General features: G+C 68.8%; 127 protein-coding genes (2 of these 127 running past the window's edge). 39 read left to right on the top strand and 88 right to left on the bottom strand.

All coding sequences use genetic code 11. The features are described 5' to 3' along the window. The 6 genes from mtnC to ACFFGY_RS06285 form a co-directional block, all read right to left on the bottom strand. Window positions 1-563, bottom strand: partial view of an acireductone synthase gene (mtnC, locus tag ACFFGY_RS06260; RefSeq protein ID WP_377043573.1) — the 5' portion only. The gene continues 166 nt to the left of window position 1, outside the view; only the first 563 of its 729 coding nucleotides appear in the window; it begins with the start codon at window positions 561-563; its stop codon lies off the left edge, out of view. Next, the gene (locus ACFFGY_RS06265; protein ID WP_377043574.1) at window positions 560-1108 is read right to left on the bottom strand and encodes a 1,2-dihydroxy-3-keto-5-methylthiopentene dioxygenase; all 549 of its coding nucleotides are present in this window, start codon (window positions 1106-1108) and stop codon (window positions 560-562) included. Before ACFFGY_RS06265 ends, mtnC begins: the two co-directional genes overlap by 4 nt. Next, window positions 1105-1740, bottom strand: coding sequence for a methylthioribulose 1-phosphate dehydratase (locus ACFFGY_RS06270; protein WP_377043575.1), 636 nt, complete (start codon window positions 1738-1740; stop codon window positions 1105-1107). Before ACFFGY_RS06270 ends, ACFFGY_RS06265 begins: the two co-directional genes overlap by 4 nt. A gap of 121 nt (window positions 1741-1861) precedes the next feature. After that, entirely contained in the window at window positions 1862-2125 is a 264-nt protein-coding gene (locus ACFFGY_RS06275; RefSeq protein WP_377043576.1) for a twin-arginine translocase TatA/TatE family subunit, read from the bottom strand. Between the two features lie 234 nt (window positions 2126-2359). After that, window positions 2360-3352, bottom strand: a complete 993-nt coding sequence (locus ACFFGY_RS06280; RefSeq protein ID WP_377043577.1) for a Bug family tripartite tricarboxylate transporter substrate binding protein — start codon at window positions 3350-3352, stop codon at window positions 2360-2362. Window positions 3353-3389: 37 nt separating this feature from the next. Continuing rightward, complete coding sequence (locus ACFFGY_RS06285) at window positions 3390-3911, bottom strand: CHAP domain-containing protein (RefSeq protein WP_377043578.1); 522 nt, start codon at window positions 3909-3911, stop codon at window positions 3390-3392. 225 nt (window positions 3912-4136) lie between these two features. Between ACFFGY_RS06285 and ACFFGY_RS06290 the strand changes: the two genes are divergently transcribed. Genes ACFFGY_RS06290 through ACFFGY_RS06300 form a run of 3 tightly spaced genes read left to right on the top strand, consistent with a single transcriptional unit; the run spans window position 4137 to window position 6636 of the window. Further along, on the top strand, window positions 4137-5294 hold the full coding sequence (locus tag ACFFGY_RS06290) for an acyl-CoA dehydrogenase family protein (protein ID WP_377043579.1): 1158 nt from the start codon (window positions 4137-4139) through the stop codon (window positions 5292-5294). Further along, window positions 5291-6049, top strand: a complete 759-nt coding sequence (locus tag ACFFGY_RS06295; protein WP_377043580.1) for a PIG-L deacetylase family protein — start codon at window positions 5291-5293, stop codon at window positions 6047-6049. Before ACFFGY_RS06290 ends, ACFFGY_RS06295 begins: the two co-directional genes overlap by 4 nt. Further along, window positions 6046-6636 (top strand): SAM-dependent methyltransferase, encoded by a 591-nt coding sequence (locus ACFFGY_RS06300; protein WP_377043581.1) that lies wholly within the window; start codon window positions 6046-6048, stop codon window positions 6634-6636. The genes ACFFGY_RS06295 and ACFFGY_RS06300 overlap by 4 nt, the downstream gene beginning before the upstream one ends. Here ACFFGY_RS06300 and ACFFGY_RS06305 read toward each other — a convergent pair. The 8 genes from ACFFGY_RS06305 to ACFFGY_RS06340 form a co-directional block, all read right to left on the bottom strand. Next, window positions 6603-7796 carry a glycosyltransferase gene (locus tag ACFFGY_RS06305; RefSeq protein WP_377043582.1) on the bottom strand — a complete coding sequence of 398 codons (1194 nt, stop codon included), beginning with the start codon at window positions 7794-7796 and terminating at the stop codon, window positions 6603-6605. The two genes, ACFFGY_RS06300 and ACFFGY_RS06305, sit on opposite strands and share 34 nt — an antisense overlap. Window positions 7797-7857: 61 nt before the next feature. Beyond that, the gene (locus tag ACFFGY_RS06310; protein WP_377043583.1) at window positions 7858-8148 is read right to left on the bottom strand and encodes a hypothetical protein; all 291 of its coding nucleotides are present in this window, start codon (window positions 8146-8148) and stop codon (window positions 7858-7860) included. A gap of 132 nt (window positions 8149-8280) precedes the next feature. Continuing rightward, on the bottom strand, window positions 8281-9744 hold the full coding sequence (locus ACFFGY_RS06315; RefSeq protein WP_377043584.1) for a sensor histidine kinase: 1464 nt from the start codon (window positions 9742-9744) through the stop codon (window positions 8281-8283). Beyond that, window positions 9744-10424, bottom strand: a complete 681-nt coding sequence (locus ACFFGY_RS06320; RefSeq protein ID WP_377043585.1) for a winged helix-turn-helix domain-containing protein — start codon at window positions 10422-10424, stop codon at window positions 9744-9746. Before ACFFGY_RS06320 ends, ACFFGY_RS06315 begins: the two co-directional genes overlap by 1 nt. Window positions 10425-10549: 125 nt before the next feature. Next, on the bottom strand, window positions 10550-11974 hold the full coding sequence (gene mgtE, locus ACFFGY_RS06325; protein ID WP_377043586.1) for a magnesium transporter: 1425 nt from the start codon (window positions 11972-11974) through the stop codon (window positions 10550-10552). Between the two features lie 221 nt (window positions 11975-12195). Then, window positions 12196-13026 (bottom strand): ABC transporter ATP-binding protein, encoded by an 831-nt coding sequence (locus ACFFGY_RS06330; RefSeq protein ID WP_377043587.1) that lies wholly within the window; start codon window positions 13024-13026, stop codon window positions 12196-12198. Further along, on the bottom strand, window positions 13023-14096 hold the full coding sequence (locus tag ACFFGY_RS06335; protein WP_377043589.1) for a FecCD family ABC transporter permease: 1074 nt from the start codon (window positions 14094-14096) through the stop codon (window positions 13023-13025). The genes ACFFGY_RS06330 and ACFFGY_RS06335 overlap by 4 nt, the downstream gene beginning before the upstream one ends. A 342-nt stretch (window positions 14097-14438) precedes the next feature. Beyond that, window positions 14439-15509 carry a trypsin-like peptidase domain-containing protein gene (locus ACFFGY_RS06340; protein WP_377043590.1) on the bottom strand — a complete coding sequence of 357 codons (1071 nt, stop codon included), beginning with the start codon at window positions 15507-15509 and terminating at the stop codon, window positions 14439-14441. A 338-nt stretch (window positions 15510-15847) separates the two neighbouring features. Here ACFFGY_RS06340 and ACFFGY_RS06345 point away from each other — a divergent pair, with 338 nt between their 5' ends. After that, a complete protein-coding gene (locus ACFFGY_RS06345; protein WP_377043591.1) occupies window positions 15848-16864 on the top strand; it encodes an LLM class flavin-dependent oxidoreductase in 1017 nt (338 codons plus the stop codon). A 28-nt stretch (window positions 16865-16892) separates the two neighbouring features. On the opposite strand, the gene ACFFGY_RS06350 is transcribed toward ACFFGY_RS06345, so the two are convergent. Together ACFFGY_RS06350 and hrpB are read right to left on the bottom strand one after the other, a co-directional pair. Continuing rightward, window positions 16893-18191: an MFS transporter gene (locus ACFFGY_RS06350; RefSeq protein WP_377043592.1), complete on the bottom strand. Its 1299-nt coding sequence runs from the start codon at window positions 18189-18191 to the stop codon at window positions 16893-16895. Window positions 18192-18252: 61 nt separating this feature from the next. Beyond that, window positions 18253-20733 (bottom strand): ATP-dependent helicase HrpB, encoded by a 2481-nt coding sequence (hrpB, locus tag ACFFGY_RS06355; protein WP_377043593.1) that lies wholly within the window; start codon window positions 20731-20733, stop codon window positions 18253-18255. An 87-nt stretch (window positions 20734-20820) separates the two neighbouring features. On the opposite strand from hrpB, the gene ACFFGY_RS06360 reads away from it, so the two are divergent. Continuing rightward, window positions 20821-22917 (top strand): protein-disulfide reductase DsbD family protein, encoded by a 2097-nt coding sequence (locus tag ACFFGY_RS06360; RefSeq protein ID WP_377043595.1) that lies wholly within the window; start codon window positions 20821-20823, stop codon window positions 22915-22917. A gap of 19 nt (window positions 22918-22936) precedes the next feature. On the opposite strand, the gene ACFFGY_RS06365 is transcribed toward ACFFGY_RS06360, so the two are convergent. The 4 genes from ACFFGY_RS06365 to ACFFGY_RS06380 form a co-directional block, all read right to left on the bottom strand. After that, on the bottom strand, window positions 22937-23293 hold the full coding sequence (locus ACFFGY_RS06365) for a DUF952 domain-containing protein (RefSeq protein WP_377043597.1): 357 nt from the start codon (window positions 23291-23293) through the stop codon (window positions 22937-22939). Between the two features lie 68 nt (window positions 23294-23361). After that, the gene (locus ACFFGY_RS06370; RefSeq protein WP_377043598.1) at window positions 23362-23847 is read right to left on the bottom strand and encodes a cell wall hydrolase; all 486 of its coding nucleotides are present in this window, start codon (window positions 23845-23847) and stop codon (window positions 23362-23364) included. A 52-nt stretch (window positions 23848-23899) separates the two neighbouring features. After that, entirely contained in the window at window positions 23900-24316 is a 417-nt protein-coding gene (locus ACFFGY_RS06375; RefSeq protein ID WP_377043599.1) for a hypothetical protein, read from the bottom strand. 1 nt (window position 24317) lies between these two features. Further along, window positions 24318-24725 carry a hypothetical protein gene (locus ACFFGY_RS06380; protein WP_377043600.1) on the bottom strand — a complete coding sequence of 136 codons (408 nt, stop codon included), beginning with the start codon at window positions 24723-24725 and terminating at the stop codon, window positions 24318-24320. A gap of 167 nt (window positions 24726-24892) precedes the next feature. Between ACFFGY_RS06380 and ACFFGY_RS06385 the strand changes: the two genes are divergently transcribed. Beyond that, a complete protein-coding gene (locus ACFFGY_RS06385; protein ID WP_377043601.1) occupies window positions 24893-25111 on the top strand; it encodes a hypothetical protein in 219 nt (72 codons plus the stop codon). A gap of 47 nt (window positions 25112-25158) precedes the next feature. On the opposite strand, the gene terL is transcribed toward ACFFGY_RS06385, so the two are convergent. The 7 genes from terL to ACFFGY_RS06420 form a co-directional block, all read right to left on the bottom strand. Further along, entirely contained in the window at window positions 25159-26601 is a 1443-nt protein-coding gene (gene terL / locus ACFFGY_RS06390) for a phage terminase large subunit (RefSeq protein WP_377043602.1), read from the bottom strand. Next, window positions 26579-26869, bottom strand: coding sequence for a hypothetical protein (locus ACFFGY_RS06395; protein ID WP_377043603.1), 291 nt, complete (start codon window positions 26867-26869; stop codon window positions 26579-26581). The genes terL and ACFFGY_RS06395 overlap by 23 nt, the downstream gene beginning before the upstream one ends. Then, window positions 26869-29154 (bottom strand): glycosyl hydrolase family 28-related protein, encoded by a 2286-nt coding sequence (locus ACFFGY_RS06400; RefSeq protein WP_377043604.1) that lies wholly within the window; start codon window positions 29152-29154, stop codon window positions 26869-26871. Before ACFFGY_RS06400 ends, ACFFGY_RS06395 begins: the two co-directional genes overlap by 1 nt. 26 nt (window positions 29155-29180) lie before the next feature. Next, entirely contained in the window at window positions 29181-29621 is a 441-nt protein-coding gene (locus ACFFGY_RS06405) for a hypothetical protein (RefSeq protein WP_377043605.1), read from the bottom strand. Further along, a complete protein-coding gene (locus ACFFGY_RS06410; RefSeq protein ID WP_377043606.1) occupies window positions 29621-31495 on the bottom strand; it encodes a hypothetical protein in 1875 nt (624 codons plus the stop codon). The genes ACFFGY_RS06405 and ACFFGY_RS06410 overlap by 1 nt, the downstream gene beginning before the upstream one ends. Before the next feature lie 3 nt (window positions 31496-31498). Next, on the bottom strand, window positions 31499-32065 hold the full coding sequence (locus ACFFGY_RS06415) for a hypothetical protein (RefSeq protein ID WP_377043607.1): 567 nt from the start codon (window positions 32063-32065) through the stop codon (window positions 31499-31501). Window positions 32066-32191: 126 nt separating this feature from the next. Continuing rightward, a complete protein-coding gene (locus ACFFGY_RS06420; RefSeq protein ID WP_456316150.1) occupies window positions 32192-33028 on the bottom strand; it encodes a phage capsid protein in 837 nt (278 codons plus the stop codon). A 172-nt stretch (window positions 33029-33200) separates the two neighbouring features. Between ACFFGY_RS06420 and ACFFGY_RS06425 the strand changes: the two genes are divergently transcribed. The 5 genes from ACFFGY_RS06425 to ACFFGY_RS06445 all read left to right on the top strand — a co-directional run bounded on the left by ACFFGY_RS06425 (window position 33201) and on the right by ACFFGY_RS06445 (window position 35670). Continuing rightward, a complete protein-coding gene (locus ACFFGY_RS06425) occupies window positions 33201-33551 on the top strand; it encodes a hypothetical protein (RefSeq protein ID WP_377043608.1) in 351 nt (116 codons plus the stop codon). A 45-nt stretch (window positions 33552-33596) separates the two neighbouring features. Next, on the top strand, window positions 33597-33812 hold the full coding sequence (locus ACFFGY_RS06430; RefSeq protein ID WP_377043609.1) for a hypothetical protein: 216 nt from the start codon (window positions 33597-33599) through the stop codon (window positions 33810-33812). After that, window positions 33812-34486, top strand: a complete 675-nt coding sequence (locus ACFFGY_RS06435) for an ImuA family protein (RefSeq protein ID WP_377043610.1) — start codon at window positions 33812-33814, stop codon at window positions 34484-34486. The genes ACFFGY_RS06430 and ACFFGY_RS06435 overlap by 1 nt, the downstream gene beginning before the upstream one ends. Window positions 34487-34489: 3 nt before the next feature. Next, on the top strand, window positions 34490-34846 hold the full coding sequence (locus ACFFGY_RS06440; protein ID WP_377043611.1) for a hypothetical protein: 357 nt from the start codon (window positions 34490-34492) through the stop codon (window positions 34844-34846). A gap of 134 nt (window positions 34847-34980) precedes the next feature. Beyond that, a complete protein-coding gene (locus ACFFGY_RS06445; RefSeq protein ID WP_377043612.1) occupies window positions 34981-35670 on the top strand; it encodes a haloacid dehalogenase type II in 690 nt (229 codons plus the stop codon). Between the two features lie 66 nt (window positions 35671-35736). Here ACFFGY_RS06445 and ACFFGY_RS06450 read toward each other — a convergent pair whose 3' ends face one another. Beyond that, on the bottom strand, window positions 35737-35979 hold the full coding sequence (locus ACFFGY_RS06450) for a hypothetical protein (RefSeq protein ID WP_377043613.1): 243 nt from the start codon (window positions 35977-35979) through the stop codon (window positions 35737-35739). A 243-nt stretch (window positions 35980-36222) separates the two neighbouring features. Here ACFFGY_RS06450 and ACFFGY_RS06455 point away from each other — a divergent pair, with 243 nt between their 5' ends. The 5 genes from ACFFGY_RS06455 to ACFFGY_RS06475 all read left to right on the top strand — a co-directional run bounded on the left by ACFFGY_RS06455 (window position 36223) and on the right by ACFFGY_RS06475 (window position 39688). Next, entirely contained in the window at window positions 36223-36993 is a 771-nt protein-coding gene (locus ACFFGY_RS06455; RefSeq protein ID WP_377043614.1) for a hypothetical protein, read from the top strand. Continuing rightward, window positions 36993-37766, top strand: a complete 774-nt coding sequence (locus ACFFGY_RS06460) for a hypothetical protein (RefSeq protein WP_377043615.1) — start codon at window positions 36993-36995, stop codon at window positions 37764-37766. Before ACFFGY_RS06455 ends, ACFFGY_RS06460 begins: the two co-directional genes overlap by 1 nt. A gap of 2 nt (window positions 37767-37768) precedes the next feature. Continuing rightward, window positions 37769-38308, top strand: a complete 540-nt coding sequence (locus tag ACFFGY_RS06465; protein WP_377043616.1) for a hypothetical protein — start codon at window positions 37769-37771, stop codon at window positions 38306-38308. 311 nt (window positions 38309-38619) lie between these two features. Then, window positions 38620-39318, top strand: coding sequence for a Crp/Fnr family transcriptional regulator (locus ACFFGY_RS06470; protein ID WP_377043617.1), 699 nt, complete (start codon window positions 38620-38622; stop codon window positions 39316-39318). Window positions 39319-39451: 133 nt separating this feature from the next. Then, window positions 39452-39688, top strand: coding sequence for a DUF6894 family protein (locus ACFFGY_RS06475; protein WP_377043618.1), 237 nt, complete (start codon window positions 39452-39454; stop codon window positions 39686-39688). A gap of 532 nt (window positions 39689-40220) precedes the next feature. Here the strand turns inward: ACFFGY_RS06475 and ACFFGY_RS06480 are convergent. The 3 genes from ACFFGY_RS06480 to ACFFGY_RS06490 form a co-directional block, all read right to left on the bottom strand. Beyond that, on the bottom strand, window positions 40221-40463 hold the full coding sequence (locus tag ACFFGY_RS06480; RefSeq protein ID WP_377043619.1) for a helix-turn-helix domain-containing protein: 243 nt from the start codon (window positions 40461-40463) through the stop codon (window positions 40221-40223). 109 nt (window positions 40464-40572) lie between these two features. After that, window positions 40573-41124: a glycoside hydrolase family 108 protein gene (locus ACFFGY_RS06485; RefSeq protein WP_377043620.1), complete on the bottom strand. Its 552-nt coding sequence runs from the start codon at window positions 41122-41124 to the stop codon at window positions 40573-40575. A gap of 3 nt (window positions 41125-41127) precedes the next feature. After that, window positions 41128-41835 (bottom strand): hypothetical protein, encoded by a 708-nt coding sequence (locus ACFFGY_RS06490; protein ID WP_377043621.1) that lies wholly within the window; start codon window positions 41833-41835, stop codon window positions 41128-41130. Between the two features lie 185 nt (window positions 41836-42020). On the opposite strand from ACFFGY_RS06490, the gene ACFFGY_RS06495 reads away from it, so the two are divergent. Beyond that, the gene (locus ACFFGY_RS06495) at window positions 42021-42287 is read left to right on the top strand and encodes a BrnT family toxin (protein WP_377043622.1); all 267 of its coding nucleotides are present in this window, start codon (window positions 42021-42023) and stop codon (window positions 42285-42287) included. 38 nt (window positions 42288-42325) lie between these two features. Further along, window positions 42326-42658 carry a helix-turn-helix domain-containing protein gene (locus tag ACFFGY_RS06500; protein WP_377043623.1) on the top strand — a complete coding sequence of 111 codons (333 nt, stop codon included), beginning with the start codon at window positions 42326-42328 and terminating at the stop codon, window positions 42656-42658. A 68-nt stretch (window positions 42659-42726) separates the two neighbouring features. Here the strand turns inward: ACFFGY_RS06500 and ACFFGY_RS06505 are convergent, their stop codons facing one another. Both ACFFGY_RS06505 and ACFFGY_RS06510 read right to left on the bottom strand, forming a co-directional pair. Further along, window positions 42727-43245, bottom strand: a complete 519-nt coding sequence (locus ACFFGY_RS06505) for a hypothetical protein (RefSeq protein WP_377043625.1) — start codon at window positions 43243-43245, stop codon at window positions 42727-42729. Next, the gene (locus ACFFGY_RS06510; RefSeq protein ID WP_377043626.1) at window positions 43242-43682 is read right to left on the bottom strand and encodes a hypothetical protein; all 441 of its coding nucleotides are present in this window, start codon (window positions 43680-43682) and stop codon (window positions 43242-43244) included. The genes ACFFGY_RS06505 and ACFFGY_RS06510 overlap by 4 nt, the downstream gene beginning before the upstream one ends. A 164-nt stretch (window positions 43683-43846) precedes the next feature. On the opposite strand from ACFFGY_RS06510, the gene ACFFGY_RS06515 reads away from it, so the two are divergent. From ACFFGY_RS06515 to ACFFGY_RS06525, 3 genes are all read left to right on the top strand, one after another. Further along, entirely contained in the window at window positions 43847-44623 is a 777-nt protein-coding gene (locus ACFFGY_RS06515) for an LbetaH domain-containing protein (RefSeq protein ID WP_377043627.1), read from the top strand. A gap of 371 nt (window positions 44624-44994) precedes the next feature. After that, complete coding sequence (locus tag ACFFGY_RS06520; protein WP_377043629.1) at window positions 44995-45180, top strand: hypothetical protein; 186 nt, start codon at window positions 44995-44997, stop codon at window positions 45178-45180. Window positions 45181-45288: 108 nt separating this feature from the next. Beyond that, window positions 45289-47532, top strand: coding sequence for a tetratricopeptide repeat protein (locus ACFFGY_RS06525; RefSeq protein ID WP_377043630.1), 2244 nt, complete (start codon window positions 45289-45291; stop codon window positions 47530-47532). A 142-nt stretch (window positions 47533-47674) separates the two neighbouring features. Here ACFFGY_RS06525 and ACFFGY_RS06530 read toward each other — a convergent pair whose 3' ends face one another. The 46 genes from ACFFGY_RS06530 to ACFFGY_RS06755 form a co-directional block, all read right to left on the bottom strand. After that, window positions 47675-48127, bottom strand: a complete 453-nt coding sequence (locus ACFFGY_RS06530; protein WP_377043631.1) for a hypothetical protein — start codon at window positions 48125-48127, stop codon at window positions 47675-47677. 40 nt (window positions 48128-48167) lie between these two features. Further along, a complete protein-coding gene (locus ACFFGY_RS06535; protein WP_377043632.1) occupies window positions 48168-48656 on the bottom strand; it encodes a hypothetical protein in 489 nt (162 codons plus the stop codon). A 14-nt stretch (window positions 48657-48670) separates the two neighbouring features. Further along, the gene (locus ACFFGY_RS06540) at window positions 48671-49504 is read right to left on the bottom strand and encodes a hypothetical protein (protein ID WP_377043633.1); all 834 of its coding nucleotides are present in this window, start codon (window positions 49502-49504) and stop codon (window positions 48671-48673) included. 16 nt (window positions 49505-49520) lie between these two features. Beyond that, window positions 49521-52874 (bottom strand): hypothetical protein, encoded by a 3354-nt coding sequence (locus tag ACFFGY_RS06545; protein ID WP_377043634.1) that lies wholly within the window; start codon window positions 52872-52874, stop codon window positions 49521-49523. Beyond that, complete coding sequence (locus ACFFGY_RS06550; RefSeq protein ID WP_377043635.1) at window positions 52871-53740, bottom strand: hypothetical protein; 870 nt, start codon at window positions 53738-53740, stop codon at window positions 52871-52873. Before ACFFGY_RS06550 ends, ACFFGY_RS06545 begins: the two co-directional genes overlap by 4 nt. An 18-nt stretch (window positions 53741-53758) precedes the next feature. Further along, window positions 53759-54106, bottom strand: coding sequence for a hypothetical protein (locus tag ACFFGY_RS06555; RefSeq protein ID WP_377043636.1), 348 nt, complete (start codon window positions 54104-54106; stop codon window positions 53759-53761). A 71-nt stretch (window positions 54107-54177) separates the two neighbouring features. Further along, entirely contained in the window at window positions 54178-54618 is a 441-nt protein-coding gene (locus tag ACFFGY_RS06560) for a hypothetical protein (RefSeq protein WP_377043637.1), read from the bottom strand. A 2-nt stretch (window positions 54619-54620) separates the two neighbouring features. Beyond that, on the bottom strand, window positions 54621-55172 hold the full coding sequence (locus ACFFGY_RS06565; protein ID WP_377043638.1) for a gp53-like domain-containing protein: 552 nt from the start codon (window positions 55170-55172) through the stop codon (window positions 54621-54623). Between the two features lie 6 nt (window positions 55173-55178). Continuing rightward, window positions 55179-55778 carry a YmfQ family protein gene (locus ACFFGY_RS06570; RefSeq protein WP_377043639.1) on the bottom strand — a complete coding sequence of 200 codons (600 nt, stop codon included), beginning with the start codon at window positions 55776-55778 and terminating at the stop codon, window positions 55179-55181. Between the two features lie 2 nt (window positions 55779-55780). Next, window positions 55781-56899 (bottom strand): baseplate J/gp47 family protein, encoded by a 1119-nt coding sequence (locus tag ACFFGY_RS06575; protein ID WP_377043640.1) that lies wholly within the window; start codon window positions 56897-56899, stop codon window positions 55781-55783. Window positions 56900-56902: 3 nt separating this feature from the next. Further along, window positions 56903-57352 (bottom strand): phage GP46 family protein, encoded by a 450-nt coding sequence (locus tag ACFFGY_RS06580; protein ID WP_377043641.1) that lies wholly within the window; start codon window positions 57350-57352, stop codon window positions 56903-56905. Beyond that, the gene (locus tag ACFFGY_RS06585; RefSeq protein ID WP_377043642.1) at window positions 57349-57846 is read right to left on the bottom strand and encodes a phage baseplate assembly protein domain-containing protein; all 498 of its coding nucleotides are present in this window, start codon (window positions 57844-57846) and stop codon (window positions 57349-57351) included. Before ACFFGY_RS06585 ends, ACFFGY_RS06580 begins: the two co-directional genes overlap by 4 nt. A gap of 1 nt (window position 57847) precedes the next feature. Next, a complete protein-coding gene (locus ACFFGY_RS06590; RefSeq protein ID WP_377043643.1) occupies window positions 57848-58993 on the bottom strand; it encodes a phage baseplate assembly protein in 1146 nt (381 codons plus the stop codon). Between the two features lie 9 nt (window positions 58994-59002). After that, window positions 59003-59569, bottom strand: coding sequence for a hypothetical protein (locus ACFFGY_RS06595; RefSeq protein WP_377043644.1), 567 nt, complete (start codon window positions 59567-59569; stop codon window positions 59003-59005). Next, window positions 59566-60318, bottom strand: coding sequence for a DNA circularization N-terminal domain-containing protein (locus ACFFGY_RS06600; protein WP_377043645.1), 753 nt, complete (start codon window positions 60316-60318; stop codon window positions 59566-59568). Before ACFFGY_RS06600 ends, ACFFGY_RS06595 begins: the two co-directional genes overlap by 4 nt. 8 nt (window positions 60319-60326) lie before the next feature. Further along, window positions 60327-62414, bottom strand: a complete 2088-nt coding sequence (locus ACFFGY_RS06605) for a hypothetical protein (protein WP_377043646.1) — start codon at window positions 62412-62414, stop codon at window positions 60327-60329. 124 nt (window positions 62415-62538) lie between these two features. Continuing rightward, window positions 62539-63150 (bottom strand): phage tail assembly protein, encoded by a 612-nt coding sequence (locus tag ACFFGY_RS06610; RefSeq protein WP_377043647.1) that lies wholly within the window; start codon window positions 63148-63150, stop codon window positions 62539-62541. After that, the gene (locus tag ACFFGY_RS06615) at window positions 63150-63536 is read right to left on the bottom strand and encodes a phage tail tube protein (protein ID WP_377043648.1); all 387 of its coding nucleotides are present in this window, start codon (window positions 63534-63536) and stop codon (window positions 63150-63152) included. The genes ACFFGY_RS06610 and ACFFGY_RS06615 overlap by 1 nt, the downstream gene beginning before the upstream one ends. A gap of 14 nt (window positions 63537-63550) precedes the next feature. Then, complete coding sequence (locus tag ACFFGY_RS06620) at window positions 63551-65029, bottom strand: phage tail sheath subtilisin-like domain-containing protein (RefSeq protein WP_377043649.1); 1479 nt, start codon at window positions 65027-65029, stop codon at window positions 63551-63553. A 14-nt stretch (window positions 65030-65043) separates the two neighbouring features. Beyond that, window positions 65044-65256, bottom strand: a complete 213-nt coding sequence (locus tag ACFFGY_RS06625) for a DUF2635 domain-containing protein (protein WP_377043650.1) — start codon at window positions 65254-65256, stop codon at window positions 65044-65046. Between the two features lie 15 nt (window positions 65257-65271). Beyond that, complete coding sequence (locus ACFFGY_RS06630) at window positions 65272-65814, bottom strand: phage tail terminator protein (protein WP_377043652.1); 543 nt, start codon at window positions 65812-65814, stop codon at window positions 65272-65274. Window positions 65815-65950: 136 nt separating this feature from the next. After that, on the bottom strand, window positions 65951-66487 hold the full coding sequence (locus ACFFGY_RS06635; protein ID WP_377043653.1) for a hypothetical protein: 537 nt from the start codon (window positions 66485-66487) through the stop codon (window positions 65951-65953). Next, entirely contained in the window at window positions 66487-66867 is a 381-nt protein-coding gene (locus tag ACFFGY_RS06640) for a phage head completion protein (protein WP_377043654.1), read from the bottom strand. The genes ACFFGY_RS06635 and ACFFGY_RS06640 overlap by 1 nt, the downstream gene beginning before the upstream one ends. A 3-nt stretch (window positions 66868-66870) precedes the next feature. Next, window positions 66871-67509 carry a head-tail connector protein gene (locus tag ACFFGY_RS06645; protein ID WP_377043655.1) on the bottom strand — a complete coding sequence of 213 codons (639 nt, stop codon included), beginning with the start codon at window positions 67507-67509 and terminating at the stop codon, window positions 66871-66873. Between the two features lie 6 nt (window positions 67510-67515). Beyond that, entirely contained in the window at window positions 67516-67977 is a 462-nt protein-coding gene (locus tag ACFFGY_RS06650; protein WP_377043656.1) for a hypothetical protein, read from the bottom strand. Window positions 67978-67988: 11 nt separating this feature from the next. Continuing rightward, complete coding sequence (locus ACFFGY_RS06655) at window positions 67989-68168, bottom strand: hypothetical protein (RefSeq protein WP_377043657.1); 180 nt, start codon at window positions 68166-68168, stop codon at window positions 67989-67991. A 138-nt stretch (window positions 68169-68306) separates the two neighbouring features. After that, window positions 68307-69881: a phage major capsid protein gene (locus ACFFGY_RS06660; protein WP_377043658.1), complete on the bottom strand. Its 1575-nt coding sequence runs from the start codon at window positions 69879-69881 to the stop codon at window positions 68307-68309. A gap of 78 nt (window positions 69882-69959) precedes the next feature. Further along, entirely contained in the window at window positions 69960-70871 is a 912-nt protein-coding gene (locus tag ACFFGY_RS06665) for an HK97 family phage prohead protease (protein ID WP_377043659.1), read from the bottom strand. 2 nt (window positions 70872-70873) lie between these two features. Next, window positions 70874-72157, bottom strand: coding sequence for a phage portal protein (locus tag ACFFGY_RS06670; protein ID WP_377043661.1), 1284 nt, complete (start codon window positions 72155-72157; stop codon window positions 70874-70876). 2 nt (window positions 72158-72159) lie between these two features. Then, window positions 72160-73923 (bottom strand): terminase large subunit, encoded by a 1764-nt coding sequence (locus ACFFGY_RS06675; protein ID WP_377043662.1) that lies wholly within the window; start codon window positions 73921-73923, stop codon window positions 72160-72162. Then, window positions 73923-74444: a P27 family phage terminase small subunit gene (locus ACFFGY_RS06680; protein WP_377043663.1), complete on the bottom strand. Its 522-nt coding sequence runs from the start codon at window positions 74442-74444 to the stop codon at window positions 73923-73925. Before ACFFGY_RS06680 ends, ACFFGY_RS06675 begins: the two co-directional genes overlap by 1 nt. An 87-nt stretch (window positions 74445-74531) precedes the next feature. Continuing rightward, complete coding sequence (locus ACFFGY_RS06685; RefSeq protein WP_377043664.1) at window positions 74532-74897, bottom strand: HNH endonuclease signature motif containing protein; 366 nt, start codon at window positions 74895-74897, stop codon at window positions 74532-74534. A gap of 2 nt (window positions 74898-74899) precedes the next feature. Continuing rightward, on the bottom strand, window positions 74900-75613 hold the full coding sequence (gene nusG, locus ACFFGY_RS06690) for a transcription termination/antitermination protein NusG (RefSeq protein ID WP_377043665.1): 714 nt from the start codon (window positions 75611-75613) through the stop codon (window positions 74900-74902). A 37-nt stretch (window positions 75614-75650) separates the two neighbouring features. Beyond that, window positions 75651-76016 (bottom strand): hypothetical protein, encoded by a 366-nt coding sequence (locus tag ACFFGY_RS06695; RefSeq protein WP_377043666.1) that lies wholly within the window; start codon window positions 76014-76016, stop codon window positions 75651-75653. Next, a complete protein-coding gene (locus ACFFGY_RS06700) occupies window positions 76013-77692 on the bottom strand; it encodes an SNF2-related protein (RefSeq protein WP_377043667.1) in 1680 nt (559 codons plus the stop codon). The genes ACFFGY_RS06695 and ACFFGY_RS06700 overlap by 4 nt, the downstream gene beginning before the upstream one ends. Continuing rightward, the gene (locus ACFFGY_RS06705) at window positions 77689-78066 is read right to left on the bottom strand and encodes a hypothetical protein (RefSeq protein ID WP_377043668.1); all 378 of its coding nucleotides are present in this window, start codon (window positions 78064-78066) and stop codon (window positions 77689-77691) included. Before ACFFGY_RS06705 ends, ACFFGY_RS06700 begins: the two co-directional genes overlap by 4 nt. Continuing rightward, on the bottom strand, window positions 78063-78293 hold the full coding sequence (locus tag ACFFGY_RS06710) for a hypothetical protein (protein WP_377043670.1): 231 nt from the start codon (window positions 78291-78293) through the stop codon (window positions 78063-78065). The genes ACFFGY_RS06705 and ACFFGY_RS06710 overlap by 4 nt, the downstream gene beginning before the upstream one ends. A 19-nt stretch (window positions 78294-78312) precedes the next feature. Next, entirely contained in the window at window positions 78313-79095 is a 783-nt protein-coding gene (locus ACFFGY_RS06715) for a hypothetical protein (protein WP_377043671.1), read from the bottom strand. A 23-nt stretch (window positions 79096-79118) separates the two neighbouring features. Beyond that, window positions 79119-80057: a hypothetical protein gene (locus tag ACFFGY_RS06720; protein WP_377043672.1), complete on the bottom strand. Its 939-nt coding sequence runs from the start codon at window positions 80055-80057 to the stop codon at window positions 79119-79121. A gap of 2 nt (window positions 80058-80059) precedes the next feature. Then, window positions 80060-80326 carry a DUF2312 domain-containing protein gene (locus ACFFGY_RS06725; RefSeq protein ID WP_377043673.1) on the bottom strand — a complete coding sequence of 89 codons (267 nt, stop codon included), beginning with the start codon at window positions 80324-80326 and terminating at the stop codon, window positions 80060-80062. Next, complete coding sequence (locus ACFFGY_RS06730; protein WP_377043674.1) at window positions 80319-80555, bottom strand: hypothetical protein; 237 nt, start codon at window positions 80553-80555, stop codon at window positions 80319-80321. The genes ACFFGY_RS06725 and ACFFGY_RS06730 overlap by 8 nt, the downstream gene beginning before the upstream one ends. Further along, a complete protein-coding gene (locus ACFFGY_RS06735) occupies window positions 80552-80950 on the bottom strand; it encodes a VRR-NUC domain-containing protein (protein ID WP_377043675.1) in 399 nt (132 codons plus the stop codon). The genes ACFFGY_RS06730 and ACFFGY_RS06735 overlap by 4 nt, the downstream gene beginning before the upstream one ends. Further along, window positions 80947-81318, bottom strand: a complete 372-nt coding sequence (locus ACFFGY_RS06740; RefSeq protein ID WP_377043676.1) for a hypothetical protein — start codon at window positions 81316-81318, stop codon at window positions 80947-80949. The genes ACFFGY_RS06735 and ACFFGY_RS06740 overlap by 4 nt, the downstream gene beginning before the upstream one ends. Continuing rightward, complete coding sequence (locus ACFFGY_RS06745; protein ID WP_377043677.1) at window positions 81318-81491, bottom strand: hypothetical protein; 174 nt, start codon at window positions 81489-81491, stop codon at window positions 81318-81320. The genes ACFFGY_RS06740 and ACFFGY_RS06745 overlap by 1 nt, the downstream gene beginning before the upstream one ends. After that, window positions 81481-81840: a hypothetical protein gene (locus ACFFGY_RS06750; RefSeq protein ID WP_377043678.1), complete on the bottom strand. Its 360-nt coding sequence runs from the start codon at window positions 81838-81840 to the stop codon at window positions 81481-81483. Before ACFFGY_RS06750 ends, ACFFGY_RS06745 begins: the two co-directional genes overlap by 11 nt. Window positions 81841-81981: 141 nt before the next feature. Then, on the bottom strand, window positions 81982-82212 hold the full coding sequence (locus ACFFGY_RS06755) for a helix-turn-helix domain-containing protein (protein WP_377043679.1): 231 nt from the start codon (window positions 82210-82212) through the stop codon (window positions 81982-81984). A gap of 93 nt (window positions 82213-82305) precedes the next feature. Here ACFFGY_RS06755 and ACFFGY_RS06760 point away from each other — a divergent pair, with 93 nt between their 5' ends. Further along, window positions 82306-82875: a LexA family transcriptional regulator gene (locus tag ACFFGY_RS06760; protein WP_377043680.1), complete on the top strand. Its 570-nt coding sequence runs from the start codon at window positions 82306-82308 to the stop codon at window positions 82873-82875. Window positions 82876-82885: 10 nt separating this feature from the next. Here ACFFGY_RS06760 and ACFFGY_RS06765 read toward each other — a convergent pair whose 3' ends face one another. Beyond that, a complete protein-coding gene (locus ACFFGY_RS06765) occupies window positions 82886-83164 on the bottom strand; it encodes a hypothetical protein (protein WP_377043681.1) in 279 nt (92 codons plus the stop codon). A gap of 170 nt (window positions 83165-83334) precedes the next feature. Between ACFFGY_RS06765 and ACFFGY_RS06770 the strand changes: the two genes are divergently transcribed. From ACFFGY_RS06770 to ACFFGY_RS06825, 12 genes are all read left to right on the top strand, one after another. Continuing rightward, window positions 83335-83736, top strand: coding sequence for a MarR family transcriptional regulator (locus tag ACFFGY_RS06770; protein WP_377043682.1), 402 nt, complete (start codon window positions 83335-83337; stop codon window positions 83734-83736). Next, entirely contained in the window at window positions 83736-83960 is a 225-nt protein-coding gene (locus ACFFGY_RS06775; protein ID WP_377043683.1) for a hypothetical protein, read from the top strand. Before ACFFGY_RS06770 ends, ACFFGY_RS06775 begins: the two co-directional genes overlap by 1 nt. Before the next feature lie 112 nt (window positions 83961-84072). Continuing rightward, window positions 84073-84411 carry a hypothetical protein gene (locus ACFFGY_RS06780; RefSeq protein ID WP_377043684.1) on the top strand — a complete coding sequence of 113 codons (339 nt, stop codon included), beginning with the start codon at window positions 84073-84075 and terminating at the stop codon, window positions 84409-84411. Next, window positions 84404-84691: a hypothetical protein gene (locus ACFFGY_RS06785; protein ID WP_377043685.1), complete on the top strand. Its 288-nt coding sequence runs from the start codon at window positions 84404-84406 to the stop codon at window positions 84689-84691. Before ACFFGY_RS06780 ends, ACFFGY_RS06785 begins: the two co-directional genes overlap by 8 nt. After that, entirely contained in the window at window positions 84684-85871 is a 1188-nt protein-coding gene (locus ACFFGY_RS06790; RefSeq protein ID WP_377043686.1) for a DNA polymerase III subunit beta, read from the top strand. The genes ACFFGY_RS06785 and ACFFGY_RS06790 overlap by 8 nt, the downstream gene beginning before the upstream one ends. Window positions 85872-85873: 2 nt before the next feature. Further along, window positions 85874-86158, top strand: a complete 285-nt coding sequence (locus tag ACFFGY_RS06795) for a hypothetical protein (protein WP_377043687.1) — start codon at window positions 85874-85876, stop codon at window positions 86156-86158. Further along, window positions 86151-87821, top strand: a complete 1671-nt coding sequence (locus ACFFGY_RS06800) for a DNA cytosine methyltransferase (protein ID WP_377043688.1) — start codon at window positions 86151-86153, stop codon at window positions 87819-87821. The genes ACFFGY_RS06795 and ACFFGY_RS06800 overlap by 8 nt, the downstream gene beginning before the upstream one ends. Continuing rightward, window positions 87818-88105, top strand: a complete 288-nt coding sequence (locus ACFFGY_RS06805) for a hypothetical protein (RefSeq protein WP_377043689.1) — start codon at window positions 87818-87820, stop codon at window positions 88103-88105. Before ACFFGY_RS06800 ends, ACFFGY_RS06805 begins: the two co-directional genes overlap by 4 nt. Further along, window positions 88098-88598 (top strand): DNA N-6-adenine-methyltransferase, encoded by a 501-nt coding sequence (locus tag ACFFGY_RS06810; protein WP_377043690.1) that lies wholly within the window; start codon window positions 88098-88100, stop codon window positions 88596-88598. The genes ACFFGY_RS06805 and ACFFGY_RS06810 overlap by 8 nt, the downstream gene beginning before the upstream one ends. Then, on the top strand, window positions 88595-88888 hold the full coding sequence (locus ACFFGY_RS06815) for a hypothetical protein (RefSeq protein WP_377043691.1): 294 nt from the start codon (window positions 88595-88597) through the stop codon (window positions 88886-88888). Before ACFFGY_RS06810 ends, ACFFGY_RS06815 begins: the two co-directional genes overlap by 4 nt. A gap of 140 nt (window positions 88889-89028) precedes the next feature. Beyond that, the gene (locus tag ACFFGY_RS06820; RefSeq protein WP_377043692.1) at window positions 89029-89277 is read left to right on the top strand and encodes a hypothetical protein; all 249 of its coding nucleotides are present in this window, start codon (window positions 89029-89031) and stop codon (window positions 89275-89277) included. Then, on the top strand, window positions 89270-89524 hold the full coding sequence (locus tag ACFFGY_RS06825) for a helix-turn-helix transcriptional regulator (protein WP_377043693.1): 255 nt from the start codon (window positions 89270-89272) through the stop codon (window positions 89522-89524). The genes ACFFGY_RS06820 and ACFFGY_RS06825 overlap by 8 nt, the downstream gene beginning before the upstream one ends. Here ACFFGY_RS06825 and ACFFGY_RS06830 read toward each other — a convergent pair. The 5 genes from ACFFGY_RS06830 to ACFFGY_RS06850 form a co-directional block, all read right to left on the bottom strand. Next, window positions 89468-90706, bottom strand: a complete 1239-nt coding sequence (locus ACFFGY_RS06830; protein WP_377043694.1) for a tyrosine-type recombinase/integrase — start codon at window positions 90704-90706, stop codon at window positions 89468-89470. The two genes, ACFFGY_RS06825 and ACFFGY_RS06830, sit on opposite strands and share 57 nt — an antisense overlap. A 584-nt stretch (window positions 90707-91290) precedes the next feature. Next, window positions 91291-92037 carry a capsid assembly protein gene (locus tag ACFFGY_RS06835; RefSeq protein ID WP_377043696.1) on the bottom strand — a complete coding sequence of 249 codons (747 nt, stop codon included), beginning with the start codon at window positions 92035-92037 and terminating at the stop codon, window positions 91291-91293. Window positions 92038-92045: 8 nt separating this feature from the next. Beyond that, the gene (locus ACFFGY_RS06840; RefSeq protein WP_377043697.1) at window positions 92046-93455 is read right to left on the bottom strand and encodes a portal protein; all 1410 of its coding nucleotides are present in this window, start codon (window positions 93453-93455) and stop codon (window positions 92046-92048) included. A gap of 4 nt (window positions 93456-93459) precedes the next feature. Further along, the gene (locus ACFFGY_RS06845) at window positions 93460-93696 is read right to left on the bottom strand and encodes a hypothetical protein (RefSeq protein ID WP_377043698.1); all 237 of its coding nucleotides are present in this window, start codon (window positions 93694-93696) and stop codon (window positions 93460-93462) included. A gap of 638 nt (window positions 93697-94334) precedes the next feature. Next, window positions 94335-94778: a hypothetical protein gene (locus ACFFGY_RS06850; protein ID WP_377043699.1), complete on the bottom strand. Its 444-nt coding sequence runs from the start codon at window positions 94776-94778 to the stop codon at window positions 94335-94337. Between the two features lie 126 nt (window positions 94779-94904). Between ACFFGY_RS06850 and ACFFGY_RS06855 the strand changes: the two genes are divergently transcribed. Beyond that, the gene (locus ACFFGY_RS06855; protein WP_377043700.1) at window positions 94905-95549 is read left to right on the top strand and encodes a S24 family peptidase; all 645 of its coding nucleotides are present in this window, start codon (window positions 94905-94907) and stop codon (window positions 95547-95549) included. A gap of 4 nt (window positions 95550-95553) precedes the next feature. Here the strand turns inward: ACFFGY_RS06855 and ACFFGY_RS06860 are convergent, their stop codons facing one another. Together ACFFGY_RS06860 and ACFFGY_RS06865 are read right to left on the bottom strand one after the other, a co-directional pair. Further along, complete coding sequence (locus ACFFGY_RS06860) at window positions 95554-97506, bottom strand: phosphatidylglycerol lysyltransferase domain-containing protein (RefSeq protein ID WP_377043701.1); 1953 nt, start codon at window positions 97504-97506, stop codon at window positions 95554-95556. Beyond that, the gene (locus ACFFGY_RS06865; RefSeq protein ID WP_377043702.1) at window positions 97503-99128 is read right to left on the bottom strand and encodes a lysine--tRNA ligase; all 1626 of its coding nucleotides are present in this window, start codon (window positions 99126-99128) and stop codon (window positions 97503-97505) included. The genes ACFFGY_RS06860 and ACFFGY_RS06865 overlap by 4 nt, the downstream gene beginning before the upstream one ends. Before the next feature lie 339 nt (window positions 99129-99467). On the opposite strand from ACFFGY_RS06865, the gene ACFFGY_RS06870 reads away from it, so the two are divergent. The 3 genes from ACFFGY_RS06870 (at window position 99468) to ACFFGY_RS06880 (ending at window position 103181) form a co-directional block, all read left to right on the top strand. After that, complete coding sequence (locus tag ACFFGY_RS06870; RefSeq protein WP_377043703.1) at window positions 99468-102086, top strand: ATP-dependent DNA helicase; 2619 nt, start codon at window positions 99468-99470, stop codon at window positions 102084-102086. A gap of 79 nt (window positions 102087-102165) precedes the next feature. Next, window positions 102166-102597 (top strand): tellurite resistance TerB family protein, encoded by a 432-nt coding sequence (locus ACFFGY_RS06875; protein ID WP_377044029.1) that lies wholly within the window; start codon window positions 102166-102168, stop codon window positions 102595-102597. 83 nt (window positions 102598-102680) lie between these two features. Beyond that, complete coding sequence (locus ACFFGY_RS06880) at window positions 102681-103181, top strand: hypothetical protein (RefSeq protein ID WP_377043704.1); 501 nt, start codon at window positions 102681-102683, stop codon at window positions 103179-103181. Here ACFFGY_RS06880 and ACFFGY_RS06885 read toward each other — a convergent pair. Next, the gene (locus ACFFGY_RS06885; protein ID WP_377043705.1) at window positions 103178-103999 is read right to left on the bottom strand and encodes an IclR family transcriptional regulator; all 822 of its coding nucleotides are present in this window, start codon (window positions 103997-103999) and stop codon (window positions 103178-103180) included. The genes ACFFGY_RS06880 and ACFFGY_RS06885 overlap by 4 nt on opposite strands. Window positions 104000-104135: 136 nt before the next feature. Here ACFFGY_RS06885 and ACFFGY_RS06890 point away from each other — a divergent pair, with 136 nt between their 5' ends. Beyond that, on the top strand, window positions 104136-104805 hold the 5' portion of the coding sequence (locus tag ACFFGY_RS06890) for a hydroxymethylglutaryl-CoA lyase (RefSeq protein WP_377043706.1). It continues 311 nt past the right edge of the window; the window shows 670 of its 981 coding nt (coding positions 1-670); the start codon lies at window positions 104136-104138; its stop codon lies beyond the right edge, outside the window.

A 104805-nucleotide genomic window follows, 5' to 3' on the forward strand; every position in this document is an offset into this window, starting at 1 on the left:
ACGTCGGACAGGAACAGGATCTCGCCCGCCGGCCGGTGCAGCCCGGCCGCGATCCGGCGATAGCTCTCGCTTTCGCGCTTGGCGCCCACGCGCGTGTCGAAGAAGCCGTGGAACAGCGGCGTCAGGTCGCCCGCCTCGGAGTGGCCGAACAACAGCCGCTGCGCTTCCACCGAGCCGGAAGAATACACGCAAAGCTCCACGCCCGAACGCGACCAGCTCCGCAGCGCCGGCACGACGTCGGGGTAGAAATGCGCCTGCAGCCGCCCGGCGGCGTAGCCTTCCTGCCAGATCATGCCCTGGAGCGCCTTGAGCGGCGTGACCTTGGCATCCTCGTCCATCCAGCCACGCAGCACCTCCGCCACCTCGCGGCCGGGCTGGAGGCGGCGCACCTCCGCCAGCTGCTCGGCCACCGCGGGTTCCCCGCCGCGACGGCGGAGGAAATCCTCCAGCGCCGCGCGCGCGAAGGGGAAGAGCGTGTCCTTGACGAAGCTGATGGCGCTGGTCGTTCCCTCGATATCCGTGAGAACGACCGTCGGCCGCGCCGCCGCGGCTGTGGCCGTCACGCCCGATCCGCGGTCTGGGCCGGGAAGCGGGTGGCCATGTCGGTGCCGGTGTAGTGCGGCACCCAGCCGGAGGTGTCGGTGAAGATCCGCACCGCCGTGAAGCGAGGCTCGGTCCCGGCGTCGAACCAGTGCTGGATATTAGCCGGGACGCTGATCAGGTCACCCGCCGTGCAGCGCGCGTCGTACACCTTGCCGCCCACGTGCAGCACGAAGTTGCCCGCGCCCTCGTGGAAGAAGCGGACCTCGTCCTCGGTATGCGTGTGCTCGTTCAGGAACTTGGCCCGCAGCGCTTCCTTGTTGGGCGCGTCGGGGGCGAGCATCAGGACATCCGCCGAGCCCGCGCCGGTCTGGCCCAGCAGCTCGTCGAGGTGCGGGCGATAAGCGTCGAGCACCGCCTCCGCATCCGCACCGGGCGGGAGCGACACCACCGGCCAGCGCTCGAACCGCACCCCGATCGGGGTCAGCGCTTCCTGGATCTCGGTGACGTTGGTTGTATCGGTGACCACCGCGTTCGTCGCGGCGTCGTGGACGACCAGGCGGCTCATCCCACATCTCCTTCTCGGGCCTGCGCGGTGGCGAGCTCGCAGGCCAGCATGAACTCCAGCCCTTCCAGCCGGGCCAGCGCCACGTCCATGGATGGGGCCCATACATAGATGCCGTGACCCCGGATCAAGTATCCGGGGGGGATCGCCGTCCCGTTCTCCGCCATGTCGTTCCAGCGGAGCTCCACGCGCCGCTGCAGCCGGGCGATGTCCTGGTCATTGTTGAAGACCGGCAGCTCCACGGTGGCCTCGTGCGTCGGCAGTCCGGGAAAGGCCTTGAGCAGCTCGTAGCCGCTGAGCAGGATCTCGTCGCCCGACAGGCGCGACAGCACGGTGTTGGCGATGCTGTGTCCGTGTACCACCGCGCCCGTGGTGGGAAAGCGGCGATAGGCACCGCAGTGCAGCAGCGTTTCCGCCGAGGAACGCAGCGCCGGGTCTTCCGGCCTGCCCTCCGCGTCCACCACCATCACGTCGGTGGTTGTCAGGAAGCCCTTGTGCCCGCCGGAGCGGGTGATGGCGATGCGGCCGTCGGGCAGGCGGACCGAGATATTGCCCGCCGTGGCCGGCACCCAGCCGAGCCGGTCCATGCGCTGCCCGGCGCGGATGATGATCCCCGCGGCCTCCGTCTCATCCATCGCCATGGCATCACGCCCCCATGCCTACCGGGAACAAGCAAACGCCGCCCTCCGGGAGCCGGAGGGCGGCGTCACAACAGCGCATACCCGGCTCGGCCGGGTCAGGCAAGAAAAGCGGGCGTCAGGCCGCCGGGCGGCCCGGGTTGGCGGTCGTGGTGGCGTTGCCCGTGCCCGTGGTGGGCGTACCCGGAGGCGGCAGGTTGCCGGCCGGCGGGGTATGGGCGTCGCGGGCCATGGACTCGTCCTCGTCCTCGCGCATGTTCTTCTTGAACGACTTGATGCCCGTGGCGAGGTCACCCATCAGCCCGCTGATCTTGCCGCTTCCGAAGAGCAGCAGGACCACCAGCAGAACGATGATCCAGTGCCAGATGCTGAACGAACCCATGGTACGGCCTCGATTTCCCGTGATTGTCTCGGAGCGCTCCCGGCGGCGCTCCCGTCGCAATTCCGCCCGGACATTAATCGTCCGGAACGCGGGGCGCAAACCACCGTTCCGCAGTAGGTGGGCGCGCCCGCGAGGCGGCACAACCACGCCGGCCCGAGAAGTTGCAACGCCTTGTAACCGCCTCCCGCGCCGGCGGGTGATCCGCCGGGCGGAAGCGCCTCGCAGCCCGGTTCCTCAGCCCTCGGGGCTGATGTGCAGCCGCTCGATCAGCCCGCCCCAGCGCTGGGTCTCGGCCGCGATGAAGCGGGCGAACTCCGCGGCCGGGAAGCCGGTGACCTCGAAGCCCACCAGTTCCAGCGGCCGGCGCACCGCCTCGCGCCGGAAGCCCTCGACCGCAAGCTTCTCCAGCAGGGCGCGGTGTTCCTCGGGCATGGTGGCTGGGGCGAAAAGCCCGGACCAGCCGTAGGAGGTCGCATCCGGCAGCCCCGCTTCCGCCAGGGTGGGAACCTCGGGCACGTCCTTGGCGCGGGTTTCCCCGGTGGAGGCCAGGGCGAAGAGCTGTTTCTCGCGGACCTGCGGCAGCACCGCGCCCACGGTGGCGATCGAGGCATCCACCCGGTCGGCCACCAGGTCCACCACCGCCTGTGGGAAGCCGCGATACGGGACGTGCTGCATGTCCAGCCCTTCGCGCGCCATCAGCTCCACCATCGCCAGGTGCCCGCCCGAACCCGCGCCCACCGAGGCGTAGGACAGCGTGTCGGGATGTGCCTTCACGTAGTCCACGAAGGAGCGGTAGTCGCGGGCCGGGATGTGCGGTGCCACCACCAGCAGCTGCGGCGCCCGGACCGCCATGGCGATGGGGTGCAGGTCGCGCTGCGGGTCGTAGGGCAGGTTGCGGTACAGCGCGGGCGCGGTGGTGATCGGGCCGTTAATCGACAGGCCGATCGTGTGCCCGTCCGTTGCCTTGGCGATCAGGTCGGTGCCGAGGTTGCCGCCGGCCCCGGTGCGGTTGTCCACCACCACCGGCTGACCCAGCCCTTCCGCCAGCACCGGCCCGATCGCGCGCGCCACCAGGTCCGGGGTGGAGCCCGGCGGGAAGGGCAGGATCAGCCGCAGCGGCTTGTCGGGCCAGACGGCGGCGGCGCGCACGCGGGGCGCGCTCAGCAGCGGCAGCGCCGCGCCGGCGCCCAGCAGCGCCCGGCGGGAAAGGGTGGAAGCGGGCTTCATGGCGTGGGTGGTGTTCCTCTCATGTCGCTGCCGCCGTCTAGCGGGCGGCTTGCAGCAGGTCGTGGTGGATGAAGCCGTAGGACGGGAAGACCGTGCTGCCGACAACACCGGCAGGTGGATACCAGACCCGCACCGCCGTCCAGTCGTTGTTTGCGGAAACGTCGATCACCGGCTGCCCGCGTGCCACCAGCCCCTTCAGCCCGCCCGAGGCCCAGTTCGCGTGATCCACCAGGATCTCGCGCGACGACACCACCCGCGTCACCACCGACAGGTGTCCGTCGCGCAGGCGGCCGGTCCGCCGCAGCACCAGGAGGCTGCCGACCCGCGGGCGGTCATCCCGCGCGTATAGCCCCGCCGCCTCGTCCCACCACTGCCACGCATCGCCGCTGAGGCTGATGCCCGTTGCCTGCCGGGCGAAGGGCACGCAGCTGGTGTAGCGCGCCGTGCCCTCGTAGCCGTTGGCCCGCGCCGTGGCCCCCGAGACCACGGAATGGCCGCCCCCGCAGCCGCCCAGCGCCAGCAGCCCCAGCAGGGCGGCCGCACGCAGCAGAACTGTCATCGAAACGACCCCCGGGTTTGCCAAGCTCCGCCCCCCGGCAGCGCTTGCGCGTCCCGCGTTCAGCCTAACTTATCGGGTTGCGCCAGCCAAAGGGTGTGGCACCGGAACAGAAGGAACAGCGGCCATGATGACCAGCAGCGCCACCCACGCTGGCACGGCCCTTTGACCGCCGCACCGACGGCGGCCGAACTCCTGCCGGAGCGGCATCGCGCCGGGAGGCTGCGCGTGGGGGAGCTTCCCCAGGCCGATATTCCCCTTCCTGCCGAGCCCCTGCCTGCCGTCCACCCGCGAAGCTTTCACGAGATCCTGCCGCTCCTGGCCGAAAGGGCCGAAGTTCTGGATCGCGACGGCGGCCTTCCCGACCGCGAAGTCGCCCTTCTGCACGAGGCGGGGCTGCTCGACGCGCCGCTGCCCCGCGTGCTGGGCGGCGAGGGCTGGGGCAACGACCCGGCCGCGGCCCCCGCGCTGCTCGACGCCCTGCGCCGCATCGGCCGGGTGAGCCTGCCGCTCGGGCGGCTCTACGAAGGCCATGTCAATGCGCTCCGCCTCGTGGCTGGCCACGGCAACCCGGCGCAGCTGCGCGAGGCCGCCGCCGATATCCGCGCCGGACGCCTCTTCGGCGTCTGGAACAGCGAGCCGCCGGAAGGCCTGCACCTGGACGGCAGCCAGTCCGCCTCGCGGCTGCGGGGCCGCAAGATCTGGTGCTCCGGCGCGGGTCTGGTGGAGCGTGCGCTGGTGACGGCGCGGCGCGGCGACGAGGTGCAGATGCTGCTGGTGCCGCTGCCGCGCGGCACGGAACGCGCCGACCTCGACGACTGGCACCCGACCGGCATGCGGGCCTCCGCCACCGGCACCGTGGATTTCAACGGCCTCGCCGTCCCGGCCGAATGGCAGATCGGGGAACCCGGCGGCTATTACCGCCAGCCCGACTTTTCCGCCGGCGCCTGGCGCTTCCTGGCGGTGCAGCTCGGCGGCATCGAGGCCGTGGCCGAGGCACTGCGGAGCCAGATGCGCCAGAGCGGCCGCGGCGCCGACCCGCACCAGGCCGCCCGCTTCGGTGAGGTCGTGACAGCGCTGGAAACCGCCCGCCTCTGGGTGCACCAGGCGGCCATCCACGCGGAAGGCCGCCTGGCCGACGACGACCGCACCGTGGCCTACGTCAACCTCGCCCGCGGCGCGGTGGAGCGCGCGGGGCTGGAAGCCGTGGCCCTGGCGCAGCGCTCGATCGGGCTGGCCAGCTTCATGCGCCCCCATCCGGTGGAGCGGGTGATCCGCGACCTCGCCACCTATCTCCGCCAGCCGGCGCCCGACCGGGCCTTGACCAGCGCCGCCGCCACGGTGCTATCGGCCGATACGCCGCTGGAGGATTTCTGGAACGCATGAAGGCCGCTGATTTTCTCCGCGAAGCCGAGCACCTTCCGATCGCCGGCCTCGACGGGGTGTTGCCGGGTGGCGGCACGGTGCTGGTGGTCGCCCCGCACCCGGACGACGAGAGCCTGGGCTGCGGCGGATTGCTGGCGCTGCTGACCGATGCCGGCCGGCCGGGACGGGTGCTGATCGTGTCCGACGGCGCGGCCTCCCACCCCAATTCGCGCACCCATCCGCCCGCCCGCGTCGCGGCCATCCGGCGTGAAGAGGCGACCGCCGCCCTGGGCGCGCTCGGCATGGGGCCGGACCGGCTGGTGATGCTGGGGCTGCCCGACGGGGCGGTGCCGCATGACGGCCCGGGCTTCGACGCCGCGGTGACCGCCATGGCCAACCTGCTGCGCCGCGACGGGGCGGAAGCGGTCGCGGTCAGCTGGGAGCACGACCCGCACCCCGACCACCTCGCCAGCTGGCGCATGGCGCGTGCCGCCGCGCGCGAGGCCGGGGTGCGGCTGCTGGCCTATCCCATCTGGGGCTGGCGGCACCTGTACACGGAAATCGGACCGCTGCCACCGCTGGATCTCGACGGGCCGCCGCGCGGCTGGCGCCTCGACATCGCGGCCGTGCTGCCCCGCAAGCAGGCCGCCGTGGCGGCGCACGTCTCGCAGACCACCCGCTTGATCAGCGACGATCCGCACGGCTTCATGCTGTCGCCCGAGGTGCTGGCCCTGTTCGAGCGCCCCTGGGAGGTCCTGCTGGAGATTGCCGCGTGAACTCTGCGCCCACGTCCTTGCCGACCACCTATTTCGACGACCTTTACGCCCGCAATATCGACCCCTGGGGCTTCGAGACACGCGACTACGAGCACAACAAGTACGCCGCGACCCTGGCGGCGCTGCCGCAGCCACACTACGGCGCGGCGCTGGAGATCGGCTGCTCCATCGGCGTCCTGACGCGCCAGCTCGCGGCGCGTTGCGACCGGCTCCTGGCGCTCGACGCCGCCGCGGCGCCCTTGGAACTGGCCCGCGCCCGCACCGCCGACCAGCCGGGCGTCGAGATCCGCGAGGCCCGCGTGCCGGAGCAGTGGCCGGAAGGCGAGAGCTTCGACCTCATCCTGATCTCCGAGGTGCTCTACTTCTTCGGCGGGGATGACCTCGGGCGGGTCGCGAACTGCGTGGACCGGTCGCTGCGGCCGGGCGGCGACGTGGTGCTGGTGCACTGGCTGGCGCAGACCGATTTCCCGCTGACCGGCGACGAGGCGGTGGAAGGCTTCCTCGCCGCCAGCCGTAACGGGCTCACCCGCACCGGCGGCAGCCGCAACGAATTTTACCGGCTCGACGTGCTCCGCCGCATCGGCTGATCCTCTTCCGCCCGCAGCATCCGCGACAAGAGGCGCTCCGCCGCAGCGATCTCCGCGTCCAGCCTCGCGGGCGGCAGGTCCACCTTCTGCAGGGCGGGGCTGGAAATCTCGACCGCGGCCCAGGCGCTGCCGAAGACGCGGTTGAACAGGTGGCCGATCGCCACCTTCGGCATGAGGCCGACCTGCGCGCAGAAGCGGCGGATCTCCGCGTCCGACAGCGGGGCCGCGTCGCGCACCTGTTCCCACAGCCGGCGTGCCCGGCGCCGCGCCGTGATCCGCCGCAGCGCCATCGGCAGCGGCTCCAGCCTCGCGTCCACGATGCCGTCGGGCTGCTCCACCCGCAGGCGCGTGGTGTCGCCCCAGCCGCCCGTGGCGCGGCTCTCGAGCCGGGCCGAAACCTCGACCTCGGCATCCAGCACGTGCCGGATCCGCTGGTCCTGCATCCGCAGGTCCCAGAACAGGTGCCGGTCCTCGCAGACCTGGCAGGGGCGCAAGCCCCCGATCCGGCGATAGGCCGCGACCGTCAGCGCGAAGCTGGCGCCGGAATGCGTGTCGTGCCGCGGCCAGGGGTCGTCCGGGTCAGGGTCCAGCAGGCTCGCCAGCTGGTCGATCAACAGGGCGTAGTGGTCTTCCAGAGCGTAGCGGCGCCGGGTCGCCAGGGGCAGCAGGCGCTCGCCCTCCCGCTCATCGACCCGGAAGGTGCCGGCCGCGGCATCGTGGCCGCGCTCCAGCGGCCGCAGCAGCGCCTGGACCCAGCCGCGCGATACCCGCCCGTCGGCGTCGGTGCCCAGGATGGCGGCCTTGTGCGGCGTCGTGCTGGCGCGGCTCGCCCAGTCTGCGGCGGCGTCCAGCGACAGGCGCCGCGCCCAGCCCACATGGGCGCGGGCCGGTTCCAGCACGGCCTCCACGACGCGGAGCGGGAAGGGCAGTTCCGGTGCCATGGCTTCCGCCACCGAGGCCGTCCGGTCGGTGCAGTTGTTGGCCAGCAGCAGAACGCCGAAGCTGCCCGGCGGCAGCGGCGAACCATCCTCGCCCACCTGTTCCGCCAGGGCGCGCAGGCAGCCGGCGATGCGGTCCTGCTCGTTGCGCGCGGGGATGGCCACCACCCCGCGCAGCGGCACGAGCGTGGTGGGGAGGGCGCGCAGCAGGGGCGGCGTCATGCAATGGCGTCCGTGCCACGTCGGTGAAAGGGTGCCGGGGAGCGATACCTGGCGGTGATGCTCAGTCCACCTGCGCCTCGTGGATCGCGCGGCGCAGCTTGGTCACACCGGTGCGGATGTGGCCGCTTTCGCAAAGGCGTATCCCTTCGAGGCCCAGGCTGTGCGCAGGTTCGCGCGTAGCGGCAGGTAGGGTGGCAAGCCGGTTTGCCAACTCGCCGCAGTATTCCCGGCTGTCGGGACGGACGCGCCAGGTGCCTTCGACCGCGGAAGCCCCCGCCGGCAGAACCATCCAGCCGCCCAGAACACCGAGCACCGGCAGGAGCCAGCCCCAGTGCAGCAAGGATCGGAACACGCGGGGTCGCATCGGTCGAGAATGGCCGAGTTCGCGCATACTGGGGGTGGGCTTCTGGTGAAAGGATTTTCATGCTGCGTTGCAATATCGAAAGGACCTGCCTGGAACGGAGCCGATTCGTCTGCCGGACGCTCATGCGGTGCCCGCCAGGACGCCCGCAGCCTCATCCGGCAATCCGGCCGGATCATGTCGGAGCGGCAGCAACAGCGTGACCAGCAGCCCGGGCGGCGACGCCCCCGGCCGGGCATCCGCGAGCTCCACCTGGCCGCCATGCAGGGCGGCGACCGCCCGCACCAGCGACAGGCCGAGGCCCGAGCCCGGCGTCGCCCGCGCGCCATCTGTCCGGAAGAAGCGCTCGCCGACGCGCAGCCGCTCCTCCGGTGTGAGGCCGGGGCCGGTGTCGCCCACCTGGATCTGCAGCATCTGCCCCAGCCGCCGGGCCCGCAGCCGCACCGTGCCGCCCGCCGGCGTGAACTTGACGGCGTTGTCGAGCAGGTTCGCCACTGCCTGCAGCAGCAGGTCGCGGTCGCCCACCAGCGGCAGGCTGGGCGCGACCTCCACTTCCAGTACCTGCCCGCCGAGCTCGGCCGAGGCGCTGTAGAGTTCCGCCGCATCCGTCAGCACGGGGCTCAGGTCGAAGCCTTCGAAGGCCGCGCGGCGTGCCCCGGCCTCGACCTCGGCGATCCGCAGCACCGCCTGGAAGATCCGCGCGATGCCGTCGAGGTCGGCGATGCCGCGCTCGATCGCCTGCCGCAGGATCTCCTCGGCCGCCGCCTCGGTCTCGGCTTCGGCCAGGGCTTCCTCGAGCTTGGCGCGGGCGCGGGCGATCGGGGTCCGCAGGTCGTGGGCGATGGCGTCCGACACGCCGCGCACGCCGGTCATCAGCGTTTCCATGCGGTCGAGCATGTCGTTCATGGCGTGGCCGAGCCGGTCGAACTCGTCCTCGCGCGTGGACAGGGGAACGCGCTGGGTCAGGTCGCCATGGGCGATGGCGTTGGCGGTTTCGGCGGCGGGGCGCAGGCGGGCCTCCAGCGCGCGGCGCAGCACCCAGGCGCCCACGAAGGCGAAGGTCGCGGCGGCGGCGGCGGACCAGGCGAGCCCCTCGGTCAGCAGCTCGCGCAGCCGCATCTTGTCCTCGACGTCGCGGCCGATCACCAGCACGTCGCCGTTGGGCAGGTCGAGGCGGAACATCCGCGCCTCGGTGCGCACGCCCTCGCGCATCAGCGGCAGGGACTGCCAGCGCATCCCGCCGTCGAAGCCGTGACGGGGGGCATCGAGGTTGCCCGCGATCCGCTGCCCTGAAGGGTCGGTCAGCAGGTAGAGGATCTGGTCCTCCACGTCCTCGGCCAGGTGGTCGCCGATCGACTCGATGACGCCGGCCTGCCCCGCCTCACGCCAGCGTTCCATGAAGGCGGTGGCGTCGTTGCGGATCGCGGCGTCGGTCTGCCGGTCCAGCGCTCCGGCGGTTCCCCACCAGAGCACCGCGGCGAAGACCAGCCCCGCCAGCAGGAACACGGTGGCGAAGAAGGCCGCGGCCCGGAAGCCGGCGCCGCCCAGCAGACGCAGGAAGCGGCGCCAGGGCCGCGCGGACCACATCAGGGATCGGCGCGCAGCATGTAGCCGGCGTTGCGAACCGTGTGGATCAGCGGCTTGTCGAAGCCCTTGTCGAGCTTCTGCCGCAGGCGGGACACGTGCACGTCGATGACGTTGGTCTGGGGGTCGAAGTGGTAGTCCCAGACCTTCTCCAGCAGCATGGTGCGGGTCACCACCTGGCCCGCGTGGCGCATCAGGTGCTCCAGCAGGCGGAACTCGCGCGGCTGGATCTCGATTCGCTTCTCGCCCCGCATCACGGTGCGCGACAGGAGGTCGAGCTCGAGATCCGCGACCTTCAGCCGGGTGGCCGGCATGTCCACCACGGGGCGGCGGCCCAGCGCCTCGACCCGGGCCAGCAGCTCGGCAAAGGCGAAGGGCTTGGCCAGGTAGTCGTCGCCGCCGGCCTTGAGGCCCTTGACCCGCTCATCCACCGCGCTCAGCGCGGACAGGAACAGCACGGGCGTCCGGTTGCCCTGCGCCCGCAGGGTTTCCACCAGGCGCACGCCGTCCACGCCGCCGGGCAGCATCCGGTCGAGCATCAGCAGGTCGAAGGGCTCGGAGGCCGCCAGGAACAGGCCGTCGCGACCGTTGGCACTGTGCTCCACCGTGTGGCCCGCCTCGCGGAGGCCCTTGGTGACGAAGCGCGCCACTTCGGCATCGTCCTCGACCAGCAGTATGCGCATGTTCGTCTCCCGAAGGGCTGGACCGCCAAACCCCCGTCATTGTCCCAGTGGGCCCAACATAGCATCGCCAGGCCGCTTCCCAAGTACGTCACGCCAGATCAACGGTTGAAGCCCGTCATGGGGCGCTAAAGCAGCGTGCCGCGCAGGATCAGCAGCGCCACGCTGAAGTAGATCACCAGACCGCTGACATCCACCAGGGTTGCCACGAAAGGGGCCGAGGCGCTGGCCGGGTCGAAGCCGATGCGCTTGAGCAGGAAAGGCAGCATCGAGCCCGCCAGCGAGCCGAAGGTGACGATGCCCACCAGCGCGAGGCCCACCGTCAGCGCCACCAGGGGCCAGTGCTCGCCGTAGTCGTAGAAGCCGGCGCTCTGCCAGACCACGATCCGGAGGATGCCGATGACGCCCAGCAGGGCGCCCAGCGTCAGGCCAGTCGGCAGTTCCCGCGCCGCCACGCGCCACCAATCGCCCAGCCGGATCTGACCCAGCGCCAGCGCCCGGATCAGCAGCGAGGTCGCCTGGGAGCCGGAATTGCCGCCGGAGCTCATGATCAGCGGGATGAACAGGGTCAGCACCACCGCCCGTTCCAGCTCGTCCTCGAAGTGCTGCATGGCGCTGGCGGTGAGCATCTCGCTCAGGAACAGGGCGCAGAGCCAGCCGGCGCGCTTGCGGATCATCGCCGCGAAGCCGATCTGCATGTAGGGCTCGTCGCTGGCCTCCATGCCGCCGAAGCGGTGGACGTCCTCGGTGCCTTCCTCGACGATCGCGTCCAGCACGTCGTCCACGGTGACGATGCCCAGCACGCGCTGCGCGTCGTCCACCACCGGCACGGCCAGCAGGTCGTGGCGACGGAACAGCCGCGCCACCTCCTCGCGATTCGCGGTGGGGGAGACCGTGATCGGCTCCGCATCGCGGGCGGCCGAGAGCACCGGCGCGTCGGGCTCGGCGGTGATCAGCCGGCGCAGCGCCACGGCGCGCAGCAGGGCGCGGGTTTCGCCGTCCACCACGTAAACGGCGTAAACCGTTTCGCGGGTCGGCTCCACGGCGCGGATGTACTGCAGCACCTGCGCCACGGTCCGGTTCTCGGGCACGGTGACGAACTCGGTGGTCATGATGCTGCCCGCGGTGTTGGGCGGGTAGCTCAGCAGCCGCTGCACCGCCAGCGCGGTTTCCACGCTCAGCCGCGACAGCAGCTCGGCGCGCTGGGGCTCATCGAGGTCGCGGAACAGGTCGGCCGTGCGGTCGGCGGACATGGCTTCCAGCAGCGCCGCGGCGCGGTCGCTCGGCAGGAAGCTCAGCAGCGCCGCCGGTTCGTCCAGTTCCGGCTTGTCGAGGATCTCGACCACCCGTTCCTCGGGCAGCTGCGCCAGGGCCGCGGCGCCCTCGGGCGGTGGCAGGGCGTTGAGCCGTTCCACCGCGTCGGCCACGTGACCTTGGCGCAGCTGCGCCGCGACGTGGCCCTGGCGCAGTTGCGCCGCGAGGAACTCGTTGGCCGGTGGCACTGCCGCGTCGGCGGGCAGCTGCGTGCCGGGAACAGGCGGGGTGTTGTCCATGGTTCACCGCTCGGTCGCGCCGCCAGGGGCGCGGTGCCGGCCGGTTCCCCGATCAGCGCGCGGCAGCCCTTGGCGGCGTGGAAGGTCGACTGTGACTGTCGCTTGGCATCGATCGTCGTTGGGGTTGCTGCGGCGGACGCGGAGTCATGCTCCGGCTCGCGGCCTAGCGCGCATGACCCTTCGGACCGGAGCTGTCAAGCCGGGTAGCGGTTCGAGGCCGATCAGGCCCGCGCCTGCTGCGGCAGCGCCTCGTCGGCCAGCACCAAGAGGTGACCCAGCGAGCAGCGCTCCACCCGCCCGCGGACGCCGTAGACCTCGGCCAGCAGGGCAGGGGTCAGGGTTTCGTCGGGCGAGCCATCGGCGCGCAGCCGGCCGCCGTGGAGCACCATCACCCGGTCCGAGAAGCGCGCCGCCAGCGCCAGGTCGTGCAGCACCACGATGCCGATCAGCGCGTGCTCGCGCACGGTGTCGCGGACCAGCCCCATCACCTTCAGCTGGAAGCGCAGGTCCAGGGCGCTGGTGGGTTCGTCCAGCATCAACACGTCCGGCTCGCGGATCAGGGCCTGCGCCAGGCCGGCCAACTGCCGCTGCCCGCCCGACAGCCGGTCGAGGCTGCGCAGCGCGAGGTCGGCGATGCCCAGGCGCTCCAGCAGGGCGATGCCGCGGCGGGTCGCTTCCTCGTCGCTCACCGGGCCGCCGGCGGGGGGCGTGGCGCGCAGGGCGCCGATCAGGGTTTCCAGCACCGTCAGCGCCACGCCCTGCGGCAGGCCCTGCGGCATGAAGGAGACGTGGCGTGCCCGCTCGCTGAGCGGCAGTTGCCGCAGGTCACGGGTGCCGAGGCGAAGTCGCCCCTTTCCCGGAACCAGCCCCGCCAGGGAGCGCAGGAGCGTCGACTTGCCGGCGCCGTTCGGCCCGACCAGCGCGGTCAGCGTCCCGGGCAGCAGCGGGGCCGCCGACATGCGGTCGATCACCTGCTTGCGGCCGTAGCCGACGGATACGTCCTCGATCGAGAGCGTGGAGCGGGTCGCCTCCGCGGCTTGCGCGGTGCTCATGCCTGACGGGCCCGGCCGAAGATCAGCGCCACGAAGACCGGCACCCCGATCAGCGCCGTGACGATGCCGATGGGCACCAGCAGGCCCGGCACGATCATCTTCGCCATGACCGAGGACACCGAAAGCAGCACGGCGCCGCACAGCGCTGCGGCGGGCAGGAAGTAACGGTGATCCTCGCCGACCAGCAGGCGCGCGGCGTGTGGCCCCACCAGTCCGACAAAGCCGATCGTGCCGACGAAGGACACCGACACCGCGGCCAGCAGGCTGACCCGCAGGAGCGAGCCGCGCCGCAGGGCGGTGGCATCCACCCCGAAGGAGCGGGCCCGGTCCTCGCCGAGGCGCAGCGCCGTCAGCTTCCAGCTGGCCCGGGCGCAGAAGGGGATGCAGACCGCCAGCACCGCGGCCAGGATCGCGATCTTGGGCCAGGTGGAGCGCGACAGCGACCCCATCGACCAGAACACCAGCTGCTGCAGCGCCTGCTCGGTGGCCACGAACTGCAACAGCGCGACCAGCGCGTTCATGGCGAAGACCAGCGCGATGCCGAACAGCACCAGCGTGTCCACACCGGCCCCGCGCAGCCTCGACATGGAATGCAGCAGCGCCATGGCGCCCAGCGCGAACACGAAGGCATTGGCCGGGATCAGCCAATCCTGCGGGATGAAGGGCACGCCGCGTCCGAGGATGATCGCCAGTGCCGCGCCCAGCGAGGCCGCCGAGGACACGCCCAAGGTGAAGGGGCTGGCGAGCGGGTTGTTCAGCACCGTCTGCATCTCGGCGCCCGCCAGCGACAGCGAGGCCCCCACCAGCACCGCCATCAGCGCGTAGGGAAGCCGCACGTCCCACACGATCACGCGCAGCGCCGGCGTGGCCTCGGTGGGGGAGAACAGGGTTTCGAGCAGCCGGCCGAGGGGCAGGTTCGACGGCCCGGTGACGACGTCGCCCAACAACGCGGCGCAGAGCAGGAGGCTGAGCAGCAGCAGCAGCAGCCGGCGGCGCAGCACCAGGCGCCGGTAGCCGTCCGCTGCCCGTGCGGCCTCGCTCAGAGCGGAGGTGGCCAGAACCGTGCTCACGAGCGGTGTTCCCGGTGGGTCGGGTGGGAGGATCGTGCGGAACAGCGCAGCAGCAAGGAAGGACCGGCTCCGTGAGTGTGCGCCGGGGTTTCCGGGCATGGGTCTCGAGATCGGCGACCGGGTGTTGACGTGCCGGTGCCGCAGCAGCGTCCGCGGCGGCATCCTGCTCCTCGGCGGGCGGCGCAATGATAATCATTCGCGATCGTCTTGGAAATGGCCTTCGGCCATGCCCGGGGCAGCCTTGCTCCGGGCGCATCCCATCCGGCGGCACCGCCCGCGCCGGGCAAAGTAAGATGGTAAGATAGTAAGGCGCGGCCTCCTGCCAGGGCCGGGCAGGCGTGATCAGCCGGTGCCGGCGGGACGGCGCCCGACCTGCACCGTGATGTCCTGCTGCCGCCCATCGCGCACCAGCGTCAGGCGCACGGTCTGCCCCGGCGCCACCCCGGCGACCGAGCGGATCAGCACGCGCGAGGTGTCCACCCTTTCGCCATCCAGGGCGACCACCAGATCCCCCTGGCGCAGCCCGGCCCGAGCGGCAGGGCTGTTGCGCTCGACGCCCTGGACCAGGACGCCGCGGCGGGCGCGCTGGCCCTCGGCGCCTGCATCCTGAACCGCCACGCCCAGCCAGCCGCGCTCCACCTTGCCGTCGCGCCGCAGCTGCTCGATCACCGGCTTCGCGAGGTCGGAAGGCGTGGCGAAGCCGATGCCGGCCGAGCCGCCCGACGGCGAATAGATCGCGGTGTTGATGCCGATGACCTCGCCCGCGACGTTGAACAGCGGGCCGCCGGAATTGCCCGGGTTGATGGCGGCGTCGGTCTGGATGAAGTCGTCGAAGGGGCCGGCGCCGATCTCGCGCCCACGGGCCGACACGATGCCCGATGTGACCGTGCCGCCCAGGCCGAAGGGATTGCCGGCCGCCAGCACCCACTGCCCGACGCGCAGGCTGCCGCTGGTGCCCCAGGGCACGGCGCGCAGCGTTTCGCGGCTCTCGATGCGCAGCAGCGCGAGATCGGTCAGGTCGTCGGTGCCCACCACGCGGGCCGGCATCTCGGTGCCGTCCTGCAAGGCGACCACCACGCGGGTGGCGTTGCCGACGACGTGGTTGTTGGTCACCACCAGACCGGCCGTGTCGATGATGAAGCCCGAGCCCGCGCCCTGCACCTGCTGCTTGCCGCGACGCTCCCGGAAGAAGCGCTCGTAGGGGGTGCCGCGCACGTCGGGCGGGATCTGCACCTGCTGCTCGCCCGTGACGGCGATGTTGACCACCGAGGGCAGGACCTTCTCGGCCAGGTCGGCGAAGTCGAAGCCCAGGGCGCGCTGCGCCTCGGCGGGCTGGGGACGGGCGGCGCAACCGGCCAGGGTCAGCGCGGGCAGGGCCAGGAGGACGCTTCTGCGCCGGGTCGGGTGGATCATGGCACGGTCTCTCCTTGGGCCAGGGAGGGCCTTCGGTCCGACATCGTCACGACGCGGCCCGTCCGGCACGGGGCAATAAGCCCCGTCCCGTGGCCAGGCTTCAAGCACCCCCGGCCCGTGGGCGTCACAAGATCACGAAGGGCCGGCGGTTTCCCGGTTCCGCGTGCCGCCGGCGCCACTCCCGGTGCCTGGTTCCGGCCGCGGCCGGTGGGGGCAGAGCCATCCGAGGTCGGGGCGGGTGTGTTCCGGCCTGGCCGACCCCATCTGAGCCCCAGAGGTGAGTGGCTGCCCCGGACCGCATGGGGGCGGGCTCCCGTACATTGTTCAGGATGATCCCGATGGTTCCGCTCTCGGTTCTCGACCTTTCGCCCATTCCGCGCGGCGCGGATGCCGGCACGGCGCTGCGCAACACCCTCGACCTCGCCCGCCATGCCGAGCGCTGGGGCTTCCGCCGCTTCTGGCTGGCGGAGCACCACAACATGACCGGCATCGCCAGCGCCGCCACCTCGGTGGTGATCGGCCACGTGGCGGCGGGAACCGAAACGATCCGCGTCGGGGCGGCCGGCATCATGCTGCCCAACCACGCGCCGCTGGTGATCGCGGAACAGTTCGGCACGCTGGCCGCGCTGCATCCGGGCCGCATCGACCTGGGCCTCGGCCGCGCGCCCGGGACCGACGGGCGAACGGCGCAGGCGCTCCGGCGCAACATGGGCGGCGGCGACGTGGACGATTTCCCGCGCGACGTGGTGGAACTGCAAAGCTATTTCCGGCCAGCCCGCCCAGGGCAGCCGGTGCAGGCGGTCCCCGGTGCCGGGCTGGAGGTGCCGCTCTGGCTGCTGGGATCGAGCCTGTACGGCGCGCAGCTCGCGGCGATTCTCGGGCTGCCCTACATCTTCGCGTCGCACTTCGCGCCGGACCACCTGGACGAGGCGCTGGCGACCTACCGCGCCAACTTCCGCTCGTCCGAGCAGCTGAGCCGCCCCTACGCCGTGGCGGCGGTCAACGTTTTCGCGGTCGACACGGAAGCGGCGGCCGCCCGGATGGCGACCTCGCTGCAGCAGCAGTTCGTGAGCCTGCGCCGCGGCACGCCCGGCCCGCTGCCGCCGCCGGTGGACAGCATGGACGGGCTGTGGAGCGCGCTGGAGCGGATGAGCACGGAACGGGCGCTGTCCTGCACCGTTGCCGGCACGCCGGAGATGGTTCGCGAAGGGCTGCAGCGCTTCATCGAGCGCACCGGCGCCGATGAGCTGGTGGTCACCGCGCAGGCCTTCGACCATGCCGAGCGCCTGCGCTCCTTCGAGATCGTGGCCGAGGTTCAGCCCAGCCTGCGGGCGCCGCAGGCCACGGCGGCCTGACGGCGGAAGCCCGCGAGCACCGCGCCTCTCAGCGGGGCGCGGCCGCCGCGGTGGCCGCGGGCTGCGCCTGGACCTTGGGCTGGTTCTCGGGCGTCAGCGCTTCGAGGCTGTCCACGTCGCGCATCGCCGGGAACAGGCGCATCCACAGCAGCGTCACCACGATGCTGCCGATGCCGCCGATCACCACCGCCGGCACGGTGCCGAACAGCGTGGCGGTGACGCCGGACTCGAACTCGCCCAGCTGGTTCGAGGCGCCCACGAAGAGCCAGTTCATGGCGTTCACCCGGCCGCGCATGTGGTCGGGGGTCGCGAACTGCACCAGCGCCGAGCGGATCACCACGCTCACCACGTCGGCCGCGCCCAGGATCACCAGCGCCAGAACCGAGAGCGGCAGCGAGCGCGACAGGCCGAACAGGATCGTGGCCGCGCCGAAGCAGCCCACCGCCAGGAACATCTTGCGCCCCACCCGGTGGCGCATTGGGAAGCGGGCGATCACGAGCGACATCACCAGCGCGCCCACGGCTGGGGCTGCGCGCAGCAGGCCGAGGCCCCAGGGGCCGGTATGCAGGATCTCGCTGGCGAAGACCGGCATCAGCGCGACCGCGCCGCCCAGCAGCACCGCCACGAGGTCGAGCGTGATGGTGCCCAGCAGGATCGGCCGGGTGCCGATAAAGGACAGGCCGGCGAAGAGGTTGTTCAGCGTCAGCGGCTCGCGCCGCGCGGGCGCGTGCTCGATCCGGATCAGCGTCGTGCAGACGATCGCCAACCCGAACAGCACCACGATCGCCGCGAAGGCCGCGACGGGGCTCAGCGCGTAGAGCACGCCGCCCAGGGCTGGGCCCAGGATGCTGGCGGTCTGCCCGGCGGAGCTGGTCAGCGCGGTGGCCTGCTGCAGCTTGGCGCGCGGCACCACGGCGGGCAGCAGCGACACGGTGGCGGGCTGCTCGAAGGAGCGGGCGGCGCCCACCATCACCACGGCGACGTAGATCAGCCAGGGCGGCGACACGCCGGTCGCGGTCGTGACCAGCAGGAGCAGCCCCGCCAGGGCCTCGAAGCACTGGCACAGGCGCATGATCCGCCGCCGGTCGATCTGGTCGGCGATGTGGCCGGCGGGCAGCGTCAGCACCAGCATCGGCAGGAACTGCGCCAGGCCAACGAGGCCCAGCGCCAGCGTGCTGCCGGTCACGGCATAGACCTGCCAGCCCACCGCGACGGCGACGATCTGGAAGGCAAGCGAGGTGCAGACCCGCAGGCACCAGAAGGCCACGAAAGGTCTGTGCCGGGTCAGCGACAGGGCTGCCTCCGGCTCCGGAAGAACGTCGTTCATGGCGCGTCGGCCTGTTCTGTGCGGCCCGCGGGGCGGGCGAGGCTGTGTGATAGGGAAGGGGTCATGCGCGCGGCGGCGGGGGCGCGGCGGAGGCCGGGTCCTCGGGCCAGGGATGCTTGGGGTAGCGGCCGCGAAGCTCCTTGCGGACCTCGGCCCAGGAGCCGCGCCAGAAGCCGGCGAGATCGGCGGTGATGGCGATGGGCCGCCCCGCGGGCGAGAGCAGCGAAACCTGCAGCGGCACGCGCCCGCCCATCAGCGGTGGCAGTCCGGCCATGCCGAAAAGGTGCTGCGCCCTGGCCTCCAGCGTCGGCGTTTCGCCGGAATAGTCGATCGCGGCGGAGCGACCGGCGGGCAGCGACACGCGGTCCGGCAGGTCGGCGTCGAGGCGCCGCCGCTGCGCCCAGGGAACGAGGCCGGACAGCACCGCGTGCAGGTCGAGGTCACGCAGCTCCGTCAGCCGCGTGCGGCCGTGCAGGTGGGGGGCGAGCCAGTCGCCGACCGTGCGGCGCAGCGCCTCGGGCGAAACATCGGGCCAGCCCTCCGGCTCGGCACGGTGCGCCCAGCGCAGGCGACCCAGCAGGCGCCGCGTCGTATCGTTCCAGGGCAGGTCCCGCAGCTCGCGCTCCGCCACCGCCTCGGCCAGTGCCTGCGCCGCCGCGGCGGGGTCGGTGATGGGAAGGATGGTTTCTTCCAGCACCAGCGGGCCGAATCGTAGCCGGCGGCGGGCCGACACGGCATTGGTGCGGGTGTCGAAGCCGGTGGTCTCTTCCTCGTGCAGGCGTTCGGGGAAGCGTTGCTCCAAGACCTCGCGCGAGATGGGGGCCGCCATGCGGATGCGGGCCTCGGTGCCCTGAAGGGCGAGGTCTGCCACCACCAGCAGGGCCTGCTTGCCCAGCGGATCGGTGGCGGGCAGCCGCGCGCCCTGGCCCGAAGCGAGGCGGAAGGCGCCGTCCATGCTGCCGCGACGCGCGGCGATTCGGTCCGGGAAGCCAGCCGCGAGGAGAAGGCCGGGATCGCCCTCCGCATCCTGGCCCGCTGCGACGCGGAGGCGGCGGCGGTGCAGCCCGGCGGCGCGGCGAATCCGGCCGAGCGTGGGACGGTCCGCCCCCGCCGCGTCGCCGCCGGCCAGGAGATCGAGGCGCAGGGTGATCTCGGCCGGTGCTTCCCTGTCGCGTCCCATGGGCCGGATGGGGTCGCGTTCCTCGAGCAGGGCGGCGAGGTCGGCGGCCATGGCGCGCTCGCCTACATCGTTGGCGGCATCCATCATGCGGGCCAGCCGGGGATGTGTGCCCAGGCGTGCCATGCGTCTCCCAGTCGCGGTGATGCGACCTGCATCGTCGAGCGCATCGAGGTTGCGCAGCAGTTCCCGCGCCGCCGCCAGCGTGCCTTCGGGTGGTGGATCCAGGAAGGCAAGTGCCGCAGGCTCGGCACCCCAGGCTGCGCAGTCGAGAGCTAGGCCGGAGAGTTCCGCTTCCAGGATCTCGGGCCGGTCGGCCTGTGGCAACCCGCGCTGCAAAGCCTCGGTCCAGAGGCGGATGGCGACGCCGGGCGCGGTGCGGCCGGCGCGGCCGGCGCGCTGGTCGGCGGCGGCGCGGCCGATGCGGGCGGTCACCAGCTTGCTCAGGCCCGAAGCAGGATCGAGCCGGGGAATGCGACGGAAGCCGCCATCCACTACGATCCGCACGCCCGGCACGGTGAGCGAGGTTTCCGCGATGGAGGTGGACAGCACGACCTTGCGTCGGGGGGAGGGCGCGAAAGCGCGATCCTGCTCGGCGGGCGGAAGTTCGCCGTGCAGGGCGATGACCTCGGCGTCGAGGCCTGCCAGGCGCTCCGCGGTGCGGGCGATCTCGCCCCAGCCGGGAAGAAAGGCCAGCAGGTCGCCCGGATGCTCGCGCAGGGCGTCGCGGATGGCGCCGGCCATGGCCTCGGGCAGGTCGCGCGGCGCGGCGAGGTCGCGGTTGCGGTGGCGGATCTCCACCGGAAACATCCGCCCGGCGCTCTCGATCACCGGGGCGGGCGCGTCGCCCTCCCGCAGCAGCTGCGCGAAGCCCGCCACGTCGAGCGTGGCCGACATGGCCAGCAGCCGGAGCTCGGGCCGCAGGGCACGCTGGAGGTCGAGGCAAAGGGCCAGGGCCAGGTCGGTGTCGAGGTGACGCTCATGCGCCTCGTCGAACAGCACGGCAACCACGCCCTCCAGCGCCGGGTCGCTCTGAAGGCGGCGGACCAGCAGGCCTTCGGTGATGACCTCGACGCGAGTGGCGGCGGACACGGCGCGGTCGATGCGGGTGGACAGGCCGACCACCTGGCCGAGCGCCTCGCCGCGCAGCTCCGCCATGCGGCGGGCGGCGGCACGGGCGGCGAGGCGGCGCGGTTCCAGCACCAGGATGCGGCCGCCGGCGGCCCAGGGCTCGTCCAGCAGGGCCAGCGGGGCCAGGGTGGTCTTACCGGCGCCGGGCGGCGCCACGAGGATGGCGTTGGAAGCGGTGCGGAGGGCCGCCGTCAGCCGCGGCAGCGCCTCCGAAACCGGCAATTCGGGAAGCATGGTTCTGCAATAGGCATCCCACGCCCCATTTGTCATGGCGGTTTGTCAGGAGGCAGAGGCTTGCTTTCCGCGGGAGGGAGCCCGTTTATGCCCGGCATGAGACGCTTTCTCGCCACGCTGGCGGCGTTGCTCCTGGGCCTGAGCGCGGGAGCCATGGCGGCCGAAAGCAACGTCGCGACCTCGCCGCGCGCCACGGTGTCGCTGGTGAGCGAGGCCGCAGCGGTGGCGCCGGGGCAGCCGTTCCGCGTGATGCTGCAACAGGTTCTGCAGCCGGGCTGGCACACCTACTGGACCAATCCGGGTGATGCCGGGCAGGCGACGGAGCTGGAGCTCGCCCTGCCGCCGGGTGCCTCGGCGACGCCGCTGCGCTTCCCGACGCCGCAGCGCATCCCCTACGGTCCGCTGGTGAACTTCGGCTACGAGGGGCGGGCGAGCTTTCCGCTGGCGGTCACGCCGCCGGCCGCGCTGGTGCCGGGCGAGCGGTTCCACCTCGAGGGCAACGCGACCTGGCTGGTGTGCGAGCAGGTCTGCATCCCTGAGGAAGCGCAGTTCCGGCTCGACCTGCCGGTGGAGGCCGCGGCGCGGCTGGACCCCGCCGAGGCGGCGCCCTTCGCCGAAGCCGAGGCCGCGCTGCCCCGTGCCTCGCCCTGGAGCGCGCGGGCCGGCATGGGGGGCGGGCGTGGCGCGGTCGAGATCGAGGGGCAGGACCTGACTCCCGCCGCGGTGCGCTCCGCCTTTTTCTTCCCGGCCGAAGGGGGCTGGCTGGACAACACCGCGCCCCAGCCGCTCGAACTGCGTGACGGCGCCGTCCGGCTCGGCCTCGCGGGAGTGGAGGGCGCGCAGCCGCCGCAGAGCGTGGCCGGCGTGGTGGTGATCACCGATGCCGCCGGGTCGCGCAGTGGCTACGAGGTCGCCGTTCCGGCCGGGCCGGTGCCGGCTTCGCTGGGCGGCGGTGCGGGCGCGCTCGGCTGGATCCTGGCGGCCGCGTTGCTCGGCGGGTTGATCCTCAACCTGATGCCCTGCGTGTTTCCGGTGCTGGCGATGAAGGCCATCGGCCTGGCGCGGCTTTCAGGAGCGCCGCGCCGGACGGTGCGCCTCCATGCGCTGAGCTACACCCTGGGCGTTCTGGGCTTTTTCGCCCTGATCGGCGCGCTTCTGGGAGGCCTGCGCACCTTCGGGGTCGAGGCCGGCTGGGGCTACCAGTTCACCCGGCCTGCCTTCGTGGCCGTGATGGCCTGGGTGATGCTGCTGGTGGGGCTGAACCTGCTGGGAGTGTTCAGGCTGAACCTGTCGCTGCCCGGCATCGGTCCCTGGGCGGCGAAGGAGGGGCAGCTCGGTAGCTTCCTCACCGGTGGGCTGGCGGTGCTGATCGCCACGCCCTGCACCGCGCCCTTCATGGCCACGGCGATGAGCGCGGCGATGGTGCTGCCGGGTTGGGCGGGGTTCCTGGTGTTTCTGACTTTGGGCCTCGGCATGGCGCTGCCTTACCTCGTGCTGGCCTGCGTCCCGGGCGCGCTGCGCGTCCTGCCGCGACCGGGGGCCTGGATGGAGCGGCTGCAGCAGTTCCTCGCCTTTCCGATGTTCGCGGCGGCCGCCTGGCTGGTCTGGGTGCTGACGCAGCAGACGGGGGCGGACGGGGCAGCGGTCGCGACCGGCGGGGCCGTCTTGATCGGCTTCGCGACTTGGCTTTGGGGCTGGCAGGGCGCGCGGCACGGCCTGCGACGCGGCGTGGCCGCGCTGGCGGTGCTGGGCGTGCTCGGCAGCCTTCCGCTGCTGCGCCCCCATGCGCCGGTAGCCGAGGTAGCCGAGGGACAGGAACCCTGGTCGCGCGAGCGGCTGGCGGCGTTGCGGGCGGAAGGGCGCCCGGTCTTCGTGAACCTGACCGCGGCGTGGTGCATCACCTGCAAGGTCAATGACCGCGTGGCAATCGACGCCGCGCCCGTGCGCGAAGCCTTCGCGAAGGCCGGCGTGGTGTCGCTGGTGGGCGACTGGACCAGCGGCGATCCGGAGGTCGGGCGCCTCCTTCGCGAACAGGGTCGGGATGGGGTGCCGCTCTACCTGTTCTACGGCCGGGCCGGGGAAGCGCCTGCGGTGCTGCCGCAGGTCCTCACGCAGGGCGTCCTGTTGCGCGCAGTGCGTGACGTGGTGGCCGCTGGCCCGTCGCCCGGCGGCAAAGGGACCTAGCGCGTCGAGGCGTGCGGCTTCAGGTGATGTTCCCGGGGAACTGGTGCGTGCCGTCCGGGCCGAGCGGGAGGTGCTCGGCCGACAGCACCGCCGACAGCGGCAGCACCCCGTAGAGGTGCGGAAACAGGCCGGGCCGCCTACCACCGGCCGCCGCTTCCCATCGCAATGCCGGGCCGAGCGCTTCGGCATCCACGGTCACCATCCAGAGGTCGGTCTCGCCGGCGCGGTGCTTGGCGGCACTTTCACGGAGCTGCGCCGCTGTCGAGGCGTGCAGGAAACCGTCGCGCCGGTCGTCGGCGGAACCATGGTAGTGGCCGGACTGGCTCGTCGCGTGCCAGTCCGCCCCGCGGACGAGGATGTAGATGAGGCGTTCCATTCCCGGTCTGTAGCGCAGATGCCAGCCGGAGGCACGCGGCCCAGGGCTAACGGCCGAGCTGACGGGGCTCAGCCGACGGCGCGCAGCGGTGCGACGGACGGGGCAACGGCGCGGGCGGCTTCCTCGAGCCGGTAGAACAGCAGGCCACCGATCTCGGCCGTGGGCATCCGGCCCAGCGACCAGGAAGGTTGGGCATCATCGGCATGGACGTGGGTGGCCTGCCCGATCGGGGCCGACAGGACGCCGGCCACGGCCCGGGTCGCGACGCGGCGGCAGATCTCCATGCTCGGATCCTGGTTCACCGCGCCACCCGGCAGGGCGTCCTGCAGCACGGCGTGGCTCGGGTGATTGGGGTTCCAGCAAGGGAACTGAAAGGGCGCACGGCAAACACCGCTGAAGCCCGCGCCCCAATGGGGAAGCCGGGCCTGGACCCTGTTCATCACCAGGGTGGCCAGGGCCTCGATGGCGCGCACCGGGCGCGCTCCGGCCTCGGCGTAGAGGGTGGCGGCCAGCACGGCCACGTCGTGGCCGCGCGCGTTGCTGAACGAGGTCATGAGAGATCTCCGGTTCGTCGGGGATGCGTCGGGGTGGCGGGCTGGGCAGGGATCAGTGCTGGATCTCGTCCAGCCCAGGCAGCGGCGGGTTGGGCTTCCAGGCGATGGGCGGGACACCCGGCCGGGAATTGGCGGCGTGGCGGGACGCGTTGATCTCGTGGCGCAGCTCGTGGGCCAGGGCGTGCCAGGCGCGGGTGAGGTCCCAGGCGCGGTCGCGCTCCAGCTCGAGCTCCTCGACCCGGCCCCGAACCTTCTCGAGTTCCTGGTCCTGGCGGGCGATCCAGGCGCTCTGGCGTGCGTCGAGGCTGGCCAGGACGTTGGCGCGCTCGGTGGCTTCCCGCTCGTCGCGGCGGTCCTGCGAGCTGGCCATGGTGCTCAGCCAGGAGCCGCGTGCGTTGAGCCAGAGGCCGACGGCGGAGATCGCTCCGGACGCCAGCACGACCCACCAGGGGTTTGTGTTGTCTCCCACCTCAGCCTCCTTCCCGCTTCAGCCGGATCAGTGAGAAGAGGTTGATCGCCGCCATGATCGCGTAGAGGCCGAGCGAGGGCGCGTTCGGTTCCGTGAGCCAGAGGGCGAGGAGCAGGTAGGTCCACCACCAGGAGCCGAGGAAGCAGCTGCCACGACGCGCCGCACGGTGGTCGGCCAGCAGCGAGGCGATCTGCACCAGGCCCAGGATCAGGCCGCTGACCTGCCAGAAGCTCTCGTCGGCCAGGCGCGTCACGATGCGGAAGATCGGGCGCTCATCCGGACCGATCGGCGCCATGTAGGACCAGATCGACCAGACCAGCGCGCCGGTGCCGGCCCAGAACTCGGCCCACCAGGGTTCCCGGTGCAGCAGGTGCGAGGCACGGCGGCGGAGCTCCTTGAAGCGTGTCATCTCGGGGCATTCCTCGTCCGGGCGTTCCTCGTGTCCGGGGCGCCGGCGTGGCGGCCCGATCCGGCATGCAGGCGCATGACAGGCTTCCTCCATCGTGTTGTGGGTGTGGGCAGTGACCTGCCCGGCGGTGCTGGGACTCGGCGGGCTGGCGTGCTAAGGCCACGCCGATGTGGAACGAGCCTTATCTCGAGACCTGTTGCCGCTCGGCCCTGCACCGGCTGCGGCAGATGGGACCGACGGGCCGGCCGTCCGGCCTGGTGGACCAGCCCTGTCTGGAACGCCTCACCGGGATGGGTCTGGCGCGCCTCGGCAATGCCGGGCGCTTCGAGATCACCGAGGCCGGCGTGGCGCGCCACGACAGCGAGATCCTGAAGCGCGCCGCCTGAGCTGCGCCGCCGATCGAGGGCCGGCGCCCTTCCGTCCGCACTGCCCGTCAGGCGGTGCCGTGCCAGCCCACCCCGCGTGGCGAGGACGGTAGCGTCGGCAGCCTGACCGGCTGCGCCAGGAGGCACCCCGCCAGGGCGTCCAGGGCATCGTCGCGGCTGCCCGGACTCGCGGGACGCCAGGCCGCCATCTCCGCGGGGAAGGGCGTGCGGAAGACGCTTTCATGCGCGTGGAGGCGGCGGGCTGCCAGCACCGGGTCCAGGGCGCCGAGGATGCGCTCCTGCTTCGGGCGGGTGCTGGTGTGCTCCACCACGGTGCAGGCAGCCCCGGCGCGGGCGAGTTCCCGCCGCAGCAGGGCGGGCAGGAACCGGCCGAGGCCGTTGGTTTCCACCCGAACCGCCGGCAGCAGCAGTTCCCGCGCCAGGCGGGCGACCTGCCGGCACTGCTGCGTCGCCGGATCGGCCTCGGCCCCAGGGTCGTGCGTCAGGTAGGCGAGGCGGTGCAGGTAGATGTTGCCCTCGGCATCCGCGTAGGTGGCGGCCAGCACGCTGCCGTCGCCCTGTCCGGGGCGCCCGTAGGCCGGGTCCCAGAAGCCGACGCCCGAGACCAGCCGCTTGCCGAGCAGCGACAGGATCGGGCGCCCGCTGGCCTCGGCGTAATCCGTGTCTTCGCGGTAGCGGACGATCAGCGCCGGATCGAGGCGTGCGGCGCCGTCCTGTTCCGGCCGCAGCAGCATCTGCCGGGCGAAGTGCAGCGGCCCGACCCGGGCACGCAGCGCCTCGATTGCCTCCGTCGGAAAGCGCTCGGGCCAGGCTGAGCAGCCTTCCGGTGTCAGCACCGGCAGCGTCAGGCGGTGATAGCCCTTGAGAAACGGCTGCTCCGCGTCTGGGGGCAGGTAGAGCGTGTCGGCGCAGTGCGGCGTTCCGACAAACAGGATCGTGCCGCCGGGGGTCAGCACGAATTCGGTTTCCGCCAGCCTTTCCCGCAGCGCCTCGCGCTTGCTGGGGGTGTCGCAGTTCTGCGCCACCTCCACGTCGTCGCAGACGATGATGTCGGCGCGGGCGCCGGTGATGTTTCCGCCGATCCCGGCCGCCAGCATCGAGGGGTCGCGCAGGGCGCCCTGTCGCTGCACGGTGAAGCGGTCCGCAGCCCAGTCGCCTTGCCGCTGCGGCAGGATCGCGCGGCACAGCGGATGTCGGACGAGGATGCGTCGCACCGTGGACACCATCTTCGCCGCGAGCGCGTGGTCAGCGGCCAGAACCAGGATGCGCGTTTCGGGATCGCGCTGGAGGTTCCAGGCACACCAGAGACCCACCAGAGTCGACTTGCCGCAGCCGCGGAACGCCATCAGCAGCAGGCGACGATCCGTGGCCGCACTTCGTGCATCGAACCACCCCGCGATGCGGCGGTGCAGGCGTGGCGTCCGCTGGCCGGAAAGGGTGTTCCAGACCCAAACGAATTCGAGGAAGTCAGGCGGCATCCTCGTCGTCATCTCCCGCTTCCTCGATCTCGCTGCGTGCCTGGCTGAGCAGGCGTTCGGCCTCGTCCACCACGGGGTCGGGTGACGCCGCGGTGCGCAGCAGCTTCAGCAACTGTTCAAGGTGGGCGAGCGCGGTCTTGGCCGCCGCGTGCCAGGACGCGAAGGCCTTCGCGTCCTCCGGCCCGGCAGTCGGCGGGCCGGCGGCGACGAAAGCCTCGTAGTCGCGCACCACCCGCTGCGCGACGCGCCCGAGCTCAGGCCCGAAGAGCGGCTGCTCCATCAGGTCTTCACGGCCCGCACCCGCACCGTGCCGGCGGCCAGATCGATCGCCGTCGTGGCCCGGTTCCAGGCCGTGACAGTGATCACGTCCTGCGCGCCGACATTAGCCAGGAACACGATGCCGGAGGTCGACAGGCTGAAGGCCGCCTGCACGAAGTCACCGGGCCGCACGCCGGGGCAGGACACGTTCAGCGTCGCGCTGGCGCCCGCCGCGATCGAGGGCGGGTCCCAGGCGACCTCCGCCTTCAGCTCCCGCACGCCGTGCGGCAGGTCAGGCAAGCCGTAGAGCACGGGCGGCGAGTAGGCGGGGTCGCAGGACAGGCGCATGGCCCGCACCTCGTAGTCGGTGCCGACACGCGCCACGCCGATGATGGCGTAGGCGACCTGCGCCTCGAGGCGGATGACCTGGAGACGGGTGAGGCCATCGTCGTTCAGGTCCGCATTGCCCTGCCACCAGCGAGGGCCGGCCACGTAGGTCATGGACATGCCCGAGGCGCGCACTAGGTTGCCGTTGTCAGCCGTCAGCAGCGCCATGTTCGCGTCGAAGCACTGCACGATCAGGCGCGGGTTGTCCGCATCCACCGCGAGCGAGAACTCGCGGCAGACGCGCGTGTCCACCAAGAAGCCGAGCCCGCGACCGCCGGTCAGCATCGCGCCGCGGCTGGTCAGCCCGTAGCTGTCCAACGCGGGAAAGGCGAAGTCCGCGACCTTGCTGGGCGTGCCGGACACGTTGGTCGAGAGGCAGGCCAGCTTCTCGAAGCCGATATCGGTCGCGTTCCAGCGAATCGCGGCGCTGCGCAGGTTGCCCACATCCGCCACGATGCGTGTGGCCTCACGATGCGCAGCCGCCTGGTGCAGCGCGCGCACCACGGCACCGACACGGTTCGAGGTGGCGGTGTAGTCCACGGAAACGCCGTAGCCCTGGCTCGCCCAGGCCACCTCGTAGAGGTGATCCTGCGCGTTGGAGGTGTGCCGGGCCACGAAGGCGGAGCAGGCCTCCATCCGCACGTCGCGGGCGATGATGGCGCGGCTGCTGACCTCGCTCAGGAAGGGGATGCCGACGAAGGCGGTGCTGTTGCGCCCCTGCAGCGCGAAGGATGGACCGTCGAAGACCTGCCGGTTGTGCGCCACGTAGGCCCCCGGCTCCGCCGACAGTCGCACGCCGAAGCGGTCCAGCGTCTGGTACAGCGTGCTGCCCACTGAGAACTGCCCGCCGTGGAAGCGGTTCGAGGTGTTCCAGCCGGAGGCGGTGTTGGTGCGCAGGTCCACGCCGATCCGGTTGTTCACGATGCGGCCGAGGAAGATCAGGTTTTCCTGGAAGCCGCGGCCGTCGCCCAGGCAGCGCACACCGATGGTGAAGCCCTCGACCTGGCGGATCTCGACGTAGCAGCCGTCGAGGTTGCGTAGCAGCAGCCCCATGGAGCCCTCGCTGCTCCAGTCGGAGATGGTCTTGCGCACCACGCGCAGGCCTTCCAGCAGGCGCTGGCCGTTCTTGGCCGTGCCGTCGTCACCGATGGTCAGGGCCGGGACGTTGTCGGTCGCGTCGTAGACGATGGTGCCGCGCATGGTCAGCCCGACGAAGCTGCCGCCGATCGAGATCGGCCGCGTGATGCGGTAGCTGCCCTCGATGATCTCCAGATGCTTGCCACCGGCCGATGCCGCGGACATGGCGGCCTGCAGCGCCGCCGTGTCGTCGGTCACGCCGTCGCCGATCGCGCCGAAGTCGCGCGCCGACAGCCGCTCGGCGAGCTTGTCGCCCACGCTGCGCGGAACACCGCCGGGAAAGGGCGCGGACAGGGTGGCGTCGTCGCGCGAGAAGATCGTCACGTCGCCCACATCGTCGAAGCCGAGGATGCGGTTGGCGCGCGCTACCTTCAGCGGCAGGTGCAGGCGGCCGCCCGCCTCGCCGGGATTCAGGCGGATCGCAGTCGAGGTGTCATCCGCGACTTCCTGCAGGGCGGCCGTCTGTCGGTCCAGCTCGCTGTTCAGCGTGTTCGCCCGCAGCAAGCCGTTCGGCTGGAAGTCCGTGGTACGCTCGATGGCGATGCGCCGACGCAGCAGCACCTGCGCGCCCGCCGTGACGGGGGATGCGAAGGTGACGAGGCCGCCGTCGGAGTTACCGACGCCATCCACCGAGTAGCCCGAGGTCAGCAGCTGGCTGTCCACGCGAACCTCGAGGTCCGATGCCTCGAACAGGGGGAAGGGATAGATGAAGACGGTCTGCCCGGCGGCGGCCACGTAGTGCACGCGCGGCGCGACGTCGCCAATGCGGATCTGCTCGGCCATGGGATCTCCGATGGGCGGAAGGATGGTTAATCGAGGAGGCTCTTGGCGGCGTTGGCGAAGGTGGAGCCCGCGCGCAGCCAGGTCGTGAGGGAGCCGTCGGTGTTCAGCAGGCTGCGCCGGCCGGCCGCGAGGCGGGCGGCGCGGATGCTGTCATCCTCGGCGATGTCCTGCGCCGCATCGGTCTGTAGCCCCTCCGACACGGCCGCGGCCGATCCATCATTCGGATCGAGCCCGGATGCCGAAGCGCGGGCGCGCACCGAGGCCAGGGTCTTGTTCAGTGTGTCCTGACGTTCCCGGGTCTGGGCGGCCTGCTGGGCGGAGGCCAGCTGCGTCAGCGCTTCCTGCTGAGCCACGTACTGCGCGTTCTGCGCCTTCGTGAGGGCCGCCTGGGCGGAGGCTTGGCGGCCGGTGGCGTATACGGACAGGCCGGTGCCAACCAGGCCCGCCACGGATGCGAGCTGCGACATCAGTCGGTGATCCTCGTGTCGGTCGTGACGGAAAGCAGGGTGAAGGGCAGCGGAACGTCGGAGCTGATCCGCCAGAGCGGCAGCAGGGCGTCGCGGCGCCAGCCCAGCGCCCGCAGCGTGACGTCGCCGGTGAAGGATGGCGGCGCGGCGTCGAGCAGCGGCGTGTCCAGGCGGCGCAGCGGCACCGGCAGCAGGCCGCGCCCGACATCCACCGTCAGCGCCTTGGTTTCCAGCAGGCGGAAGGTGGCGCTGACAAGACGCCGCGGACCGCCGGTCACGCCCGGTGCCCCCGCGGCTTCCGCCGGCATCGGCTCCAGCACGTGAGCGAAGGGCAGCCCGGCTTCCACCGCGGAGGCCGCCTCATCCAGCGTCACCGCACCGCCGGTCACGGGGTAGGTGCCGACGGGTGCCCCGTCCGCCACCACCGCGACGTTCCGGCCGGCGAGATGATCGAGGCCCGCCCAGGTGAGCTTCGCAGCGCCCGTGCCGGTCAGCGCCGCGTCGGTGCACAGCGTCGGGTCGAGGCGTTCCAGCCGCAGCGTGCCGCCGCGTTCCACGGTCACCCAGACGATGCCCTCGACCTCGGCCACGCAGCGGAACAGCCCGTCGGTTTCCTGCCGCGTCCAGGCCGTGATCTCCTCGGCGCGGTAGAGCGTCAGCGTGGCCAGGCTTCCATCCGCCATGACCGCGTGCAGCAGGCGCCGAGCCTCGTCATAGGCCGTCGCCACCGGATCGTTGATCAGGTGCCGCGCCGTCACCGCGAGGTCGCCGGCCTGGTAGGCGTCCTCGACCGTGGTGTAGGCGAACTCGTAGACCGACTGACCGGAGCGTCCGACGAAGATCGTGCTGCCGTCCACGTCCACCGGGCTGATCGTGCGCGTGATCGGGCTGCCGACGCGGGTCTGCCGCAGGATCTGGATGGAGGACGGCGTCAGGGGATCGCCGGTCACCATCCACTCGGCCCCAGAGGTGAAGACCTGCAGGTGTCGGCCCGAGAACACGGCGCGGATCGCATTGACCTGATCGGACAGCAGGCCGAACTCGATGCCTTCGTTGTCCAGCCCGGTGCCCAGGTCAAAATTCGCCAGGTCGCCGGAGCAGGACATCCAGAGGCGGTTCGGTAGATCGCGCGACCCGCCGATGACCAGCCGGTCCTGGTGGAAGCAGGCCGTGACGGGCCAACCATGGATGCCGAAGGCGGCTTCCTCCCAATCCGTCGTCGCATCCACCGAGGGCAGGGTGTCGAGCAGCTCGACAGTGGCCGTGGTGCTGCTGGTGACAGCGCGGATCACGGCGGGCTTTCCACGGATCTGCATGGGGCGGTTGAGGTGACCGGCCTCGAAGACCGCCGCGCCCGCCGTCACCGTGACGGTGCCCGTCGTGCCGCTCGGCGTGATCGAGACGTCGGCGGCGGCGAAGCGATGGAGGGGTTCGCGCAGAAAGGCGAAGTTCTCCACCCTCCAATCCGTGTGGCTGGTGCGCGTGATCCGCTGCATCGGCATGTCCGGATGCAGCAGCAGCAGCGTATCGGCGCTCTGCGTCCAGCTGAGCTGAGGAAGCATCGAGGCCGTCCAGGGACCGGCGAACTCCGCCATCATCGCATCGGCGATGAAGACCTGCATGCGCTGGTCGAGGAACACCAGGAGATAGGTCTGCTCGGTGTTGAACTCGAAGGCCACGAGGCGCGCCGCGCCGGGCAGCATCGCGACGTGACGCAGGCCCGGCCGGCGCGTCACGCCGCCGGTTGGCTGCAGGAACACGTTGCGCAGCGTCCGCGCGCCGTTGTCGAAGGCGCGCGTGTCGCCGCGACCCAGCATCTCGGGCGCGAGTTCACCGGCCGTGAAGGAGGTCTTGGCCCTGAGGCTGTTGGCCATGGCTCAGCCCCTCGCGCTGACGAGAGGGAAGTCCTCGAAGGACAGCACGGTGCTCTGCTGGCTGTCGCAGAGGCGTGCATCCTTGAAGTCGTTGCCCGCGAGCCGCTGCAGCAGTTCCGCGCGCGAGGTGCTGTCAGTCAGCGGGATGCAGAACTCGGCGGCGAGGCGGCTGACCAGGGCATTCGCGAAGTGCGGGGGAAAGCCCGCTTCCGCGGGACGGAAGATATAGGTCAGCACGATGCGATCCTGATCGCTGTGCAGACGGTTTTCCTGGATCCGGTAGGTCGCGCCGCGGCCGCGCAGGTTGCCGGCCGACAGGACGCGCAGGCAGGTCGGGGGAAGCTGGAACGCGTACTCCATGTCGGCGACCGGTGCGTCGAGCAGGCGGGGCAGAACCATCTGGCCGGTGGCGAAGGACCAGGGATGTGCCGCGAGAAGGGCATCGCGCGCGGCCGGGTACAGGCTGGCAGCAACTTCCGCCTCGGCGGTTCCTTCCTCGAAGGAGGCGATCGGCTGAGCACCGATGCGGAGCAGCGCGCGCGAGCAGAGAACGAGGGCGGACAGCGCCATCGGCGATCGACTCCTGGGAAGAAGGACGGGATGAGGTGTGATGGCCGGAAGTGCGGCCGCATGAAAAAGGGCCACGACGGTTATCCGTCGTGGCCCCGGGTCAGGACGAGGTGACGCCGCGCGCCGTTATTCGGCGGCGCGCATGCGGACCACGCCGCTGTTGTCGATCAGCACCGCGCCCTGGCTCATCATGTTGTTGACGAAGTGCGCCGCGCGGTCACCGTGCCAGGTGATGTCGGTCGTCACCTCCTGCGCCACGGCATGGCCGACGGCGGTGCGGTGATAGAAGTAGCAGTAGCGCAGCGCCCCCGCCTTGGTCAGGCCGGAATGCGGCATCCAGGTCGCGCCCAGCCACTTCTTCGCCTGCGTGCCCTTCCACGGCAACTCGGCGTCGCCGATGTAGTTAGAGTTGGCGAACTCCTCGATCTGTAGGAGCTGCGACCACTGCTTCCAGCCCACCACGGCGAAGCGCTGACCGTCGTCGGGCACGTCCGCCGAGCCCAGCGCCTCGAAGGCCAGCAGAACCTTGGCCAGCGTCAGGCCGTCGGTGTCGGTGGTGCCGTTGGCGGTGCCCACGGCCTCCTGCGTAGCGGTGTCGAGGGCCGCGATGATCAGCTCGTCGGTCTTGCGGCCCAGGGCGTAGGCGCCGGCATTGGCCACCACCGAACGCTCATCGTAGGACACCTTGATTTCGTCCAGGCGATCGATCCATTCGCCGGCGTAGTAGTCCTGCAGGAAGCATTCCGCGGTGCTGTGGTCGAGGTTCATCACCGGAACGGAGCCGTTGCGCGGCTTCGCGGCAGCGGTGCCCTTGCCGACCACCGGGAAGATCGTGGAAGCACCCTTCACGCCACTCTTGGAGCGCACCGTGGGGCGCAGCTTGCTCCCCTGACGCTGATAAGCGTCGTGTCTCTCGGTGTGGGGCTGGAAAACAGCGGATAACAGCCATTCTCTGATCGGCACTGAAAATCATACCCGGGAAGATACCCGGGATTGCTCGAGGCTGGGGGAGGGAGGGACTGCGGCCGCGGGAGCCGTGCTGTCGCATCCGTGCGAACTTTCCGGATGGAACAAATGCGGAACATGGGATACCCGGGTTCCTGCGCCCCTGCGGCGCCCATCCGAAGAGGACACAATGGCAGGAAAGAGAGCGCCGCGCGCCGCAGCGCCGGAGAAGGCCGCCCTTGCGAAGCTGGCAGAGCTCGCGTCCCGCGGCGTGGCACCCGACCGGGTACGGCGCGAGGTCGAGAGCATCGTCACGACATGGCGCGAATCGGCCACCGCCTACGAGGACCGGGCCGAGCTGCGCGAGCGACTCGAGGAGATGCGGGACCAGCTGGCCGAGGGCGTGGAGGCTGCGGCCGAGGCGGTCGAGGAGATGGACCAGGACGAGAAGGCGGCCGTCACCGCCAGCCGCAAGGCGCTGAGTGCCCTGACCGCCGGCCGCGACGCCCTCTCGGCCGCACACGCCAGCATCCGTCTCTAACTTCACCCGCCGCCCACGCGGCGTGCCTTTCCCCCCGGAGGCACCATGCAGCAGTTCAATCCAGCCCCCGCCCTGGTGCCGGCGACGCATGCCGAGATCACTGAGGCCCTCCAGACCATTCTGACGCCTGAGCGTCGAATCCGGACCGAGCACCCGGACATGCTGGCGGAGATCCTGGCTGACCAAGTCGCGCGGCACCTGGAGCGCAGCGGATTTGTGCTCCTGCGGCCGGCCGACGGTTGGCCGAAGCTGCCGTTCTGATGGGCTCCGCTTCCGATCCAGCCCAGGACCGCCGAGCACTCCTCGAGGATCTCCGCTCACGGGTGCTGGTGATCGAGCGCGGTGAGCGAATCGCCAGCCAGGACCGGCCGGTGGTCCCTGTCTCCGCCCCGATCGACGCCGCGCTACCGGACGGCGGCTTGGCGCTCGGGGGTGTGCATGAGATCCTGACGGAGGACGTTGGCGCCGGAACTGGCTTCGCGGCCATGCTGCTGGCGCGGCTGTCCGGGCAGGTGGTCTGGATCAGCCAGGAGGAGGATCTGGGCGTCCACGGCCTAGTGCAGTTCGGCCTGCAGCCGGAGGCACTGCTGCTCGTGACCCCGTCCCGCCCTGAGGACGGGCTGTGGGCGATGGAGGAAGCGCTGCGCTGCCCTGCCATCGCAGGCGCGGTGCTGGTGACTGGGCCGACCGACATGACCACCGCGCGGCGGCTGCAGCTGGCGGCCGAGGAAGGCGGGGTGCTGGGCGTGCTGCTGTGCGAGCGCAGGGAGGCCGCCGGCGCCACGGCCGCGCTGACGCGGTGGCGCGTGGCACCTCAGCGCGAGGCGCCACCGTGCCGCCCCAGCTGGCGCCTGGAGCTGCTGCGCAGCCGCGGCGGCCGGCCGGGCGCATGGGACGTGCAGTGGGACCGCGAGGCGCGGGAGCTCCGGCACTGACCCATGGCGCACAACATCTCGGAGGAGACCCGCCGGCGTAGGGCGCTCGCGATGCGCGCCCGCGACTGGAGTTCCGACATGCTCCTTGGGATAGGGTGCAGCTGCGGGCACCGGCTGAAGGTGCGGATGGGCGGTGTCGCGCAAGACTACCCGCACGCGACCTTCGCCGAGATGATACGGCGGTATCGCTGCCGGTACTGTCTGCGCAGGCCCGAAAGGGTTGCGATCCTCGCGCCGGCCAACTACCGCCGGGGCGGCGAGGTCATCATTGTGCTGCACGGCGCGGTGCCGGAGGCGCAGAGACTCGTCTGCGATATGTCCCGGCCTAGCGGCGGCGACCTCTTCAGGTCGCGCGGCTAGGGTGTGACCGGGTCAAGGAGGACAGCGAAGGGTGGAAAGCGGACCCCTTCCGGACACGCGTGGGCGTCGCTTAGCTTAGCATTGCCGTAACACAGCAGCCTCAGGACTTCCCGATGCCCCCACCCGATACCTCGATGTTCAAGCTTGAGCCCGCGCCGAAGATCATCACCTTCGACTGCTACGGCACACTCGTGCAGTGGTACGAGGTGCTCCTGCACGAGATTGCAGCGACGCTGGCGGCATACCGGCGGGATGAGGCGACCGCACCAGCGATCCTCGACGCCTTCTCCGCACAGGGTCGCCGGCTGACAGCCGAGAAGCCGCACCGCCTGTACAAGGACATCCTGCGAACCGGCTTCGCTGCGGCGTTCCGTGAGCATGGCCTCCAGCCTGACGCGGGCGAGATCGAGCGCATCGCCGCATCGCCTGCGACTATGGGTCCGCACCCCGAAGTGCCCGGCGTCCTGAGGCGTCTGCGCGAGCGCTACAAGCTCGCAGTCTTCACGAACTCGGACGACGATCTGATCGCCCCTACCGTGGCGCGCATCGGCGTGCCTTTCGACTACGTCATCACCGCTGAGCAAGCCCAGGCCTACAAGCCATCGCGGCAACTCTTCGAATACGCCTATCACACGATGGGCGTGACGCCGGACGAGACGGTGCATGTGGCGATGGGCATGTACTGGGACATGAAGGCTCGCCACGAACTAGGGCTGCGCGGCATCTGGGTGAACCGGCGGGGTGAGGTCGGGAACCCGGACTGGCTACCCTACGCGGAGGTGACGGACTTGGATGGAGTCGCTGCCTTGCTTCTGCCGGGGTGATGCCGGCTTCGCATGCCGCTTGGTCCGCTTGGGGTCGAACGCGGCGGCTCAGATTGGCTTTGCGCTCTACCCCCGCAGCATCTCCGCACGCCACGCCTCGCCCTGATCCCGGTGAGCGTAGCAGTACCAGCGGAACCCGAGTTCCGGCTTGCCCGGGATGCCGAAGCCCCAGCCACCATCCTCGCCGCAGACGGCGCAGAAGTGTTCGAAGGGTTGGCCAGGCTCGGTGACGGTCAGGCCGATGCGCTGCTCGCGCGGCAGGCGGCCGGGGTTCTTGTAGACAGGGCGGGGAGGGGCTTCGTCGGACATGGCTGAGTTCCGCTTGCATAGACACTTTAAAGAGCACCCTGTCTCCGCCAGCGGGTGAGGGTCCCACGTCACACATGCAGCGGCTTCTGACGAGGCTTCGTTAACCCGAAGGCGACTAAGCAAGCTGTAGGCCATCTACTGTGCGGGCCTTCGCCATCAAGAATGCGCACCATGAGTGCTGCATAACTGCCGCAAAGGTGCAAAGATGCAGGAAGCCGTAAGAAATTTTACAGCAATTTCAAAATGTTAGGTGAAAACATGCCACACGCAGGCCTGTTGGATGGTAGTTGGCTCGCTGAGAGCGTGCGCCTCACGCTCTTCCCTCCGCAGGCAGTAGCGCCTCGTCCTTTGTGGCAGAGCATTGTTGGAACTCCGCCCGAGGAAGTGACCGAGCGCCCAGCTCAAAATCTTCGGCAGGAAAGCGGCCCCTACAAAGAGGGGCAGCTGATTGTTGCGCAAAACGGTCAAAGAATCGATTTAGTCTACGCAAAGAAGGGCGACGAGATACCTTTCGATGATTCGCCCTCCGGAGGGTTGGCGAATGTTGGTGAAGCGAGGAAAGCCTTAGAAGGCACTCTTGAGCTTTTCTCCAAAATCAAGCCCCTCATAATGCCAATCGCAAGAATTGCCATCGCGCCAACTCTCGTAAAAAAATACAAACATCACGCTGAGTGTGTTGCTGCGGTTAAATTGATGTTACCGGGCCTGCCCCTGAACGCCGAAACAGATCGGGAATTTCTTCTTCAGATCAATAGGAGAACTGCGCCTAAATCTTTTCCTGGCCATATAAACAACATCTGCAAATGGCAAATTAGCTCGTTTGACTTAAGCGGTTTGCCGTTTCCGCCGCAAATTGGCATGTCAATTCAGTCACTATCATTTAGTTTTCTGAGGATTGAGCTGGATGTAAACTCATTAACAACGAACGAGGCGCTATATATTGACAACATAGATCAATCCTTCGCTGAACTCAAAGAGAGTACTCAAAGTTTTATGAGAGGGGAGATAATCTGATGTCAGCGAGAATCTGGGATGGCGACAAAACCACCCCCGAGTTACTCCCCTATAAATCGAACGAGATTACTTCAGCAATCAGCAAGAGCTCTGCTGATCCTGGCATTGCTGCGAGTCTTAGTCATGGCCTGCAACACCAGATTAAGAATATTTTTCAGAATGTTGTTCTTGCATCTAGAGGTGCAGCAAAGCACACGTCATTCACATTTACAGACAAAAGCATTTATCAACAACTCATGATATACAATGACGCTTCCACCGATTACGTCGCGTTCACAGGGGTGATTGCCACAAACAAAGACCTCCATAAGTCAAGTTTCCAATTAGATAATAAGATGCTGCTACATGGCGATTCATCTCACATGAGAAAAGCCAAGGAAAAGTGGCAGACGATACTCGCGGATCTTGATTTTCGAGATGAAGATTCGCGAGCAGCCGCAGCTGCGCGCCTTAGAGATATTATCGAGATTTTCTCGGACGCGGCCAATGAAATTCTTAAAGAAGTCGGCTCGAAGTACGATCAAGAGCCTGAAGTAATCGGCTTTATACTCAGTGAGGTTCTTGCAACCGCTGGAGATATCGAGGATGAGGTTAAAGTCGATATCATGTCGTCGTACGCTGCGTCATCCAGATCGAGTATGCGGTATGAGGCGGTGAAGGCCCTAGACCTCTTGCAATCTCCTGATGCGCATCAAAAGCTAATTGAATTTAGAAGCGCTGAGCAAAATCCATCAGTTCGCAATTTGTTGGAAGCTGCTTTGAGGCATCAGTAAGCATGGAACATTATGCGCGTTTTATCTCTGTGGAGGCTCCATGGAACGATTTTGGAGAACTGGTTAAAAACCACGCTGACAATGCATTTGAACGCTGTCCCATCCAAGTTCTCCTCGATGTGGGGTACGAGAAGGTTGGAGGTGTATCCTTTTGGAAAATAGATCCAGCCGACGCGCTGGGAATTAAGAGGGTGGTTGCTGCTTACTTCGCATCAAGGACGACCATATCGTCTACAATGATCAAGTACATCTCGGAGGACGCAGCGAAGTCCTTGCGCATCAACTTCGTCCGCACCGATTCTAAGTTATCGCCAGATACTGATCTTGCCAAGACCCATCACTTTGACCTTCGGGTGAGAGATGCTGGAACTGCCTTCTCACTGGCAAAGGCGATGGTAGGGAATGAAATTACCTATAGCTCAAATGAGGTTGCTGAAGCAATTAGTTCATCCCTCAAGTCTGGATTCTTTGCCCTTGATAAAAAATTCAAGGCGGAAATAGCGCACGAGCTGCTCGCAAAAAAACGATTGACAGTGTCTTAGCTGTTTTTTCTGACAGTTGGTGGCCGCCCAACCCGAGCTCTTCGTTTGTCCACAAGCAAGTAGTTCCATGCTGAAGCAGCAACTTGTGCCCTGCCCTCAGGAGGCCATCCACTTCGCCTCCCAGGTCTCCAGGTACTGCTTCCCCGGCAGCCAGTTGCGCTGGTAGCACGCCCAGCCCTGGTCCCACTCGCTCGGCAGCGCGTCGGCTGGCCGTTATTAAATCGGCGTAGACGTCCAAGGAGAATTGCGCGCAACGTGGACTAGCGCCAAGTCGCAGCGGGGACACAGTGGAAGCAAGGTCCAGCCCGCTGGTGCTGAAGCTGGCGCATGGTGCCGTGCTCACGCCCGAAGACCGCGGCATCCTGGAAGGCTTGGCTCGCGAAACCATTCTGGTTGGCGCGCGCCGGGAACTGATCGCGGAGGGTGCCCGCCCCGACTACGTCCACTTGGTGCTGGAGGGCTTCGCCTGCCGCTACAAGATGCTGTCTGATGGCAATCGGCAAATTATGGCGCTGCTGCTGCCGGGCGACTTCTGTGACCTGCATGTGGCGATCCTGCACAAGATGGACCACAGCGTCGGCACTCTCACCAAGTGCAGGGTTGCCCGGCTCAGTCGGGCCACGATTATGAACCTGGTCTCTATCAGTCCGACCGTCACGCGTGCCTTGTGGTGGGCCACGCTGGTGGATGAGGCGGTGCTGCGTGCGTGGATCGTAAACAAGGGCCGGCGGCCGGCCGACAAGCATCTCGCGCACCTGCTTTGCGAACTGCTGCTGCGCCTGCAGGCGGTGGAGCTGGCCGCCACCGACAGCTGCGACCTCCCGCTGACGCAGCAGGATCTGGCTGACATCCTCGGGCTCACCCCGGTGCATGTGAACCGCATGCTGCAGCAGCTACGGGCCGAGGGGCTGGTAGCGATGGCCAACAGGCGCCTGATCATTCGCGACTTCCAGCGACTGCGCGACTTCGCCGGGTTCAATCCCAAGTACCTCCATATGGAGCCGAACTAGGGAGCGAGGGGCCGGGGTGCGCACAGGGATACCGGCCTACTCCGTCTTCCAGGTCTCGAAGCGCGGTCCCAGGGCCCGCCATAAAACCAATCTACGAGGGCGCACTGGCCGGGCAGGTCTGCTACGAGAGTGCATGCCCCTTTATTATTTCGATACCATCGCAGCTTCCGGCCTAATCCGGGACACCATCGGCGTGAACTACCCTGACGATGGTACCGCCCGGCGCGAAGCTATCGCTGCCCTGCCGAACATAGCCGCGGACGAGTTGCCCGACGGTGACCACCGCATCTTCAGCGTCATCGTGAGGGATGCCGATCAGCGGACGATCTACATCGCCGACCTGACTCTCACCGGCAGGTGGTTGCGCTAGGCTTAGCCAGCCAGTCGCACCGCTTCCTGCGCCGCCGTCCACTTCGCCTCCCAGGTTTCAGGGTGCGGATTCCCGGGGCGCCAGTTGCGCTGGTAGTACGCCCAGCCCTTACCGCCGTTCTGGACCCTACCTCATCGCCTCTTGACCATCGTGGCACCCGCCACGTCGTTGATGGAACGTTTTGGCAGACACAACCTATGATTGTAGTGCAAAGGGCGATGGATGAGCGGAACTACTCTGGAACTGCGGACCACACGCGACATCATAGCGGATGGTGTGACGCTCATTCTGTTTCATGAGGGTGATCAGGTCCTAGCAGAGGTCATTGGGCCTGAGGGCCACGAAGACGCTGTCATGAGGATGCCAACGGCGCTCTTACTGGCCTTCGACCGCATTCCAGATCCGGATGCTCTGGCGGTCCTCGATGATGAAGGGCTGTGGCAGGAGGAGTGGGGGGCACTGCGTTAGGCCCCTGCCGTGTATCCCCCAATTAACTTCATCTGGCCAAAGCCGACGGTGCTGTGACTTCGAACTAACCGGTGCGGCGCCATTCAAAGGCACCATCACGCACGAGGTAACCTAGCCGCACCGCCGCCGGCAGCACACGCAACAGCACGCTCTTGCGCAGCCCTGTCTGGGCCGCGAGTTCAGCGAGGCTGAGTGGCAGACCATGACCGTGGAACTGGATCAGGATGAGAGCAAGCACGTGCTTTGCCTGCGTCGATCCCAGGATGAGGCGCCCTGCAGCGCCCTCATTTTCATGTCTGACGGGCAAGGACTTGCTTCCTGGATGTACGGCTCACGGCACAAGTGCGCCTGATTGAGCGTTCTGCAAGGAGAAATCGGCGCGCGGTAGGGCTAGGCTCAGATGTGGGCTGTCAGGCCTAAACCTGCACGACGCGGTTCGCTATCCAACCATAGACGAAGTCCTCCTGGCTCACGTCGCCCTCAGCGAGGCCGATGTAGAACTCGCACTGCAGGCCGATCAGCGCCTCAAGCAGCACCCTCCGACCCTGATCACCGCGGCGCTGGATGAAGGAGTTCATGGCAGCGCGGGTCATGGCACCGCAGACGCCGTCCACCTTCAGGTCGGCCCAGAAGCTGCCCCGACCGTTCATCACGTTGAGGACGCGCTGCAGGAACTGGCCCGCGCGAGCTGTGCCCATGTTGATGCCGATCTCCAGCATCTTCTCGCCCACACCGGGGTCGATGGCGTCGAGCTGGTCGAACATCGGCTGGCGCCAGTAGTAGAGGCCGTAGATGTCGAGCGCCGTGGCGCGAGGCATGGCCGCCATGGGTCCGGTGTAGCCGGCGGCGCGGGCCCGGGCGGCAGTGATGCCCCAGATGGTCTCGCCGCCGCGGTCGGCCGGGTTGTTGCTGTAGCCGCCTTCCTTGGCGACCTGCGGCTCGATCAGAGCCACGGAACGCGCGTCCATGGTTCAGCCTCCCGTGCCGACGGTCGAGACGGGGATGCCGGCGGGTTTCAGCAGCCCCGTCAGCTTCGACAGAGCCGCCGCGGCCGCCGCGAGGTCCGGAGCCACGCCACCGGAGGCAGCGGCAGCCTGTGCTGCTGCGGCCACCTGCGCCGGCAGCGCCTCGGCAGCCTTGCCCAGGATGATCTGCTCGACCCCGGAGGGGTTGCCGCCGATCTTCGCCAGCGTCTCCTTCACGTTGGCCGCCATGGTGGCGACCAGCGCATCCTTGGCCTGCTGGATGGCCGCCGAGGCAGCAGGGTCGGACATGATGACGGTGGCGAGCTGCGCGCCGGCACGGCCGCCGATCTCCGCCAGGCGCTGCAGCGCCGTGGCCTTGGCCGCCTCGCTGTTCGCGGTGGCTTTGGCCCAGGCCCACTTGATCAGGGCCACGGCGGCGGCGGGAAAGGAGAGAGCAAGCGAGGTGGCGAGCGCCACCAGCGCCGGCTGCAGCACTGGCAGTGCCAGCGCCCAGAGCGTCGAGAACAGGACGCCGTTGGAGGGCGCAGGAGCGGTCACGGCCTGTTGCGCCAGGGCCGGCAGCGCCCAGGCGAGCAGCATGACTGGGAGCGCTGCCGCCATCGCCAGGCGATCGCGCGGCCGTGCGGAAGCTCGGCTGAGCCGCAACACCAGGGCGAGCGCAATCACCCCGCAAAGCAGGATCAGGGAGGACATGGGTTCTCCTTCACCGCGCGATGGCGCGGCGTTCGGTGTCAGAGATAAAGAGATGCCGGGGAGCCGCCCGGCGGCGGGCTCAGTCCTGCGGTGAGCGCTGGCTCAACCGGTAGGATTTCGCTTTCGGTACTGGCAGTCAGTAGATTTCTCTTGCTGTCACTACTGGCAGCCGGTACAAGGTGCCCATGCCGATCACCTTCGACCCCGCCAAGGACGCCAAGAACCTCGCGGTTCACAAGGTCTCTCTGGCGTTCGGCGCTCTCGTCCTCGCGGACGCGGTGGGGGTGGTGGAAGACGAGCGGCAGAACTACGGCGAGACCCGGATGAAGGCGTTCGCCGAAGTTGGCGGTCTGTGGTGGGCCTGTGTGTTTACGGTCCGTGGCGACGAGACCCGGATCATCTCAGTTCACCGCGTGAAGGAGAGGGAGGCTAGGCGATGGTTGCAAGAGTGAGGCGGCCGATCATCTCGGCAGAAGAGCGTGCGCGGCTCATGGAGGGCGTTGACTGGAGCGGCGTTCACGCCCTGACGGACGCGGAAATCGAAGCGGGCCGCCGCGCCGACCCGGATGCAGTGCCGCCGATGACGGATGAGGAAATCGGCTTTGCAAAGGGCGCAGGCGTTCGCGTGATTCGGCAGCGGTTGGCGCTATCGCAGGTGATGTTCTCGCGCACCTTCCGCATCCCCCTCGGCACTCTGCGGGATTGGGAGCAAGGCGTGTCCACGCCCGATGCAACGGCTCGGACTTACCTTCTGGTGATCCAAAACGACCCGAAGGCTGTGCGTGAGGCACTCAATGGGAGAGACGAGGCTGTCGAGGCATAGCCGCCGCAGACTTCGAAATGATGGGGTCGGCGGAGGTGCTGCCGTGTCCTCCGCTGGCCGCAAGGCGTTTACTCCGCTGGCACCTTGCGGCCGTCGATCTTCACGCTCAGCCGCTCCACCTGACCGCTCAGCATCTTCAGCGTGGCGCTCATCTCGGGCACCAGGGTGGAGAGCTGGTCCATCTTCCCCTCCAACTTCGTCATGCCGGCCGCCAAGCGGGTCTCGATCGCCCGCACCTCGTCGCGGCTGGCGGTCTCCTTCATGCCGGCATCGAAGCGCATCTGCAGGGCAGCCAGCGCACCAGCGGTGGCGTTCTGCGCGTCATGACGGGACTTGCTCTCCTTCTCGATCGCCGTGGAGAGCTTGAGGTCACCGGTCTCGCGCGCGACCGCCACCTCCTTCTTGATGGCGTCAGTCGCGGTTTCCAGGCGGGTCGCGATGGTGCTGATCTTTGCATCCACCGCCGCGTCGCGCTTCTCGGTCTGGTTCCGGTTCCAGGTGTAGACGGCCCAGGACGCAACGAAGGCGCCGACCACGAGCGAACCGGTCGGGAAGAGGATGGCAAGCCAGAGGGGAATTTCCGTCACTCCAGTTCCTCCCGGTTGATCCATTGGATGACGGCGAGGTAGCAGCCGAGGCCGCCGCAGATGTTCCAGATGGCGACGCCAGAGACGAGATGGGCCGCCAGCCCGCTGATGAGCATCACGCCGCCCCAGACGAACCAGACAGCACCGCTGACGAAGGCAATCGGCAGCCGGACCGCCAGTCGCTTGTCGAAGAGCGTCCAGAGCAGTGCCACCGCGTCGGCCATCATGACGCTGCCGACCTGGCTCTCCTCCAGCCAAGTGTCGCGGAGCAAGACGTAGAGGGGCGAGGCGTCCATCAGGTCGCGCGACGCCAGCATGGTGACGGCAGACAGCGCGGCGTAGAGCGAGAACGCCGCCATGAACATCCAGGGGTCCCGGTAGATCATGGCCCGGAGCGTCTCGGGCGGGGCGACCTTCAGGGCATCACGGAGAGGCATCGTTCCTCCGTATGCCATGGACCACGCCCCAGCCGTCGTGGAGCGCAGAGGCCGCGCATTGCCGCAGCCCTGAGAAGATCATGGCAAGTGCCTTTCAGTTTTTTCGGAGAACGGTACGCTAAGGTACAAAGCAGGGGTGTGAGCCCGCGGCTTAGGAGTGCGCGATGATCGTGAGTGAGACGGACTTTCGAGTGTCAGTCAGAGCGACCCGCGAGTTCCGGGACATGCTCCGCGACAACAGGATTTTCACTGACGATCGTCTCGGTCAGGATCGCTGGGCACACGAGCCGGTAGTGACGTTCAACAAGGACTGTGAAATAGAGCCTTACACCGGTTTTTTCCGCGGCGAGGCGCTGTGCTCATTTGGAGCTTTCAGCTACTCTTGGACGCCTGTCCCCCCACGCTTTACCGCTGGACGTTATTGTTCAATTGCTGGTGGCGTTCGCTTTCCTGGTGCTGAGCACCCGGTTGGTGCGCTCAGCACAAGTCCTGTTTTCTACGATCGTAAAGCAAGCTTCGTGGCGGCGGCCATGGAAGACATGGGGTACGGCTCACCCTGGGGAAAAATGCCCTTCAAGGACAAGCCGTTCCCCAGCATTGGCAATGATGTATGGTTGACGGCGGAGGCTGCTCTCGGCCCTGGTGTACACGTCGGCAACGGAACCGTCGTCATGCGAGCTGCGATGGTTACCCGCAGCTTGCCTGCTTATCGTTTGGCAGGAGGCATGCCGGCAACGGCCGATAAGCTACGCTTCGATGGTGATCTGGGCGACAGATTACTTGCCACTGAATGGTGGCAGTACTCTCCCGCTGATCTGAAAACCCTACCAGTGGCGAACCCGACGGCCTTTGTTGAAGCCTGGGAAGGTCTCAACACGAAGCCGGACCCGTGGACTCCTCCCAAGCTCAGGGTTTGGGCAGAAGTGCAGAGGATTGCTTAGAACGGCAAGGTGAGCAGCGTAGCTCCGGGAGTGGGCTACTCCGCGAAAACGGCGTCCTGGAGCGCACCTGCTGCAGCCACCACTTGGCGGTGTCTCCGTTGAACACAGGGCGCCTGGAACTCAAGCGAAGCTCCGAGGGCATCCAGTCGTCTCACGCATGTTGAGCTCGACCCTCCTGCAGCGACACATCACATCGGCAACGTCTCACTATTTCGTGATCGGACCCTTCCCCAGTTCGTTAGCGAACTGTACCCTATCGGACAAAGGTCACTCGGCGAAGGGGTGACGTCTCGCGATGGGTGGGAAGGGTTATGGGCAGCAGCTGGAGACCGGTCGAAGACCCAGAGGCAAATTTTAGTCAGGAAAGTGGAGTGACCACCCACACCTACCGAGGTGTCGCGATCCTTCACCGCCCTGAGTGGGAGCCAATGGCATACCAACTTTTGCTCCCAGGTCATCCTCAAGACCACCAGAGATTCCTGCTACTAGAAGTGGCGAAAGAAATCATTGATGCCTGGATGGCCAATCTCGAGCCGATGAGCTTGCGCCGCGGCTAGCGCCATCTACGGCACCAACATCGCTTGGTGCCTCACACCTCCAAAGAACATGGCGCGGGTTTCCGAGCCGCTCGGGTGGTTTATCCCGTCTCTCGCAGAGTGCGATGAATGCTGAAGCAGCAGAACGAGGTCGGACCTTCTCGCGACCATGAAAACACTCGGCGCTCAGAAGTGGATTGGGCGCAATCCATCAAGCAGAGCTTGTCGGAAAATCGCTTCGATGTGGCTCAGCAGGTAATCACCGAGGCAACGTCCCAGTACCCTCAATCCCTGTCGCTCGCTATTCTTCGCGCCCAAGCCACCAACATGCGCCATCCATCGAGCGAGGAGCGCCTACTCAACTGGGAGAGCGCAGTTGCGTTGGCGCCCACACATGAAGGGGCCCTTCTCGGCAGATGCTTGGCTCTGGTCCACCTTGAAAAACTAGAAGAGGCTGAGCAAGAGTTTCATCGAATTCTCGATTTGTACCCTGACAGTGACATAGCGGCAAACCACTACGCTCATTTCTTGGAACGCTATCTTCGTGTGGAAGAGGCTATAGCATTCGCGAGGAAGTTCCTTGAAAATTCGCGGTCCGCTGAGCGACTTGTCATTTTCGTTGTTCGTGTTCTCTCTAGCTTCCACCGGTATAGGGAGATTCGCGACATTCTTGCACTCCCGGCCTGCATTGGATTTTCGAAGCTCAAGCAGGCGCAGGTTAGAAACGACCAGCTCACGGCTGACTGGACCGCAGCGGAAGTCCGGTGGGTGGCTGCGTCTGCATCGCAGCACGGTGAAGGTGCTGACGGTTCACCTGCGGGCAAGGTAAAGTTCGTGTATAACCTTTTCCATGCCAGAGAATACATGGCAGCGCACTACGGCGCCCTGGCATTGGTGGGCGAATATCCTGAAGATCATGACGTTCTGCGGGCCAGTGTTGAGGCATTCAGTCGCCCCAGCGGTGACTATCGCTTGGCCATGCATTATTTCGCGGATCGCGTGTTGATCCAGCATCCCAAGGATGCGGTTGCGCAGCTCGCGACATTGAAGTTCCTCTCTCGCCCCACCCAGCATCGGTATCTCGAGCAGCGCATTCGCGAGTTGCTCGAGAGAGATCCTGGCTCTGCTTTGGCGATGGCAGCCCTGATCTGCATCTTGGAACTCACGGAGCGCTCTCCCGAGGCCCGAGCCTTGGTTCAGCGCATAGCATGTGGCGAGTTCTCGAGCCTTCCCGATGACTTCGTCGCGTTCTGTAAGGTTCGGCATGCCCGTATGGCCCAAGGGCTGGGCTCCGGCGAGATGCAGGCCCTGACTGCCGAATTTCCCGCAGTAGCCGACCTGCTCGATACCTCAGAGCTCCCGCTGGCTGCTCCTCGGATCGTAGATTACCCGAAACAACCACGTGTCGCTGTTTGCATCTCCGGGCAGCTGCGTGGGTACCAGGAGGCTTGGCCACACCTGAAGCGGAATGTCATCGATCCCCTCGGTGCGGACGTCTTCGTCAGCACTTGGAACATGGTTGGTGCAACAAGCCTTGGTGCTTATGACCTGGTTGACAGAGTTCTGCCGCGGTCGTTCCTCGATGGACTGCCAAAGAGCCTCGCGCATCTACCAGAATTCAGAAGCAAGTTTCCGGAAACTGCTCGCCTTATCACTGAGGATACAGAGGTGTCGGCCGCTGGTTTGGCCGCCGAATTGGGCGCGAAAGCCTGCGATGTAGAAGACGCGGGCGGCTTTGTTGAAAAGATGCAGCACCTCAAGGTATCCGGATCTCGCATCAATCCTTGCCGCATGGTGTACAAGGTGTGGCGCTGCAATAATCTAGCGCAGCAGCATTCCAAAGATGAGGGGGTGCCATATGACTTGGTCTTCCGCGTTCGCCCCGATCTTCTAATCGATGGGATCGACCTTGCGGATGTTCTTCATGGAACTAAAGATAGAAGCAAGATTGCATTCTCTTTCTTCAAATCTCTCTTGTTCGATGATCAATTCGCCGCCGGCTCGCCTGAGGCCATGAACCAATATGCTGGAATTTGGCCGGCAATCGAAAAGGCGGGCACGAACGAGTACCTGCCTTGGCTTCGGGGGTCTTGGAGCGAATTGTTGCTCCGGAACCACTTGCTGGCCGCGGGCATGTCATTCCACGAACTGTCGTTCTATCGCTCGAGGCTGTGCCAGAGAAAGCCGAAGTGGGACGGCTTGGCGCGGGCGGCAATTGCCGACACCGCAAACCTTGGCGCTGACCGACAGATGGGGGTGTCTGCAGTTAAGTCTTACCTGAACAGCATGGCTGCGGAATTGAGCTTTTCAGAGCTTCCTACGCACCGGCAATTGTTAGCTGAGATCAGCTCCTTGGCGGGGAGCACGGGCTGATCAGGCGGATGTAGCGAACTGCTCGCCAGCACCACCCCTCACTATGACGGATGCTCACCTAAACTGTCATGCAAATCTGCGTCTGCAATGAGCAGCAGCAGCTCTTCCAAAAGGCGTCGAGATCTGAATTCCCTTCTGCCACTTACCGGCTAAGTGGCGGTAGGGCGGACCAGTAACCTCTTCGCGCCATTTCTAACTCCCGCGAGTCGGGAGTTTCTTCTGCCATCTCATGGACAAAGCCGCCGATATCGACAGCCGTATCGATGAGGTCATACTTCTTTGCAACAAAGCTTAGCGCAGCTCGCATCACATCGTCATGATCCCAGTGCGACGGAACCTGCTCGGCCCAAGCTAGACCGCTCAGAAGGCCGATGTTCTTGCCGATGAAGGTCGGCAGTTCATCGGCACGAGGATTGATGCGCTCTTGCGGCCCATGGATGGCGGCCTTGCGGCAGACCGTCTCGGCACCGGCTTGCCCCATCCACGGTTCGTACAGACGGTCTGGAATCAAGCTACCCAGAACTCTTCGAGGATCGCGGCCGCCAGTCTCCCGCAGGAAGGCTACAGCATGGTCGAAGATTTCCTGCGGGGTCATGACCGCGAGATAACGACCCCACACGCCGTTCGAAAGACATTCAACCAGATGTTGATGCGGTGCTTGAGACGCCGAGCGACGTTTCCACGTCCGGCGTTTCGGCCGCATCGCTGGCCTGCCCCCGCAGCTCGGCCACCTGCGCCTGCAGCTGCTCGATTTGCGCCTTGGCCGCTTCGAAGGACGTGCTGGCCTGGCTTAGCGCCTCGGTGAGCGAGCCGACCATGGCAGCCTGGGCATCCCGCTCGCCGGTGATTGCCTCGACCTGCGCCTGCAGCGCGGCCACTTGGTCGTTCAGCACCTGCACCTGCTGCAGGGCATCAGCGCCGGCCTTGTCCATCAGCGGCGCCAGGGCGTCGAGGTCGACGTGCATCGGATCGCCGACGCGGGGCGGGCGCGGATCGTCGTCGCCGGCGGCCACGGGGTACACGCGGCGGGTAGCGTAGGAGGCGCCCTCCAGCTGGCCTGTGAGGCTCCAGCGGAGCAGCAGTTCGTAGGGGTGGTCGACGTAGGCCGGGGCGGTTTCGCTCATCGAGGTTCTCCTGGTTACGAGACGATGGTGCCGTCAGTGAAGCGCCAGTTGGTGCCGTCACTGGTGGCAAGGCGGTTGCTGCGATCGGAGATGCGCAGGGTGTGGCTGGCGAAGGCCGCGACGTCGGGCAGGGTCGCGAAGGTGTAGGCGCGCAGCATCACCGGATTGGCGAACTCCCAGCCCGCCGTGCCCTGGTTGGTGAACTTGCCGCCCACGTTGGTGTCGGCGCCGCCCGACCCAATGGTGGGCTTCGCGCCGGTGATGGCCTGCCCGATCAGCAGGCTGTTCACACCCGAGGCCGTGGCGGTGATGAACAGCCCCCGTGCGCCGCCGGGGCGGATGTCGACCGCGCCCGTGCCCTTCGAGGCGAGCGCCAGGCCGATGTTGGTATCCGTGCCCACGGGCGTGATGCTGACGCCCGCTCCGGCCACCCCGCCATAGAGCTCGATGCCATTCACCGCACCGGCGGGGATGCGGGCGCGGTGGATGCCGCCCGTGAAGTTGCTCTGCAGTGCCGTCCAGTTGGCGATCACCGCCGTGGCAGCCGCGAGGGCCGTCACGTCGGCCTTGCTGGTGTCGCGCGGGTGGCTGTGATCGGCGCGCGAGAACGCAGCCAGGGTGCCTGCCGCGCCGGCATCGCTAGGCGCGGAGGGAACAGCGTCGGAGGCTGCCGGCACGGCGATGCCACCGGTGACCGATGCCACGATGGCCGCGACGAGCGCCGCCTTGGTGAAGCGGCGTATCTTCAGCTTGTTGCTGTCCGCTGCGTCCTTCCAGGTGATGATGAAGGTGTCGTCGTCGGCCATCGCCGAAACGATGTCCTTCGCGGAAAGGTAGACGTCCGCCATGGCGGGGCTCCTTGGGTCAGGTCGTGAAGCGGTCGGCCGAGGCGAAGTCCATCGCCGCGACCTGGATGCCGGTGAGGCTGGCGCCGTTGGGGAAGGCCACAGCCGGGCGGCCAAGCGGCAGCAGCTCGTTGGCCGGTGTGTCGGGAACGGCGAGCTGGACCACGGTCGAGATCAGCATCTCGCGCTGAGCGAGACCGGAGGCGCCCTTGAACAGCAGCAGGTAGCGCGAGCCACTGCGGTAGCCCTCGACCGTCACCGCCTCGGTGGCGCCGAACAGCATCGCCTTCACCGTGTCGGGGCCGGAGGTGTAGCCCACCACCGTCGAGCCGAAGGTAAGCGTCAGCTTGTTGGTCGAGCGGACGTAGCGCACCTGCAGGGTCGGCACGCCGCCCTCGCTGAAATCGAGCGAGATGTCACCCGTGCCGGTGGCCGGCAGCGCGAAGCTCTGGCTGTCGAAATCGGCCGCGACGCCGTTGCTGGCAGCGAGGGCGCTCCAGGCGCGGCACAGCGACACCCAGTCGGGGTGGAACTCCTGGCTCAGGTAGTTATCCGGCCCGACCGACAGCCGCATCGGCGGTCCCATCGTCCCCGCCTGGCGGCTGAGATAGGTGTAGCCAACGGGGTTGCCGCGGTCGTTGATCCAGGTGTGGTAGCAGAGCCGCTCATCCCGGTCGTACCAGAGCTTGGCCGCGTAGCTCTGCCCGCGGTCGATCGACTGGTTGCTCTGCTCAGCGAAGGCACCCGTCGACCAATCGTAGTCGCCCACCAGCGAGAACGAGTTATACTTCGAGTACAGGAACACCATCTTGCCGCTGAGCGGCTCGATGCCGAAGTCACTGCACTCCAGCATGTCGCCCTTGGCGAGGTTCGCCGGCAGGTGCTTGCCCACCTGCAGCAGCACCGGGCGGCCGACGTAGCCCAGCTGCAGCCGATCGGTGAAGCGGAACATCTCGATGCTCGGCCCGTCCGAGGCGTTGCGCACACCTTGGCAGAGCTGCCGCTCCCCCTGGTGGTCGCGGATGGCCGGATCGCGACTCTCCGTGCCGGCGTGGCCGCTCAGCTGCTGCAGCGAGGCCGAGGCCGGCACCGCGGGCGGCACGCCGGCCGCCAGCATGCCGACGTTGTCGTGTACCCAGCTGTCGCCACCGTCGTAGCTGGTGGCGCTCATGCACCAGCCCTGGCCGGTCCAGTAGATTCGGACCGCGCCATCCTCTTCCCAGTCCGGGCTGTTAGGGCCGTTGATGATGGCCGAGCCGGAGGAGCTGTCGTTGTTGTCCCGCACGCCCCAGCCGGGGCGGATGGCGATCCCGCGGTAACGCAGCCGCACGCAGTCCGGTCCCGTCATGCGCGCGATCATCACGCCGTTGTCCGGGATGTCCGTTCCGGCGCCGTTCTTCGAGATGGCGTGATGGACCTGGAAGCCGAAGGTGTAGGTCACCGTGCCGTCGCCGTTGGGCTTCACGAACGGGATGTTCAGGTCGTTCAGCGAAAACCCGCCCAGCGGCGAGAGCAGGTGCGGCGAGCGGTTGGGGTCGTCCTGCAGCCGCACGCCGCCGCCCAGGCCCGACACGCCTGCGCGCGGCGTCACGTCGTCGGGGTCTGGCAGCGCGGTGCCGGAAACACTGAGGCGGCGCAGGTCAGCCGCCTTCATGGCGCGCGAGTAGTAGCGCGCCTGGACGATGCTGCCCTGGAAGCCCGGCAGGGTCAGGGTGCAGGCGCCCGCCAGACCCGCCGGCAGCACCATCTCGCGCCACTCCACCGGCAGCCCCTCGGAGGCGCAGGCGAGCCAGCCATCCTCCCAGCTCAGGATCACGCGGCCGACCAGGCCCTTGGGCAGGTCGTTGAGGATACTCGTGCGGACCTGCTCCACGCCGCCCGTGACGACGCGGGCGCAGGGTGCCCAGCTCTCCTGGGCGAGCAGGACCTCCAGCGCGCTGCCCTCGGTACCCATCGGGGTGACGCGCAGCACCGGCAGGTCGTCGGCCGGGCGCTCGGGCTGGATGATGTCGAGCACCACGGTGCCCTGCCGCCCCTGCACCAGCACCTGGTCCAGCTCGTCCGCCGGGCGGGTGCCGTCGGGCGCGAAGGTGCCCAGGTGCCGACCCTCGCGCATCTGCCACTCGCCGGCGATGAACAGGCTGGCCTTGCCCGAGGTACCGGCCGGCAATTCGGTTCTGAGACAGGCGTCGAGCGTGGTGCTGTTGGCCGAGGCGATCTTCTTGCGGCAGCGGTAGAGCTTGGTCTGGCTTACCGGCTTGACCTTGAGGTCGTTGCTGGTCCCGGTCTGGACCGTGGCCTCGTTGTAGGCGAGCGCGATGTCGCCACTCTCGCTAACGAAGATGTAGGAGACCACGCCCTCGGGCAGCGTGCCGTCGAAGAGCGCCACCGGCACGCCCACCGTCCACAGCTTGTTCTTGACCAGGGCGGCCTTCAGCACGCTGGTGGGTGCCGGGTACAGGTCGAGCCTCTGCACCGTGGCGCCGGCCGCGGTGTTGTCCCACTCGATGTCCATCACCACGCCGGTGTGGCCGTCGTACTGGATGCCCGGGCGGAAGGTGGGCGAGGAGACGACGCTGGGCTTGGTCAGGCGGAAACCCGAGGTGCCGACGCCGGTGGTGACGAAGCCCGACATGGTCGGGTTCGGCATCAGGTTGGCGGTGTTGGCGGTCTCCAGCAGCAGGTTGCCCGCGCGGTCGTAGCGCGGGGTGTCGGAGGCCACGATGACGCGCCCCGCGTCGCTCCAGCTGTAGGCACGGGCGGCCCGCCTGACCTGAGCGGTGTCGAGGACCGCCCGGGTGCTGGCGATCAGGTAGGAGATGAAGCTGTCCACCGGCTCGGTGCCACCGCCACCGGCCTGCAGTTCCGCCACCTGCTGCTGCAGCGTGGCGATCAGCGCCGTCATGGTGCTGACCTGGGCGGCCAGCGCCTGGAAGGCGATCAGCGACACGTCGCTGGCCACCGCCTCGTCCAGGAGGCGGGCGCCGTCCTCGTCCAGCAGGGTGCGTGAGAGTTCGTCCAGTAGTGCCGCCGGGGCACCGGCCGCGATCAGATCGTTGAGCTGCTGCTGCAGCGGCGTCACCGCGGCGCTGACGCCCGAGGACACGGCCGCGGCCACCTCGGAGGGAGTGGTGTTCTGCGCATCCTCCCAGGTCGTGAGGTCGGCCGCGAGACGGTAGGAACGGCGCTCCGCCCGCACGAAGACCTGCATGCCGTCGCTGCGGCGGGCCGACGGAATGGCATCGCGGTCGGCTACTGCAGCAACAGCTCGGTAGCCGCCCTTGCCGTACTGCTCGTCGTGCGTCGGGAAGGTATCGGCGCTGTCGAAGGGCGAGAGCGGCGCCGCGACATTGGTGCCCGAGAGTGCCGTCATGCCCAGACCACCTTGATGGCCGACCCGTTCTGGATCGTGTTGAAGCGGAGCACGCGGTACGTGCTGGTGGCGCCCGAGGCGTTGGTGAACGCCTGGTCAGTGACGCTGAAGTCGCTGAAGCCGAGACCGCCCACGGTCACGGCCGCCGGTGTGCCGAAGCTCGCGGGGTAGGCGTAGAAGGGGTACTTCCCGCCTGTCGCGTCGTAGGTGACGGAGCGCGAGCCCAGGCCGGTGGCGAAGGCGGAGTTGCCGAGCGCCAGGATATCGGCGGAGGTGAGCGTCGCCTTGGCGGAGGTGCCCCAGTAGGCCTTGTCCTGGAAGGCGAGGCTTGCCGTGGCCGTGTCGGTGGCCTTGCCGTCGGTGATGGTGGCGGTCCAGCTCGCCGCGGCCGTGAAGGGCCCGTTCACCGTCACCGAGGTCTGCCCAGCCGGGATTGTGGCGGTGCTGGCGCCGGTGATCGCCACCGGCAAGTCGGTGCGGTTACGGGCAACCGTCAGGACCACGGAAGCGACGGAGGCGCCCTTCTCCACGACGGACGGGGACGCGCTGAAGCCGGTGATGTCAGGGGCGACGTAGCTGAGGGCGGCGACTGCCGCCTCCAGCGCCGTTACGCGGTCCACCGTGCCGCCGATCACTGCCTGTGCAGCCTCAGCCGCCGCGGCAGCACCCTGTGCCTTGATGGCGCCGAAGGAGATGACCACGCCGCCGCGGGCACCCTCGACACCATCAACGCCGATTAGCACCGCGTCTTCCGTGGGCTCGTCAGCGACGGGCAGGCGGTCGATGCGCTGCACGTTGTAGAGGCCGCCCTGAGGCGTGCCGAGCAGCGCCCCGTCGGTGCCGCTCAGGTAGGTGGGAACAAGCATGCGGCCTCCGTTCGGGGGTCAGCAGACGATTTCGAAGACGAGGGGATCGGCCGAGGCTTGGCGGGGACCGGTGCAGCCGCCGAAGACGCGCCAGGTGCAGGGGGTGTCGCCCGCGATGTCGAAGACCCAGGCGCCATCGCCGTCGGGGTCCATGTCCTCGACGCCAAGCGTCCGCTGCGGGCCCTGGGCATTGGTCACCAGGGCCCAGATTCCTTGCGGGGCGGGGTAGGGGGCGCCGGTCTCGCGGTCGGTGAAAACGAGCCGGGCCCGCACCCCGTCGCCCACCATGAAGCGCAGGTACATCGTCAGTTCCGCGCCCACGATGGTCAGCTCGGCGCGGATCGCCGGCGTCAGCGCACCGCTCATGCTTCTCTCCACGGCCGATCGCCGCGGCACGGGGCGTGCGCGGGCGGGCCGGTCAGGGGGTGGTGGAGTGGTTAGGCCAGGACGGCCTTAGCTCGGGCCTCGGTGATGAGCCCGGCTACAAGCAGCGTGTGCACACCCGCCAGCAGGTCTGGGTCATCGAGATCGACGGCGCCGGCCGCCGCGAGATCATCCAGGAACACCTGCAGGGTGGCATCGCCTGCCTCCAAGCCCTTCGAGGCGGCGAGGGTGATGGCGCTCTTTTCTTCTGCGGTGAACCGATTGCGGAACTCGCGCGGCGTGATGGTGCGGGTGGTGATGACCGCTGGGGCCGGCGCCGCACACCCCACCAGCGCGCCATCCTTCCAGCAGCGCGTGTCCGAGTTCGTCAGCCACTCGGCGTAAGCGTCCTCGCTGATCTCCACCGCGCCTTCGGGGATCACCGGGTTTACGTCGTCCGCGTAGAACCCAACCACTCGGCCGTCGGCGTCGACCGTGGCGTATCGCTGCGTCATGGTCAGTACCCCACGATAAAGCCGGAGAAGGCGATCGCCGCGCCGCTGGGTGCCCCGAGGTGCAGCAACTGGTGGTAGCTGAGGTTGGGCGCCAAGGCTTGCACGCGCCCCACGTCGGTCCCGGTGCTCTCGTTCGTGGCCGTATACGAGTACCCCAGGACTGCAGTCGGGAACGTCACTGGATAGGCCCAGGTGTTCGACGCGGCGCCGGAGCTGTCGGCCGTGGCCGTCTTGTTCCTGACCCACTGGAGGATCAGCCCGCCAGGCAGGCGAATGTAGCCGGGGTTGGTCAGGGCGCGGCCGGTAGAGGCCATGCCGGGGAACAACCCATAGAGCGCCGCAAGAAGCTGCGCCCGGTTGGTTTTCGACGGCGTAATTGCTCCGGCGACTAGAACCGCCAGGAGTTCTTCCTGAACGGAATTCAGCCAGTCGGGGTCAATCACGGTCGCCTGCACGCCGGACACAGGGTCGCCCTTGGTCCAGTACCCAGCCGTGCCGGCAGCCGCTGGAGCCGGGAGCGACGTCGCCGCCCCCGCACTGTCAATGCGATGCATGGGTGATCAGTCTCCGTAGGCGATCTGCAGGACGGTGTGCGCCGGGCGGATGCGGGACATGGTGCAGACCAGGGCAGCGTTGCCCCAAGCCGCGAGGGCGTCGCCGGCAGCGGCGCGACCGGCCCGCGCGTAAGTGACGGTCTGGGCCGGCGCGGTGATGCGCCAGGCGTGTCCCCAAGCTTCCCCGTTGAGCCGGTCGCCCACCCGGCTGAGGCCGGCGCGGGCAACCTTGAACTCGGTGATGGTGACCGCGTAGCCGAGGGCGGCTGCCTGGGCGATGAAGTAGGCCCGGCTCTGACCGCCGGTGGCGGTGAGGCGAGCCACCACTCGCGCGACCCGCTGCTGAGTGGAGGGGGTGTCGCCGATGCAGGAATCCGGCAGCCCCAGGCTGCTCTCCCACTCGGGGAGGAGCTCGTAGGTGGTCGAGGGGAAGGCATCGACCAGCAGGTTGTTGTCGCGCGTCAGCAGCCGCGCGTAGGTCGGCATCAGCGTGCCGAGTGCCCGGGTCTGGCCGGCGGTCGGATCCCGTGGCCACACGGCGCCGCGCGGCAGGAGCTTCTGAAAGATCGTGAGGAGGTGGCTCGCCGAGAGGCGTAGAACGCCCATGGTCAGGTCGTCGCCGTGAGGGTGCCCAGCACCGGCAGCGAACCGGTCGGCAGGGTCACGGGCGCCGCCGGCGCCACGACAGTGAACCGCTTCATGCCCGCCACCGAGCGGACCGCCGCATCCCAGTCGGAGGGATAGAGCGTGGCGCCCCGAGGGTCGCCGAGCCGCCGGAACATGTCCTCAAGGGCCGTGGTGATGTCGGCCTGTGTGGTGCTGGTGAAGGGGCTGACGTCGTCGATGACGAAGTTGACCGCCTGAGCGTTCGGCGCGACCACGTAGACCAGCGCCGTGACGGGGCGCAGCGGGCTGATGTGGTTCGCCACCACCAGCTGGTCACCGGTGGCGGTCACGCCGCGCGGCTCGTCGCTCGCTACGCCGTTCGTACCCTGCGGGAAGCCGTCGTGCGCCGCCTGCGTCTCGTCCAGCATGACGTAGACCACCACCGTGCCCGCGCCGTAGCCGTTCGGCGCCGCCCAGGCGCGTGTGACGCCGGCGACCTCTTCCGCCCACTGCACGTAGTCGGATGTGGCGCCGCCCTGGGGCGGATTCGCGTACTCGGCAAGGTAGCGCGCCTTGTAGTCGTCGAGATGCTCCTGATCCGCGCCACCGACGATTTCCGCGACCGACGTGGCGGCCGAGTTCACGCCGGTGAGGGCGCCCGAGAGGTACAGCTTGCTTCCGGCGTCCGCGTTGCCGGCGGAGCCGGCGGCCACGGCCGTGAAGGCGACGGTGGCGGTGCCGGCGGCGCCCAGCGTGACGGCTGAGGTGGTGGCGTAGAGCGTCTCATCCGCCCGGGTCAGCACCGTGCCGGAAGGGATGACCGTGCCTGCAACCCCGGAGAAGACGGCGGTGCCGGATGCCTTCGTGGCGTCCTTGCGGGTGACGCCCTTCAGCGCGCCCCAGCCAGCAGCGAACTCGTCCGTCGCGGACCAGGGCACGGCCTGCCGGGCAACCCAGTCCTGGTAGTCGTAGTGCAGGTAGGCGAACCCAGCCTGGACCAGCGCCATCACGCGCAGCACGGATCGGCGCAGCAGCCCGTCCACTCCGGAGAGGTCGGCGCTGTTGATGTCCTGCAGGGCCTGCTGGCGCAACTGCAGCAGGGTCGGGCGTGCGTAGGGCATGACTTAGATCCCGCTCCAGGCCCAGGAGAAGTTGAAGGTGCTCAGCTTGCCGTCCGGCTCGCTGATCGTGATGCCGAGGCCAATCGTGGTGCGGTTCAGCCAAGCGGCCGTGACGTCGACCTTGGCCGCGACGCCATCCTCCACCAGCCAGGCCAGCGCCTCCGAACAACTGTCGCGCACCTGCCGCAGCAGCGCCGTGCCGTCGGCCTTCTTGGCCCGCTCGTACTGCCAGAGGCGGGAGCCGATCTGGTCTGCCTCGTAGGTGTCGCCCCACCATCCGCGCCGGTCGCTGGTGCCGTCGGTCGGTACGAAGTCCTCGGCGGCGCGGCGGTCGGTGAAGAGGCTGACCAGCACGGCCGACCGCAAACCGCTGTCCACGGCGAGGTCGCCGGCTTCGAAGGACCAGTCGCCCTGGCCGGTCGCGGTGTCCCAGGCGATCGCAATGTCCGTCACGGGCCACCTCCGCGCAGCGCGCCCGTGAGGTGCGCCGCTGTCATCTTCTGCGCCGGCGGTGAGCCGTTACCCGGGTGCGTGTGGCTGTTGAACAGCTCGAGGAACACCTCGGTGACCAGCTTCCGCAGGGTCTCTCCGCTGGCGGAAACCTGAATCGTGCCGTCGCCTGGCAGGAACACGCGCGATCCGACGATGTCGTAGAGCAGCGACTGTCCTGGCTTGAGGCCGCGTGGCCGGGACGCCTGGTGCACGGCCGCAAGCACGACGCTGGTGCTGGTGTCGCCGCCCATGGAAAGGCGCACCGTGACGGAGTTCACCGGGGCGCAGGAGGAGAAGCCGAAGTGGTGCACCACCGGCACCCGGTCGACCGTCTGCAGGTCGTTGATCTTGACCTGGGCGGTCTGCACCACGTCGCTGTCGTCGGGCGGGGTGGAGAGCCAACCCAGGCCCAGCGCCTGCCGCAGCCGGGTCATGACGCCAGCGGCACCCGCCATCTCAGATGCCTCCCAGCAATCCACCCGGGCCCGGCGTTGCCGAAGCCGCGCCCTGCCTGTCCAGCGCCTTGAACACCTGCCAGTCGACGCCCTGCAGGGTGCTCGGCTGGATCTGGAAGGCTTCGGGCGGCATCAGGGTCAGGTCGGCGTGCGTGCCGTCCTCGCCGCGGCGGTAGGTCACCTCGGCGATGACCCAGCGCATGTTCGGCAGCTTCAGGTGCGGCGCCACGATCGGCGCCAAGGTGTTCGGCTCCCACAGCCGGCCGGCGCTGTCGCGCCAGCTGTCGCATGTGAGGGTGATGCTCTGCGACCGGCCATTGCGCCGGTTCATCTCCCACTCGGCCCGGTCCTGGCCGATGTCGCGGCCGTCGACGATCTGCTCCGAGACGATCACCCGCGGGCGGAACCGCGGCACCGTGCTGTCAGCGGCGTGGCCGTGGGTGTTGCCGTTGGTGCCGGTCGTGGCGTCGCGCACCTGGCGCAGGCTGTCGGTCGAGGTCCAGACCACGTCGTAGCTGGAGAAGCGACCATCCATCGCGAAGCTGGAGGCTGCCTCCTCGATGTTCACGCCCTCGGTGAAGCCGCTCGCCATGCTCTCCTGACCCACCTGGGCCAGAATCAGGTTGCCGTCGGCGGCCTCGTAGGCCAGCAGCTTCCGGTACCGGCTCACCCGGTCGATGATCTCGAAGGGCGTCTCGCCCAGGTTCAGGTTGAACTGCGGGATGGTGGAGCCCGCCTCGTCGTGCAGCCGGGAGACGGTGATGCCGAAGGGATCGGCCAGATCCTGCGCGATCTTGAGGGCTGTGCCGGCGCTGATCTGCGCCGAGAAGCTGCCGTCCTTGCGGATGCCGGCGGAGCAGTCGACCAAGTCCTGGCACTTTCCCCGACCCTGGATCCGCACGTCGTGCCTCTCGGGAGCCATGCCCGGGCTGTACCGGTCGATGTAGCCGGTCACCACCGTGTCGGCGCCGATCCGCAGGGAGCACGACTGCCCGGGCGTGGCAGGGATCTGGCTGGCCTGACCCGGATAGAGCTCCGTCAGCACGATGTCGAAGTCGGAGGGCATGCGCTCGATGCCGCGGGTGACCCGGATCTGCTGCCAGCCGCCAAAGGCTTGGCCAGCCACCACGAGGGTCACGTCATCCATGGCGTGGGCTCACTCCGACAGGGCCCTGAAGCTCAAAGGCATGATACCCGGGTGCGGCGCGTCCGCGCGCTGAGCGAGCTCGTCCGCCCGGGAGGCATCGGCGTAGAGGTCGTAGGCCAGAACCAGTGAGGGCGCGGGTTCGCGAGTGGTCACGGTGCGCAGCCGCGCGAGCTGCGCGCCGCGGGTGTTCAGGTCGTCCACCACCGCGGTCCGGAGGTTTCGCAGGGCGAGGTAGGACGCGCCCTGTTGCATGTCCCCAACGCGCAGGATCTCGGCATCCAGAACGGCCGCAACCTTGTCGCGCAGTGACGCAGCATCATCGTAGCTGCTGGGCACGTACTCGGCGCAGGCGCGTGCCAGCGAGAGGAGCGCGGCGCGGCGGCAGAGGGCGGCCGTCTGCTCCTGGGCTGTGGTGATGGAGGCGCCGATCGGCGCCGTGGAGGCGACGGTCGCAACGTCATAGGTCGCGAGCTGCAGCAGCAGGCGCACCGCATCCGCCGGGTCGTTGCAGGCGGCGCGCAGCGCTTCCGCCACGCCGAAGAGGCTGGCTGCCAGCTTGTCGGTCGCGGCGGTCATAGGCCGGCCGCCGCAGCAAGGGCAGCTGAGGAGGTCGAACCGACCACCGTGCGGGCGACCGTCACGGCCGAGAGCGCACCGGCAGCCGTGGACACGCCGCTGAGCACCGAGCCGCGCCGCCCGGAACTGTACCGGCCGAAGGTGCCGGTCGCAGCTGAAAGACCCGCGACTGCGCTGCTGACCAGGGAAGCATCTTGGGCAGCGCTCGCGACCTGGCCGACCCAGCCGGACACCGTGTCCAGCGCGGAGCTCGCCGCGGAGGCGCCGGCGTCGAGGGCAGAACCGATTGAGGAGTTGAAGTCGCTGGTGAAGGAGCTGGCGGCGTCGTCTGCCGAGCCGCCGACGATGTCCTGGGTCGCCGCGGCGATCGAGGGGAAGGTCGGATCGGTGGTTTCGGCGAACTGGAACTGGAGCTCTACGACCCGGCCCAGGTCCGCGCGCTCCGCCATCTGCAGGGGTGCGATGAGCGAGACCCGCGCCACGCCCAGCGACGGGTGGATCAGGGTGCCCGGGCCCTTCTGCTCCGACACCAGGATGAGCGCGCGCGCCTTGGCGTAGCAGTCGTCCCCCACCACGAAGCCGGTGAAGGCAGTGATCCGCGCGGCGCGGCCCATGTCCTCGACCCACACCGCGTCGCGGAAGGCGTACTGGTGGACCACCGTCCGGCGGCCGCGCAGGTAGTTGGAGTTGCGGACGTAGAAGGTGATGCCGCGCCAGGAGGCGGGCAGGAGCTCAGCGAGCCAGGACATCCAGCCTCCTACGGTCCCCCGACCAGCCCGTTCCGGCGCACCAGCGGTTCCTCGGTGTCCACGCCCCGGCCGGAGGCCTGGGCCCGGGCGGTGACGCCGGCGGGAGCGTTGGTGTGGTCCACCTCGACCCGCACGGTCATGCTGCCGGCGGCGGGTGCGTTGCTGTTCGCGGCCAGCTGCGCCGGCGCGCCCGATGCAACGGCCGGCCCGCGCGTGGTCTCGCGCCCGGTGTTCTCCGCCAGCTCGCGCAGGAAGCGATCCTGGTTGGTGCCCGCCTCGATGCCGCCGGGCAGGGAGGTCCAAGTGCCGCGGAGCGCCGGGCCGATGCCGGCACGCACCGCAGGATCGCTGCTGTTCAGGTCGGCGTTGAGATCGCGGCCGGTCCGCTTCGAATAGTCCCGCTGCGCCAGCCACCAGGCGGCCCGGTCCTGGCTCGCTGGGCTGAAGTCGGTGAGGCCCAGCGCCTTGCTGGCCTCGTCCCACGTCCCCTTGAGGAACTGGTACCGCCCGGCGGCAGTGCTGGTTTCGCCTACGTGCGGGCCACTGGTGATGACGTTGGGAACGTTGGGATGGGCAGAGTAGTCGTCGAACCGGCGTCCGCCGTAGAGCACGTTGTAGCCGGGGCTCTCGGTGCCGGCGATCGTGTCCAGCAGCCCGCGAGCCGCAGGCGAGAGGGAGGTGTCCGCGCTCTCCGTCGTGCTGCCCCGGCCGTAGTTCAGTGCCGAGCGGATCCAGCCGAAGATCTGCGCGGGACCGGCCTGCGATAGCCGATCCTGGTGGTCCGCAAGCTGGCCTTTGTCGACGCCGAACAGCGACGCCATCCAGTCCTGGCCCCAGATGCCCGCCGCCAGCGCACCGCCCGCCACGCCAGCAGCCCCGACGCCTCCGAGGAGGCTCCGCGACGCAGCACCGCCGGCACCGGCCGCAGCGGCAGCCTCTGCCGCCGTCCGCGCCGCGGTGGCGGTGGTGCCCATCGTGACGAGGGCCGCTGTCACCCGGCCAATGGTGGCGAGCAGGCTGACGAAGGGGGTGATGACCGTGAGCGCGAAGCGCGCGACCATCAGGCCAAACACCATCTCCAGCGCCCGCTGCCAGCCGCCGACGGCGGTGGCGATGCCGTTCGCACTTTCCCAGAACTGCTTGAGGCCGCTTCCGACCTGTTCCCAGTTCACCGCCTGGAGGTACTCGGCGAAGTGCTGCACGGCCTCGCCGATACCGGTGGCGATCCACTCCCGATTCTTACCGATCCAGTCCGCCAGCTGCGCGAGCAGCGGGGCGATGACCGGCGAGAGCTTCTCCGAGACCGAGTTGCCCAGGCCCGTGACGGCGAGCGTCAGCCGCGCCTGCGCCTCGCGCATGTCGTTGGCCGCGCGGACCGCCTGGTCGTTGGTCACGCCGTAGCGCGCCGCGAGCTCCGTGTATTCCCGGATGCCGGCGGAGCCGCGGCGGAGGAAGGGCAGCAGCTCCTCGGCCGCGCCGCCGAACAGGCTGGTCGCGATCCGGGCCTGTACGAAGGGGTCACGCACGCCGGCGATCTTATCCGCCACCTCGGGCAGCACGTCGTTGACGCTGCGCGCGTTTCCGGCTGCGTCCTTGAAGGCGATGCCCAAGGTATTGAACATCACCACCGCGTCCGCGTTCCGGCCGCCGATGGCGTCGAAGATGTTCTGCCCCAGCGTCTGCAGGCCGTTGGTCAGGGTCTCCGACGAGACGCCGGCGAGCTGGGCCGCGCCGCGGTAACGGCTCAGGGCCTCGGTGCTGATGCCGATGCGTTGCGAGGCGAAACCCAGCTTCGAGCCCATCTCACCCCAGGCGGACACCAGCCGGTACATGCCGGCCAGGCTGGCCGCGCCGCTGATGATGCCCAGGGGCGCGACGATCTGGCTGATGCTGCGGAAGGCGTTGCCGGCGGCGAAGCCAAGATCCCCGAAGGCCTTCGCGGTACGGGTGAGACCGGAGGTGTCCGCGAAGCGGCTGAGCGACCCACCCAGCTTCTGCATCGGCGCGGCGAAGGCGGCCATCTTGCGGTTGATGCCGTCGAGGGTCTTGGTGACCCCGTCGACCGCGCTGATGGTGATGCTGTACCCACCGGCCATGGTCAGCCCTCCTGCCGGGCCTCCGCCATGGCGTTCGCTCGCTCGAGCCAAGCCAGAAGGTCAGTGCCGGTGATCATCCAGGCCCGGTCGGGAGCCCAGCCGTAGAACTTGGCGAGGTCGAAGGTCAGGTCCTGCCAGTTGCTCGGCCAGGCTCGATAAAACCCTGGACGTAGGTGGCCGCCGCGTTGAGCGTGGACACCGGCAGCTGCTGGATCACCTGGAAGGGCACGCCGGAAGCGTTGGCCACCAGCCACATCTGGTAGGCGCGCATGGACTGCGGCCCGACGCCCTTGCGCAGCTGGCCCTGGGCTTTGCGGACGCCACCGGTGGTCGGCTCGGAAAGCCGGAGGGTGGCGTACTGCACCCCCTGGTAGGAGAGCTCCGTCGGAAGCTCAATCTCCCACTCGTCGGGTCGGTCAGCGGTGTCCTCACCCAGTCCCTCGAGGCCCGCGTCGGTGAAGCCAGTGAAGTAGGCGCCGGCGGTCGCCAGCTCCGAGATCGGCACATGATCCAGCACTTCCGTCGAGATGCTGGTCACGGCGGAGACCATCTCGCGGATGTAGAGGGTGACCGCCTCGGAATGCGTGGAGAACTGGATGTGCCCCTCGGCCCGGAAGGCCTCCTGCGCTGTCGGTTCCCGCAGGCGCAGTTCCGTCACCTTTCCGCCCTTCACCTCGAGTGGGCGGCGCAGGGTGATGGTGCGCTCGGGCTCCGGCAGGTTGGTGGGGAGCGGCATCAGCGCTCGTCCACCCGCGGCCCACGGAGGCTGACCGTGAAGGTGCCGTCGGCCGTCTTCACCTCGGAGCACTCCAGGCACCACATGTTGTCGCCGGACACGGTCTTGCCGTTGGCCAGCACCGCGACGACCGACACATCGGTCATGGCCATGAAGTTGGCGACCGTCATGTTCGCGGCGTCGCGCACCGTGAAACCGATGGCGCCGTTCTTCCGCGTCTCGCTGAAGCCCTGGGGACCGCTCTGGCCCAGGAGCTCGCTGCGCGTGACCGTGGTGGGGTCGTAGACGCAGTCGCTCGCGACATCGATGGCCTCGCCGTCGATGGTGAGCGCGACCACGCCGGCCCGGCGCTGACCGGTCGTGGCGGCGCCGCTGTAGATCGCCATGTCTCAGGCCTCCGTCAGGACTTGAGGAAGTTGACTTTGATGGCGATCGACCGGAGCTGGTTCGCCACGTCGAAGGGCAGCAGCAGGGACACGTTGCCGTTCCCCGCGTTTTCGCCGCGGGCGGTGGCCCGGAAGGTGTCGAAGTTCTGCGCCAGCCCGCGATCACAGTAGGTGCGGTAGCGCGCCACGGCCGCCGCCAGCACCGTCTGGCTGGTCACCATGTTGGAGCCGCCGGCGATCAGCGTGTCGTCGGCCACCAGCTTCACCCGGGCGAACTTGGTCGCCAGATAGCCGCGCATGTCGCGGATCAGCGCGGCCAGGGTGTAGGGCGTCTCGACGTCGAGGTAAGCGTCATCCGCCACCCCGGCCGCGTTCTTCTGGTAGAAGGTGACCGCGCGCTCCAGGATCACCGTGCCATCGGTGCTGACCTTGAAGGTCGACACGCCGTCGTAGAGCAGCGAGTTCCGGGCGCTGGGGGCATCCCGATTCACCGGCGCCGGGGCGTAGAGCCCCTGGAGCGAGATGTTCTGCAGCGGCAGAGCCGGATCCGAGCGCAGGCTGTTGGCGCAGGCTGCGCCGTAGGCGGCCGCCCAGAGCCAGGTCGGCGAGGGGCTGCCGAACACACCGATGCCCGAGCCGTGCTGGTCGTTGCGGGCGAGGCCGAAGGCGACGCGCTGCGCCAGGGTGCCCGGGAAGGCCGTGAAGGCGCCGCCGAAGAGCATGTTCTGCCAGGACCAGCGACCGCTGACGTCGTTCAGGAAGTCGCGCAGGGCGTTCAGCGACGTCGCGTCGTTGAACGGGCAGATGATGACATCGAAAGTCGTGTCGCCGAGGTTCGCCAGCGCCGCGGGAAGCACCGGCACGCCGGTACCCCCAGCCATCGCCGTCACCGTGACCGCGACACCAGCAGGCATGCTCTCGCCGGCCAGCACGTCGCCGAAGTTCAGCATGACGGGAAGGTCGTTGCCCCAGCTGCCGGCGCCGGTGGCCGTCAGGGTGACGGTTCCCGAGGCGGCCACGGCTGTCACCGGCGCCAGCGCGGCGTTGATGTCCGCCGCGGCATTCGTTGCGATGACCGCCGCCGTGTCGCCCGAGGAAACCGGCACCTCGACCCGCGTGCCGCCCACGTAGAGCGCCATGGTGGCGGCCGCGGTGGCGGTGCCGGTGAAGGCGATCGTTGCGGTCGCGGCTGCGGCGCCGGCGGCATCCGCCAGCGGCAGGTACCAGAGCTCGCCGGCAGGGTCGTTCTGACGGATCAGGTCGGTCATCAGCGCCAGGGGCGAGCGGGCGCCATAGCGCGCCTGGGCATCGGCCAGGCCGTTCGAGATCACGGGCACCCCGGACAGGCCTGCGGCAACCTTGCCGGTCTGCCCCTGGCCAATGACCAGGGTGCGGAAGTTCTCCTGAGCGGTGTTTGCACCGGAGGGGTCGAGCTCGGCCCAGACGCCCGGGACACGATTCGTCGGATCGTAGTTGCTGAAGGAGATCGACATGGCGGTGAGGTTCCTCAGGCGCCCGCGGTGTCAGCGGCGGCCTTGCCCTTCGGGGGCTTGGCGGCGGCATCGGCCGGCTGCGGGGGATCGGCGACGACGAGGTCGCCCTGGTTGACGCACTTCAGCCAGAACTCGGTCTCGGGCAGCTCGGCGCCCTCGGGCGGCAAGAGGCGACGGGTCACGGGGTCACGCAGCGCGCGACCCTCGTCGGCCAGCTTCACGTACATGCTGATCTCCTGGGTTCAGGCCTGCGCGGGGTTCGCGCGAGAGTCGATGCTGACGGCGCCGGTCGTCTGGTCGGTGACGGTGCCGCGGATCTCGGTGAGCGGGTCGGAAGGCGGCTGCCAACCGTCGCTGTCGGTGATCGTGGTTTCGATGGCGAAGTCGAACTGCCAGCGCAGCCAGGCGCGGGTGACCTGCAGGAGGCCGCTGCCGTCGTAGCGGAAGCCCATCGTCTGGGCCGTGGGGTCTGGCCGCCAGCGCAGCAGGGCCGCCAGCACGGCGCGCCGGTACTCGTCTACGACCTGGCCGGCGGCGTCCTGGCCGCGGCGGTCTTCCTTGTTGGCGAGGTCGATGATGACCCCAACCTTCTCGGTAACCTCCTGGTAGAGGCCGGTCTGATTTTGGTTGGGGCTCGCCTCGTCCGCGAGGGGGATCACGTAGGCGGCTGGCTGGGCCATCCACACTTGATCGCTCGCCATCGCGTAGGAAGCGGCGCCGGCGACCCGGCCGCCAAAGATAGGCGCGTAGGTGCGCAGCTGCAGGATGACGGCGTCGATGTTCACGGCAGCAGAAGCGCCCCAGCCAGCGCAGCACTGACCGTGACAAGCCCGGAAAGGACCAGGACAGCAAGCGCAGCGATATCTCCACCACGGCTAATCGGAGGCGCTACGGATCGGTGCACTGGAAAGGGGCGTGCCATCAGCGTTTCACCCTCACCAGCGCGATGTCGTTATGCAGGCTGTTCTCGATCCGCTCGCCCAGGCTGGCGCGGCGCTGCTCGAGCGCGGCGGTCAGGAAGGGGCGGGGCTCCAGAGAGCGCCCGGTGTCAGTGCCAGCCTTGCCGCGGACCCGCTTGCCGTCCTGTGCCTTCCGGCCGCCGCCGGTGGCGCCCGCCTGCAGGAACAGCGCGTAGAAGGCCGCGTCCCGGATCGCCACGCCCTGGCCGCTCTTGAACGGCCGCACCTTGATGGAGCGCAGCAGTGTGCCGGTGACGTTGGCCGGTGCCTCGCCGGGTGCGGACGCCTGGTAGGCGCCTGCCTTATAGCCGCCGCGGTACTGCGCCGAGCCGCCGATGCCGCGGTAGGTGCGGCCGGATGCGGGCGAGGACCTGATCAGCGTGCGCGCGGTCTGTGCCACCTCGGCGCCAGCGGCCCGCATTACCTTGCGGAGGTTCTTCTTACCGTAGGTGAACTGGTAGCTCGGCGCGATGATGACGAGGCGGATGGCGGCGGGCATCAGACGTTCGGCCCCTCCCGCTCCATCTCGGCCTCGATCATCAGGAAGCGCTGACGGCCGCCCATCTCCAGGATGCGTCGCACCCGGAACACCTCATGGCGGACGGCCCGGTCCGGGCCCTGAAGGGTGCGCAGGATCGCGTGGGTGGTATCGAGGCCCCAGTGGTACCGAATCCAGATCATGTGCGTGACCGGCGTCTCGATCTGCGCCGAGCCGTAGAAGGTCATGGGCCTTGCCGGCTCAATCTTCGCCATGCAAGCGAAGAGAGGCTCCAGCGTTTCGAGGATGCCCATGTCAGACCCGGGCCCCGGCACTTGGTCGCGCCGGTAGACGCGCACTGGCCAGCGCAGCTCGCCGATGGAAACGCTGTCGGCGGGCATGGATCAGCCTCCGAAGGTAACCAGCCGGAACGGCCACATCAGCATCTCGGCGGCCTTCGGCGGATCGCCGCCGGCGTCGCCGCGGTTCTCGTAGAGGAAGGCGGTGAGGAGCATGATCCCCTGCCGGATCGGCATGGGCACGTCCTCCTTCGTCTCGCCGTAGCCGGCCACGAAGGTCACCGAGACGAGGTCGCCCGGCCTGGCCGCGTTCGGCTGGACCTGCAGGGTTCCGGGCTCGCTCGCGAGCCGCGCGCTGTAGCCGTCAGCGGCGAGAACCGACCGCTCGCCGTCCTGGCGCGTGATCGCGACCTCGGTGATCGCCTGCACGGGACTGCGGGGCAGTTCCAGCGGCGAGTTCCAGAGGCCGCGCGCGCCGAGAAAGGGATAGCCGGTGCTGAAGTAGCCGCCGGCGTAGGGCACCACACCCGCAACCAGCCCGGGCGGCAGGCTGCGGCCGACGGTGGCGCACAACGTCTGGGTGATCAGCGCCCGGCCCAGCCAAGCCTCCGCCCAGCCCCGCGCCGCGGCGACGTAGGGCTCGAGCATGGGCTCGCTGGCCGCCAGGCGGCAGTGCATCGCGGCGTCGACCGGACTGACCGGCTCGATCGCCGGAGGTCGGACGACGCGCAGCGACAGTTGCATGGCGGCTTACGAGGCCGCCTTCTTGCCAGCCTTCGGGGAGGGCGTTTCCTCGGCCGGGGGCGCGTCGGTGGCAGGCGCGTCCGACGGGGCCGGCACGGTGGCGTTGTCCGCCGGCGCGGCCTGATCGACCGGCTGACCCTTCTCGATGTAGGTCGCCGGGCGCTGGCCGGCGCCGATCTCGCCCGTGCGGGTCACCGCGCGGTTCTCGCCGGTGGTGGCCACCTTCGCCCCGGTGTCCAAACCGGCCGCGACCGGATCAACGGCCGCCTGCTGTGGGCCCTGGACGTGCGCCACCTGCGTCCCATCGACGAGCGACGGCGCGGTGCTGCCCGGAACCTCAGTGAGGTCGGGGGAGAAGGAGAGCGAGGGGTTCTCGCGGACGGTGAGGGGCGTGTCCATGCCCGCCACCTCGGCGCCGGTACGGTACGGCGGGTCCGCCGGGGCGTCGGTCTTCGTCTCGTCAGCCATGATGGCCTCCGTTACTTGCGCACCATGCCGGCGACGGCGGAGCGCGGGACAGGGGGATGAATCTGCACGGCGTGGCCGCTGCGGATCAGCTCATCGGCGCGGTCGACGGCGAAGCCGGCCTCCACGCCGCGGTTCCAGCTCTGGTGCGAGCGGACGAAGCGGACCGTCTTCTGCTCCAGGGCGTCGCCCATGGGGGCCGCGACGGTCTCCTGCACAGGATCAGGCGCGGCCTCAACGGCGGGATTGCTCGCTCTGGGCACGGGTCTGGTCTCGGGCGGCATCGCGGCCTCCTCTGGGTTCTGGATGACGGAAGGCTGCTCGGCTGGCGCTTACGCGATGCCGGGCAGGGTGCCGCCGGCGACCGCAGCACTGGAGTTGCCAGGGCTGTTGGAACCGGTCGGCGCGTTGGTGCCCCAGGTGCTCGGCGCGGCCGACTTGTTGCCGTTGACCGCCTGCGAGTAGTAGGCGGACCCGCCCACCGGCGTGTAACCGGTCGGGGCCCAGCCGGGCACGGTGGCAACGGCCACGGACGCCTGGTGGCGGATGTTGAAGTCGTGCTCCGAGATCACGCGCATCACGGTCTGGTCGCGCTGGAAGGCGCTGACCGTGTTGCCGCCGCTGTCCTTGTAGGAAGCGACGTCCGATGCATCGACCGTGACGTTGTACGTCTCGGCCAGCACCACGTCGGCGAAGTCGGCCAGCATCAGGTACGAGCCGTTGTTCACCGGCGCCTGCGCGGTGCCGGTGTTCAGGTTCGTCGGCAGCTGGGTGGTGGTGCGCAGCGGGAAGCCCAGCAGCGTGCCGGCGTTGATCTCGTCCTTGTAGACGAAGTTGCCCACGCCATCGCGCAGCGTCAGCAGGAAGGTGCGCAGGGCCGGCGGCATGATCCAGGCCGGGCGGATCATGCGGCTGTTGTTCTGCTGCAGCGCCAGCACCATGCCCTGGAGAAGGGCGGTGACCATGGTGACCAGCGTGGTGTTGTAGTTCGCGGCCGTGGGATCGGTCGGCAGCGCGGCGCCGACGAACTTGTTCGCCGCGGCGCAGAGGTTCAGCAGGCCGATGGGCGAGTTGCCCGAGCCGTCGCCGATCATGAAGGCGAGGTCCTCGCGGCGGGCGATGGTCTGCACCAGGTCGTCGCGCACCAGGTTCTCGACGCCGATCGGCGAGCGGCGGATCAGGTCGTTGGAGACCGGGACCAGCGACGTCAGCTTCTTGGCGTTCAGCTGCAGGTCGTCGAAGGTCTCCTGCGAAACCCCCATGTCATCCAGCTCGCCCTGGTAGCCGGCCTGGGCACCCGCGGCGAGGCGCGGGATGGTCATGTTGCCGCCCGGCATCGGGATCACCAGCGGATCGAGGCCGCGAATCACGGTGGCGGCGCGCAGCAACTCGATCAGGTCGGTGCTGAAGGCCTGCGGGATCAGCGCGCCGCCGGTCGTGGTGCCGGCGCTGTTCAGCGCCTTGGCCACTTCCTTGTCGCCGAAGCGGCGCTCGACGATCTCGGCGGCCCGGGCGATGCCCATGGTCTTGGCGTGCCAGATGCCGATCAGGAAGCGGGCGGCCTTGAGGCCCTTGGCCTTCTCGGGCTGCGCCTCGCCGTAGCCGTGCGGCGTCATGCTGGTCTTGCGGGCCTGTGCCAGGATGCGCTTCTCCTCGTCGGAGGCGTCATCGTCGTCGCCACCCTCAGTGATGGGCTCGGCGGCCTCGCCGATGGTCTCCAGCGCGCTTTCCAGGGCGGAGATGCGGCCGTCCAGCTTGGCCAGCTCGGCCTTCAGCTGGTCGGCCTCGGAGACCTCCTCCTCCGGCGTGTCCTGATCGTCGGGCAGGTCCGCGGCCTTGATGGCCAGTTCACGCAGGCGCGCCGCCTTCAGCGCGCGCTTCCGCTTCAGCTCGGCGAGCTGCTTCATGGGTAGGCTCCGTCTGTGGGAAAGGGCGCCGGTGGCGCTCTGGTCGGCTTGCCCAAGGCCGGTGTGGGGCAACCGCGCTCAGAGGAGCGCGGTCAACTCGACAGCAAGGCGGCGCTGCTTGCGCCGTGCGACCGCGGTGGAGCGCTGCTCGGTGGCAGCGACCTGCGCCAGCAACTCGGCCACCTCTTCGGCGGTCATGGTCACCAGGGCATCGCCCAGGATCCGCATGGCCTCGCCCAGCTTGGCCGGCACGGCGCTCTGGTCCGCCTCGTCCTGCTCCTCGTAGGTGACCGACTGATGCAGCCACCCGAGCTCGCTCAGCAGGCGCGCCAGCGAGGAGATGTCGTACAGGCCCTTGCGCGCGATGCTCGACACCACCTTGGCGCGCACCGCCTTCAGGACCTCGGGGCCGGCGGCAAGGGCCAGCGTCCCCGCCGGTCCGGCGCCGGGCTCGATCAGCGCTTCCGGATTGCAGGGGATGGAGACGATGGAGAACTCCATCAGCTCCTGCCTGCTGAAGTCCACGCCGGGAAAATAGTCGCCGGCGCCGCGCGCCTCGTCGTCCGTCAGCTTCCACTCCAGGGGGCGGAAGCCCACGCTGGTGGCGCTGAGGAAGCCGTCGCGACACATGCGGAACACCGCCTCGGCGCGGTCGCCCACGCAAGGGGTGTCCGCGGGCAGGAACTCGACGTCGGCCTTCAGCTTGCCAGCTTCCACGAAGATGCTGACGCACTTGCCGATGGGCAACTCGTCGGAGTTGTGCCCCCAGAGCACCACCGGGTTCTTCCGGTAGGCTGTGAGGTCCCAGCCATCGACGGAGATGGTGTCGAGGTCGCGGTCTACGGTCGCGCTGGAGATGACGAAGCGGATCACCCGGCCCTCGCCGCTCTCCACCTGCGTCAGGGCATCCTTCTGCAGGCGCGTGTCCGCCGGCAGCTGCTGCCCGGCCTTGGCCGCCTTCTTGAAGCGCAGGAGCGTGGTGCTCGGCATGCTCAGGGCTCCTGGGTTTCGGTTTGGGCGGACTCAGGCTTAGGCGCGGGGACCGGTGCGGCTTCGGGCGCGCCCGTATTGAGGGGCACCCGGAGCTCGTCCCCGCCGTCGACGGGCTCCCAGCCCTCTTCGATGCGGGCTTGGTTGCGGCTCATGATCCCGTTGTTCACGCCAGCGACGTAGGTCTCCATGCGGGTCTTGCGATCGCCGCGCAGGAGCTTGTCGAAGTTGAACTCGATCTCGAACTGGCCCTGCTCATCCTCGAAGAGGAGGACGGCTTCCATGACCTCTTCGATCTGCTGCGCCACCGGAATCAGGGTGTCGTTGATGTACTGCTGCTCCGAGTTCTCGATGTTCGCGTAGTGCGCGTTCGAGAGGTCGAAGACCTTGTGGGGAGGCACCCCGAACATGCGGCAGATCTCGACCACGCTGAACTGACGGGTGGCCAGGAACTGGGCCTCGTCGTTCGTCATGGCGATCTTGCTGAACTTGGTGCCCTCTTCCAGCACCACGACCTTGTGCGAGTTCTGCACACCGCCATAGGCCGCCATCCAGGAGGCGCCCATCCGCTGGGCGGCCTCAGCGCTCAGCTTCCCGGCCGTCTCCAGCACGCCCGACACCTGCGCGCCCTGCCGGAACAGGGTGGCGCCGTGCTGCTGGGTGGCCAGCGACAGCCCGACCACGTCCTGCGCCAGCATGATCGGCGAGACGCCGGTGTAGCCGTCGAAGCTCATGCCGTGCGCGTGCAGCAGGTTGCCCTGATCGAACCGCCGGCCGTCTCCGATGCAGGGGTGGCTGACCTGCCACCAGGGCAGCCCGTCCGTCGCGCGTAGCGGCGAAACCTGGTCCGGGTTGACCGGGATGATCTGCACCGGCTCGCCAGCCGGGCCGCGCAGCACCGGGGCGTAGGCGTTGCCGCGCAGCGCCAGCGCCCAGACGAAGTAGCTCCAGCACTGCGAGGGCGTCTGCCACTCGTTTGGCCGGCGGAAGAGCCGATTGAGCGGGTGATCCAGGTCCAGGCTGAACCCGCCGCGGCGGAGCCGGCGCTTGAGGCGCAGCGGCAGCTTGCCGATGTCCTCGGACAGCCGCTTCACGCAGCCGTAGACCGCGGCCGCCTGCATGGCGGTCAGCGGATTCACCGCGACCCCGGTGTTCCCCGGCATGATGGAGCCCCAGCCCGACAGCCAGGACCCCGGAGGGGAGGCGGAGGTGCCGAAGCTCTTCTGTGCCTGAGGGCGCGGCAGGGTGGGCTCGCGGGCCCAGGCGCCGAGACGCGGTGGGGGCATGGTCAGCTCCCAAAAACGAGGAGGCCGCGGTCTTCGTAGACGGAGCGGCCGGCGCTGGGGTCGCCGCCCATGGCCCGCGCCATCGCCATGATGAGGGCGACCGGACCGTCGATCTTGTTCTCGTCCTTCTCCTTGCGGGGAAAGACCTGCTCCTTGGCGTCGAGCCGCGCCGTGACGTTGGACATCATCCAGGTCATCGGTGCCCGCTCGTCGCAGTCATGTGTCAGGAGGCCCGCGTCGATCAGCGCGGCGACCTCCTTCATCGGCTCGGAGTAGTTCCGGGCGTTCTGGTCGAACTGGGTGACAGTCACGCCCTTGTTCATCAGGCGCCCCATCAGCATCGTCGCCTGCGCCGGATCGAACACCACCTCATCGACCGTGAACCGCTGCCGCAGGTCCTCGAGGTCCTCCTCGATCCGGTCGAAGTCGATCATGTTCCCTTCGGTCAGGATCAGCTGCGGCGGATCGGACAGCGCCCAGCCGCGGTAGTGGTCCCGGCCAGGCTCCTCGATGATATCCTCCGGCAGGTAGTAGCGGCCGAAGGTGGCGAAGCGCTTCTCGCCGAGAGGGAAGAGCAGCTGCAGCGCCGCGATGTCCTGCTTTGAGGCGAGGTCCATCCCGATGATGCAGCGCTCGCCTTCCAGGCTGCCGAGCGTCAGGTCGAGGTCCCGGCACATGGCCCAGGACTGCATGTTGAAGTAGGCGGAGCGGGCGTTGACCCAGAGGTTCAGGTGCTTCGTCTTGAAGCGGCCCTGCTCGCGGGTATTGCGCACCGCCTCGCGCTGGCGTGCCAGCAGGAACTCGCCGGAGACCGAGACGTCGAGGTTCGGATTTGCCTTGATCAGCGCCTCGGGCGCCGTCCAGTCATCGCCCTCGTCGATCGTGTACTCGACCCCGAACCGCTCCTCGTCCTCAAGCACGCCGTCGAGGATCTTGCGCAGGGTCAGCAGCTCGTCGAAGCACGGGCCTGCCAGGTTGTCGCCGGCCGTGGTGATGATCCACAGGAGCGGCTGCTCGCGGGCGCCCATGCCGGTCAGCATGGTGTCGTGCTGATCCGGCGTGTCGTGCTCGTGGTACTCATCCACGATGGCGCAGCTGGGGGAGGAGCCGTCGCCGGGCTTACCGATCAGCGGCTCGAATTTGCTCCCGTTGGCCAGGATGTGGATGTTCGAGGCGTTCACCTCGATGCCGAAGTGTTCGAGCAGGTCCGGCCGGGCGCGGGCCATGAGCTGCGCCGGCTTGAAGACCTCCCAGGCCTGCTTCTCGGTGGTGGCGCCGCTGTAGACCTCGGCGCCGTGCTCGCCATCGGCGGCCAGCATGTAGAGCCCGACCGGGGCGGAAAGGGCCGACTTCCCGTTCTTGCGGGGCACCACGATCAGGGCCTTGCGGAACCGGCGCAGCCCGTCGCTCTTCCGGACCCAGCCGAAGACGTTGACCAGGATCCACGCCTGCCAGGCGCCCAGCTTCAGCAGCTCGCGCTTCTGCGCCCACTTGCCCTTGGTGTGGGGCATGAGCTCGGTGAAGCGGCAGACCTTCTCGGCCTTGGCGCCGTCCAGGCGGTAGGGCCAAGCCGGATCGCTCTCGCGGGCCCGGTCGCGCTGGTAGCGCGCGCAGGCGAGCTTCACCCATTTGCAGGCGAGGATGCGGCCCTCGACGACGTCGCGGGCGTACTGGTCCGCCAGCTCGACGTGCGGGTACTGCGGCGGGGATGGCGGAGGCGGGGCCTTGGTGCCCCGGGCGGTGTGCTGACTAGGCAGGCGCGGCATCAGCCGAGCTCGGCGAATTCGTTCTTGCGCTTCGTCCCCTTGGCAGAGACGCGGCTGCGGTCAGCCGGGCTCATGCCGAACTTCGCGAGGCAGGCGGTGAGCCGGCGCGAGGCGTCGGCGATGTCGGCCAGTTCCGGCCGGGTGCGGCGCATGGGACCGCTCTTGCCGAAGGTCCAGTAGTAGCGCTCGCCAGCCTTGGCGAAGACCTGCTCCTTCGGGGAGCCGTCTCCATCCTGCCCCATCAGCGTCAGCGGGCGCTCCAGCGACGCGCGCGCGGCGCGCAGGTCGGCGAGCGTCTCGGCCAGATCCTCCAGCGCCAGCGGGTCCGCCTCGGTGAGCACGCCCATCCGGTCGGCGATCAGCACCGCTTCGGCCCAGGCCGCCTTGCCGCGGTCGCTCAGGTGCGATGGCGGTGACGGGCGCTCGCGCTCTGGCGTCGGCTCGTTCGCATTGGTGCGACAGGGCTGCGCCGTGCCGGCGACAACCTTCAGATGCGTGGGCTTGCGGGGCCTGCCGGCCATCGGTCGGGCCTCCGAACCTTTTCTTCTCGATTTTGCACGCGCGAAAAAATCATTGGGGGCTCGGTCCACGCGCGTTGCGCCGCCAAGCTAAAGGCCCCCCTGGGGGTGGGGGCGGCCCCTGGGCAGGGGAGGGGCACCCCCGGCCGCCCGATCGCGCCCCGTGCGGCTGCTGTGGCAGGGGGTGCAGAGGGGGCGCAGGTTCGCGCGGACCAGCCGCAGTTCAGGCGCGTCCCGCACCGTCCGGATGTGATCGACCTCGCGCGCTGCGGTCACCTGACCCTTGGCCAGGCAGAAACGACAGAGCGGTTCCTCGGTGAGCACCTGCTCGCGAAGTCTGCGCCAGGCGCGATCGTAGCCGCGCGCAGAGGCTGAGCCGCGATCCCGGTCGAACTGGCTGTGCACCACTGCAGGGCGCGCTGCGATGGCGCGATGCTGTGAGGGGCGGGTCGGCATCGCTACTCGCCGTCTAACCGCACCGCGTGCCGCTCAAGGCTGAACTGTGACTGACGTCCAAACATCTCGACTGCGACGCGGATCTTGCCATCGATCTCTGGACCCATGACCACGCAGCGGAAGCTGCTGAAGGGGCCGTCGGTGACGACGCCCTTCGCACCCAGCGTGACCGCAGTAGCCGTCGGATCGACCTTGCCGATCTCCGCCTCGACCATGTCGATGAGGCGTTCGACATCGCCGCGCACAGCTGGAGCCGGCCGAAGATCGCCCATCGCCATGAAGAGGCGAGAGACGCCGTAGGTGCTCCAGATCTTGCGCCATGGCGAGGCGTCGGGATCGAAGGCGACGAAGAGATAGCGAGGCAGCGCGGGGCGGACCACGAACTTCCGTCGGTGTTCGCATCCACGCGACACCACCGCCACCGGAAGGAAAGTAATGAAGTCCTGACGCCGAAGTTCCTCGGCTGCGCGTGCCTCCTGACCGGGGTGGGTCTGCACGCAGAACCAGCGAATGGGGTCAGAATGGCTACCGCAGTCACGGTGCATTAATTCTGCACCCGACTGCCCGAAGCCAATCTTTACGGCCTCCTTCTTCGCGTCGTCAAGGAGTTGCTTGCGCGTCGGCGGAAACGGCCGCGCAGGACGGCCGCGACGGCGCGAAGCTGTGACGTGAGGCCGCTCGATGGTCATGGCACCGACCTCCATGTGGTTGCTCATGCGCGCCTCCCCTGTTCCACGGTGCTCCCGGTGGGCATCAGGGAGTGCCCTTGGTCTGAGGGGGGCGGCTCGCGTCCAGCAGCGCTTGGAGGCTGTCCCGAGCGGTACCGAACGCGGTACGCAGCCGCTCAATCTCGGCCTCCGCCTCCCGCACTCGCTGCTGAAGCGCGTCCCGGTCGGTGACCTTGGTCAGGACAACACCGCGGCCCGCCAGAGCGTCGATCAGCCCCTCAGCGTCCGCCACACGGCCGCTGTAGTAACCGAGCGTGGCATCCAGCTTCGGATCAGCGCGGCACTGCTCGAACGCTTCCGCACGTCCGTCGATCTCAGCCCAGGCCGCGGCCAAATCTTCAGCGCCGCTCCACGGTGCCCCCTCGTTAGGGGTGAGCGGGGTCGTGGTCATGCTGCCTCTCCCATCTCCGCGGCGCTCCCGCGGCGCAGGTAGCGCGCGGCCAGAGCCTTCAGGCGGCTGTCGTCGGAATGGACGGCTTGGACACCCAACGAGGGGTCCACGACCTGGTGGGCTTCCGAGGCCTTGAGGCCCAGGAGCTCCATCATCGGGGGATCGCTGCCGTCTTCGGCCACGAGGAACAGCGCGGTGACGGGCTGGGTCTGGCCCTCGCGGTCCAGGCGCTCGATGCACTGGTGGTGGATGCCCGGGGACCAGTCGAGCTCACCGAACACCATCGTGCTGCACCGGGCCTGCAAGCCGTCCAGGCCAGCGGCCGAGCGCAGCGACATAATGAGCAGGTTGGTCTCGCCCGCTACGAAGGCGTCCCGGGCCCGCTGCTTCTGCGCCGGGCTTTCGCTGCCGGTGTACATGGCCGGCGAGAGGTCCTTCAGGCGCTTGAGCCAGATGTCGTACACGTCGCGGTGCCAGCCCATCAGCACGACCGGCTCGCCGCTCTCCACCAGCACCCGCACTACGTCCGCCACCGCAGCCGCCTTCGAAATCCCAGTGGCCTGTCGGACCATAAGGTCCAGCTCGCGCGCCGCGTTGCCGCGTTCCACGAAGGCGCCAGTGGTGGCGCGGACGGCAAGACGGCGTGCCGCGTCGTCGACAGAGCGGATTTCGCTCTCGTCGTAGTTCACCGTGTCGATCACACGATTCACCGCCGGCAGCTCGCCACCGACATCGGCCTTGGTCCGGCGCAGGAAGGCATGCTGCTCGCGGAGGTAGGTGCCGAGGGCCCGCGGCTCCTTCAGCTTGCCCGTCTGGCCGTTCACGTACTCGCGGTAGAAGTCCTCGAAGGGTCCCAGCACCTCGGGATTGATGAACCCCATGATCCGGTAGATCTCGACGCCGTAGTTATAGATCGGGGTGGCGGTGAGCCCGAGGCGGAAGGCGGAGTGCTCGGTCAGCACCGCGGCGCCCCTGCCTCGGGCCGTATCCATGCCGCCGCGCAGCTCCTGCGGCTCGTCGTAGATGACGGTCCGGAACATCCCGGTGCCGAACACCTCGGTCCAGCCGGCGATCTGGCTGTAGCGGAAGATGTACACGTCGGCCGGTGGCAGGCTGTATGCGCTGGCCTTCTTCACCATGTGGACGCGGAGCGTGGTGAAGCGCTCCAGCACGCCAGCCCACTGCTTCTGGATGTGGACTTGGCACACGATGGCGGCCGGCAGGCGACCTTCGCCGAGGCAAAACCCCGCACCGGTGAAGGTCTTGCCCAGCCCGCATTCATCACCCAGCAGCAGGCCCTTGCCACGCGCAGCGACCTCGATGGCCTGAGCCTGATAGTGGCGGATCACCTGACCCTCGCGGAGCCCGGCATAGGCCGGCGGCTGATAGTCGGGCAGGTAGATGCGCTCCATCTCCGCCTGCATGGCCAGGAAGCCGCGCTGGCCGCCCTCCAGCACCGCACGGTCCTCGGCGGACACCTCCAGCGGATAGCGCTCGGTGAACCACAGCAGGTCCGCATCCGCAGCGAGATCGTGCGGCAGGTGGAAGGAGCCAGTGCTTTGCTTCGGCACCCGCGGGAAGATCGCCTTGAGGCGAATGGAGACATGTGGCTCGAGGGCAGAAATCTCCCATCCCTCGGGCAGCAGCCGCAGGCGGCCGTAGGTGCGCGCGGTCACAGCCATGCCCTCCCGAGGCTGACGAACCGAGCCGGCTTGCCGCCGATCGTGTCAGGCAGGCTCATGGCGAGGTTGGACACCAGGAGGATGCTCTCTACCCGCTCGTGCGCGCAGTACCTTTCCAGCTGGCGATAGATCTCCACCTTGCGGTTCCCGCGCAGCTTGACCTCAATGGCCACGCCACCGGCTAGGAAGTCGGGGATGTCGCCGGGTGCCAGCCGCACCTCGCGTTCGTGCGAAATACCGGCGGCGGTTAGCGCCTCGGCGATCTGCGCCTGCGCTGCCTTCTCGTTAGATAGGTCGATCCGGGATCCCCCGATCACCTCTGCAATTCGTGCCGCGTCCAGGATGTGGCTGGCGGTGTAGCGGGTCATGCGTACTCACTCTGCTTGCGCGCCTCGGCGCGCTCGTCGGCAACGAACGCCACCTCGAACTGGAAGGCGAGCCCGCCGAACCCGGCGTACCGTAAGAACCGCGTCGCGCGATTGAGTGAGGGTTGCATGAGGTGCCGCTGGCCCATCCGGCGGTGTGCGAGGACCCTCCAAAGCTCACGCTCGGCCGTTTCGAGCTTGTCTCGTTGCTCGAGCGTCAACCTGCTCATGCTGGCATCCCCCACCCACTCACGCCCGCGCCTCGCTTGCATGCTGCCGGCGCAGAATCGCGAGCCTGGCCCGCGCACGCTCAGCGCCTTCGCCACCGCGCGCCACCGTCTGCTCGTATGCGGCGATCAGGTGGTGAGGCGCCAGCGGACAGGCGACCGTCATCCTCTCCGGCCGTCCGGCGACTCCTGGGCGCTCGCCGAGGCTGCGCTTCAGCTCCGCCACCTGGGCCGCGGCGTTCCTGGCCTCCTCGGGCGTCGCTCGGGGCCAAGGGTTGGGCAGCGGCGTGCCAGTTGTCACCGCGCCGCGTGCGACCTCCTGGCAGGCCGCCATCTGCCGACGCCACCGCATCGCCACCGGCTCGAGGAGCTTCGCCACGTCAGCAGCAGACGGGAAGAACTGCCAGGTGCGCAGGGCATCGCGCTGCGCCGCCACCGTGAGGGTCGCGGCCGGGATCTCGAGCATGGCGATCGCGGTGGAGGCGATTCGCAGGTCCTCTTCCCCCTGTACGTTCCGGACGCCGGCGTTGATCGGCATCAGCCACGCCAGGATCTCCGCGACGGTTGCCGGGCGCAGGAGCGCAGCGAAACGGTCGGCTCCTATCTCAGCCTCGCGGCGGTCGGCGGGGGTGAGCTGCGACAGGTCCGCCGGCGCCAGCACCATGGCGCGCTCGCGCTCCGCCTCGGACCACTGAGCCATCGGCTTGTCCGGTCCGCCCACCACGCGCCCGGTGAGCCCCGCCACCGCTGCCGCGACCACGGGCGGCAGCTGCGGCTCAGCCGGCAGCGACAGGGGCAGCGTCACGGGACGGCGGGCGAGTGACTGGCTCAATGGCGTAGCTCCTCGGACGGGACATACGGGAGGTCGTCGGCGGCAGCCTCGCTGGCGGCGAACATCCAGCCGCGGCGGCTGGGCGCTGCAGCGGCGGGGCGCTGCCCGCTGCCACGGCGCATCCGCTGGGATACCGATGCGACGATCCAGGACACGGGGTCCGCCGGCCGGGCGTCCTCCGCTTCGGCCAGCACCAGCGAAACCAGGGCGCAGTTGTTGCCGGCGTCACGCAGCAGCCGGCCGAGAAGCTTTGCGGCAGGCTCCCGGGGCTGGCCAGTCAGGCGGCGGAGGCGCGCGAGGCCTTCGGAGAACAGCGCTGCCTTCGGATCAGGAGCAGGTTCAGCCGGGCCCGCGACCTCCGGCGCGCCATCGGCGTGCCCTGAGCGAAGCGAAGGTTCTTTTTCTTCTGTCCTGTTCTGTTCTGTTCTGTCAGCGGGGACATCCGCGGGACGTCCCGTGGTTGTCCCGCGGGACAAGACGGGGACATCCGCGGGACTGCCCTGTTCCGTCCCCGCGGCGTCCCGTTGTGCCGCCGCCGCCTTCGCGGCCTTGGCAGCACGCCACTTCGCCTTGCGGTCACGCTCCGTGCCCCGACGCTCGTACGCCTCCAGCGCCTGGTCGCACAGAAGCTGGTGGTACAGCCGGCCATCGCTGCACAGGACGAAGCCGTGCAGGGCGTTGCTCTTCACCTTCAGCCAGCCCTTCACGTCGCGCCCGAAGTCCGCGAGCTTCGCCAGCGCCCCGTCATCGTTGGGCAGGCTGCCGGCCGGGCACTGCTGCCAAGCCTGCCACCAGAGGCGCACGGCAGCGCGGAACTCCGCGTCAGTAGCGCGCGCGTCGAACACGCTGCCGAAGAGGCGGTGGCCGAACAGTGGCATGAAATCGTAGCCGCGGAGGTCGCAGTCCGCGGGCGTGAGAGGTGCGGGAAGCGTCATGGTCACATCCCGAGCGCGCGGCGGTAGAGATCGAGGAGAGTTTCCTGCTCCTCTACCTCGGCGGGCTCCTGCTTGCGGATACGGAGGATCGTCCGGACCACCTTCACCTCGAAGCCCGCGCTCTTGGCCTCGGCGAAGATGTCCTTGATGTCGTCGGAGAGGGCTTTGCGCTCCTCCTCCAGCCGTTCGATCCGCTCGATGATGGAGCGGAGGCGGTCAGCAGCGATGCCGCCAACATCGGCGCCGGCGTCTTCCTGGTCCTCAGCCACGCGCGGGCCCCTTCAAGCGGATGAACCGGCGCACGGGCTGGTAGCCCAGGCCGATGATGATTGCCTCACTCACCTCGCGGTCGCCGCGCAGGGTGTCGCAAACCTGCGACCGCGCGATGCCGCGCTTGCGCGCCCAGGCGGACTGGCCGCCCTCGCTGTCGCATTGCTGCGACAGTTCGCGCCGGAGCTGCTTGTCGCTGATCGCCAGCAGCTCGGGTTCGTCGCTCACAGGCGCACCTGCCGAAGGGGGATGCCCTGCGCCGCCAGCACCGCACTCGCCTCCTCGACGCTACGCACCACCGCCACCGGGACGCCGGCTGCGTTGATCGTCTGATGCAGCAGCACCTGCTCGGGCGAGACGCGGCCGTTGTGCTTCTTCACCTCGAGCAGCACCGTCTTGCCGGGCGGCACGATCACGATGAGGTCCGGGAAGCCGTCGAGCACGCCGTCGGCATGGCGGTTGGCATAGTAAGCGGCCCGCGCACGCTTGCTCCGCGCCGGATCGCCGGCGGCCTCGTTGGCGGCATGGTGCACGACGCTTCCGTAGGGCAGCGCCAGCGCCATCCAGTCCAGCAACTGCCGCTGGATCTCGCGCTCGGAAGGGCGTGGCAGCAGGTCGCTCACCGGAACCTCTGCGCCGTCTCAGGCAGTGCCGGCGGGCCGCGACGTAGCGGCGCCAGCGGGTCCGGCACTCGGTCGCAGACCGACACGAAGGGGCGGTGTTGGCGCTTCGCCGGCGCCACTGCGGCAGGCATGCACAGCCGCACGATGTCCATGCGCGCATCCACCTCAGCCCGCGTGATCGTGGGCAGGCGCGGCGTCCGCCCGGTGTCCCTCGGGTCAACATGCATCCCGGCGCGACCGGCGCGGTCCAGGATGGCGAGCACCCGCATGAAGGACATGCGATGGCGGTCTGCGAGCGTGGAAACACCCACGCCATCGTTCCACTGCCTCAGGATCAGCAGATCGGCTTCGCTGACAGCGTCGGCCATCAGACGCCGTGTCCCGTCAGCTGAGCGATGCGACGCTCGGTCTTCGCAATCCGATCACGGATGCGCTTCGCCTTCTCGGTCAGCGAGTTCAGCTCGGCATGGCGGTAGAGCAGCTCATCGGCTGGCGAGCCGATCAGCCAGCGGCGCAGAAAGGCGAAGAAGTCACTGCCCATTCTGGGCTCCTTCGATGCGAGCCAGCAGAGCATCGAGCGCTGCCACCTCCTGGGCGGCGCGGGCGCGGTCCTGCTGCAGGCGGCGCGCGTAGGCGTGCTCCAGCTGCTGGAATTCGTCGGCCGTGACGTGGCTGACGTTGCCCCACCAGTAGGACAGCGCCCGACGCGGGCTGATCCCGAACTGGCGGGCGATGGCGGATGCTGCCGCCTTCACGCTCCCGGTGTTGGCGCGCTCACGGGCGAAGCCCTCGCGCACCCACCCTGTGGCGATTTCAGCGTGCGACATGCACAAGCCCTTGTGCGAAACACTCAACACGGTGTGCGTCTCCGGTGTGATGGTCAGGCTCATGGCGAGAGTGACCAGACACGGGAGACACAGAGACGAGGGGCGCGCCTGGCAGGGCCGCCCCTTCGTCGTTTCCGGCCACCGGCGACAGCCGGCGGTCGAGGAAGGCGGCCCAGAGGGTGAAGCCGGAAGCCACGAGGTCGGTCATGCCGCCACCGCGTTCTCAGCAGGTGGGGCATGAGCGACCGCGTCGGGGAACAGGTCGTTCGGCAGCACCGCGCCGCCGGTCTCGCGAGCGATCGCCGTGACCAGGTCGCCTTCGGGCCGGGTCAGGCCGCGAGACACGCGACTGATCGTCGCCGGACTACATCCGACGCGACGGGCCAGCTCGTAGCCAGCGGTGTTCGTGGTGCGCAGCCAGTCGAGGAGCTTCATGGCCCCGCATCTTGCAGCCATTGCAAGGTTCCCGGCAAGAGCTTTTTGCGATGGCTGCAATCACCATCTTGCGCCATATGCAATAATGCACTCATGGCCAATCGGTTCAGAGAGCTGCGCGAGGCGCTGGGGTGGTCGCGGGACCGGCTTGCTGCCGAAGCCGAAATCAATCCTACGACCGTGTGGCGCTACGAGAACGGAACCGCGCCTCTGTTGAATGACGCGGCTCGGAAGATGGCTGCCGCACTAGGCGTGCGGCGCGAGGAGGAGGTGCTGCTTCCCCCTACCAGTTCCGCTGCAAGGCTGATCGGGCGTGTCGGTGCCGGTGCCGAGGTCTACCCCATTGATGACGGCTCGGAGACTATCCCGGCACCGCCGACTGTCGGCGATGGCATCGCCGTGAGGGTCGTTGGCACATCAATGGTCCCAGCGTACCGGGAAGGGGATGTCCTGTTCGCGGAGCAGGCTGCCGATGCGCCAGAGGTAATCATCGGCAGGGACTGCATACTCCAAATCAGCGACGGTCGACGTCTCGTGAAGAAGGTGCTGCGTGGTTCGGAGCCTGGTAGGTTCCGACTGTTCAGCTACGAGACGCAAGACATCAGCGATGACGTCGAGCTGGTCTGGGCGGCTCCGGTGCGCTGGGTGCTGCGCGACCCCTGAGTGGCTAGCCCTAGTCGGCCCACCTCATTTCTAGCAGCGGCAGAACCATTCCGATCGGGAAGCCGGGCGGTGTGGCGTCGTGCTTCAGGCGAGCCGTGACCAGCGAGCGCTGGGTCCAAGGATCTTCGACATAGGGCGGCAGCAGCGGCGCCCTGAAACGCTTGGCCGCGAGCTGACGGGCGTGTTCCTCATCCTCCGCGACCACAAAACATTCACCCTCATGCTCGGATGACGTCCAGTCGGCATGCCATCGCATGTCCTCGACCGGCGTAAGCTGAAAGACGGGCATAGGCTGGGGGGCTCCTTGCTCCATACGCGAACATAAAGAGAACATACCACCACGCGTCGCGCCAAGCCCTTTTTGCAGTCAATGTAATATTGCAGCGATCGCAAGATTTCCGTTGCCTTCGCTTTGCAGCCAATGCAAGGTTCCGCCATCACCTACGGAGCCCTGCCGCAATGATCTCCGCCACCGCAGCAGCAGCTGCACCGCCATCACCGTCCCTCGCCGCATCGCCTGACGCGCTGGCGGACCTGCGCCACAACGGCGCTCTGCAGATCATCCACCTCGCGCTGAAGCCCTTTGTGCCGGCGCAGGCAAACCGGCAGATGAGCGCCCGGCAGCTGGCGGTGCTGATGCACATCGCCATGGAGCAGGGCCCGCACACCGTGGGCTCGCTCGCGCAGGCCGGCAGCCTCTGGAAGGGGATCATGTCCCGGCAGGTGGCCGCGCTCCGCGAGGGCGGCTTCGTGGCGGAACGCGCCAATCCCGAGCACGTGCGGGCTCCACACCTGGTGGTGACGCAGCGCGGCCTCGCCGTGCTGGAGCGCCTCGGCACCCTGGACACGGGGATCGTCTGATGATCACCGCCGACCTCGACGCCATCCTCGCCGGCCTGCACCGCGCCACCATCGCGGAGGACTGGCCTCGCGTCCGCTCCATGCACGACCGCCTGATCGAGGCGCGCGACCGCGTGGAAGCCATGGAGCAGCACGGCACCGTCCTGCCCTTCGCCGACGCTCGCCCGGCCGCCACCGCCGTGACCGGCAACGTGGTCCGTGGCCCCTGGGGGAGCGTGGCGTGATGGACGAAGACGCTCTCGCCCCCGCCCGGGGCATCGTCCTGGCTGCGTTCGTGTCCCTGCCCCTCTGGGTCGGGCTCGCCAGGACAGCGAAGCTGCTGCTGGGGCTCGTCTGATGCCGGAGGCTCAGGAACCCTTTGCCGGCGGGGGCACGTCGCTGCCCCTGCGGCCCCGCGGCGTCAGCGTTGAGCAGGAACTGACGGGACTGCTGGAAATGCTCGGCCTCACGGGCGAGCGGCCGGCGCCGGTGCGCCATCGCACGCCCCATGAGGCGATTGACGCGGCGTTGTTCTGGATGCCGGGCACCGGCGTCGCCGCCACGATCCTGGCGCCGCACCGCGACCCGGTGCCGTTCCGGCTCCGCTGGCTCGCGCGCTGCTTCAACACCAGAGGCCGTACGCCAGCTGCCCTGCTCCGCCTGCAGCTGCGGGTGCGGGAGGGCGTCCATGGCTGACCCTTACGCCGGCATCCTGGGCGAGATCCTGGCCACGCGCCGCGGCCCGGTGGCCCGCATGCAGCCGGCGCCGGAGTTCATGTCGCTGAGCAAGGCCGTGGAAGTCGCCACCGCCGACCTGGCGCGGGTGATCCGCACCCCGAGCCCGAACCCGGCCTTCGCCGGGCGCCAGCACACCACCACGCCGCGCCAGGACCTGCTCCGCGCGGCTGCGGTGATCGTCGTCGCCATCGAGAACCTTGATCGGAACGAAGGCCGGGAGGCCGCACAGCATGCCTGACGGAAGCACCATGCCGAAGGCGAAGCGCGCCCCGGCAGCTGAGGCGCCCGCCGGCGCCACGATCCTGGCCGGCCACCTGCTGCGCGTCGTGCGCCAGGCGAAGCTCGCCACCGCACGGCGGAATACCATCCCGATCCTGAGCTGCGTGCTGCTGCAGGTGAATGACGGCAGGATCACTGCCATCAGCACAGATTTGGAGGCCACCTCGTCCGCCGCCGGGCCGGCCTCCGGTGTCCTGCCGCCCGTGGCTGTGCCGTCTAGCCGCATGGCCGCGCTGCTGCACAACCTCGCGCCCGAGACAGAGGTGACGCTCAGCTTGCCCGATGCCGGTTCGCTGCTGATCAAGGCCGACACGCTCAAGGCGCGACTGATCGCCCAGCCGGCGGAGGACTTCCCCGTCATCAAGGAGATGCCCGAGCACGCGGCGCGCTTCGGCATCCAGCTCGCGGATCTGGAGCGGCTGATCACCGGCCCGGCGCACGCGATCTCGACCGAGGAGACCCGCTACTACCTGAACGGGCTCTACCTGGAGCCGGAGCCGCAGCACGATCCGCCGCGCCTGAACGCCGTCGCCACCGATGGTCACCGCCTCGCGGCGTTCCACATGGACATGCCGACAGGCGCTGAGGTCTGGGGCGGCGGCATCGTGCCGCGAGGGTCGCTTACCATCCTGCGCCACATCCTCGGCGGGCGCGTCGCCGGCGAGATCAAGGTCACCGCCAGCGACAAGGCCATTGAGTTCACGGGCCTGGACTGGCGGCTGCACGCGAAGCTGATCGACGGCACCTTCCCCGAATACCGGCGCGTCATCCCGAAGGCAGAGGGCGGCGCGGTCTGCACCGTCGCGCTCCCGCGACAGCTATCCCGCCTGCTGGGCACAGTCAGCGCCGTCTCGGATGAGCGGTCGCGGCCGGTGCAGATCAATGACGGCAGCAGCGCAGAGCTGTCGGTTTCGGTGCGCAGCCCCGAGGGTGGCGAGGCCGACATGACCATCCCAGCCGACGTCGCCGCCTGGGAGGACGGCGTGCCGCACCCTCGGATCGGCTTCCAGGTGCGCTACCTCCGGGCGCTCTGCGAAGCCGCTCCGAAGGGCTTCACGATGCGGGTGCAGGACGGTCATGCCCCGATGCGGATCGAGTTCCTGGGCGGCCTGGCCTGCCTGATGCCGATGAGGGTGTGACCATGGCTGCCGCCACCGCACCCGCATCGGTCCCGAAGCTGTTCAAGTCGCACTTCCGGGTTCTCGACAAGGCGGAGACCGCCGGCTGCGTGCGCCGGGCCGGTGCCTACAGCGACGTGCCGCAGAACCGGTCCGCGAAGGAACCCGGCTTCGACTGGCCACTGCAGGTGGACCGCTGCATCGCCAAGGGTCTGCTCGCCCCGGGCGTCGCCTTCAACACCTACGTGCTGACGGAGCGCGGCAAGGCCGCCCTCGCAGCCGCTCGCGAGGAGCAGGCCGATGCCTGACGGCTCGAACTTCATCCGGGCGGCCGGTCGCAAGCGCGCCCCTGCGCAGTGGCCTCTCGACGCCGGCATCACCGTGGTGCTGTTCGCCGGCCTCGGCGGCGCCTGCGACGGCCTGGAGGAAGCCGGCTTCCCTGTGTCCGTGGCGAACAACCACGACGACGTGGCGCTAGCCGCCCACGCCGCGCGGCACCCGCACACCGTGCACGTCCGCGGCGACATCTTCGACGTCGACCCCCTGCGCGCCACCGGCGGACGGCGGGTCAAAGTGCTCTGGGCCTCGCCGGACTGCCGGGACCACTCGGTGGCCAAGGGCGGCGCACCGCGCTCGCCCCGGGTCCGGTCGCTGCCCTGGCAGGTCTGCCGCTGGGCCGGCGTGACGCAGCCTGAGGTGATCTACGTTGAGAATGTTCGCGAGATCCGCGGCTGGGGTCCGCTGGTGGCCAAGCGCGACGCCGCCACCGGCCGGGTGCTGAAGGCCGACGGCACCGTGGCGGCACCTGGCGAACGGGTGCCGGTGCGCGAGCAGCAGCTCGTGCGCGATCGCCGGCAGCTGGGTCGCAGCTTCCGCGCCTGGGTGCAGCATCTGCGCGGCCTCGGCTACGCCTACGAGGACCGGGACCTCTGCTGCGCCGACTTCGGCGTGCCGACCACCCGCCGGCGGTTCTTCGCCGTGGCGCGTCGGGACGGCCTGCCAATCCGCTGGCCGGTGCCGACCCACGCGCCGCGCGCCCAGGCGAAGGCGGCGGGGCTCAAGCCCTGGGTGCCGGCGGCGGCGATCATCGACTGGAGCATCCCGTGCCCGTCGATCTTCGACCGCGCCCGGCCGCTGGCGCCGGCGACGATGCGCCGCATCGCCGCGGGCATGAAACGCTACGTGCTGGACAGCCCGGAGCCGTTCCTGATCCCGGTGACGCACTCCGGGCAGCTGCGCAGCCACCTGGTCGGGCAGCCGCTGCCGACCATCACCACCGCCAAGGGCGGCGAGTTCGCCGTGGTGGCGCCCACCCTGATCCAGATGGGCTACGGCGAGCGCGAGGGACAGGCTCCGCGCGTGCTCGACATCCACGAGCCGATCGGCACGCAGGTGGGCGCGAACAAGTTCGCCCTCGTGGCCGCCTGGATGGTGCAGCACAACCTCGGCGTGGTCGGGCATGACATGGCGGAACCCGTCTCCACCATGACCACGGCAGGCAGCCAGCAGCAGCTGGGCGTGGCCTACCTGGCGCACCTGCGCGGCACCAGCACGGCGCGGGACGCCACCGATCCGGTGCCGACCCTGACCTCCGGCGGCGAGCACGTCGCCGCGGTCGTGGCCTTCCTGCAGCAGTACTACAGCGAGGGCACCACCTCGCAGGGCTGCGCCGAGCCGCTCGCCACCGTGACCACGAAGGCGCGTTTCGGCGTGGTGACGGTCACGCTGGCCGGGCAGCCCTACGCCATCGTGGACATCGGCATGCGGATGCTGACGCCGGAGGAGGCGGCGCGGGCGCACGAGCTGCGGCTGCCCGGCTCCATCACCCTCGACGGCCGGCAGCGGCCCCTCACCAAGACCGAGGCGATGCGCCTCATCGGCAACAGCGTGCCGAAGCGGATGGCGCGGCTGCTGGCGGAGGTTAACGCCTCGCACGCGTTGGCGCCTGCTCTCCGGAGGACTGCGGCATGAGCGACACCGCCACCACCGAGGGACTACCCCTCGTCACCCTCGACGGCACCCTGCACGAAATGCGTGCGCGGATCAGCTCCGCCACCGACGTGCAGGTCTGGGCCGCCGGTTGGGCGAAGGCGCTGGACCAGTGCCCGGATGTCGCATCGGTGCGACGCCTGCGCGCCATGAACGGGCTGAACCTCGCCAGCGTGGCGCATCAGCACCCGGAAGCGGTGCGCCAGGTGGAGCGAGGCTTCGAGCGGCGGCTGGCAGAGCTGGTGGAGGGGCGAGGGAATGGGTGAGCACGAGCCCTGCGTCGGCGCGTCGGACGAGTGGTTCACGCCACCGGAGATCTTCGCGGGTCTTGGTCTGACGTTCGACCTCGACCCCTGCCAGCCCGAGGAGGGCCGCGCATTCCTGTCGGTTCCGTGCCGCCGGTTCATGACAGCCAGCGATGACGGCCTTGCGCAGCCCTGGCACGGGCTCGTTTGGCTCAACCCGCCCTTTGGTGGCCGCAACGGGCAGGTGCCGTGGCTGTCGAAGTTCCTGCGGCACGGGAACGGCATTGCCCTAGTGGCCGCGCGTACCTCGGCGGGATGGTTCCACGACCACGCCATCAGCGCCGAGACGGCACTCTTCCCACGCGGGAAGACGAAGTTCGTCCGCCCCGACGGCACGCGCGGGGAGAGCCCAGGAACCGGCATCGTCCTGTTGGGCATGGGCACCGTCGCCAACGAAGCCCTTAGCCGCTGCGGCCTAGGCTGGTTCATCGACAACCGGAGGATCGCAGCATGATCGGAACAACGTCCGAGCAGCGCGCCGAGCGAATGGACGCTGATCTGAACGAGCTGCTGACCGCGATCGGCGAGGAGGTCGCCACTGCTGAAAGCAAGTGGCCGCCAATGAACAGCGCTCACGAGGCTTATGCCGTGCTGCTGGAAGAGGTGGACGAACTCTGGGAGCATGTGAAAACGAACCAGAAGCGACGTGATCTCAAAGCCATGAGGCTCGAGGCGGTGCAGGTGGCCGCGATGGCCGTGCGGTTCGTTCGAGACGTGTGTGATGAAGAGCGGGGACGGAAGTGAAAAAGTGGATCAATGACCTGTGCTTCAACCATCCGTACGGCACAGCCTTGGCGTTTCTGTTTTTTCTCGTCTGGTTGATGTGGCTGGTGCGATGACCGGCGTTCGGCCAACCGCTCCATATTCAGTTGCAGGAGGGGCCGATGCCTGACGGCACCACTACCCCTCCGCGGGACGGCAGCCAGTTCCGCCACCGGAAGCGCGGCACGACCTACACCTTCGTCGGCATCGCCAGCGTGCAGGCGGCGCGCGAGATCAAGGAGGGGCACTGCCTGGCGGTCTACCGCGGCACGGACGGGCGGCTCTGGGTCCGGCCGCCCGGGGAGTTCTTCGACGGGAGGTTCGAGCGGCTTCCGACCGCACCGGCAGATGAGGGAGGCACCGATGTCTGAAGCGATCCAGGAGCTCGATCGCCTCCTGCGCATCGGCGAGGTGGAAAACCACGTCGGCATGACCCGCTCCACCATCTACCGGCGGATCGCCGAGGGCTCCTTTCCACGGCCGCGCGAGATCGGGGGAGGGCAGGTGCGGTGGCGTCAGTCCGAGGTGAAGGAATGGCAGGACCGGCTTCCTACCACCGTGTCAGGCATCGGCCCGCGCGACTCGGCCGGCGCGGTCCAGCAGGTCGGCGGCCGATAGGCCGCCCTCGAGCAGGAGATCGGCCCAAAGCTGGCTGATCTCCCGCCGGCGCTGCAGGTGCTGCGCCCGGTTATAGGCTGCCTCGACCTTGTCCTTCGGGGCGTGCGCCAGCATCAGGTCGATCACGCCTCGATCTGCCGGGTAGCGCTCGTTCATGATGGACGAGAACGCTGCCCGCCACCCGTGCGGGACGTGCACCTTGTCGTAGCCTGCACGGTCGAGCAGGTGGCCCAGCGAGTTCTGGTTCATTGGCAGGCCCGAATTCCAACGGTGAGGGAACAGCAGCTTCCCGCGCTTGCCCAGCGCCCGCAGTGCCTTGATCACCTCCACCGCCTGTGGCGCCAGCGGCACCAGGTGCTCGCGTTTCATCTTCATGCGTGGGGCAGGGATTCGCCACACCGGCTCAGGGCCGTCCTCATCCTCGATCTCAGTCCACTCTGCGGCGCGCAGCTCGCCGGGGCGCACGACCGTCAGCGCCAGGAACCGGTGAGCCAGGAGCATGGTCGGGAACCCCTCCGCGGTCTCCACCGCACGCAGCAGCTTGCGGACGCCGTCGAGGTCCGTGATCGCCGGCTGGCGGTTGCGCGTCACCGGCGCCATCGCGCGATGCACGCTCGCGGCCGGGTCCATCTCCGTCAGGCCTGACGCGATCGCAAAGGTGAACACAGCACTGATGCGCTGGCGCAGGCGCCGCGCGCTGTGGCCGGCGCCACGTCGCTCCATCTTACGCAGGACGCTGAGCACGATCGGCACACTGATCTGGCTGATGGGCAGCCGGCCTAGGGCAGGGAAGGCGTCCTTCTCCAGGGTCGAGAGCACGATCTTGGCGTGCGCAGGCACCAGGGTCGGACCCTTCTGCTTGAACCACGCGCGCGCCACCGCCTCGAACGTTGTGTCAGCAGCAGCGGCCTCAGCCACACGCTTCAGGCGTTTCTCGACGCTGGGATCGCGACCCTCGTCGAGGTGTGCCCGCGCTGCCTCGCGTGCCTTGCGGGCTGCTGCGAGCCCCATGGCCGGGTACTTCCCCAAGGCCAGCATCTTCTCCCGGCCGGCGATTTCGTACCGGTACCGCCAGAGCTTGCCACCCGCGGTGGTGACCTGCAGATGTAGGCCCTGGCCGTCCGAAAGCCGGTAGGGTTTGTCGCGCTTCTCGGCGGCGCGCACTTCCTTGTCCGTCAGCATGGCCGGTAGCTCCGGTACCCGGGGAAATACCCGGGAATACCCGGGCAGGTGGGGGTGCCCGCGGGTCCCCCTGGGTCTACCGAATGCCCGATTCGTCCAGCGCGCACAACGCACATAGGCCTTACCCGGATCGGCTGGTGAACCTCGGCGGACAGACGTCGTGCACCTCAGCCTCGAACTGCTTGACGAAAGCGGCATCGATTTGACCGGCCACGCATCTTCTCCATGGGACGAGGATAAGCACCGGCGTCCCGGTTCCCTCCGTGACGGAGGCCAGGCAGCCGGGCGGGAACGACGAACGCCGGCAGGCCGCGGCCCTCCTGTCTGGGAGGCGACGGTCTGCCGGTTGGGTTCGTCGGAATGGGACGGAGGGATGGGGGCGGGTGTCGTCGGGGGATAGTGGGAGACGACACCCGCCCCCATGCTGCCGGATCACCCTTGGGGGGAAGGGCTACTCCGGCCCGGCAGTGGATCAGCCTGGCCCGAGGGGGGAAGTGGCCAGGTCGTCACGATCCGCCGGTTGGGCGTCAGGTCATCAACGTGACCGTAACCGCGTCGTTGAGGGGCGGAGTCCTGACCGTTCCTCAACTACCCGTGAGGCGCCGGAACCCCTCGGTGACGCGCCGGATCAGCTCTGGCTCGCGGTTGCGCCAGTAGCGCGGGTCCCGCATCAGGCGGCGCAGGCCTTCCTCGTCGGCCGGTTCAGGCTGTTCCGCCTGCCGCGTCACCGCCGGTTCCTGCCGGCCCATCATGCCGTGCATGGCGTTGACGCCCTCCGCCGTGGTGGAAAGTGCCGAGAACACCTCCGGGGGCAGGTTTGCCTTGCCCCAGGCCGCGATCTGCCGCGACAGCTGCGAGAAGCGCTCCTCGCCGCCGTGCTGGCTGCGCAGCTTCTCGAGCTGCCGGCTGGCCTCGAACTGCGACGCCGCCTCGGCGATGATGGGCACCAGGCGTTCCGCCGCGAGGTCGTAGACGAGCTGGACCTGATCAGGCGCGAAGTCGGCCTCGTGCAGCCGGGCGTTGATGTCTGGATCCGGACCGCAGAGCTCGTGCCGCGCCTCGACCTGGTATTCCTCGGCGCTCTGGGGAATGCCCATGGCGGTGCGGAAACGCTGCCGCTCCTCGGGCGAGGCATCCCGGCCGGGACGGGCGGTGCGTTGGGAAAGCTTCCGCTCCAGCTCGAGGTAGGACTTCAGCAGCGCATCCACGCGGACCTGACCGGTGGCGGCGTCGATGAACTTGGACGGTACCGAAAGGTCCTGCGCCCTCGCCTCGGGGGTGCCGGCCTCGGAGCCGTCCATCTGCGCCGCGTCCAGGAGACTGTCTGACATGAGCCCTCTCATTCCTCGGTTGCGATCGGCACCAGCACGTCGCTGGGCGCGGAAAGTGCCTGGGCCAGGTGTCGCGTCGCCGCGGCAAGGTCGACCTGCCGTGCGGCATCCTGCCCCAGCGCGGCCACGGCCTGCAGGAACAGCATCATGTTCGCCGCATCCGCCCGGCCCTGCGCCCGCGCCAGAGGCGACTGGTAGGACAGCCTCGCCTCGTGCCCGTCGAGCAGCAGCGGCGGAACCTCGCCGCGCCGGCGCAGGATCGACAGGCAGCGGGCCACCAGCGGCGTCAGCAGCTCCGCCTGGAGGCGACCGTAGGTCGCGCCCAGGATGCGGGCCGTCTGCGCCGAGCGCTCCAGCACCTCGGTCGCGGTCATCGACGTGGCGTTCAGCGCCTGCAGGCGGTCGGCCAGCAGGGCGGTGCGGATGCGGGCCCGCATGTCCGACAACACCAGCTGCGACACGTCGAAGTTGCCCGGTGCCGCGAGTGGTGTCAGCCCGGAGGAGCCGGGCGCCTTGGGGATGATTGCGCCCGGCACCAGCCGCACCGTGGCCGGGTTCAGCACGCCGTCGTCGTCGGCCTGCCAGATCCCCGTCGCGGCGATCGAGGCGTTCTTCAGGACCAGCTCCACCACCTTGTTGGCGGTGCGGATGTCGGGCAGTGCCTTCATCACGGGGCTGCGCCCGTACACCTCGCCGGAAGCCTTCATCCAGCGAAAGGCGATAAAGGGGCTGCGGGCGAAGTGGCCCGAGGTCAGCAGCTCCGCCTGCCCGTCGTGGTCCAGCACTGCCGCGAGGCGGTAGCCTCCCTCGTCTGGCCAGACCGCCTCCACGACGCGCAGCTTGGTATCGACCGTGCGGAGCGCGGCCGGCAGCGACACCGTGGGCCAGCGCTCGGTGATGGCGGCCGGCGTCAGCATCGCGCTCCGATACACCGTGTCCAGCCGGCCGGAGGCGCCTTCCTCGAGGACGCATTCACGCAAGGGGATCGCCTGGATGCGCAGCGCCGAGGCCTCCCCGGGCGCCGCTTCCTCCACCAGCAGAACCGCGGTCCCGGCAACCACAAGGTCGAGGAAGGCCTGGTGCATCTCCATCGCGAAGGAGGAGCGATCGAGGTGGCTCTGCAGGGTTTCCGCCGCTTGCTCCAGCGCCGTCGCGGCGGCGAGGCGATCGGCGCCCTCCTCGATGGTGCGACCGGGTGTCAGGCCGAACCAGCGCGACCAGGGTGGGGTCAGTTCCGCCAGCAGCGAGGCCGCGAGCTGTTCCGCCGCGTCGGAGGCGGTGGCATCGAACATGTTGCCGCCGCCCGAGCCCGGCGAGGCCGCCAGCACGTGGTCGTAGCAGTCCTGCCACACCGTTTCCCAGGGACGACGGCGATCCAGCGCCGCGCCGAAGCGCTCCAGGATGATGTCGGGAGTCATCGGCTCACTCCCCCAGCAGCGTCTTGCGGGCGGTCTGCGGCAAGTTCGCCAGCGGGGTCAGCACACCGCGATCCGAGGTGGCGATGGTGCCGGCAAGGCCCCGCAGCCGACGCGCGGCCGTGTCTTCCCGCGCGGCCGTCGCGGCCTCGTCGGCCACGGCCGCGCTCTCGGCCGCAGGGGCTGTCGTGACGGTCGGTGTGGCAATCACCACGGGTTTCGGAGCGCTGAACAGGCTACCCATGCTCTGATGCTCTCCTGCAAAGAAGAAACACCCCGCCACAACGAGAAAGGCTCGCTTCGAAACCTCGAAGCGAGCCTTGCAGGACGGCGGGGAAGGACGTGGGCGCAACTCGCCCGTTGATGAAGTGGTTTTAGACAGGTCCGCAGTACGAAGTCAAGAAGTTTTTCCTAGGTCCTGAAACTTTCTGTTAAGAGCACGATGCAAACCGTAGGGCGTCAGCGCAAATGGGGCATTTGGTCCTAGTGTGCTGCGGCAAAGCGCGACGCAGGAGAGGATCCCGAAGGGTGGCAGGCCGGGACGGGGACGCCCCAAAGGCAACGGTCCGCACACGACCAGACCCGAGCGTTGCCAGAAGCCGGGCATGTCGAAGCTGGCCGGGAGGTCGAGCCGGGTCACCAAGAGCCGACCCGAAAGAGGGTCTAGGATGGTCCATCCCTCGGCGTCGCGCAGTGCGGCGAAGCAGTGTCGGAAGCCCGGCTTCAACAACCGGAGCCAGAACTGATCGGCCGCGCCGCCGAACACGATCCAGGCCTGCTGCTGCTCCTCGAGACCACGCCTGCGGTGCGCCGGACGAGTCGCCGAAGGCTCCGGGATTTCTCCCGGAGCTGCTGGCGGTGTGCTGCGCGCGGAAAGGCCGCTCAACGCCGTCCGGCCGGATCTAACTGCACCACGTTGCTGTCCCCGACCACCAGGCTGCCCTGGTTACCCGCCACGATACCCTTCACCCGCAGGGACCATTCGAGGCGGTCGAGCGCTTCACGCCACAGCCGGTGATCGTGCCGGTCACGCGGGTGGGTCGCGCTCGGCGCCTCGCCGCGCTCTCCCCAGATGCGCAGGATACGGGCGTGGGTCAGGTCGACCCGGCGCTGCCGGTACAAGCGGTCGAGGCACTTCACGACATCATCCGGCTCGCAGGGCCGAACCACGCTTCCGCGGCCGGCGACGATTCGGGCTCCGTCGCGTCGCGCAACAAGGGCGGCCATGGTCCAGAGCCAAGCCTCCTCGGCGCTGTGAAAAGGTTCCGCCTTGGTGATGCTTGCATAGGCAGAATGCGACGTGGCGCGGTGAGCGGCGGTGGTCATCGGGGGGCTGTCCTCGCCTCAGGGTTGAACATAATGGGAACATTGCTTGAAAGCCGTCGGTCGTCAATCAGCGGTTAAGATAAACTTCCTATTGCCTCCAGAATCTCCACCTAGGATAAGAGGCCCATGGAGCACAACGATATTTGGCGCGCGATCGACGCGCTGGCCGCCGAGAACGGGCTCTCCGCTTCCGGTTTGGCGCGCAAGGCCGGTCTCGACCCGACCGCCTTCAACCCTTCCAAGCGCACAGGCCCTGATGGGCGGGCTCGTTGGCCCTCCACGGAAAGCCTGGCCAAAATCCTGGAGGCGACAAACAGTGGAATCGACACCTTCGCAGGACTGGTCACCGGGGTGCCCACGAACTTCCGCGGAGTCGTGCGGCCAGCACGTCGCATCCCGTTGATCGGGCTCGCCCAGGCTGGCAGTGCCGGCTACTTCGACGATGGCGGCTACCCTGTCGGCGCCGGCTGGGATGAGATCAGCGTGCCGGAGGTTTCGGACCCGAACGCCTACGCGCTGGAGATTTCCGGCGAATCGATGGAACCGGTGTTTCGTGACGGCGACACAATCATCGTGTCACCGGCCGCCCCCATTCGGCGTGGGGACCGGGTGGTGGTCCGCACCCGCGGCGGAGAGGTGATGGCGAAGGAGCTGCTTCGGCAATCAGCCCGCAAGATCGAGTTGGCGAGCCTCAACCCTGCGCACCCCAACTACAGTTTCGATCTCGCCGACATCACCTGGATGCACAGGATCATCTGGGCCAGCCAGTAGGCGCTCAGCCCGGCTGCCCACCCTGTACGAGCGCGATGATCCGCTGTGGGTCGCGTTCGGTGCGGCAGGCGAGGGCCCGGCCCCCGGGCAGGGGGATGACGGTGAGGCCAGCGTCCTCATAGGTGCGCTGCAGACCCTTGCCGATATCGGCGAAGGCCGGCTCCACCCCGGCCGCGTCGCAAAGGTCCTTGAAGCGCCATACCAGGGCAGCGCGCGCGTGGCTCTCCCCTTCCGGATCGCCCTGGCCGAGCCAAACATCCTCGTATCGCCGGAAGGCCAGACCTGCCTTGCCATCCTCCGAGAAGACGGCCCCCAGGTTGCTGCCCGCGGCCGAGGCGGCATGACGGGCGCCCAGCCGGATCAGGCGGGACCGTGCGGCCTCGTCATAGGGACTGGCGGTCGTCCGCGCCGGGCGTAGCAGGCGCAGCGCTGCCAGCAGGAGCAGCGTGACGGTGGCCACGATGGCGAATCGGAGGGAGGTCGGAGCATGGCCTGAAAGCACGACCTGCCACCACGATGCAGTGGAAACCCTGCCTTCATGCGCCAGGGCTGCCAGGGCGAGGCAGCAGAGTACGCCGGCCGCGATGGAGAAGACGCGGCTTCCCTTGAGCGGCTCGGAGGTAAGCCGGGCATGGCGGTAGAAAGACCGCCGCATGATCGCGAGCAGCACCAGGATCGCGGCCAGGGCCACGATCACCAGCCAGGGATCTCCGCGCAGGAACAGGATGCCCGCGCTAACAGCGAGCAGCAGCAGCCCGGAATACCAGGCGAGGGTCAGCCGGCGCAGCAGCCCCCAGGCCACGACCAGGAGCAGCGAGCCCACCACGGAAGCAGCGAACTGGTTACCGAGGCTGGCCCAGCGTCCGAGCGAGGCAATCCCCTCCCGCCCGGTCGGGAGAGAGCCGATGAACAGCAAAACGAGACCGGCCAGCGCCGTCAGGGCCGCGATCACCGGCGCTTCGAGCGTGTCGGCGACCCGTGCTTCCGTCTGCAGGCGGCGCATGACCGGACGCCGCTGACCGAGCTCGAAGCCGACAAAGAGGGCGGCGGCCAGGAAGAGGGGAATGATGTAGTAGAACAGCCGGAACAGGAACAACGCCCCGACCGCTTGGGGAAGCGGCACGTAGGATGCCAGGCTCGTCAGGATGAAGCTGTCGAACACGCCGAGGCCGCCCGGTACGTTCGAGGCAAGGCCGGCGGTGTAGCCGGCCACGTAGATGCCAAGAAAGGCGAGGAAGGTGAGGGGCGGTGCACCCGGCTGCCCTTCCGGCAGCAGGACGTAGAAGATCATCGCTGTCACGGCCACGTCGACGCTCGCCAGCAGCACCTGCGCCACCGCGAGCCGCAGTCCCGGCAGGTCTACCTTGTGCCCGAACAGGTTGAGGTGCGGGACGAGGCGGGCCAGCACGATGTAGGTCCCGACCACCGCCCACATCACCAAGGCCACGATATGCGCGGCCCAGTTCGGGATCAGCTTGTCGGGGCCGACCCAGCCGAGGACCTCGGGGTTCGTCATCAGCACGATGCCGCCCAGGGCGAAGCCGCCCAGTCCGAAGGTCAGGCTGGTGAAGGCGATGACCTTCGCGATCTCCTGCGGCGTCAGCCCCCAGGCCGCGTAGAAGCGGTAACGGACGGCCGCACCGGATACGGCCGCGAAGCCGATGTTGTGCGCCAGTGTATAGGCGCAGAAGGAGGCCAGGGCGGTCCGCGAGTAGGAAATGGGCTTCCCGGCATACACACTGCCCAGGCGGTCGTAGATGGTGAGCACCGCGTAGGCGAGGAGGGTCCATCCCGCCGCCATCCAGATTGTGTGGGATGGCGTTGCCTGGAGCGAGGTCAGAACATCGGAAAGCTTCAGGTCCCTCAACTCGCGCTGCACGACGTAGAGCGCGCCGACGAGCAGCAGCAGGCCGAAGGCTGTCGGCCCATGCTTGCGAAGAGCCGGAGGGATGGTCACGAGGGCACCTGTTCCCGCTGCAGCGAATGCTCGATCAGACTGATCGTTTCATCAATGCCGTACAGGGCCACGAAGCCACCGAAGCGCGGTCCCTTCTGCTGCCCCAGGAGCACTTGGTACAGCGCCTCGAACCAGCTGATCGACACGCCGGGGCGCCCGTCCTTGCCCGGCTGCAGAAAGGGTTCACGCCGCCCTGCGTCGTAGACGAGATCCTGGATCGCCGCGGCACGCTCGGCCTGCGGCAGGGCTTCGAGCGCGGCCTTGTCGCGGCGCAGCAGGTCTGCCAGCACGGTCATGGCCTCGCGCTCCCCGGCGCTGGCGGCACGGTACTGCTTCGCCGGCTTCACGAAGTCCTGGTAGTAGGCCAGGGCGTGCTCCAGCAGGCGCGCCAGCATCGGCTCGCTCTCCGGCGAGGCGCTCGGAAGGTACCGGCGGACGTAGCCCCAGAGCATTTCCGTGCTCTCGGCATTCGCCACCACGGCCAGGTTCAGCAGCATCGAAAAGGGGATCGGGCTGCCGGCGCCGTTGGGCAGGTGGCCCGCATGGATGTGCCAGGCCGGATTCGCGGCGTCGCCCGAGGCACCGAACTTCTCCACCTGCGACAGGTACTCGTCGGTGGCGCGGGGGATCACGTCGAAGTGGAGCCGCTTGGCGCTGCGCGGCGAGTTGTACATGAACAGCGACAGCGACTCCGGTGGCCCGTAGCGCAGCCATTCCTCGATGGTCAGGCCGTTGCCCTTCGACTTGCTGATCTTCTGGCCCTGCGCATCGAGAAATAGCTCGTAGGTGAAGCTGATCGGCGCCTCCGCCCCCAGAATCCGACAGATCTGGCTGGACAGCTTGACGCTGTCGATCAGGTCCTTGCCCGACATCTCGTAGTCCACGCCGAGGGCGTACCAGCGAAGCGCCCAGTCGGCCTTCCACTGGGCCTTGCAGTGGCCGCCGGTGACCGGCGTCTCGAACCGCTCGCCCGTGTCCGGATCGCGCCAGACCAGGGTTCCGTCGGCGGGGCGGACCTCCTCCATGGGCACCTGCATCACCAACCCGGTGCGCGGATGGACGGGGAGGAAGGGCGAATAGGTCGCGCGGCGCTCCGGCCCCAGGGTCGGAAGGATGACCCGCAGCACCTCCTCATGCGCCTCCGCCATCCGGATCAGGGCAGCATCGAAGCGGCCGCTGCGGTAGTATTCGGTGGAGGAGGCGAACTCGTAGTCGAAGCCGAAGGCGTCGAGGAAGCTCCGCAGGCGCGCGTTGTTGTGCGCCCCGAAGCTGTCATGCGTCCCGAAGGGGTCCGGTACCTGGGTCAGCGGGCGTCCGATGAAGCCGCGCAGCAGCTCCGCCTGGGGCACGTTGTCCGGCACCTTGCGCAGCGCGTCCATGTCGTCGCTGAAGGCCAGCAGGCGGGAGGGCTGGCCGGTCATGGCCTCGAAGGCCCGGCGCACCCAGGTGGTGCGCGCCACCTCGCCGAAAGTGCCGATATGAGGCAGGCCCGACGGCCCGTAGCCCGTCTCGAACAGCGCGGTGCCCTTGCCGGCCGCGGCGAGGCGGTCAGCGACTTTCGCCGCTTCCTCGAAGGGCCAGGCGCGGGTCGTGCGAAGGGACGGGTTGGCGGACTGAGGCATGGTGGGAAGCTGGCTACCGGGGAAGCCCTGCGAGCGGAAGGGGGCGAGTTGGACCGGCAGCCATCCTGCGCGCAGATTTTCGGACCCGCCACGTGGGCCAGGTTGCGTTCGGAGGTATTTCCCTACGGAACGAATGTGGTACGGCGAGACGGGAGGCGGCGACTTCGCTATGACCCGGCCGTGACGTCTTCCCGCTCAGCCACGCCCCGCCTTCTGCTGCCTCAGGTGCCGGCCCTGGTCGCCGGTGTCGGACGAGCCACCCTCCTCACGCCCGATGGGGAGATCGAAACCCTTCCGGCGCGCGCTCTCGCCGAACGCCTGGAGGAGCTTCCGCCCCCCATGCTGGTTCACGCGCCCGCCACCGCCCGGCGTCTCGGCCTGCCGCAGTTCGCCGCCTGCTTCGACCTGCTGGAGCTGTTTGCCTTCGCCGCCCCCGCGCAGGTCGCCCCGCCCACGCCGCGTGGGCTGGCGATGGCGCTCGGCCTCGACCTGCCCGCGGATGACGAGGCGGCGGCCGTGTTGCTGCCGGACATGGCGACCCTGCTGCTGCGTCGCCTCTCGATGGCGCGGAACGTTCCCCTCAACCGCGACGCGGCGGTGCTGGCCGCTCGGCTGCGCGAGGGTATGGACTGGCCTTGGGCCGCCTCGGTCATGGCGGCCCTCGGGCAGGAAGGGGTCAAGCCGTCCTCGGACCCGCTGAAGGTTTGGCGCCGCCTGCCGGATTGGGAAGACACCGCGCCGCCCACCCCGCCCGGCTCCCTGCCGGTCAGTTCCGCCGAGGCCCGCTCCAGGCTGGCGGAAATCCTGGGCGGCGAGGCGGAGCAGCGGCCGGCCCAGGCCGACTTCGCCTCGGCGGCCGCGCTGGCCTTCGCGCCCCGCGAAGCACCGGGAGCGCCGCAGGTCGTCCTGGCGGAAGCCGGTACGGGAACCGGCAAGACGCTGGGCTACATCGCCCCGGCCTCGCTTTGGGCGGAGCGCAACGGCGCCCCGGTCTGGATCTCGACCTATACCCGCAACCTCCAGCGGCAGATCGACGGGGAGCTGGCGCGGCTCTACCCGGACCCGGAGCAGCGCAAGCGCGAGGTGGTGATCCGCAAGGGGCGGGAGAACTACCTCTGCCTCCTCAACCTGGAGGAAGCGACCGCCGGGCTCATGCCGTCGCGGCTGCTGGCGATCGCCCTGGTGTCGCGCTGGGCGCTGGCGACCCGAGATGGCGACATGCAGGGCGGCGACTTTCCCGGCTGGCTGGCGGAGCTCTTTCCCTTCGGCGCGGTGGCCAACCTGACCGACCGGCGCGGCGAGTGCATTCATTCCGGCTGCCCCCACTGGAAGCGCTGCTTCGTCGAACATTCCATCCGTCGCGCCGCGGGCGCCAAGCTGGTGGTCGCGAACCACGCCTTGGTGATGGTGCAGGCGGCGCTCGGCGGTGGCGAGGATGGTCCGGCCGTCCGCTACGTCTTTGACGAGGGGCACCACATCTTCGACGCCGCCGACAGCGCCTTTTCCGCCGCCATCTCAGGCGGCGAGATGGCGGAGCTGCGGCGCTGGCTGCTGGGTGCCGAAGGTGGCTCCGGCCGCGCCCGTGGTCTGCGGCGGCGGCTGGAAGAAGTCTTGACCGACCATCCAGCGCTGCTGCCTCTGGTCGACGCGGGTCTTCAGGCGGGCGGGGTGCTTCCGGCCCCTGGCTGGCCGGGGCGCCTCGATACGGCAACGCCGCGCAACGTGGCGGAGCGTTTCTTGTCTTCGGTGAAGCTGCAGGTCCTGGCCCGCACGGCGGAAGCCGATCCGCTCTACGATGCGGAATGCGACCTGGCACCCGTTCATCCCGAGATGCTCGAGGCCGCGGCGGAGCTGCGCGGCGCGCTCCAGCAACTGCTCGCCCCACTGCGGAGCCTGCGCGATCGCTTGGGCGAGATGCTGGAGGATACGGAGGCCGACCTGGAGGTGGGGGACCGCATCCGGCTCGACACGGCCCGGCGCAATCTCGACCGCCGGGCCGTGACGCCCCTGGTGGCCTGGGATGCCATGCTGGGCGCCATTCCTACCGAGCCACCGGAACCCGGCACGCGGCCCGTCTACGTGGACTGGCTCGCCGTGTCCCGGCGCGAGGGGCGGGTGGCGGATGCGGCGATGCACCGGCATCACCTCGATCCCACGCAGCCCTTCGCCCTAGGCGTGGCGGCCCCGGCGCACGGGCTGCTGATCACCTCCGCCACCCTTCGCGACACGGCGGAGCGGGATCCGGAGATCGCCTGGAGCACGGCCGAGGCGCAGACCGGCGCGTCGCACCTGCCGCTGCCGGCGATCCGTGCTGCCGTGCCTTCGACCTTTGACTACGCGCGCCAGACCCGCGCCATGGTGGTCACCGACGTGGGGCGCGACGGCGGTCAGGCGGCGGCGGCCATGTCGGCGCTGTTTCGCGCTGCCGGCGGCGGGGCGCTCGGCCTCTTCACGGCGGTGCGGCGCCTGCGCGACGCCCACGCCCGCATGGCACCGGCCCTGGAGAAGGCGGGCATCCCTCTCTATGCCCAGCACGTGGACGCGATGGACAACGCCACGCTGGTGGATGTTTTCCGCGCCGAGGAGGACGCATGCCTGCTTGGCACCGATGCCCTGCGCGACGGCGTGGACGTGCCCGGGCGTTCCCTGCGCCTGCTGGTCTTCGACCGCGTGCCCTGGCCGCGCCCGACGATCCTGCACCGGGAGAGGCGACTCCACCTGTCATCCGGTCGGCCCAGCGGCTGGGATGACGCCATCGCGCGGCACCGCCTCCGTCAGGCCTTCGGCCGCCTCGTGCGCCGTGGGGATGATCGCGGCGTCTTCGTGCTGCTCGATGCCCGTGCCCCGAGCCGCCTCCTGGCAGGCCTCCCGGAAGGCGTTGAAGTGGAACGGCTGAAGCTCGCCGAAGCGGCAACCAGGCTGCGGGAGTTCCTGCGTCCCGACCTCGCGGGTGCTTGATCCCGGTGGCATTGACGGCGCCCGGTGGCCGCTGCCAGACCGGTGATCTCAGGAGCCAACCTCGGACATGCCTCTCGATATGAGTTCTGCCTCACCCGCCCCTGTTCGCCTGACCGTGCAGGAAGCACTTGTCGGGTCCATGGTGGTCATGAGCGCTTGTGACCGGCAGATGTCCGACGCTGAGCTGAACACCATGTCGCGGCTGGTGAAGGAGTTGCCGGCGTTCAGCGACTTCGATCCGAACGGTATCACGATCGTCACCGAGATCGTCCTCGGCCTGCTCGAGGATACCGACGGGCTGGAGGAGGCGATCACCCTGATCCGTGACGCCCTGCCGCCGCGCCTGCGCGAAACGGCCTATCTCCTGGCCTGCGAGGTCGCCGCGGCCGACGGCGACGCCACGCAGGACGAACTGCGCTTCCTGCAGGATTTCCGGATTGGCCTGGATATCGACCGCCTCATCGCCGGTGCCATCGAGCACGCGACCAAGGCCCGCTTCCAGGTTCTTTGACGCCAGGCTTGAAGCGTAACGACCTCTGGCAACGGAGGATCGGCCCACACGTTTCATCCCCGGTCACGCAGGGGAGAAGAACGATGTCGCAGACCTCCGAAACGCCGAGCCAGCCAACGATCCTGGCCAGTTTCCGGACCAGGGAAGAACTCGAGGCCGCCTTGTCCTACCTCGAGGGCGAGGCGATCTCACGGTCGCAAATCTCGGTCCGGCATGCCGATGCTCCGAGCGAGACCCCCAGCCACACAGGCTCCGAGCCGTTGCGCGAGGATGAGCATCGCAACCTCCGCACCATGCGGACCAGCATGGCCGCTGCCGCCGTCGGAATGGCCGCGGCGGGCGTCGTGGTGGCCACCGGCGGCGCGGCGCTACCGGCCGTTGGCGCCGCCGTGGCGGCAGGAGCTGGGGCGGGCGGATTGAGCGAGGCCGCTGCGCGGGCAACGGGCACCGAGTCCACGGCAGCATCGGAGCATGGACAGGCCATCGTGGTGGTGAAGCCCGCCAACGTCGACCAGACGGAACGCGCCCGGGGCATCCTGCGCAAGACCTCCGCCATCGATGTTTGGGAAGAGCCCGCGTCCTAGCGCGGCTGCTCTCCGCCCTCCACCGGGGCCGTCGCCGCTTCGGTACCGGCCTCTCCCGGCCCTGACCGGGCGAGGGGCGAAGTTCCTCCCAACTGCAGGGTGAGCTCCTCAGCCTTGTCCAGCAGGCTGCGGATGTAGCGATCCACCCCGGGCGGCGCGAAGCGGTGCCTGGGCCCGCTGATTGTCAGTGCTCCCGCAAGCCGGCCGGGTGCGGCGAATACGGGCGCCGCAATGGCCGCGAGTTCCGGATCACGCTCGCCCAGCGAGAGGGCGAAGCCTTGTTGCCGGATCTCCGCGAACTCGCCCCTGTCCGTCGGTTCGCCGTCATAGGCGATGAGGATGTGGCTGCCTGCCCCGCGGTCGAGGGGCAGTGTAGTTCCTTCCTCGACCTGGTGTCGGAGAACACCATTACCGTGCTCTCGAAGCAGGCAGACGCGGTGTGTTCCCTCGCGAATGTGGAAGGCCGCGGTGTCCCCGAGCTCCCGTGCCAGGGTTCTCAGAGCGGGGCGCACGACATCCGCCAGTGCGAAGCCGGTCTGATAACGGCTGCCCAGAAGAAGCGGCATTGGCCCCAGGCGAAACACTCCCGCCTGGTCGCGGACCAGGTAGCCGGCATTGGCGAGGGAGGCGGCGAGCCTGAGCACCGTGCTCGGGTAAAATCCAGTCTGCCGTGAGAGGTCAGCCAGGGTGCGCGGTCTGCCATCCGCCGCGAAGGCCGCCAGCAGTTCCAGAGCCCGGTTGACGGCCTCGACACCAGCCTCCTTGGTCGGCGGGGCCAGTCGGGGTCTTCCTCGTCGCCGCGCAGCAGCCTCGTTCATTGGGATCCTCTTCCGGAAAGAGCACGGCGGGCTGCGAGACCACGTCACCGCGGATTTTGTTGAAGCCAAAATCAGCTTACCTTATTTTCTTATATGCGGAAATAATTTCTGTCCGACAGAAAATAAAGGAAGCGCGATGGAGGTTCTCGTCAGCGAGGTCGGTCCTCGGGATGGTTTGCAGAGCGTCAAGCAGGCGATGCCCACCGGCCACAAGATCGCCTGGGTCCGGGCCCTCGCGGCTGCGGGCCTGCAGGAGATCGAGGTTGGATCCTTCGTGAACCCGGCCCGCCTTCCGCAGATGGCCGACGCGGCGGAGGTGGTGAGGGACGCCGTGACCATCGACGGCCTCACGGTGTTGGCCCTGGTCCCCAACCTGAAGGGCGCCAGACGAGCCGCGGAGGCCGGTGTGCACAAGGTGACGATCCCGGTCTCGGCGTCCGAACAGCACAGCCTCGCCAACGTCAACATGACCTGCGAGCAGGCGGTCGAAGAAGTTCGGCGCGTGTGCGCGCTGCGGACGGAACTTGATGCGGGGCGTTCCCTGGGTGTCGAGGTCGGCATCTCGACCGCCTTCGGCTGCACCCTGCAGGGACCGATCAGCGAGGACTGGGTGATCGCCCTGGCGGGGCGGTTGGTGGAGGTCGGCGTCGACAGCGTTGGCCTGTCCGACGGGACCGGCACGGCCAATCCGGCCCAGGTGAGGCGGCTCTTCACCCGTTTGAACCGGGAACTCGGCGACAGGGCCGGCGGTGCCCATTTCCACAACACGCGCGGGCAGGGGCTGGCCAACGTCGTAGCGGCCCTGG

The sequence above is a fragment of the Roseomonas elaeocarpi genome (genome assembly GCF_042433915.1).
GTDB lineage: Bacteria > Pseudomonadota > Alphaproteobacteria > Acetobacterales > Acetobacteraceae > Roseomonas > Roseomonas elaeocarpi.

What these genes read in the sequence shown, in the direction of transcription:
- ACFFGY_RS06555 (WP_377043636.1), bottom strand. Translation starts at nt 54,106, where the DNA reads ATGAGCGGTGCGCTGACGCCGGCGATCCGCGCCGAGCTGACCATCGTG.
- ACFFGY_RS06475 (WP_377043618.1), top strand. Translation starts at nt 39,452, where the DNA reads ATGCCCCTTTATTATTTCGATACCATCGCAGCTTCCGGCCTAATCCGG.
- ACFFGY_RS06285 (WP_377043578.1), bottom strand. Translation starts at nt 3,911, where the DNA reads ATGACAGTTCTGCTGCGTGCGGCCGCCCTGCTGGGGCTGCTGGCGCTG.
- ACFFGY_RS06305 (WP_377043582.1), bottom strand. Translation starts at nt 7,796, where the DNA reads ATGACGCCGCCCCTGCTGCGCGCCCTCCCCACCACGCTCGTGCCGCTG.
- ACFFGY_RS06660 (WP_377043658.1), bottom strand. Translation starts at nt 69,881, where the DNA reads ATGAAGCAGCTCGCCGAGCTGAAGCGGAAGCGCGCGCTGAAGGCGGCG.
- ACFFGY_RS06425 (WP_377043608.1), top strand. Translation starts at nt 33,201, where the DNA reads ATGGCAGGAAAGAGAGCGCCGCGCGCCGCAGCGCCGGAGAAGGCCGCC.
- ACFFGY_RS06430 (WP_377043609.1), top strand. Translation starts at nt 33,597, where the DNA reads ATGCAGCAGTTCAATCCAGCCCCCGCCCTGGTGCCGGCGACGCATGCC.
- ACFFGY_RS06540 (WP_377043633.1), bottom strand. Translation starts at nt 49,504, where the DNA reads ATGGCGGACGTCTACCTTTCCGCGAAGGACATCGTTTCGGCGATGGCC.
- ACFFGY_RS06395 (WP_377043603.1), bottom strand. Translation starts at nt 26,869, where the DNA reads ATGGAGCAGCCGCTCTTCGGGCCTGAGCTCGGGCGCGTCGCGCAGCGG.
- ACFFGY_RS06595 (WP_377043644.1), bottom strand. Translation starts at nt 59,569, where the DNA reads ATGACCGCCGCGACCGACAAGCTGGCAGCCAGCCTCTTCGGCGTGGCG.
- ACFFGY_RS06625 (WP_377043650.1), bottom strand. Translation starts at nt 65,256, where the DNA reads ATGTACGTGAAGCTGGCCGACGAGGGTCGCGCGCTGCGTGACCCCGTG.
- ACFFGY_RS06350 (WP_377043592.1), bottom strand. Translation starts at nt 18,191, where the DNA reads ATGAACGACGTTCTTCCGGAGCCGGAGGCAGCCCTGTCGCTGACCCGG.
- ACFFGY_RS06510 (WP_377043626.1), bottom strand. Translation starts at nt 43,682, where the DNA reads ATGCCTCTCCGTGATGCCCTGAAGGTCGCCCCGCCCGAGACGCTCCGG.
- ACFFGY_RS06570 (WP_377043639.1), bottom strand. Translation starts at nt 55,778, where the DNA reads ATGGGCGTTCTACGCCTCTCGGCGAGCCACCTCCTCACGATCTTTCAG.
- ACFFGY_RS06515 (WP_377043627.1), top strand. Translation starts at nt 43,847, where the DNA reads ATGATCGTGAGTGAGACGGACTTTCGAGTGTCAGTCAGAGCGACCCGC.
- ACFFGY_RS06550 (WP_377043635.1), bottom strand. Translation starts at nt 53,740, where the DNA reads ATGCTTGTTCCCACCTACCTGAGCGGCACCGACGGGGCGCTGCTCGGC.
- ACFFGY_RS06850 (WP_377043699.1), bottom strand. Translation starts at nt 94,778, where the DNA reads ATGACCACCGCCGCTCACCGCGCCACGTCGCATTCTGCCTATGCAAGC.
- ACFFGY_RS06440 (WP_377043611.1), top strand. Translation starts at nt 34,490, where the DNA reads ATGGCGCACAACATCTCGGAGGAGACCCGCCGGCGTAGGGCGCTCGCG.
- hrpB (WP_377043593.1), bottom strand. Translation starts at nt 20,733, where the DNA reads ATGCTTCCCGAATTGCCGGTTTCGGAGGCGCTGCCGCGGCTGACGGCG.
- ACFFGY_RS06525 (WP_377043630.1), top strand. Translation starts at nt 45,289, where the DNA reads ATGCTGAAGCAGCAGAACGAGGTCGGACCTTCTCGCGACCATGAAAAC.
- ACFFGY_RS06435 (WP_377043610.1), top strand. Translation starts at nt 33,812, where the DNA reads ATGGGCTCCGCTTCCGATCCAGCCCAGGACCGCCGAGCACTCCTCGAG.
- ACFFGY_RS06710 (WP_377043670.1), bottom strand. Translation starts at nt 78,293, where the DNA reads ATGAGCAGGTTGACGCTCGAGCAACGAGACAAGCTCGAAACGGCCGAG.
- ACFFGY_RS06635 (WP_377043653.1), bottom strand. Translation starts at nt 66,487, where the DNA reads ATGCCCGCCGCCATCCGCCTCGTCATCATCGCGCCGAGCTACCAGTTC.
- ACFFGY_RS06445 (WP_377043612.1), top strand. Translation starts at nt 34,981, where the DNA reads ATGTTCAAGCTTGAGCCCGCGCCGAAGATCATCACCTTCGACTGCTAC.
- ACFFGY_RS06640 (WP_377043654.1), bottom strand. Translation starts at nt 66,867, where the DNA reads ATGCCCGCCGACAGCGTTTCCATCGGCGAGCTGCGCTGGCCAGTGCGC.
- ACFFGY_RS06410 (WP_377043606.1), bottom strand. Translation starts at nt 31,495, where the DNA reads ATGGCCAACAGCCTCAGGGCCAAGACCTCCTTCACGGCCGGTGAACTC.
- ACFFGY_RS06865 (WP_377043702.1), bottom strand. Translation starts at nt 99,128, where the DNA reads ATGCCTCAGTCCGCCAACCCGTCCCTTCGCACGACCCGCGCCTGGCCC.
- ACFFGY_RS06825 (WP_377043693.1), top strand. Translation starts at nt 89,270, where the DNA reads ATGTCTGAAGCGATCCAGGAGCTCGATCGCCTCCTGCGCATCGGCGAG.
- ACFFGY_RS06585 (WP_377043642.1), bottom strand. Translation starts at nt 57,846, where the DNA reads ATGGCGGGTGCCGCTGGCGTCATGACCCGGCTGCGGCAGGCGCTGGGC.
- ACFFGY_RS06875 (WP_377044029.1), top strand. Translation starts at nt 102,166, where the DNA reads ATGAGTTCTGCCTCACCCGCCCCTGTTCGCCTGACCGTGCAGGAAGCA.
- ACFFGY_RS06695 (WP_377043666.1), bottom strand. Translation starts at nt 76,016, where the DNA reads ATGACCACGACCCCGCTCACCCCTAACGAGGGGGCACCGTGGAGCGGC.
- ACFFGY_RS06605 (WP_377043646.1), bottom strand. Translation starts at nt 62,414, where the DNA reads ATGGCCGGTGGGTACAGCATCACCATCAGCGCGGTCGACGGGGTCACC.
- ACFFGY_RS06380 (WP_377043600.1), bottom strand. Translation starts at nt 24,725, where the DNA reads ATGACACGCTTCAAGGAGCTCCGCCGCCGTGCCTCGCACCTGCTGCAC.
- ACFFGY_RS06675 (WP_377043662.1), bottom strand. Translation starts at nt 73,923, where the DNA reads ATGCCGCGCCTGCCTAGTCAGCACACCGCCCGGGGCACCAAGGCCCCG.
- ACFFGY_RS06385 (WP_377043601.1), top strand. Translation starts at nt 24,893, where the DNA reads ATGTGGAACGAGCCTTATCTCGAGACCTGTTGCCGCTCGGCCCTGCAC.
- ACFFGY_RS06740 (WP_377043676.1), bottom strand. Translation starts at nt 81,318, where the DNA reads ATGGCCGACGCTGTCAGCGAAGCCGATCTGCTGATCCTGAGGCAGTGG.
- ACFFGY_RS06815 (WP_377043691.1), top strand. Translation starts at nt 88,595, where the DNA reads ATGATCGGAACAACGTCCGAGCAGCGCGCCGAGCGAATGGACGCTGAT.
- ACFFGY_RS06750 (WP_377043678.1), bottom strand. Translation starts at nt 81,840, where the DNA reads ATGAGCCTGACCATCACACCGGAGACGCACACCGTGTTGAGTGTTTCG.
- ACFFGY_RS06280 (WP_377043577.1), bottom strand. Translation starts at nt 3,352, where the DNA reads ATGAAGCCCGCTTCCACCCTTTCCCGCCGGGCGCTGCTGGGCGCCGGC.
- terL (WP_377043602.1), bottom strand. Translation starts at nt 26,601, where the DNA reads ATGACGACGAGGATGCCGCCTGACTTCCTCGAATTCGTTTGGGTCTGG.
- ACFFGY_RS06560 (WP_377043637.1), bottom strand. Translation starts at nt 54,618, where the DNA reads ATGACGCAGCGATACGCCACGGTCGACGCCGACGGCCGAGTGGTTGGG.
- ACFFGY_RS06265 (WP_377043574.1), bottom strand. Translation starts at nt 1,108, where the DNA reads ATGAGCCGCCTGGTCGTCCACGACGCCGCGACGAACGCGGTGGTCACC.
- ACFFGY_RS06670 (WP_377043661.1), bottom strand. Translation starts at nt 72,157, where the DNA reads ATGCCCCCACCGCGTCTCGGCGCCTGGGCCCGCGAGCCCACCCTGCCG.
- ACFFGY_RS06360 (WP_377043595.1), top strand. Translation starts at nt 20,821, where the DNA reads ATGCCCGGCATGAGACGCTTTCTCGCCACGCTGGCGGCGTTGCTCCTG.
- ACFFGY_RS06790 (WP_377043686.1), top strand. Translation starts at nt 84,684, where the DNA reads ATGCCTGACGGAAGCACCATGCCGAAGGCGAAGCGCGCCCCGGCAGCT.
- ACFFGY_RS06645 (WP_377043655.1), bottom strand. Translation starts at nt 67,509, where the DNA reads ATGCAACTGTCGCTGCGCGTCGTCCGACCTCCGGCGATCGAGCCGGTC.
- ACFFGY_RS06830 (WP_377043694.1), bottom strand. Translation starts at nt 90,706, where the DNA reads ATGCTGACGGACAAGGAAGTGCGCGCCGCCGAGAAGCGCGACAAACCC.
- ACFFGY_RS06745 (WP_377043677.1), bottom strand. Translation starts at nt 81,491, where the DNA reads ATGGGCAGTGACTTCTTCGCCTTTCTGCGCCGCTGGCTGATCGGCTCG.
- ACFFGY_RS06545 (WP_377043634.1), bottom strand. Translation starts at nt 52,874, where the DNA reads ATGACGGCACTCTCGGGCACCAATGTCGCGGCGCCGCTCTCGCCCTTC.
- ACFFGY_RS06500 (WP_377043623.1), top strand. Translation starts at nt 42,326, where the DNA reads ATGGAGGGCGTTGACTGGAGCGGCGTTCACGCCCTGACGGACGCGGAA.
- ACFFGY_RS06680 (WP_377043663.1), bottom strand. Translation starts at nt 74,444, where the DNA reads ATGGCCGGCAGGCCCCGCAAGCCCACGCATCTGAAGGTTGTCGCCGGC.
- ACFFGY_RS06810 (WP_377043690.1), top strand. Translation starts at nt 88,098, where the DNA reads ATGGGTGAGCACGAGCCCTGCGTCGGCGCGTCGGACGAGTGGTTCACG.
- ACFFGY_RS06465 (WP_377043616.1), top strand. Translation starts at nt 37,769, where the DNA reads ATGGAACATTATGCGCGTTTTATCTCTGTGGAGGCTCCATGGAACGAT.
- ACFFGY_RS06495 (WP_377043622.1), top strand. Translation starts at nt 42,021, where the DNA reads ATGCCGATCACCTTCGACCCCGCCAAGGACGCCAAGAACCTCGCGGTT.
- ACFFGY_RS06275 (WP_377043576.1), bottom strand. Translation starts at nt 2,125, where the DNA reads ATGGGTTCGTTCAGCATCTGGCACTGGATCATCGTTCTGCTGGTGGTC.
- ACFFGY_RS06765 (WP_377043681.1), bottom strand. Translation starts at nt 83,164, where the DNA reads ATGCCCGTCTTTCAGCTTACGCCGGTCGAGGACATGCGATGGCATGCC.
- ACFFGY_RS06620 (WP_377043649.1), bottom strand. Translation starts at nt 65,029, where the DNA reads ATGTCGATCTCCTTCAGCAACTACGATCCGACGAATCGTGTCCCGGGC.
- mgtE (WP_377043586.1), bottom strand. Translation starts at nt 11,974, where the DNA reads ATGGACAACACCCCGCCTGTTCCCGGCACGCAGCTGCCCGCCGACGCG.
- ACFFGY_RS06315 (WP_377043584.1), bottom strand. Translation starts at nt 9,744, where the DNA reads ATGTGGTCCGCGCGGCCCTGGCGCCGCTTCCTGCGTCTGCTGGGCGGC.
- ACFFGY_RS06565 (WP_377043638.1), bottom strand. Translation starts at nt 55,172, where the DNA reads ATGCATCGCATTGACAGTGCGGGGGCGGCGACGTCGCTCCCGGCTCCA.
- ACFFGY_RS06405 (WP_377043605.1), bottom strand. Translation starts at nt 29,621, where the DNA reads ATGTCGCAGCTCGCATCCGTGGCGGGCCTGGTTGGCACCGGCCTGTCC.
- ACFFGY_RS06455 (WP_377043614.1), top strand. Translation starts at nt 36,223, where the DNA reads ATGTTAGGTGAAAACATGCCACACGCAGGCCTGTTGGATGGTAGTTGG.
- ACFFGY_RS06615 (WP_377043648.1), bottom strand. Translation starts at nt 63,536, where the DNA reads ATGGCGATCTACAGCGGCGCCGCCACGACCGGTCAGCGCCGGGCCGGC.
- ACFFGY_RS06705 (WP_377043668.1), bottom strand. Translation starts at nt 78,066, where the DNA reads ATGACCCGCTACACCGCCAGCCACATCCTGGACGCGGCACGAATTGCA.
- ACFFGY_RS06800 (WP_377043688.1), top strand. Translation starts at nt 86,151, where the DNA reads ATGCCTGACGGCTCGAACTTCATCCGGGCGGCCGGTCGCAAGCGCGCC.
- ACFFGY_RS06655 (WP_377043657.1), bottom strand. Translation starts at nt 68,168, where the DNA reads ATGGGCGACGCCCTGGAGCAGAAGACGGTCCGCTTCGTCCGCTCGCAC.
- ACFFGY_RS06820 (WP_377043692.1), top strand. Translation starts at nt 89,029, where the DNA reads ATGCCTGACGGCACCACTACCCCTCCGCGGGACGGCAGCCAGTTCCGC.
- ACFFGY_RS06760 (WP_377043680.1), top strand. Translation starts at nt 82,306, where the DNA reads ATGGCCAATCGGTTCAGAGAGCTGCGCGAGGCGCTGGGGTGGTCGCGG.
- ACFFGY_RS06610 (WP_377043647.1), bottom strand. Translation starts at nt 63,150, where the DNA reads ATGCCGCTCCCCACCAACCTGCCGGAGCCCGAGCGCACCATCACCCTG.
- ACFFGY_RS06885 (WP_377043705.1), bottom strand. Translation starts at nt 103,999, where the DNA reads ATGAACGAGGCTGCTGCGCGGCGACGAGGAAGACCCCGACTGGCCCCG.
- ACFFGY_RS06530 (WP_377043631.1), bottom strand. Translation starts at nt 48,127, where the DNA reads ATGACCCCGCAGGAAATCTTCGACCATGCTGTAGCCTTCCTGCGGGAG.
- ACFFGY_RS06485 (WP_377043620.1), bottom strand. Translation starts at nt 41,124, where the DNA reads ATGGACGCGCGTTCCGTGGCTCTGATCGAGCCGCAGGTCGCCAAGGAA.
- ACFFGY_RS06415 (WP_377043607.1), bottom strand. Translation starts at nt 32,065, where the DNA reads ATGGCGCTGTCCGCCCTCGTTCTCTGCTCGCGCGCGCTGCTCCGCATC.
- ACFFGY_RS06855 (WP_377043700.1), top strand. Translation starts at nt 94,905, where the DNA reads ATGGAGCACAACGATATTTGGCGCGCGATCGACGCGCTGGCCGCCGAG.
- ACFFGY_RS06870 (WP_377043703.1), top strand. Translation starts at nt 99,468, where the DNA reads ATGCTGGTTCACGCGCCCGCCACCGCCCGGCGTCTCGGCCTGCCGCAG.
- ACFFGY_RS06720 (WP_377043672.1), bottom strand. Translation starts at nt 80,057, where the DNA reads ATGACGCTTCCCGCACCTCTCACGCCCGCGGACTGCGACCTCCGCGGC.
- ACFFGY_RS06590 (WP_377043643.1), bottom strand. Translation starts at nt 58,993, where the DNA reads ATGGATGACGTGACCCTCGTGGTGGCTGGCCAAGCCTTTGGCGGCTGG.
- ACFFGY_RS06685 (WP_377043664.1), bottom strand. Translation starts at nt 74,897, where the DNA reads ATGCCGACCCGCCCCTCACAGCATCGCGCCATCGCAGCGCGCCCTGCA.
- ACFFGY_RS06340 (WP_377043590.1), bottom strand. Translation starts at nt 15,509, where the DNA reads ATGATCCACCCGACCCGGCGCAGAAGCGTCCTCCTGGCCCTGCCCGCG.
- nusG (WP_377043665.1), bottom strand. Translation starts at nt 75,613, where the DNA reads ATGAGCAACCACATGGAGGTCGGTGCCATGACCATCGAGCGGCCTCAC.
- ACFFGY_RS06770 (WP_377043682.1), top strand. Translation starts at nt 83,335, where the DNA reads ATGATCTCCGCCACCGCAGCAGCAGCTGCACCGCCATCACCGTCCCTC.
- ACFFGY_RS06535 (WP_377043632.1), bottom strand. Translation starts at nt 48,656, where the DNA reads ATGAGCGAAACCGCCCCGGCCTACGTCGACCACCCCTACGAACTGCTG.
- ACFFGY_RS06785 (WP_377043685.1), top strand. Translation starts at nt 84,404, where the DNA reads ATGGCTGACCCTTACGCCGGCATCCTGGGCGAGATCCTGGCCACGCGC.
- ACFFGY_RS06880 (WP_377043704.1), top strand. Translation starts at nt 102,681, where the DNA reads ATGTCGCAGACCTCCGAAACGCCGAGCCAGCCAACGATCCTGGCCAGT.
- ACFFGY_RS06755 (WP_377043679.1), bottom strand. Translation starts at nt 82,212, where the DNA reads ATGAAGCTCCTCGACTGGCTGCGCACCACGAACACCGCTGGCTACGAG.
- ACFFGY_RS06840 (WP_377043697.1), bottom strand. Translation starts at nt 93,455, where the DNA reads ATGACTCCCGACATCATCCTGGAGCGCTTCGGCGCGGCGCTGGATCGC.
- ACFFGY_RS06320 (WP_377043585.1), bottom strand. Translation starts at nt 10,424, where the DNA reads ATGCGCATACTGCTGGTCGAGGACGATGCCGAAGTGGCGCGCTTCGTC.
- ACFFGY_RS06575 (WP_377043640.1), bottom strand. Translation starts at nt 56,899, where the DNA reads ATGCCCTACGCACGCCCGACCCTGCTGCAGTTGCGCCAGCAGGCCCTG.
- ACFFGY_RS06270 (WP_377043575.1), bottom strand. Translation starts at nt 1,740, where the DNA reads ATGGATGAGACGGAGGCCGCGGGGATCATCATCCGCGCCGGGCAGCGC.
- ACFFGY_RS06775 (WP_377043683.1), top strand. Translation starts at nt 83,736, where the DNA reads ATGATCACCGCCGACCTCGACGCCATCCTCGCCGGCCTGCACCGCGCC.
- ACFFGY_RS06665 (WP_377043659.1), bottom strand. Translation starts at nt 70,871, where the DNA reads ATGCCGAGCACCACGCTCCTGCGCTTCAAGAAGGCGGCCAAGGCCGGG.
- ACFFGY_RS06600 (WP_377043645.1), bottom strand. Translation starts at nt 60,318, where the DNA reads ATGTCCTGGCTCGCTGAGCTCCTGCCCGCCTCCTGGCGCGGCATCACC.
- ACFFGY_RS06835 (WP_377043696.1), bottom strand. Translation starts at nt 92,037, where the DNA reads ATGTCAGACAGTCTCCTGGACGCGGCGCAGATGGACGGCTCCGAGGCC.
- ACFFGY_RS06330 (WP_377043587.1), bottom strand. Translation starts at nt 13,026, where the DNA reads ATGAGCACCGCGCAAGCCGCGGAGGCGACCCGCTCCACGCTCTCGATC.
- ACFFGY_RS06345 (WP_377043591.1), top strand. Translation starts at nt 15,848, where the DNA reads ATGGTTCCGCTCTCGGTTCTCGACCTTTCGCCCATTCCGCGCGGCGCG.
- ACFFGY_RS06490 (WP_377043621.1), bottom strand. Translation starts at nt 41,835, where the DNA reads ATGTCCTCCCTGATCCTGCTTTGCGGGGTGATTGCGCTCGCCCTGGTG.
- ACFFGY_RS06795 (WP_377043687.1), top strand. Translation starts at nt 85,874, where the DNA reads ATGGCTGCCGCCACCGCACCCGCATCGGTCCCGAAGCTGTTCAAGTCG.
- ACFFGY_RS06365 (WP_377043597.1), bottom strand. Translation starts at nt 23,293, where the DNA reads ATGGAACGCCTCATCTACATCCTCGTCCGCGGGGCGGACTGGCACGCG.
- ACFFGY_RS06295 (WP_377043580.1), top strand. Translation starts at nt 5,291, where the DNA reads ATGAAGGCCGCTGATTTTCTCCGCGAAGCCGAGCACCTTCCGATCGCC.
- ACFFGY_RS06650 (WP_377043656.1), bottom strand. Translation starts at nt 67,977, where the DNA reads ATGGCTGACGAGACGAAGACCGACGCCCCGGCGGACCCGCCGTACCGT.
- ACFFGY_RS06400 (WP_377043604.1), bottom strand. Translation starts at nt 29,154, where the DNA reads ATGGCCGAGCAGATCCGCATTGGCGACGTCGCGCCGCGCGTGCACTAC.
- ACFFGY_RS06460 (WP_377043615.1), top strand. Translation starts at nt 36,993, where the DNA reads ATGTCAGCGAGAATCTGGGATGGCGACAAAACCACCCCCGAGTTACTC.
- ACFFGY_RS06450 (WP_377043613.1), bottom strand. Translation starts at nt 35,979, where the DNA reads ATGTCCGACGAAGCCCCTCCCCGCCCTGTCTACAAGAACCCCGGCCGC.
- ACFFGY_RS06805 (WP_377043689.1), top strand. Translation starts at nt 87,818, where the DNA reads ATGAGCGACACCGCCACCACCGAGGGACTACCCCTCGTCACCCTCGAC.
- ACFFGY_RS06370 (WP_377043598.1), bottom strand. Translation starts at nt 23,847, where the DNA reads ATGACCTCGTTCAGCAACGCGCGCGGCCACGACGTGGCCGTGCTGGCC.
- ACFFGY_RS06845 (WP_377043698.1), bottom strand. Translation starts at nt 93,696, where the DNA reads ATGGGTAGCCTGTTCAGCGCTCCGAAACCCGTGGTGATTGCCACACCG.
- ACFFGY_RS06780 (WP_377043684.1), top strand. Translation starts at nt 84,073, where the DNA reads ATGCCGGAGGCTCAGGAACCCTTTGCCGGCGGGGGCACGTCGCTGCCC.